This window comes from Bradyrhizobium pachyrhizi (assembly GCF_029714545.1).
Taxonomy (GTDB): domain Bacteria; phylum Pseudomonadota; class Alphaproteobacteria; order Rhizobiales; family Xanthobacteraceae; genus Bradyrhizobium; species Bradyrhizobium pachyrhizi.
The window spans coordinates 4,333,028-4,442,177 of record NZ_CP121667.1; the positions used below are offsets into that span (position 1 = coordinate 4,333,028).

119 protein-coding genes and 2 pseudogenes (2 of these 121 cut by a window edge) are annotated in these 109,150 nt (G+C 64.8%); 59 read left to right on the top strand and 62 right to left on the bottom strand.

What is annotated here, in order from left to right; genetic code table 11:
- Together QA639_RS19895 and QA639_RS19900 are read left to right on the top strand one after the other, a co-directional pair.
- A protein-coding gene (locus tag QA639_RS19895) for a pyridoxamine 5'-phosphate oxidase family protein (protein WP_157346568.1) crosses the window boundary here: on the top strand, nt 1-159 show its end. 534 nt of this gene lie to the left of the window's left edge; 159 of the gene's 693 nt are visible here — the last part of the coding sequence; its start codon lies beyond the left edge, outside the window; the stop codon is at nt 157-159.
- Between the two features lie 54 nt (nt 160-213).
- Complete coding sequence (locus tag QA639_RS19900) at nt 214-1,491, top strand: ArgE/DapE family deacylase (protein ID WP_283090500.1); 1,278 nt, start codon at nt 214-216, stop codon at nt 1,489-1,491.
- A gap of 203 nt (nt 1,492-1,694) precedes the next feature.
- Here the strand turns inward: QA639_RS19900 and QA639_RS19905 are convergent, their stop codons facing one another.
- The gene (locus tag QA639_RS19905) at nt 1,695-2,480 is read right to left on the bottom strand and encodes a cobalamin-binding protein (protein ID WP_157346488.1); all 786 of its coding nucleotides are present in this window, start codon (nt 2,478-2,480) and stop codon (nt 1,695-1,697) included.
- A 148-nt stretch (nt 2,481-2,628) separates the two neighbouring features.
- On the opposite strand from QA639_RS19905, the gene QA639_RS19910 reads away from it, so the two are divergent.
- Nucleotides 2,629-3,027, top strand: a complete 399-nt coding sequence (locus tag QA639_RS19910) for a PaaI family thioesterase (RefSeq protein ID WP_028332332.1) — start codon at nt 2,629-2,631, stop codon at nt 3,025-3,027.
- A 139-nt stretch (nt 3,028-3,166) separates the two neighbouring features.
- Nucleotides 3,167-3,790, top strand: coding sequence for a GNAT family N-acetyltransferase (locus QA639_RS19915; protein WP_050386614.1), 624 nt, complete (start codon nt 3,167-3,169; stop codon nt 3,788-3,790).
- Nucleotides 3,791-3,925: 135 nt separating this feature from the next.
- On the opposite strand, the gene QA639_RS19920 is transcribed toward QA639_RS19915, so the two are convergent.
- From QA639_RS19920 to QA639_RS19925, 4 genes and pseudogenes are all read right to left on the bottom strand, one after another.
- Nucleotides 3,926-4,234 carry a hypothetical protein gene (locus tag QA639_RS19920; RefSeq protein ID WP_016843036.1) on the bottom strand — a complete coding sequence of 103 codons (309 nt, stop codon included), beginning with the start codon at nt 4,232-4,234 and terminating at the stop codon, nt 3,926-3,928.
- A gap of 89 nt (nt 4,235-4,323) precedes the next feature.
- Entirely contained in the window at nt 4,324-4,473 is a 150-nt protein-coding gene (locus tag QA639_RS41780; RefSeq protein WP_346283736.1) for a hypothetical protein, read from the bottom strand.
- Nucleotides 4,474-4,553: 80 nt separating this feature from the next.
- Nucleotides 4,554-4,661, bottom strand: a pseudogene (locus QA639_RS41785) (hypothetical protein); the annotation flags it as partial.
- Nucleotides 4,662-4,729: 68 nt separating this feature from the next.
- Nucleotides 4,730-5,413 carry a DUF2161 domain-containing phosphodiesterase gene (locus QA639_RS19925; protein ID WP_283090501.1) on the bottom strand — a complete coding sequence of 228 codons (684 nt, stop codon included), beginning with the start codon at nt 5,411-5,413 and terminating at the stop codon, nt 4,730-4,732.
- Nucleotides 5,414-5,546: 133 nt separating this feature from the next.
- Between QA639_RS19925 and QA639_RS19930 the strand changes: the two genes are divergently transcribed.
- Nucleotides 5,547-5,891 carry a GrlR family regulatory protein gene (locus QA639_RS19930; RefSeq protein WP_035634127.1) on the top strand — a complete coding sequence of 115 codons (345 nt, stop codon included), beginning with the start codon at nt 5,547-5,549 and terminating at the stop codon, nt 5,889-5,891.
- On the opposite strand, the gene fabG is transcribed toward QA639_RS19930, so the two are convergent.
- Nucleotides 5,888-6,568 (bottom strand): 3-oxoacyl-ACP reductase FabG, encoded by a 681-nt coding sequence (gene fabG, locus QA639_RS19935; RefSeq protein WP_283090502.1) that lies wholly within the window; start codon nt 6,566-6,568, stop codon nt 5,888-5,890. The genes QA639_RS19930 and fabG overlap by 4 nt on opposite strands.
- Nucleotides 6,569-6,693: 125 nt before the next feature.
- Here fabG and QA639_RS19940 point away from each other — a divergent pair, with 125 nt between their 5' ends.
- Nucleotides 6,694-7,383, top strand: a complete 690-nt coding sequence (locus QA639_RS19940) for an SGNH/GDSL hydrolase family protein (RefSeq protein ID WP_283090503.1) — start codon at nt 6,694-6,696, stop codon at nt 7,381-7,383.
- A gap of 134 nt (nt 7,384-7,517) precedes the next feature.
- Nucleotides 7,518-7,724, top strand: coding sequence for a hypothetical protein (locus QA639_RS19945; RefSeq protein WP_035634033.1), 207 nt, complete (start codon nt 7,518-7,520; stop codon nt 7,722-7,724).
- Between the two features lie 72 nt (nt 7,725-7,796).
- Here QA639_RS19945 and QA639_RS19950 read toward each other — a convergent pair whose 3' ends face one another.
- On the bottom strand, nt 7,797-8,540 hold the full coding sequence (locus tag QA639_RS19950) for a tyrosine-protein phosphatase (protein ID WP_283090504.1): 744 nt from the start codon (nt 8,538-8,540) through the stop codon (nt 7,797-7,799).
- Nucleotides 8,541-8,625: 85 nt separating this feature from the next.
- Here QA639_RS19950 and QA639_RS19955 point away from each other — a divergent pair, with 85 nt between their 5' ends.
- Nucleotides 8,626-8,937 carry an MliC family protein gene (locus QA639_RS19955; protein ID WP_028332324.1) on the top strand — a complete coding sequence of 104 codons (312 nt, stop codon included), beginning with the start codon at nt 8,626-8,628 and terminating at the stop codon, nt 8,935-8,937.
- 86 nt (nt 8,938-9,023) lie between these two features.
- Here QA639_RS19955 and QA639_RS19960 read toward each other — a convergent pair whose 3' ends face one another.
- Nucleotides 9,024-9,236 (bottom strand): DUF2735 domain-containing protein, encoded by a 213-nt coding sequence (locus tag QA639_RS19960; RefSeq protein WP_050386610.1) that lies wholly within the window; start codon nt 9,234-9,236, stop codon nt 9,024-9,026.
- A 539-nt stretch (nt 9,237-9,775) separates the two neighbouring features.
- Here QA639_RS19960 and QA639_RS19965 point away from each other — a divergent pair.
- The 5 genes from QA639_RS19965 (at nt 9,776) to QA639_RS19985 (ending at nt 13,467) form a co-directional block, all read left to right on the top strand.
- Entirely contained in the window at nt 9,776-10,810 is a 1,035-nt protein-coding gene (locus tag QA639_RS19965) for a glutamine synthetase beta-grasp domain-containing protein (RefSeq protein ID WP_024581543.1), read from the top strand.
- Nucleotides 10,811-11,008: 198 nt separating this feature from the next.
- Nucleotides 11,009-11,713, top strand: a complete 705-nt coding sequence (locus QA639_RS19970) for a hypothetical protein (protein ID WP_283090505.1) — start codon at nt 11,009-11,011, stop codon at nt 11,711-11,713.
- A 5-nt stretch (nt 11,714-11,718) separates the two neighbouring features.
- Nucleotides 11,719-12,405, top strand: a complete 687-nt coding sequence (locus tag QA639_RS19975; RefSeq protein ID WP_157346504.1) for a substrate-binding domain-containing protein — start codon at nt 11,719-11,721, stop codon at nt 12,403-12,405.
- Nucleotides 12,406-12,437: 32 nt separating this feature from the next.
- Complete coding sequence (locus tag QA639_RS19980) at nt 12,438-13,256, top strand: tetratricopeptide repeat protein (protein WP_283090506.1); 819 nt, start codon at nt 12,438-12,440, stop codon at nt 13,254-13,256.
- Between the two features lie 61 nt (nt 13,257-13,317).
- Nucleotides 13,318-13,467 carry a hypothetical protein gene (locus QA639_RS19985; protein ID WP_092086355.1) on the top strand — a complete coding sequence of 50 codons (150 nt, stop codon included), beginning with the start codon at nt 13,318-13,320 and terminating at the stop codon, nt 13,465-13,467.
- A gap of 16 nt (nt 13,468-13,483) precedes the next feature.
- Here the strand turns inward: QA639_RS19985 and QA639_RS19990 are convergent, their stop codons facing one another.
- The 4 genes from QA639_RS19990 to QA639_RS20005 all read right to left on the bottom strand — a co-directional run bounded on the left by QA639_RS19990 (nt 13,484) and on the right by QA639_RS20005 (nt 18,630).
- Nucleotides 13,484-14,101, bottom strand: coding sequence for an Isoquinoline 1-oxidoreductase subunit (locus tag QA639_RS19990; protein ID WP_346283737.1), 618 nt, complete (start codon nt 14,099-14,101; stop codon nt 13,484-13,486).
- A gap of 11 nt (nt 14,102-14,112) precedes the next feature.
- Nucleotides 14,113-14,637, bottom strand: coding sequence for a (2Fe-2S)-binding protein (locus tag QA639_RS19995; protein ID WP_028332318.1), 525 nt, complete (start codon nt 14,635-14,637; stop codon nt 14,113-14,115).
- Nucleotides 14,634-17,408, bottom strand: a complete 2,775-nt coding sequence (locus QA639_RS20000; RefSeq protein ID WP_283090604.1) for a xanthine dehydrogenase family protein molybdopterin-binding subunit — start codon at nt 17,406-17,408, stop codon at nt 14,634-14,636. The genes QA639_RS19995 and QA639_RS20000 overlap by 4 nt, the downstream gene beginning before the upstream one ends.
- 130 nt (nt 17,409-17,538) lie before the next feature.
- Nucleotides 17,539-18,630: a hypothetical protein gene (locus QA639_RS20005; RefSeq protein ID WP_028332316.1), complete on the bottom strand. Its 1,092-nt coding sequence runs from the start codon at nt 18,628-18,630 to the stop codon at nt 17,539-17,541.
- Nucleotides 18,631-18,915: 285 nt separating this feature from the next.
- Here QA639_RS20005 and QA639_RS20010 point away from each other — a divergent pair, with 285 nt between their 5' ends.
- Entirely contained in the window at nt 18,916-19,620 is a 705-nt protein-coding gene (locus tag QA639_RS20010; protein ID WP_028332315.1) for a hypothetical protein, read from the top strand.
- Between the two features lie 10 nt (nt 19,621-19,630).
- Here QA639_RS20010 and QA639_RS20015 read toward each other — a convergent pair whose 3' ends face one another.
- Nucleotides 19,631-20,074, bottom strand: coding sequence for a DMT family transporter (locus tag QA639_RS20015; protein WP_016843015.1), 444 nt, complete (start codon nt 20,072-20,074; stop codon nt 19,631-19,633).
- Nucleotides 20,075-20,233: 159 nt separating this feature from the next.
- On the opposite strand from QA639_RS20015, the gene QA639_RS20020 reads away from it, so the two are divergent.
- The gene (locus QA639_RS20020; RefSeq protein ID WP_283090508.1) at nt 20,234-21,856 is read left to right on the top strand and encodes an ABC-F family ATP-binding cassette domain-containing protein; all 1,623 of its coding nucleotides are present in this window, start codon (nt 20,234-20,236) and stop codon (nt 21,854-21,856) included.
- A gap of 57 nt (nt 21,857-21,913) precedes the next feature.
- On the opposite strand, the gene QA639_RS20025 is transcribed toward QA639_RS20020, so the two are convergent.
- From QA639_RS20025 to QA639_RS20040, 4 genes are all read right to left on the bottom strand, one after another.
- Nucleotides 21,914-22,450 carry an REP-associated tyrosine transposase gene (locus QA639_RS20025; RefSeq protein WP_283090509.1) on the bottom strand — a complete coding sequence of 179 codons (537 nt, stop codon included), beginning with the start codon at nt 22,448-22,450 and terminating at the stop codon, nt 21,914-21,916.
- Nucleotides 22,451-22,558: 108 nt separating this feature from the next.
- Complete coding sequence (locus QA639_RS20030; protein WP_283090510.1) at nt 22,559-23,191, bottom strand: DapH/DapD/GlmU-related protein; 633 nt, start codon at nt 23,189-23,191, stop codon at nt 22,559-22,561.
- Between the two features lie 76 nt (nt 23,192-23,267).
- Nucleotides 23,268-24,242: a glycerophosphodiester phosphodiesterase family protein gene (locus QA639_RS20035; RefSeq protein WP_157346515.1), complete on the bottom strand. Its 975-nt coding sequence runs from the start codon at nt 24,240-24,242 to the stop codon at nt 23,268-23,270.
- 65 nt (nt 24,243-24,307) lie between these two features.
- Nucleotides 24,308-25,219 carry a dienelactone hydrolase family protein gene (locus QA639_RS20040; protein ID WP_283090511.1) on the bottom strand — a complete coding sequence of 304 codons (912 nt, stop codon included), beginning with the start codon at nt 25,217-25,219 and terminating at the stop codon, nt 24,308-24,310.
- 110 nt (nt 25,220-25,329) lie between these two features.
- Between QA639_RS20040 and QA639_RS20045 the strand changes: the two genes are divergently transcribed.
- Nucleotides 25,330-26,205: an MBL fold metallo-hydrolase gene (locus tag QA639_RS20045; RefSeq protein WP_092086331.1), complete on the top strand. Its 876-nt coding sequence runs from the start codon at nt 25,330-25,332 to the stop codon at nt 26,203-26,205.
- A 25-nt stretch (nt 26,206-26,230) separates the two neighbouring features.
- On the opposite strand, the gene QA639_RS20050 is transcribed toward QA639_RS20045, so the two are convergent.
- Genes QA639_RS20050 through QA639_RS20060 form a run of 3 tightly spaced genes read right to left on the bottom strand, consistent with a single transcriptional unit; the run spans nt 26,231 to nt 27,812 of the window.
- Complete coding sequence (locus QA639_RS20050; RefSeq protein WP_157346517.1) at nt 26,231-26,422, bottom strand: hypothetical protein; 192 nt, start codon at nt 26,420-26,422, stop codon at nt 26,231-26,233.
- Between the two features lie 50 nt (nt 26,423-26,472).
- Nucleotides 26,473-26,775 carry a PilZ domain-containing protein gene (locus tag QA639_RS20055; protein WP_028332307.1) on the bottom strand — a complete coding sequence of 101 codons (303 nt, stop codon included), beginning with the start codon at nt 26,773-26,775 and terminating at the stop codon, nt 26,473-26,475.
- Between the two features lie 8 nt (nt 26,776-26,783).
- The gene (locus QA639_RS20060) at nt 26,784-27,812 is read right to left on the bottom strand and encodes a DUF2336 domain-containing protein (RefSeq protein WP_283090512.1); all 1,029 of its coding nucleotides are present in this window, start codon (nt 27,810-27,812) and stop codon (nt 26,784-26,786) included.
- Between the two features lie 393 nt (nt 27,813-28,205).
- Here QA639_RS20060 and QA639_RS20065 point away from each other — a divergent pair, with 393 nt between their 5' ends.
- Nucleotides 28,206-29,174, top strand: coding sequence for an AraC family transcriptional regulator (locus tag QA639_RS20065; protein ID WP_157346519.1), 969 nt, complete (start codon nt 28,206-28,208; stop codon nt 29,172-29,174).
- A 71-nt stretch (nt 29,175-29,245) separates the two neighbouring features.
- On the top strand, nt 29,246-29,491 hold the full coding sequence (locus QA639_RS20070; protein WP_026192700.1) for a PilZ domain-containing protein: 246 nt from the start codon (nt 29,246-29,248) through the stop codon (nt 29,489-29,491).
- Nucleotides 29,492-29,616: 125 nt separating this feature from the next.
- Here QA639_RS20070 and QA639_RS20075 read toward each other — a convergent pair whose 3' ends face one another.
- On the bottom strand, nt 29,617-29,865 hold the full coding sequence (locus QA639_RS20075) for a hypothetical protein (protein ID WP_028332303.1): 249 nt from the start codon (nt 29,863-29,865) through the stop codon (nt 29,617-29,619).
- 150 nt (nt 29,866-30,015) lie between these two features.
- Between QA639_RS20075 and QA639_RS20080 the strand changes: the two genes are divergently transcribed.
- Nucleotides 30,016-30,693 (top strand): nitroreductase, encoded by a 678-nt coding sequence (locus tag QA639_RS20080; RefSeq protein ID WP_283090513.1) that lies wholly within the window; start codon nt 30,016-30,018, stop codon nt 30,691-30,693.
- A 236-nt stretch (nt 30,694-30,929) separates the two neighbouring features.
- The gene (locus QA639_RS20085) at nt 30,930-32,093 is read left to right on the top strand and encodes an acyl-CoA dehydrogenase family protein (RefSeq protein WP_157346523.1); all 1,164 of its coding nucleotides are present in this window, start codon (nt 30,930-30,932) and stop codon (nt 32,091-32,093) included.
- 199 nt (nt 32,094-32,292) lie between these two features.
- Here QA639_RS20085 and QA639_RS20090 read toward each other — a convergent pair whose 3' ends face one another.
- Together QA639_RS20090 and QA639_RS20095 are read right to left on the bottom strand one after the other, a co-directional pair.
- Nucleotides 32,293-34,374, bottom strand: a complete 2,082-nt coding sequence (locus tag QA639_RS20090; protein ID WP_283090514.1) for a methyl-accepting chemotaxis protein — start codon at nt 34,372-34,374, stop codon at nt 32,293-32,295.
- 165 nt (nt 34,375-34,539) lie between these two features.
- The gene (locus QA639_RS20095; RefSeq protein WP_283090515.1) at nt 34,540-34,854 is read right to left on the bottom strand and encodes a hypothetical protein; all 315 of its coding nucleotides are present in this window, start codon (nt 34,852-34,854) and stop codon (nt 34,540-34,542) included.
- Nucleotides 34,855-34,986: 132 nt separating this feature from the next.
- On the opposite strand from QA639_RS20095, the gene QA639_RS20100 reads away from it, so the two are divergent.
- Both QA639_RS20100 and QA639_RS20105 read left to right on the top strand, forming a co-directional pair.
- Nucleotides 34,987-35,577 (top strand): NADPH-dependent FMN reductase, encoded by a 591-nt coding sequence (locus QA639_RS20100; RefSeq protein WP_157346525.1) that lies wholly within the window; start codon nt 34,987-34,989, stop codon nt 35,575-35,577.
- 34 nt (nt 35,578-35,611) lie between these two features.
- Nucleotides 35,612-36,394, top strand: coding sequence for an SDR family NAD(P)-dependent oxidoreductase (locus QA639_RS20105; protein WP_283090516.1), 783 nt, complete (start codon nt 35,612-35,614; stop codon nt 36,392-36,394).
- An 85-nt stretch (nt 36,395-36,479) separates the two neighbouring features.
- Here QA639_RS20105 and QA639_RS20110 read toward each other — a convergent pair whose 3' ends face one another.
- Nucleotides 36,480-36,863, bottom strand: coding sequence for a hypothetical protein (locus tag QA639_RS20110; RefSeq protein ID WP_016843931.1), 384 nt, complete (start codon nt 36,861-36,863; stop codon nt 36,480-36,482).
- A gap of 175 nt (nt 36,864-37,038) precedes the next feature.
- Here QA639_RS20110 and QA639_RS20115 point away from each other — a divergent pair, with 175 nt between their 5' ends.
- A complete protein-coding gene (locus tag QA639_RS20115; protein ID WP_155262278.1) occupies nt 37,039-37,668 on the top strand; it encodes a L,D-transpeptidase in 630 nt (209 codons plus the stop codon).
- Between the two features lie 76 nt (nt 37,669-37,744).
- Here QA639_RS20115 and QA639_RS20120 read toward each other — a convergent pair whose 3' ends face one another.
- Nucleotides 37,745-38,839 carry a hypothetical protein gene (locus QA639_RS20120; RefSeq protein ID WP_157346529.1) on the bottom strand — a complete coding sequence of 365 codons (1,095 nt, stop codon included), beginning with the start codon at nt 38,837-38,839 and terminating at the stop codon, nt 37,745-37,747.
- Nucleotides 38,840-39,218: 379 nt separating this feature from the next.
- Here QA639_RS20120 and QA639_RS20125 point away from each other — a divergent pair, with 379 nt between their 5' ends.
- The 3 genes from QA639_RS20125 to QA639_RS20135 all read left to right on the top strand — a co-directional run bounded on the left by QA639_RS20125 (nt 39,219) and on the right by QA639_RS20135 (nt 40,665).
- Complete coding sequence (locus QA639_RS20125; protein WP_157346531.1) at nt 39,219-39,800, top strand: septal ring lytic transglycosylase RlpA family protein; 582 nt, start codon at nt 39,219-39,221, stop codon at nt 39,798-39,800.
- A 385-nt stretch (nt 39,801-40,185) separates the two neighbouring features.
- Entirely contained in the window at nt 40,186-40,356 is a 171-nt protein-coding gene (locus QA639_RS20130) for a hypothetical protein (RefSeq protein ID WP_157346533.1), read from the top strand.
- Between the two features lie 102 nt (nt 40,357-40,458).
- Complete coding sequence (locus QA639_RS20135) at nt 40,459-40,665, top strand: hypothetical protein (protein ID WP_028332295.1); 207 nt, start codon at nt 40,459-40,461, stop codon at nt 40,663-40,665.
- Here QA639_RS20135 and QA639_RS20140 read toward each other — a convergent pair.
- Nucleotides 40,662-41,390 (bottom strand): class I SAM-dependent methyltransferase, encoded by a 729-nt coding sequence (locus QA639_RS20140; protein WP_283090517.1) that lies wholly within the window; start codon nt 41,388-41,390, stop codon nt 40,662-40,664. The genes QA639_RS20135 and QA639_RS20140 overlap by 4 nt on opposite strands.
- A gap of 128 nt (nt 41,391-41,518) precedes the next feature.
- Between QA639_RS20140 and QA639_RS20145 the strand changes: the two genes are divergently transcribed.
- On the top strand, nt 41,519-41,704 hold the full coding sequence (locus tag QA639_RS20145) for a hypothetical protein (RefSeq protein ID WP_028332293.1): 186 nt from the start codon (nt 41,519-41,521) through the stop codon (nt 41,702-41,704).
- 85 nt (nt 41,705-41,789) lie between these two features.
- On the opposite strand, the gene QA639_RS20150 is transcribed toward QA639_RS20145, so the two are convergent.
- The 7 genes from QA639_RS20150 to QA639_RS20180 form a co-directional block, all read right to left on the bottom strand.
- Complete coding sequence (locus QA639_RS20150) at nt 41,790-42,026, bottom strand: hypothetical protein (protein ID WP_016840755.1); 237 nt, start codon at nt 42,024-42,026, stop codon at nt 41,790-41,792.
- 417 nt (nt 42,027-42,443) lie between these two features.
- The gene (locus QA639_RS20155) at nt 42,444-42,617 is read right to left on the bottom strand and encodes a hypothetical protein (protein ID WP_198400232.1); all 174 of its coding nucleotides are present in this window, start codon (nt 42,615-42,617) and stop codon (nt 42,444-42,446) included.
- 9 nt (nt 42,618-42,626) lie between these two features.
- Nucleotides 42,627-42,857, bottom strand: coding sequence for a DUF6894 family protein (locus tag QA639_RS20160; protein WP_028332292.1), 231 nt, complete (start codon nt 42,855-42,857; stop codon nt 42,627-42,629).
- A 140-nt stretch (nt 42,858-42,997) separates the two neighbouring features.
- Entirely contained in the window at nt 42,998-43,198 is a 201-nt protein-coding gene (locus tag QA639_RS20165) for a hypothetical protein (RefSeq protein ID WP_283090518.1), read from the bottom strand.
- 142 nt (nt 43,199-43,340) lie between these two features.
- Complete coding sequence (locus QA639_RS20170) at nt 43,341-43,967, bottom strand: LysE family translocator (protein WP_283090519.1); 627 nt, start codon at nt 43,965-43,967, stop codon at nt 43,341-43,343.
- A gap of 18 nt (nt 43,968-43,985) precedes the next feature.
- On the bottom strand, nt 43,986-44,858 hold the full coding sequence (gene pdxY / locus QA639_RS20175; protein WP_283090520.1) for a pyridoxal kinase PdxY: 873 nt from the start codon (nt 44,856-44,858) through the stop codon (nt 43,986-43,988).
- A 10-nt stretch (nt 44,859-44,868) separates the two neighbouring features.
- Complete coding sequence (locus QA639_RS20180; protein WP_016840760.1) at nt 44,869-45,042, bottom strand: hypothetical protein; 174 nt, start codon at nt 45,040-45,042, stop codon at nt 44,869-44,871.
- Nucleotides 45,043-45,630: 588 nt separating this feature from the next.
- Here QA639_RS20180 and QA639_RS20185 point away from each other — a divergent pair.
- Together QA639_RS20185 and QA639_RS20190 are read left to right on the top strand one after the other, a co-directional pair.
- The gene (locus QA639_RS20185) at nt 45,631-45,873 is read left to right on the top strand and encodes a hypothetical protein (protein WP_283090521.1); all 243 of its coding nucleotides are present in this window, start codon (nt 45,631-45,633) and stop codon (nt 45,871-45,873) included.
- 86 nt (nt 45,874-45,959) lie between these two features.
- On the top strand, nt 45,960-46,628 hold the full coding sequence (locus QA639_RS20190) for an FMN-binding negative transcriptional regulator (RefSeq protein ID WP_283090522.1): 669 nt from the start codon (nt 45,960-45,962) through the stop codon (nt 46,626-46,628).
- Between the two features lie 273 nt (nt 46,629-46,901).
- Here QA639_RS20190 and QA639_RS20195 read toward each other — a convergent pair whose 3' ends face one another.
- Nucleotides 46,902-47,705: an alpha/beta fold hydrolase gene (locus tag QA639_RS20195; RefSeq protein WP_283090523.1), complete on the bottom strand. Its 804-nt coding sequence runs from the start codon at nt 47,703-47,705 to the stop codon at nt 46,902-46,904.
- Nucleotides 47,706-47,821: 116 nt separating this feature from the next.
- On the opposite strand from QA639_RS20195, the gene QA639_RS20200 reads away from it, so the two are divergent.
- From QA639_RS20200 to panD, 6 genes are all read left to right on the top strand, one after another.
- Nucleotides 47,822-48,760 (top strand): LysR family transcriptional regulator, encoded by a 939-nt coding sequence (locus QA639_RS20200; RefSeq protein ID WP_157346543.1) that lies wholly within the window; start codon nt 47,822-47,824, stop codon nt 48,758-48,760.
- 460 nt (nt 48,761-49,220) lie between these two features.
- Entirely contained in the window at nt 49,221-49,958 is a 738-nt protein-coding gene (locus tag QA639_RS20205) for an ROK family protein (protein ID WP_283090524.1), read from the top strand.
- A gap of 130 nt (nt 49,959-50,088) precedes the next feature.
- On the top strand, nt 50,089-50,349 hold the full coding sequence (locus tag QA639_RS20210) for a PepSY domain-containing protein (protein WP_028332285.1): 261 nt from the start codon (nt 50,089-50,091) through the stop codon (nt 50,347-50,349).
- A gap of 183 nt (nt 50,350-50,532) precedes the next feature.
- Nucleotides 50,533-51,816 (top strand): cystathionine gamma-synthase family protein, encoded by a 1,284-nt coding sequence (locus QA639_RS20215; protein WP_283090525.1) that lies wholly within the window; start codon nt 50,533-50,535, stop codon nt 51,814-51,816.
- Nucleotides 51,817-51,929: 113 nt separating this feature from the next.
- Nucleotides 51,930-52,232 (top strand): putative quinol monooxygenase, encoded by a 303-nt coding sequence (locus tag QA639_RS20220; RefSeq protein ID WP_157346547.1) that lies wholly within the window; start codon nt 51,930-51,932, stop codon nt 52,230-52,232.
- Nucleotides 52,233-52,472: 240 nt separating this feature from the next.
- Nucleotides 52,473-52,862 carry an aspartate 1-decarboxylase gene (gene panD, locus QA639_RS20225; protein WP_157346549.1) on the top strand — a complete coding sequence of 130 codons (390 nt, stop codon included), beginning with the start codon at nt 52,473-52,475 and terminating at the stop codon, nt 52,860-52,862.
- An 11-nt stretch (nt 52,863-52,873) separates the two neighbouring features.
- Here panD and QA639_RS20230 read toward each other — a convergent pair whose 3' ends face one another.
- Nucleotides 52,874-53,224, bottom strand: a complete 351-nt coding sequence (locus tag QA639_RS20230) for a zinc ribbon domain-containing protein YjdM (RefSeq protein ID WP_283090526.1) — start codon at nt 53,222-53,224, stop codon at nt 52,874-52,876.
- A gap of 273 nt (nt 53,225-53,497) precedes the next feature.
- Between QA639_RS20230 and QA639_RS20235 the strand changes: the two genes are divergently transcribed.
- The gene (locus QA639_RS20235) at nt 53,498-54,715 is read left to right on the top strand and encodes a S1C family serine protease (protein WP_283090527.1); all 1,218 of its coding nucleotides are present in this window, start codon (nt 53,498-53,500) and stop codon (nt 54,713-54,715) included.
- A gap of 36 nt (nt 54,716-54,751) precedes the next feature.
- On the opposite strand, the gene QA639_RS20240 is transcribed toward QA639_RS20235, so the two are convergent.
- Entirely contained in the window at nt 54,752-55,747 is a 996-nt protein-coding gene (locus tag QA639_RS20240; RefSeq protein ID WP_283090528.1) for an LLM class flavin-dependent oxidoreductase, read from the bottom strand.
- Between the two features lie 85 nt (nt 55,748-55,832).
- Between QA639_RS20240 and QA639_RS20245 the strand changes: the two genes are divergently transcribed.
- The 4 genes and pseudogenes from QA639_RS20245 to QA639_RS20260 all read left to right on the top strand — a co-directional run bounded on the left by QA639_RS20245 (nt 55,833) and on the right by QA639_RS20260 (nt 58,202).
- Complete coding sequence (locus QA639_RS20245) at nt 55,833-55,970, top strand: hypothetical protein (RefSeq protein WP_283090529.1); 138 nt, start codon at nt 55,833-55,835, stop codon at nt 55,968-55,970.
- Nucleotides 55,971-56,453: 483 nt separating this feature from the next.
- Nucleotides 56,454-57,578, top strand: a complete 1,125-nt coding sequence (locus QA639_RS20250) for a metallophosphoesterase (protein ID WP_283090605.1) — start codon at nt 56,454-56,456, stop codon at nt 57,576-57,578.
- Between the two features lie 167 nt (nt 57,579-57,745).
- Nucleotides 57,746-57,904 carry a hypothetical protein gene (locus tag QA639_RS20255; protein ID WP_157346553.1) on the top strand — a complete coding sequence of 53 codons (159 nt, stop codon included), beginning with the start codon at nt 57,746-57,748 and terminating at the stop codon, nt 57,902-57,904.
- Nucleotides 57,905-57,934: 30 nt separating this feature from the next.
- Nucleotides 57,935-58,202 (top strand): annotated as a pseudogene (locus QA639_RS20260) (DUF2312 domain-containing protein).
- A gap of 156 nt (nt 58,203-58,358) precedes the next feature.
- Here the strand turns inward: QA639_RS20260 and QA639_RS20265 are convergent.
- Nucleotides 58,359-59,054 (bottom strand): hypothetical protein, encoded by a 696-nt coding sequence (locus tag QA639_RS20265; protein WP_157346555.1) that lies wholly within the window; start codon nt 59,052-59,054, stop codon nt 58,359-58,361.
- Nucleotides 59,055-59,372: 318 nt separating this feature from the next.
- Here QA639_RS20265 and QA639_RS20270 point away from each other — a divergent pair, with 318 nt between their 5' ends.
- From QA639_RS20270 to QA639_RS20280, 3 genes are all read left to right on the top strand, one after another.
- Complete coding sequence (locus QA639_RS20270; RefSeq protein WP_283090530.1) at nt 59,373-59,567, top strand: GapR family DNA-binding domain-containing protein; 195 nt, start codon at nt 59,373-59,375, stop codon at nt 59,565-59,567.
- A gap of 251 nt (nt 59,568-59,818) precedes the next feature.
- On the top strand, nt 59,819-60,526 hold the full coding sequence (locus QA639_RS20275; protein WP_028332278.1) for a L,D-transpeptidase: 708 nt from the start codon (nt 59,819-59,821) through the stop codon (nt 60,524-60,526).
- 38 nt (nt 60,527-60,564) lie between these two features.
- Nucleotides 60,565-60,996 (top strand): lysozyme inhibitor LprI family protein, encoded by a 432-nt coding sequence (locus QA639_RS20280; protein WP_321177258.1) that lies wholly within the window; start codon nt 60,565-60,567, stop codon nt 60,994-60,996.
- Nucleotides 60,997-61,130: 134 nt separating this feature from the next.
- Here the strand turns inward: QA639_RS20280 and QA639_RS20285 are convergent, their stop codons facing one another.
- The 4 genes from QA639_RS20285 to QA639_RS20295 all read right to left on the bottom strand — a co-directional run bounded on the left by QA639_RS20285 (nt 61,131) and on the right by QA639_RS20295 (nt 67,296).
- Complete coding sequence (locus QA639_RS20285; RefSeq protein WP_283090531.1) at nt 61,131-61,979, bottom strand: SDR family NAD(P)-dependent oxidoreductase; 849 nt, start codon at nt 61,977-61,979, stop codon at nt 61,131-61,133.
- 224 nt (nt 61,980-62,203) lie between these two features.
- Nucleotides 62,204-62,785: a Swt1 family HEPN domain-containing protein gene (locus QA639_RS20290; protein WP_198400233.1), complete on the bottom strand. Its 582-nt coding sequence runs from the start codon at nt 62,783-62,785 to the stop codon at nt 62,204-62,206.
- A complete protein-coding gene (locus QA639_RS41935) occupies nt 62,778-63,401 on the bottom strand; it encodes a DUF5343 domain-containing protein (RefSeq protein WP_198400234.1) in 624 nt (207 codons plus the stop codon). The genes QA639_RS20290 and QA639_RS41935 overlap by 8 nt, the downstream gene beginning before the upstream one ends.
- Before the next feature lie 121 nt (nt 63,402-63,522).
- A complete protein-coding gene (locus QA639_RS20295) occupies nt 63,523-67,296 on the bottom strand; it encodes a vitamin B12-dependent ribonucleotide reductase (RefSeq protein ID WP_028332276.1) in 3,774 nt (1,257 codons plus the stop codon).
- A gap of 809 nt (nt 67,297-68,105) precedes the next feature.
- Here QA639_RS20295 and QA639_RS20300 point away from each other — a divergent pair.
- Nucleotides 68,106-68,999 (top strand): DMT family transporter, encoded by an 894-nt coding sequence (locus QA639_RS20300; protein ID WP_028332275.1) that lies wholly within the window; start codon nt 68,106-68,108, stop codon nt 68,997-68,999.
- 6 nt (nt 69,000-69,005) lie between these two features.
- On the opposite strand, the gene QA639_RS20305 is transcribed toward QA639_RS20300, so the two are convergent.
- Both QA639_RS20305 and QA639_RS20310 read right to left on the bottom strand, forming a co-directional pair.
- Entirely contained in the window at nt 69,006-71,243 is a 2,238-nt protein-coding gene (locus tag QA639_RS20305; RefSeq protein ID WP_028332274.1) for a CHASE3 domain-containing protein, read from the bottom strand.
- A 19-nt stretch (nt 71,244-71,262) separates the two neighbouring features.
- Entirely contained in the window at nt 71,263-71,667 is a 405-nt protein-coding gene (locus tag QA639_RS20310; protein ID WP_028332273.1) for a response regulator, read from the bottom strand.
- Nucleotides 71,668-71,850: 183 nt separating this feature from the next.
- On the opposite strand from QA639_RS20310, the gene QA639_RS20315 reads away from it, so the two are divergent.
- On the top strand, nt 71,851-72,747 hold the full coding sequence (locus tag QA639_RS20315; protein ID WP_028332272.1) for a DMT family transporter: 897 nt from the start codon (nt 71,851-71,853) through the stop codon (nt 72,745-72,747).
- Between the two features lie 67 nt (nt 72,748-72,814).
- Here the strand turns inward: QA639_RS20315 and QA639_RS20320 are convergent, their stop codons facing one another.
- A complete protein-coding gene (locus tag QA639_RS20320; RefSeq protein WP_176936975.1) occupies nt 72,815-73,375 on the bottom strand; it encodes a BA14K family protein in 561 nt (186 codons plus the stop codon).
- Between the two features lie 269 nt (nt 73,376-73,644).
- Here QA639_RS20320 and QA639_RS20325 point away from each other — a divergent pair, with 269 nt between their 5' ends.
- The gene (locus QA639_RS20325; protein WP_028344916.1) at nt 73,645-74,055 is read left to right on the top strand and encodes an NADH:ubiquinone oxidoreductase subunit NDUFA12; all 411 of its coding nucleotides are present in this window, start codon (nt 73,645-73,647) and stop codon (nt 74,053-74,055) included.
- A 374-nt stretch (nt 74,056-74,429) separates the two neighbouring features.
- Here the strand turns inward: QA639_RS20325 and QA639_RS20330 are convergent, their stop codons facing one another.
- On the bottom strand, nt 74,430-75,116 hold the full coding sequence (locus tag QA639_RS20330; RefSeq protein WP_283090532.1) for a DJ-1/PfpI family protein: 687 nt from the start codon (nt 75,114-75,116) through the stop codon (nt 74,430-74,432).
- Nucleotides 75,117-75,252: 136 nt separating this feature from the next.
- Here QA639_RS20330 and QA639_RS20335 point away from each other — a divergent pair, with 136 nt between their 5' ends.
- Together QA639_RS20335 and QA639_RS20340 are read left to right on the top strand one after the other, a co-directional pair.
- On the top strand, nt 75,253-76,191 hold the full coding sequence (locus tag QA639_RS20335) for a GlxA family transcriptional regulator (protein WP_283090533.1): 939 nt from the start codon (nt 75,253-75,255) through the stop codon (nt 76,189-76,191).
- 122 nt (nt 76,192-76,313) lie between these two features.
- Entirely contained in the window at nt 76,314-76,532 is a 219-nt protein-coding gene (locus QA639_RS20340; RefSeq protein ID WP_028332267.1) for a hypothetical protein, read from the top strand.
- A gap of 237 nt (nt 76,533-76,769) precedes the next feature.
- Here QA639_RS20340 and QA639_RS20345 read toward each other — a convergent pair whose 3' ends face one another.
- From QA639_RS20345 to QA639_RS20360, 4 genes are all read right to left on the bottom strand, one after another.
- On the bottom strand, nt 76,770-77,159 hold the full coding sequence (locus tag QA639_RS20345; protein WP_018271397.1) for a hypothetical protein: 390 nt from the start codon (nt 77,157-77,159) through the stop codon (nt 76,770-76,772).
- A gap of 159 nt (nt 77,160-77,318) precedes the next feature.
- A complete protein-coding gene (locus QA639_RS20350; RefSeq protein ID WP_028332265.1) occupies nt 77,319-78,542 on the bottom strand; it encodes an SLC13 family permease in 1,224 nt (407 codons plus the stop codon).
- Nucleotides 78,543-78,706: 164 nt separating this feature from the next.
- Entirely contained in the window at nt 78,707-79,648 is a 942-nt protein-coding gene (locus QA639_RS20355) for an alpha/beta hydrolase (RefSeq protein ID WP_283090534.1), read from the bottom strand.
- A gap of 119 nt (nt 79,649-79,767) precedes the next feature.
- The gene (locus QA639_RS20360) at nt 79,768-80,547 is read right to left on the bottom strand and encodes an SDR family NAD(P)-dependent oxidoreductase (RefSeq protein ID WP_283090535.1); all 780 of its coding nucleotides are present in this window, start codon (nt 80,545-80,547) and stop codon (nt 79,768-79,770) included.
- 247 nt (nt 80,548-80,794) lie between these two features.
- Between QA639_RS20360 and QA639_RS20365 the strand changes: the two genes are divergently transcribed.
- A complete protein-coding gene (locus tag QA639_RS20365) occupies nt 80,795-81,799 on the top strand; it encodes a DUF2155 domain-containing protein (RefSeq protein ID WP_050386569.1) in 1,005 nt (334 codons plus the stop codon).
- Between the two features lie 108 nt (nt 81,800-81,907).
- Here QA639_RS20365 and aat read toward each other — a convergent pair whose 3' ends face one another.
- Complete coding sequence (gene aat / locus QA639_RS20370) at nt 81,908-82,588, bottom strand: leucyl/phenylalanyl-tRNA--protein transferase (RefSeq protein ID WP_028332261.1); 681 nt, start codon at nt 82,586-82,588, stop codon at nt 81,908-81,910.
- 222 nt (nt 82,589-82,810) lie between these two features.
- Between aat and QA639_RS20375 the strand changes: the two genes are divergently transcribed.
- The 7 genes from QA639_RS20375 (at nt 82,811) to QA639_RS20405 (ending at nt 94,274) form a co-directional block, all read left to right on the top strand.
- Nucleotides 82,811-84,256: a DASS family sodium-coupled anion symporter gene (locus tag QA639_RS20375; protein ID WP_018271403.1), complete on the top strand. Its 1,446-nt coding sequence runs from the start codon at nt 82,811-82,813 to the stop codon at nt 84,254-84,256.
- Between the two features lie 178 nt (nt 84,257-84,434).
- Nucleotides 84,435-85,754: an MdtA/MuxA family multidrug efflux RND transporter periplasmic adaptor subunit gene (locus QA639_RS20380; RefSeq protein WP_428841167.1), complete on the top strand. Its 1,320-nt coding sequence runs from the start codon at nt 84,435-84,437 to the stop codon at nt 85,752-85,754.
- The gene (locus QA639_RS20385) at nt 85,751-88,858 is read left to right on the top strand and encodes an MdtB/MuxB family multidrug efflux RND transporter permease subunit (RefSeq protein WP_283090537.1); all 3,108 of its coding nucleotides are present in this window, start codon (nt 85,751-85,753) and stop codon (nt 88,856-88,858) included. Before QA639_RS20380 ends, QA639_RS20385 begins: the two co-directional genes overlap by 4 nt.
- A gap of 3 nt (nt 88,859-88,861) precedes the next feature.
- Nucleotides 88,862-92,146, top strand: coding sequence for an efflux RND transporter permease subunit (locus QA639_RS20390; protein WP_283090538.1), 3,285 nt, complete (start codon nt 88,862-88,864; stop codon nt 92,144-92,146).
- Between the two features lie 36 nt (nt 92,147-92,182).
- A complete protein-coding gene (locus tag QA639_RS20395; RefSeq protein WP_283090539.1) occupies nt 92,183-93,619 on the top strand; it encodes an efflux transporter outer membrane subunit in 1,437 nt (478 codons plus the stop codon).
- An 8-nt stretch (nt 93,620-93,627) separates the two neighbouring features.
- Nucleotides 93,628-93,936, top strand: coding sequence for a hypothetical protein (locus QA639_RS20400; RefSeq protein ID WP_283087176.1), 309 nt, complete (start codon nt 93,628-93,630; stop codon nt 93,934-93,936).
- An 11-nt stretch (nt 93,937-93,947) separates the two neighbouring features.
- Nucleotides 93,948-94,274, top strand: a complete 327-nt coding sequence (locus QA639_RS20405; RefSeq protein ID WP_283087177.1) for a BA14K family protein — start codon at nt 93,948-93,950, stop codon at nt 94,272-94,274.
- A 25-nt stretch (nt 94,275-94,299) separates the two neighbouring features.
- Here the strand turns inward: QA639_RS20405 and QA639_RS20410 are convergent, their stop codons facing one another.
- The 8 genes from QA639_RS20410 to QA639_RS20445 all read right to left on the bottom strand — a co-directional run bounded on the left by QA639_RS20410 (nt 94,300) and on the right by QA639_RS20445 (nt 101,892).
- A complete protein-coding gene (locus QA639_RS20410; RefSeq protein WP_028332254.1) occupies nt 94,300-94,935 on the bottom strand; it encodes a hypothetical protein in 636 nt (211 codons plus the stop codon).
- Between the two features lie 203 nt (nt 94,936-95,138).
- Nucleotides 95,139-96,230 (bottom strand): sensor histidine kinase, encoded by a 1,092-nt coding sequence (locus QA639_RS20415; RefSeq protein WP_028332253.1) that lies wholly within the window; start codon nt 96,228-96,230, stop codon nt 95,139-95,141.
- Nucleotides 96,227-96,667 carry a response regulator gene (locus QA639_RS20420; RefSeq protein ID WP_028332252.1) on the bottom strand — a complete coding sequence of 147 codons (441 nt, stop codon included), beginning with the start codon at nt 96,665-96,667 and terminating at the stop codon, nt 96,227-96,229. The genes QA639_RS20415 and QA639_RS20420 overlap by 4 nt, the downstream gene beginning before the upstream one ends.
- 1 nt (nt 96,668) lies before the next feature.
- The gene (locus QA639_RS20425) at nt 96,669-98,192 is read right to left on the bottom strand and encodes a sensor histidine kinase (protein ID WP_283087178.1); all 1,524 of its coding nucleotides are present in this window, start codon (nt 98,190-98,192) and stop codon (nt 96,669-96,671) included.
- A 99-nt stretch (nt 98,193-98,291) separates the two neighbouring features.
- On the bottom strand, nt 98,292-99,650 hold the full coding sequence (gene accC / locus QA639_RS20430) for an acetyl-CoA carboxylase biotin carboxylase subunit (RefSeq protein ID WP_028332250.1): 1,359 nt from the start codon (nt 99,648-99,650) through the stop codon (nt 98,292-98,294).
- A gap of 24 nt (nt 99,651-99,674) precedes the next feature.
- Nucleotides 99,675-100,172, bottom strand: coding sequence for an acetyl-CoA carboxylase biotin carboxyl carrier protein (gene accB / locus QA639_RS20435; RefSeq protein ID WP_157344940.1), 498 nt, complete (start codon nt 100,170-100,172; stop codon nt 99,675-99,677).
- A 52-nt stretch (nt 100,173-100,224) separates the two neighbouring features.
- On the bottom strand, nt 100,225-100,710 hold the full coding sequence (gene aroQ, locus QA639_RS20440; protein ID WP_283087179.1) for a type II 3-dehydroquinate dehydratase: 486 nt from the start codon (nt 100,708-100,710) through the stop codon (nt 100,225-100,227).
- 363 nt (nt 100,711-101,073) lie between these two features.
- On the bottom strand, nt 101,074-101,892 hold the full coding sequence (locus QA639_RS20445) for a DUF1236 domain-containing protein (RefSeq protein WP_028332247.1): 819 nt from the start codon (nt 101,890-101,892) through the stop codon (nt 101,074-101,076).
- Nucleotides 101,893-101,942: 50 nt separating this feature from the next.
- Between QA639_RS20445 and QA639_RS20450 the strand changes: the two genes are divergently transcribed.
- Nucleotides 101,943-102,260, top strand: a complete 318-nt coding sequence (locus tag QA639_RS20450; protein WP_244978595.1) for a hypothetical protein — start codon at nt 101,943-101,945, stop codon at nt 102,258-102,260.
- Between the two features lie 23 nt (nt 102,261-102,283).
- Here QA639_RS20450 and QA639_RS20455 read toward each other — a convergent pair whose 3' ends face one another.
- A complete protein-coding gene (locus QA639_RS20455; protein WP_016840097.1) occupies nt 102,284-103,051 on the bottom strand; it encodes a DsbA family protein in 768 nt (255 codons plus the stop codon).
- An 86-nt stretch (nt 103,052-103,137) separates the two neighbouring features.
- Nucleotides 103,138-104,544, bottom strand: a complete 1,407-nt coding sequence (locus tag QA639_RS20460; protein WP_157344944.1) for a M48 family metalloprotease — start codon at nt 104,542-104,544, stop codon at nt 103,138-103,140.
- Between the two features lie 227 nt (nt 104,545-104,771).
- Here QA639_RS20460 and QA639_RS20465 point away from each other — a divergent pair, with 227 nt between their 5' ends.
- Complete coding sequence (locus QA639_RS20465) at nt 104,772-105,959, top strand: pyridoxal phosphate-dependent aminotransferase (protein ID WP_157344946.1); 1,188 nt, start codon at nt 104,772-104,774, stop codon at nt 105,957-105,959.
- A 219-nt stretch (nt 105,960-106,178) separates the two neighbouring features.
- Nucleotides 106,179-107,513 carry a dicarboxylate/amino acid:cation symporter gene (locus QA639_RS20470; RefSeq protein WP_028332244.1) on the top strand — a complete coding sequence of 445 codons (1,335 nt, stop codon included), beginning with the start codon at nt 106,179-106,181 and terminating at the stop codon, nt 107,511-107,513.
- A gap of 70 nt (nt 107,514-107,583) precedes the next feature.
- Here the strand turns inward: QA639_RS20470 and QA639_RS20475 are convergent, their stop codons facing one another.
- Nucleotides 107,584-108,816: an NAD(P)/FAD-dependent oxidoreductase gene (locus QA639_RS20475; protein WP_028332243.1), complete on the bottom strand. Its 1,233-nt coding sequence runs from the start codon at nt 108,814-108,816 to the stop codon at nt 107,584-107,586.
- A 106-nt stretch (nt 108,817-108,922) separates the two neighbouring features.
- Nucleotides 108,923-109,150, bottom strand: the final stretch of a protein-coding gene (locus tag QA639_RS20480; RefSeq protein WP_428841059.1) for an Rne/Rng family ribonuclease. Its footprint extends 2,304 nt past the window's final position; only the last 228 of its 2,532 coding nucleotides appear in the window; its start codon lies off the right edge, out of view; the stop codon is at nt 108,923-108,925.

Sequence of the window (109,150 nt, forward strand, 5' to 3'; positions counted from 1 at the left end):
GAGCGCATTCCGGTGCGCACCGTGCTCGGCGTGCCCGAGCCGTGTCCGCGGCTGCTCGACGGCGTGACGCGGCCGAAGACGCTCGATGGTTATTCGGAGGGCCGGCTGCTCGAAGATGCATTGCGGGATGCCTATTTTGCGCGATACAAGGCGGAGTGAAATCGGGCTACGTTGCGGCTCCCGCCTGATCTGTTTTCCCGATGGAGCCAAAGCATGACTGCCGAGACGCAACAACGAATCCTTGCCGCCGTTGACGAGGGATTCGATGCGCAGCTTGCGACGACGCAGGCCTTTGTCGCGATCCCTTCGACCCGCGGCGCCGAGGGGCCGTGCCAGGACATGATCGGCGATCTCCTGCGCGAGCGCGGCTACGAGGTCGACGACTGGCACATCAATCTCGACGAACTGAAGGACCTGCGCGGCTTCGGCCCGATCGAGCATGATTTCTCGAAGGCGCGCACGGTGGTCGGCACCTACCGTCCGGCCACCAATGCCGGCAAATCGCTGATCCTGCAGGGCCACTGCGACGTCGTGCCGACCGGTCCGCTCGAGATGTGGGAGACGCCGCCGTTCTCGCCCGTCATCAAGGACGGCAGGATGTACGGCCGCGGCGCCTGCGACATGAAGTCCGGCACCATCGCCGCGCTCTATGCGCTGGATGCGATCAGGAAGGCCGGCCTGAAGCCGACGGCGCGGATTCACTTCCAGTCCGTCATCGAGGAAGAGAGCACCGGCGTCGGCGCGCTCTCGACCTTGCAGCGCGGCTATCGCGCCGATGCCTGTTTCATCCCGGAGCCGACCAACGGCACGATGATCCGCTCGCAGGTCGGCGTGATCTGGTTCCGCCTGAAGGTGCGCGGTTTCCCGGTGCACGTGTTCGAAGCCGGCGCCGGCTCGAACGCGATCATGGCGGCGTATCATCTGGTGCACGCGCTGGAGCAGCTCGAGATCGCCTGGAACGAGCGCGCCAAGGCCGACCGCCATTTCAAGGACGTCAATCACCCGATCAATTTCAATCCGGGCATCATCAAGGGCGGCGACTGGGCCTCCAGCGTGCCGGCCTGGTGCGACGTCGACTGCCGCATCGCGGTCTTGCCGGGCTGGTCGATCGCCGAGTGCCAGAAGGAGATTCTGGCTTGCGTGTCGGCGGCGGCGCGCGATCATCGCTTCCTCTCCAACAATCCGCCGCAGATCGAATGGTCGGGCTTCCTGTCGGAAGGTTACGAGCTGGTGAACTCCGAGGCACCGGAAGCCGCCTTCGCCAAGGCGCACCAGGTCGTCTATGGCGGCGCGGTGGAAGACCGCGCCTTCACCGCGCTGACCGACACGCGCTTCTACGGTTTGAACCACAACATCCCGAGCCTCTGCTTCGGCGCCACCGGCGCGGCGATGCACGGCTTCAACGAATATGTCGAGCTGGAGTCGCTACGGAAAGCGACCAAGGCGATGGCGCTGTTCATTGCGGAATGGTGCGGCGTGGAGAAGGCGTAGCCAAAGTCTGCGCCCCTCACTCAGTATTGCGGGCGATAGCGCAACAAATCCGGTGTCGTCCCGGCGAAGGCCGGGACCCATACTCCGCAGCGGATGTTGTGATCGGGACTCGTCCTTGCAGCGCTGCAGATCAATCAAGATTTGTGGTTATGGGTTCCGGCTCCGTGCGCAATCGCGCACTCGGCCGGGACGACGCTGAAGGCTCAACGCTCTGCCCACAACGCCTTCACGATCGCATCGAGCCCATCGGTCAACGCCGCGGGGCCGGGCTGCAGGATGATGGGCGACTTGATCTCGACGATGCGGTCGTTGCGCACCGCCGGGATGTCGCGCCAGCCCTCACGCTTGCGGATGCGGTCGGGCACGACCTTCTTGCCGCACCAGGACGCCAGGATCACGTCGGGCATCGCCACGCGCACGGCGTCAGGCGTGACGATGCGATCCTTGGCCGCCTGGTGCGCGCGCAGATGCGGCAGCGCATCGGTGCCGCCGGCGATCTCGATCAGTTCGGACACCCAGCCGATGCCGCTGATCAGGGGATCGTCCCATTCCTCGAAATAGACCTTTGGCCGCGGTGCCGGACGCGGCGTTGCGGCGATCGTGGCCAGCCGTTGTTTGAGGTTTTGTGCGAGCCGGTCGGCGCGGTCGGCGGCACCGACCATCGCGCCCAAGGTGCGGATCATCGCGAGGATGCCGGCGACGTCGCGCTGGTTGAAGACGTGGACGGCGACGCCGGCGCGCACGAGATCGCCCACGATGTCGGCCTGCAGATCGGAGAAGGCGAGCACCAGATCGGGGTCGAGCGCGAGGATATTTGGCATGTCGGCCGAGATAAACGCCGAAACGCGCGGCTTCTCGCGGCGGACCTGCGGTGGCCGCACCGCATAGCCGGAGACGCCGACGAGGCGGTCCTGCTCGCCGAGCAGATAGAGCGTCTCGACCGTCTCTTCGGTCAGGCAGACGATCCGGCGGGGAGGGAAGTCGCGCATATCAGGCGGTATGCAGGCTCGGAGGCATATTGTCACTGATGTCATGACGTCATTCGCGCCATTACCTCAGACGTCATTGCCGGGCCCGCTCGGGCAATCCATCATGCCGATACCAACCTCGAAGAAGGCCACAAAGCAGGGAGTGCCCATGACGCCGCTCGAAAAGATCCAGTCGATGAAGATGCCGTTTGCGGAACTGAAGGGCGTTACCTTCATCGAGGCTGATCAGGACCGGGTGGTCGCGAAAATGGTGGTGCGGCCGGACCTCTGCACCCTTCGCAACACGATCCATGGCGGCGCGGTGATGGCCTTCGCGGACTCGGTCGGCGCCGCTGCGACCGTGATCAACCTGCCTGAGGACGCCAAGGGCACCACGACGCTGGAGAGCAAGACCAACTTCATCGGCGGCGCCAAGGAGGGGACGACCGTGATTGCGACCGCAACACCGGTTCACCGCGGGCGGCGGACCCAGGTGTGGCAGACCAGGCTGGAGACCGAAGACGGCAAGCTGGTCGCGGTGGTGACCCAGACACAGCTGGTACTATGATGGGGCGATAATGTGATTTGCCAATCACCGCATGCCTTAATTGAATGAATCTCAACGCTTGAATTTTATGGTGCGTCGCACAATATAGGAGTTGCTAGGGACTCGACGCCTCCTCGAGGGCTACCAAGAGGAGTATGAAATGAACTATGATTCCATTCGTCCGACGCCCGCCAAGGGCACCGTGCGGACGTTGAGCCAGCAGGAAGAGCTTCCTCTGCTGCGCGATCACCTGCTGCGGCTGGATCGCGCCAGCCGTCATGATCGTTTTCATGGCTTCATCGACGACAGTTTCATCCGCCGCTACGCCGAGCGCTGCGCCAATGACGGCACGGTCATCATCGCCTACTTCGAGGACGGCGTGGTCCGCGGCGCGGCCGAATTGCATCCGCCGGAGCAATCACCGGATGCCCAGCCCGAGATCGCCTTCAGCGTCGAGCGGTCGGCGCGGCGGAAGGGCGTCGGCAGCACCCTGTTCCGCAAGCTGATCGCCGAGGCGCACGCCAAGGGGTACGGCAGCCTGCGCATCACCACCGGCGCACAGAACGATGCGATGCGGGCGCTCGCCACCAAGTTCGGTGCCCAGTTGACCTTCCGTCACGGGGAATCGACCGGCAGCATCGACCTGACCGAGCAGCAGCAGCCCGAAGCGGCGCCAGCTGTCGCCGCGGTGACGCCGGTCGAGGCTGCGCGCGCGATCGTCGACATGAACCGCGCCTATTGGCGCATGGTGATGCAGATCTCCGGCTGGGGCCGGGCGGCCTGAGTCGGTAGCGTTTCCAAGCGAAGTGGATACCGCTTCGCGTGAGGGAAACGCGTCGAACAAGAATCTCGGATCAAACGAAAAGGGCAATCCATTCAACGGATTGCCCTTTTTCTTTCAGCAATTGGATGGTGCGTCTCAGGTGCCGGTGCGCTTGTCGGTCGCAAAGCGGCGAACCACGCGGCGCTCGACTACCACGGAGCGCTGCGCGCCCTGTTCGCCGGCGATGACGCGGGTTGCCGTGCCGGTGCGGGCACTGACGCGCGCGGTCTTCTTCACCTCTGCGAGCACATCGTCATAGGGCAGCCCCATCAGGGCCGACGCGATCTCGGCCTGGGCCTCCACGTCATCGGTGATGCCGATGGCGGCGAAGATTGCTTCTTCCAGCGTCGGCGGATCATGCCGCACGCGCCGGGTGCCATACTTGGTATTCCAGTCTCCGCTCATCGCCGCCTCATCTTTGAATCGCGGGAGATACGTAAGGTCCCCAATGTTGCATTGCAATATGAATGTGAGATGGCAATCCAGCCATGCAGCTAGAGTCTCTCAATCTTGTGAGCGTCATAAAGTTCGATCGTGGTCGCTGCGGCCGCGAGGGATTGCAGCGAGAGGACGAAATCGCGTGACGCCGGGACCGCGAAATGCGCCGCCAGCGCGGCGCGGTCGGCCCATTGCTCGAAGAACACCAGTCTGAGCGGATTCTCCAGTCGACATGGACTGCGTGCGAGATGCAGCCGGGCTCGGAGCGAGAGCGATGCACGTGCTCGAGGCTCAGCCGCCGTGCCTCGTCGAACGAGTCGGGGCGGGCGGTGACGCTGCCGGTGACGACGATCATGATATCCCCCTTCAATGCGCGATGAAGCCAAGTCATCATCGCGCTTTAGGTTCTTGTTTGAGCGTGATCTTTTCGGAAAACCGCTTCGCACTTTTCCGGATCATGCCCTACGGGGTGGCTTCTGCCCCGGATGCACTCATCTGTTGCTGCGGCCAGCGCTTCAGCGCGGCGCGACCGGCATCGGTCAGCACATAGATGCCGCGCTCGGCGCGATCGAACCAGCCATAGACATTATGCAGCAGGATCTTGCCGGCGTCGGGAATATCCGCGCGGAGGTCGCGCACCCGCCGCGGCCCATCCGAAAGCGCACAGGCGCAGGCCAGCGCCTGCTGCCGGTAGGCGGTCATGATCGGCGCCCGCGTCGATCCTCCCATCGCGGGATCGCCCTTGCGCTTCCGGTGCTCGGCGATCAGCCGTGAACGCTTCTTCGGATTGCGGCGGGGTGCCGCGGTCGGCGGCGGCACCAGCACCTCGACGTCGCCGCGATCGGTGACGCCGAGCATGCCGAAGCCGAGCCGCCGGCACAGATTGCGATAGCGCGCGTCGCTCTCGCGGCCCTTGCCGCGGGCCGACACCTTTGCCGCGATCCAGACCTCGTCGGCGGCGCCGGCGCGATCGACCGCCTGCAGGATCAGTTCGAGATTGAAGGCGAGCTTGAGTTCACCGATCACGACGACAGGTGGATCATCGCCGCTCAGCGCCACGAGATCGCAGCCACCGATCTCGCCCTTCACCGTGAAGCCGAGCTTTTCCAGGAAGCGTTTGACGGGCAGATAAAGCGTGGTTTCCAACAGGCAGGCTCCTGCGGCATGAGCCGCGACTCGGTGCGCCAGCATAGCGCGGAATTGCGCCCGCCGAGGCGGATGGAATTTGCCCAAGGCACGGCCGAGCGGCTATGGTCGGAACCGGGACCAGGCGCAGCTCATGATCCGGAACGGGCTCTATCACATCACCGTCGAATTTCTCGACGGCGTCTCTGGCGGCAACCAGGGCGTCATGGTGCTGCGCGACGGACAGATGCGCGGCGGCGACTCGTTTTTCTTTGCCTACGGCAGCTACACCGCAGCCGACGGCAAGTGGAAGGGCGAGGTCACCAACGAGGAGCATTCGCCGACCTATGGCGAGCGCCCGGTGTGGGAACGCAAGGTGGTCACGATCGGATTTACCGGCACCTATACCGACCAGACCGCCGAAGGTGACGGCATGGCGCTCGCCGGCAAGCAGAGCATCCGCTTCAGGTCGAAGCTGCGGCTGCTGGTTGCGGACTAAACCCGTCCGTTGACCGGCAGCAGCGCGCCGGTGACGGCGCTAGCGGCATCGCTGGCGAGGAACAGGATCACGTCGGCGAGCTCTTTCGGCGTCACCCATTTGGAGATGTCGGCCTTCGGCATCGCGGCGCGGTTGGCGCCGGTGTCGATGATCGAGGGCAGCACCGCGTTGACCGTGACCTTGCCCTTGAGTTCCGCGGCGAGCGACTCGGTGAGGCGATGCACGCCGGCCTTCGAGGCGGCGTAGGGACCCATGCCGGAGGCGGCCTGCAAGGCACCGAGCGCGCCGATATTGATGATCCGGCCGGCGCCCGATTTGGTGAGATGCGGGATGGCGGCGCGCGAGGTGTTGAGCGCCGTCATCACGTTCATCGCATACATGCGCTGCCAGGTCGCCGGATCGCCGTCGCCGACCGCCTCGAAGGTAAAGCCGCCGGCGATGTTGATCAGCCCGTCGAGCCGGCCGAAATGCGCGGCCGCCTTGTCGATCGCGGCGGTCGCCTGCGCAGTGTCGGTGAGGTCGACACCGCCCAACTCGATATGGTCGGCCGTCGCCGCAAGCGTTGACGCGGCATGATCGACGCCGGCGACGCGCGCGCCGCGCGCCAGCGCCTCCGTGGCGACCACTTTGCCAAGCGCGCCGAGGGCGCCCGTGATGACGATGGCTTTTCCGTGCATGGCGGTCTCCGCATTCGCGAGCAAACGAATGCCCACTATGATCAGGCGGAATTCATTTGCAATGCCGCCAATTTCGCCGCCTACTGCGCGTATTTATCAATTCATTCGCCTCAAGGATGTTTGCGATGCCGACACCCAGACCGTGCGAAACCCATCTCGATGTCGTCAGGTTCGGACACAAGCTGCCGCACTTCGCGGATGCGCTGCGGCATCAGCGCAAGATCAAGCTGGTGGCGCTCGGATCGTCGTCGACCGCGGGCGCCGACAACATCCTGCCGTTCCCGCCGCGGCTCGAGATGCTGCTGCGGCAACGCTTCTTCGGCCGGATGATCGACGTGATCAATCGCGGGATCGGCGGTCAGGAGGCGCCGGAGGAATATTCGCGCATCGAGTCCGACGTGACGGCTGAGGCGCCGGTGCTGGTGATCTGGCAGGTCGGCACCAACGCCGTCTACAAGAGCTACAATCCGGCCGAGGTGCGCGCGACGCTGGAGGCCGGGCTCGACGTGCTCGCAGCGCTTCCGCTTGACGTGGTCGTGATGGATTCCCAGTACACGCAGGCGATCGTCGGCACGGAAGCTGCGCTCAATCTCGCCAACGTGATCATGCCGATGATCGCCGAAGTGGCTGCAAGCAAGAAGGTGAATCTGTTTAGCCGGTTCGCGCTGATGAAGCACTGGACCGATGACGGGATTCCACTCGCCGAGCTCGACGATGGCGGGCAGCTTCATACCAGCGAATGGGCGACCAATTGCGTGACCCAGTCGCTGTTCGGCGCGATCGACGACGCATTGAAGCCGGAGGCGATCACGTAAGCCCAACAACGTCGGCCCGACTACGTAAGACTACGGGGTAGGGCCTGTTGGATAAAATTTGCAGCAGTTCTGTAAGTCGTTCGCAGAACCCTTTCCGTAGAAGCGGAACTCCAGCCAAGGCAGGGGTTATGCGAATGGGAAATCTTCCGGATCACGGTTTACCGCTCGTTCAGCTTAAGGAGCAGCGGCGCGATCTCGTGGTGGCGCTGCAAAACCGCAAGGGACCAGTGGGCAGCTGGGAATTGATGCAGATCGCAGCGATCCAGCAGGCGATCTCGGCGTTCGAGGATGTGATTGCCGACCTCGATGCGGAGCTCGAGCTCGAGGCCGCAGCGGCCTGAGCTTCTTTAGTTCAGCCGCGTTTTCTTCACGCGAACCGGTGTGCACGTCGCTCGAAAAGTCGGGCGAACGGATCAGGCCTGCAGATAGCGGCCTTCGAGCGCCTGGCGCTCGGCCTGGCCGAGCCCGAGGCCTTCGCGGAAATAACCGTCGAGGCTGCCATAGTCGGCATCGATCGCCTCGAATGCAGCCTCCAGAAATGCCGCGCGCACGGTGCCGAGCACCTGCTTGACGTCGTCAGGCAGCTCGGTGCTATGGGCCGGGTCGCGCTTGTAGAACTGATTGGTCAGGAGATAGTCATCCGCGATCACCTGATCGGACACTCCGAGCGCGTGCAGGATCAGCGCGCAGGCAAATCCGGTGCGATCCTTGCCGGCGGTGCAGTGGATCACGAGTGGCGCCCGGTCTTCCAGCAGATGAGCAAACAGCGTGCGGTAGCGCGCCGTGTTGTCCTGCACATAGCCCCGGTAGGAGTCCTGCATCACGTCGATCGCATCGGCTTCCGAGAGCTGACGGTTGCTGGCGATCTCGCGCAGCGAAGCCACCACGGTCGGCTCGACCGGAAGTGAATGCACGGTGACGTCGCTCATGCCGCACAGCGCCTCGGCGCGCTCGGCGACGCCGCGGAAATCGAACGCGCTCCTGACCCCGAGCGAGCGCACTACGGCAATGTCCTGCTCGGTGAGGTGCGCAAGATGGTTGGAGCGGAAGATCTGGCGCCAGCGCACCGTCCGCCCGTCGCGCGTCTGGTAGCCGCCAAGGTCGCGAAAATTGCTGGCGCCGGCGAGATTGAGATGACGGGCAGGGGCTTCGGACATCGGGCGGGCCTGTTGCAGCTGATGAGGTCTTGGCGCAGGAATAGCGGCGCAGACAGGTCTATAACCGGCCCGTTGGGGGGAGAATATGACTTATCGCGGGGGCGCCATTGTCATCGGCGCAATTCTTTTCGAGCTCTTTGGTTCCTCGAACGTGTCGGCGCAGTCCGCCTTCCGGAATTATCATTGCGCTGACGGCACGCAGTTCATTGCCGGGTTCTTCAACGGGGATACGCGCGCGCATCTGCAACTCGACGGCAAGGCGGTGACGCTGAAGAAGCGCCTGTCGCTGACTGGCACGCGCTACAAGGGCGGCGGGGTCACGCTCGAGATCAGCCGGGCCGGGCTTGCCAGGCTCCGGCATGCGAGGCGGCCGGCGACGGCCTGCGAGCTGGCATAAAAAAGGGCCGAAACGCTCGCGTTCCGACCCTTGTTATTCTGCTGCTGTCTGACGTTTTTGCGTCGCGCCCCTCGATCGCATCTGCATCAGTGATCGCGGCCTGGCTTGGCGTCGTCGATGGCCGCCTGATGGTACCAGCTCTCGCTGCAGGCCGAGGTCTCGACCTCAGCGGCGAGTTCGAGCGCGGTCCGCGCCTCGCCGTAGCGGCGTCCGCCGAGAGCCGCGCGGCCCCCTGCCGGGAATTGATAGATTGTTGCCGATCCCTGGATCGGTCCTTGGTTTTGGCCCGTGGTGATCATGTCAAAGTCTCCTTTGGCCGGAGCGAGCCTCCATGGTGCGCCCGACTCATTCGCGTGTGGTTACCGAGTTTTCGATATCGGCCCGGGCTGGGCGGGGTGCAAGTGACCAAGAAATAGTCATTGTTTGGTCAATTCGTGGGCAGATTCGGGTTTGCTTCCTGTGAGGCAGGATGCAGCTGACCAACGCTTGAGCCGCGACGATGGTTGCGGGGCACCCGATCGTTCGACACGAACTGTCACATGGCCCTGCCGCCGCATTAAGCGGCAGGCGATGCCGTAGCCGAATTTGCTGCAGAAACGGGCGGTGGAGGGCGCCGGGAGAAGATTTTGACTGACCGCGGCGCATGCCAGCCGCGCTGCTATGTCGCAGAAAAAAATGCGATCTCCGCTGTGGACATCCGCGGCCGGGCGGCCGCCGCAGTGCAGCGACTGGCATTTTAATTGCTTAGTAAGAGCCGGCCGATGGTGGCCGGGTACGCGTGCGGCGGCCGACTGGCTTTCGGTTCCTCACGGTTTTGCATCATCAACAGAGAGGTTCAATGACCAAGTACAAGCTCGAGTATATCTGGCTCGACGGATATACGCCGACGCCGAGCCTGCGCGGTAAGACGCAGATCAAGGAATTCGCGTCGTTCCCGACCCTCGAACAGCTTCCGCTGTGGGGTTTTGACGGTTCGTCCACCCAGCAGGCTGAAGGCCACAGCTCTGACTGCGTGCTGAAGCCGGTCGCCTGCTATCCCGACGCCGCGCGCGAGAACGGCGTGCTGGTGATGTGCGAAGTCATGATGCCCGACGGCAAGACGCCGCATGTCTCGAACAAGCGCGCCACCGTTCTGGATGACGAAGGCGCCTGGTTCGGCTTCGAGCAGGAATACTTCTTCTACAAGGACGGCCGTCCGCTCGGCTTTCCGGAAGAGGGTTATCCGGCGCCGCAGGGCCCGTACTACACCGGCGTCGGCTACAAGAACGTCGGCAGCGTCGCCCGCAAGATCGTCGAAGAGCATCTCAATCTCTGCCTCGCCGCCGGCATCAACCACGAAGGCATCAACGCCGAAGTGGCGAAGGGCCAGTGGGAATTCCAGATCTTCGGCAAGGGCTCCAAGACCGCCGCTGACCAGATGTGGATGGCCCGCTACCTGATGCTGCGCCTCACCGAGAGCTACGGCATCGATATCGAATTCCATTGCAAGCCGCTCGGCGACACCGACTGGAACGGCTCGGGCATGCACGCCAACTTCTCGACCAAGTACATGCGCGAAGTCGGCGGCAAGGAGTACTTCGAGAGCCTGATGAAGGCCTTCGATAAGAACCTGATGGATCACATCGCCGTCTACGGCCCGGACAACGACAAGCGCCTGACCGGCAAGCACGAGACCGCGCCCTGGAACAAGTTCAGCTACGGCGTGGCTGACCGTGGTGCGTCGATCCGCGTGCCGCACTCGTTCGTCAACAACGGCTACAAGGGCTATCTGGAAGACCGCCGCCCGAACTCGCAAGGCGACCCCTACCAGATCGCCTCGCAGATCTTGAAGACGATCTCCGAGGTTCCGACCGGCGCCAAGGCTGCGGCTTAAGTGGCTGCGGCCTAAGCTGCTATCGGACCCGGATGGAGCCATCCGGTACCGCAAATCGGGTCCGCCAGGGCGACAGTCTTGGCGGACCTTCGCGATTTAGCGATACCCTTTGCAGGTGGCGTACCGCCGAAACCGGTTTCGCTGCGTTATGAACCGCGCTAGATAACGGGTGCATGTTGGCTGCCGGGGACGCGGCGCTTGTTTGAGGGGTTTTACAAGGTCCGGTTCGAACTCGGCGGCGCCGTCGGCCGCAGCGTGATGTATGTCGGCGACGGCAAGATGTTGGGCGGCAACTCGGCGTTCGCCCATATCGGCACCTACGAGAAAGCCGGCGACGAGGTCGCAGTCGAGATCCAGACCGTCCGCCACAATCCCGATCCGAACTACCGCGCGATGGCCGGTACCGATGATGCCACGCTGATTGCCAAAGGCCGGCCGGACGGCGAACTCTATCGCTTCAAGGGCGAGCTGAAGGAGCTGCCCGGCGTGCCGTTCCAGTCGGTGATGACGCCGATCACCGGGGAGGACATCCCGATCGCCGGCGGGGTCGGCGAGGGTGGCGTCATCAACGGGCTCTATTCGATCCACATCCGCGTGCTCGATGGGGTCGACGGCGGCCTCACCGGCGTGATGCTGCTGAACAATGGCCGCATCCTTGGCGGCGACGCCTTCTTCTACTATCTCGGCACCTACACCTCCGAGAAAGGCCGCTGGAAGGGCCAGATTCTCAATCAGGAGCACACTTCGGCGATGGGCGAGAATCCGATCTTTGGCGGCCACGAGGTCGGCATCGGCTTTGCAGGCACTTGCGACGCCGATGGCGCCGTGCTGGAGGCGACCGCGCTTGCCGGCAAGCGCAGCCTGCGCCTCACGGCCGCGCTCAAGCTGATGCGGCGGGCATAGGCCATATGGGCAATTCGGTTCGCGTTCTTTCGACGCTGGCGCTGAAGGGCGCGGTCGCGCGGCTTGCCGAGGCCTATCAGGTGGCAAGCAGTGTCCGGATCGACGCCGATTTCGCCCCGACGCTGGCATTGCTCGAACGCCTGCGCGGCGGCGAGGGCGCCGACCTCGTGATCCTGACCCGCGAGGGCCTCGATGAAATGATCGGCGAGGGCCGCGTTGCGCGGGAGAGCGCAGTGGATCTTGCGCGCTCCTATGTCGGCGTCGCGGTGAAGGCGGGGGCCGCGCATCCCGACATCGCGACTGAAGCCGCGCTGCGTGCGGCGCTGCTCGGTGCGCGGGCGGTGGCCTATTCGCGGCTCGGCGCCAGCGGCATCCTGTTCGCGCAGCTGATCGAGCGTCTCGGCATTGTGGAGGCGATCAACGCGCGGGCGGTGATCGTTCCGAGCGGCTTCACCGCGGAGAAGCTCGTCAGCGGCGACGCCGATCTTGCAATCCAGCAGATCAGCGAGTTGAAGCAGATCGACGGCATCGAGGTCGTCGGGCCGATTCCGCTGGATTTGCAGGTCCCGGCAGTGTTCTCCGCCGGCCGCATGGCAGCGTCGCAGCGCGCAGCGGCCGCCGATCATCTGCTGCGCTATCTGTCGTCGGCTGATGTTGCGCCGGTGCTGCGCGAGACCGGGCTCGAGCCTTGAATTCGCCCGCACCGCGACGCAACCTGCTTGTCATGTTCAAACCACTTCAAGCGATTGTCTTTGCTGCGGCGCTGGCCGCGCCCGTGCTTGCCCACGCGCAATCGGCCGACCTCGTGCTGTGCGACCGGCTCGCCGCCGATCCCACCGATCCCGACAAGCCGGCCGACGTGAAGGGCGTGCCCGATGTCGCGTCGGCCGACATCGCGACCGCGATCAAGTACTGCGCGGTGGCGGCGAGATCGTCGCGCCGGGCGATGTACGAGCTCGGCCGGGCCTATGCCGCCAACCGGCAGACCGCGGAAGCCGCAAGCGCCTGGCGCAAGGCGGCCGACAAGGGCTCGACGTCGGCGATGGTCGAGCTCGGCGTGCTCTACGGCAACGGCACCGGCGTTGCCAAGGACGAGGCGCAGGCCCGCAAGTTGTTCGAGCGCGCGGCGCAGGCCGGCAACGCGCGCGGCGTCAGCAACCTTGCGGCGCTCGGCGGCGGGGCGGCGGCTGATCCGGCACGCGCGCGCGAATTGCTTGCCAGGTCCGCCGAGACCAATGCCGAAGCGCAGTACCAGCTCGGCATGATGCTGGCCGAAGGCAAGGGCGGCGCGCAGGACGATGCCGGCGCGCGGGCGCTGTTCGAGAAGGCCGCCGCGCAGAACCATCCGGGCGCGCTGGAGCGGATGGGCGCCTTTGCGCAGGCCGGTCGCGGCGGGCCGAAGGATAGCGATGCCGCAAAAGCCTATTACGAGCGGGCGGCGGCGCTCGGCGATGAGGATGCCAAGAAGGCGCTGGAGCGGGCCCGCTGTCCCTATGTCATCAAGGACAAGCGCGGCAACGCCGTGACCAATCTGTGCTTCTAAGCACTGGAACGCTCGCCGCGGCATGTCGTTGACATGCGAAAGGCATTGGCGAGGCGTTGCGATGATCCGCAAACTAAGTTCCGGCGAGTACCGGCTGTATTCCCGCAAGGTCAATCCGAAGACCGGCAAGCGCCGCAATCTCGGCACCTTCAAGTCGCGCGCGGCGGCGGAGAAGCACGAGCGCGACGTGCAGTATTTCAAGCGCCACTAGTTCGGACGTTGCGCGACTAAGGCGCTGGGCAGGCCGCGCCGGTCTTCACCCAGGCCTCGACCAGCGCGCCGGCCTGCGCCTGCGTGCCCGGTGCCGGTGCGCGGCCGAAGCCGGGATGCCAGGCCCAGCCCACCAGCGTGTCCTTGCCGGTATGCTCGATCAGCTCCTCGACCTTGCGGCCGCCATTCCGCGCGGGGTCGCGGATTTGTGCGCAGATCTCGCCGACGGTCTTGCCGGCCCATGCCATCTCGCGCGGCGCAAGGTGCCATTCCGGGTGGCCCGGCACCCGACCGGGATCGAAATTGGCGTGCTGGTGACAGATCGAGCAGCGCATGGCGTCCTTGCCGTGGCCGTCGGCACCGCGCGTCACCGGTGGCTGATGCATGCGGCTGACATCGCCCTGCCGCGGGCTGTCGCCGGCGGGATGGCAGTTGGTGCAGCGCGGATGCGTCAATACCTTGCCGAGCTCGGTGAAGATCGCCGCCGAGCGCTGCTCGACGTTCTCGATGCCGGCAAAGCTTTCCGGCGAGGCGAGGGCGTGGCTCGCGCTTTCCGACGCCGCGTAGCCTGCGCACAGGCTGGTCGCGAGCGCCGTCAGCACTGCAACGATCCGAAACCGCATTTCCGATGGCATTGCTTGCACGCTTACTTGCTGGCGGTCAGATAGCGTTTGGAATCGGCGAGGATCACGTCGCGCACAGCCTGGTGATACTTGATGTAGCCGGTGCAGCGGCACAGATGGCCGTCGAGCGCATCCGCAATGACGCTCTCGAGCTGGTCCCGTGCCACCGGCGTCTTTGCCAGCCGTTCGAGCAGCACCTGGCCCTCGTTGAGGAAGCCGGCCGTGCAATAGCCGCACTGGAACGCGAAGTGGTCGATGAAGGCGCGCTGCAACGCCGAGAGCTCGCCGTCCCTGGCGTGGCCCTCGACGGTGCGGATCGCCTTGCCGTCGAAATTCGCGGCCGGTACCACGCAGGTCGGGGTGGTGTAGCTGGTGCCGTCGGGATTATCGATGATGACGGCACAGCTCAGGCATTGCGCGGCGCCGCAGCCGAACTTGGTCCCGGTCATCCCGAGCATTTCCCGAAGGAAATCGTTCATCGAGAGGTCGTCGCGGACCTCGATCGGGCCGTGCTTCTGGCCGTTGATGGTGAGGTTGAGCGTCGTCACGCCAGCGCTCCCTTGAGCAGGCTTGTTGTCACCGGCAGAGAGCGGAAGCGGTGGCCGGTCGCATCGTTGATCGCGTTGAGCAGCGCCGGCACGATCGGGATCATCACCACCTCGGCCATGCCCTTCGGCGGCTCGTCCGGCGTCAGTGGCGGCAGCATCTCGATCTCAAGATCGTGCAGCGGCAGATCGGAGCCGCGCGCGATCAGGTACTGGCCGAGATTCCACTGCCCGTTGCCGGGCCCGCCTTCGAACGGCGGCAAAGTTTCCAGCAGCGCGTAGCCGACGCCCATGGCGAACCCGCCATGCGACTGGCCGAGCACCACTTCGGGCACCAGCGCCTGGCCGCATTCGAACACGCTGTAGGCCTTGGCAATGCGCAAGCTGCCGGTCGTGCGCTCGATCTCGACGCGGACCAGCGTGCCGCACATCGAGGTGTAGGCGGTGCCGATCCGGTTGTTGTCGGTCGGCGGGAATTTCACGCTTGTTCGGTCGATCCGCTCGAATTGGCTCCGGCCACGACGAACAGCGAGCGCGTCGATCTCGGCGCGGTACTGTTCGCCGAACAGGGGGAAGCGCGCGCGCGACCAGGCCCAGCGCGAGAAGCTGTGCGCGATGGCGCCGGTGACGAAGCCGCGCGCATGCGCGGTCGCGGCAAGCTTCGGCAAGGGTAGCGGCGCGAGATCGTCGAGCGCCAGCTGGCCATCCTTCCAGTGCGCCTGGTCCCATTGGCGGGCGCGGGGATCGGCCTTGGCGATGTGCCAGAGCTCGAGCGCCGCCGGCCACAGGCCGAAGCGGAAGATGACGCGGGCCGCCTCGGCCGACGAGTGCGTGCCGACATGGGCGCCGATCGACGCGCTGGTCGCCGAGCTGATCGCGGGCACCCAGCGCGTGTTCTTCTCGGCAAGATCCTGGGTCTTCTGATCCATCGTGTAGGGATCGCCCGAGGTGACCAGGCCGAGCGCGTCATAGCTGTCGACCCGAGAGACCGCGACCTCGCCGGCGACGGCGCCGAGATGGCTCGCGACCCGGTTGGCGAGTGCGGTGCCGACGCCATTGCCCATTTCGACATGGTCGCAGTGGATCGCGATCCGTCCCTCGGGATCGATCTCGACCCGGCCGAGCGAGCAATCCGCGCCCGAGCCGTAATCCTTGGTGACGCAGGCGACGCCGGTGCCGACCAGGCGTCCCTCCAGCGCCTTCTGCTTGAAGTCAGCGCGCTGCCGCCAGATCGGATGCTTCTCGAGCTTGTCGAGGATATCTGATGTGCGCACCGATACGATGTAGGGATTGCCAGTCATGGTCCGGCCGTTCTGCTTCAGCGCATTGTTGCGCCGGAACGCGATCGGATCGACCTTGAGCTCGCTGGCGGCCTCGTCGATCAGGACTTCCAGCGCGGTCATGGTCTGCAGCGTGCCGTAGCCGCGCATCGACCCTGCGGTGACGCCGCGCGAATGCAACGCCACGGTGGTGACGTCGACTTTCGGGATGTCGTAGATGCCGATCGCAGCGGTCGCGGCAACGACCGCGACATTGGCCGAGAAGTTGGCGAGCCCGCCGCCGTCGAGCACATGGTCGGCGGCGAACGCAGTGATCTTGCCGCTGGCGCGATCGATGCCGATCCGCGAGCGCATCTTGATCGGGTGGCGTTTGATGCCGCCCTGGAATTGCTGGTAGCGGTCCTGCGCCAGCCGCACCGGCCGGCCCGGGAGGAACATCGCCGCCAGCGCCACGTAAAGCACGAATGGCGTATGGTCGCGGCCGCCGAAGCCGCCGCCGACATGGGCGAACTGCGCGTTGATGTGCGAGGGCCGGAACGGCGGGCGGGCCTTGCCGAGCATGAAGGCGATCGACTCGGTCGCCTCATAGGGCGACTGCACGCCGAGCACGAGTTCGAGATTGCCGTTGTTGTCGCTGTACCAGGCGAGACCGCTCTCCGGCTCGAGGAACATCGGATCGACCGACTGGGTCTCGAACTCGCGGTCGAGCACGAGCTGTGTCGGATCGTCCTTGGCGAGCTGGGCGCGGATCGCTTCGCCATGGGTCGCGGCCTTGGCGTAGTCGGCCTTGGTCTCCTTGGCGAGCGGCAGCCAGACCGGCAGCGCCGCGTTCTGAATGCGGCTCGGCGAAACCCAGCCGGCCTGGATCGGCGAATAGACGTCGGGCGCGTCAGGCGTGGCGCCCGCCACGCGCGTGAAGCGATACGCGCCGTAGTTCGGCAGGATGACCGGCCCGGTCTCGTCGCCGAATTTGACGAAGCCGCCGTCGCGCAACGCGAGGCGCGCGCGGTCGAAGGCGTCGAACTGCTCGAAGATCAACAGCGCGACCGGCTGTCCGAGATAGAGCGGCGTCTTGCCGACCGGGCAGAACAGGTCGCCGGTGTAGAATTCCGGGACCCGCGTGCCGATCCGGTCGAGATCGGCAGCGGTCACGATAACCGACGGCTTTGCCTGATCATCGAGACGGGCGAGGTCCATGCCGGCATAGACATGCGTCGCGTCATCGGCGCGGACCAGGATGGCGTGCGCGGTGGTCGCGGGCCAGCCCGGCATGTCGGCGGCGCGAAAGTCGGACGCGTAGAGTTTTGCGCCGGTGACCTTGGCCACGCCGTCGACACGGCCGGCGCCCTTTTCCGCCGGATTGAAATGGCCGTGACCGGGCAGCGTCTCGCGGGTCGCGAAAGCCGGTTCCTTCGCCAGCGCCAGATGCGACAGGCTGACCGAGATGCCGCCTGCCGACAACCACTTCACGAATTCGCGTCGCGAAGGCCGCATGGTCTGATCTTTCATCGACACCTCGACGACGGCATATCGCGCCGGGGTTTAACAATTGGTGCAATGCACGTGAAAGTATTGCGGCAAAGCGAGCACAACCGCAACGCCGCAATAGGTCGTAGGCGTGGTCTCACTTCAGGTCGGCGATGGTGGCCGGTCCCGGACCCGGCGTGATCAGCGTCGGCCACTGCTTGGAGCCGAACGGCACCAGCGGCGGCAGGAAGGCCGTCATGCCGCGCTTCTTGGTCTCGGCGATGATCGCCTCGCGCGCATCGCCCCCCATCAGCTCATAGTCCATCAGGTGATAGCTGCCGAAAAACAGCGCGCCGACCGAGCGGTCGGCGATGATCCGGGTCAGCGACTCCAGCATGTCCGACGGCGTCGTGGTGAAGGAGATCGTCTCGATCAGCATCAGGCGGCTGTTGATGGCGTCAGGCCCGAAGAACTGGGCCAGCACGCTGAAGATCACGTTGTTCTGCCGCGCCACATAGATCGTGTTGCTCGCGCCGTAGGTCTTGTCCCAGTCGGCGCCGAGCTGGGATTTCCAGTCGGCCATGACTGTCATCCAGTGCGCGACCTGGGTCTGCGCAGCCCAGGCGACGTTCCTGGCGAGCAGCGGCGCCTGCTTCTTGCCGAACGCCTCGAGCGTCGCGAAGGGGATCGCGCCGGCGGTGAGGCATTCATCCATGAAGGCGATGTTGTTCTTGAGGATGGCGCGGTTGTTGTCGCGCCAGTCCGCCTGCATCGGCGTAGCATCGAGCCCGTCGAGCGCCGACTGCATCCGGCTGCGATAGGCCTGCATCGACCCGCGCCACGCCTTGTCGTCGGGATTGTTGACATAGGGGCCGACCACCTCGGCCAGCGCCATCGTGCTGTGGCCGACCGATTTGAGCAGCTGATAGACGATCGGCACCTGCGGCGCTTCGGTCGGCGGCTTGCCCGGCCGGTACAGGATCAGGCGGCCGCCGGCGCCGGAGAACAGGCCGAGGATCACGGGGTGTTTGTCGAGGATGTTCTTCTGGAAGATCCGCGCCGCATCGCCATAGAGCTCGAACATGCCGGTGTTGAGAGCGAGCACATCCTTGGTCGCGACGTCGGCCGGCGTTGATGAGGTCTTGCCGGAGATCGGCCCCATATAGTCGGGCAGCGACTGCGCCAGGGCAGCACCGCCACTGCCGAGCAGCAGCGCCAGCGCGGCGGCCAGGCCAAAGCGATTGATCATGTGATGCTCCTCGAAGCCTCGCCTGTGTCGAGGCCGGGTGCGGCCGCGCGACCATTGGCGGAATGCGCAAATGCTTGGACACAATGAACTGGGAGAGTAGAGAACCGGCAGACCGGATCCCGCATGACGCAGCACGACACGGGCGGCGCCTACAGCTAAGCGACGAATCGGCTGCTGTCCACACCCGGACATTGCGGGCCTGCCTGCGCCAAAAGACGCAATGGTGCGACGTTCGGCTCGGTGCTATGTGGCGAACAGAATCAATTTTATTTTTTGGATTTTTGCGTGCTCAACGGACTTTACAAGGTCGAGTACGGCATCAACGGCGCATTCGGCCGCAGCATCATGTGCATGCATGACGGCAGGATGCTGGGCGGCAATTCGGCCTTTGCCCATCTCGGCACCTATCAGGTGACGGAAGGCGAGATCGCCGCCGAGGTGATCACCGAGCGCCACAATGACGATCCGAACTTCAAGCCGCTGATGGGCGCCGACGTCACCGTCATCAAGGTGCGCGGCAGGAGCGAGGGTTCCACCATCCTGCTCGAGGGCAAGGCCGACGCCATGCCGGACGGCGTGTTCTGGGCGAATTTGGCGCCGCTCGACGACGAGGCCTTGCCGCCACGCGGGGCGGTTGGTCCCGGCGGCATTGTCAACGGACTGTACTCCATCCATCTCCGCGCGCTCGACGGTGTCGACGCCGGGCTTACCGGGGTCATGCTGCTGATGGACGGCCGCATCCTCGGCGGCGATGCGTTCTTCTACTATCTCGGTTCGTATTCGTCCGCGGATGGCCGCTGGCGAGGCGAGATCGTCAACCAGGAGCATACCTCGGCGAAGGGCGAGTACCCGGTGTTCGGCGGTTATGAAGTCGGCATCGGCTTCGCCGGTTCGTGCCGTGCGGATGGTGCCGAGCTCGAAGGAATCGCGCTGGCCGGCAAGCGCAGCCTTCGCCTGTCGGCCGAACTGCGGCTGATGCGCCGGGCGTAACGAGAGCCCGTCAATCCTTGATCAGAAGCACGCCGCCGATGATCAGTGCGATGCCGGCCAGCCGTGAAACCGACACGGGGTGCTGCGCCAGCCCGAACAGGCCAAAATGGTCCATCGCGATGCCCGCGAGCATTTGACCCGCAACCACCAGTGCCAGCAGGGTCGCGGCGCCGAGTGGCGGCAGCAGCAGGATCATCAACAGGATGAAGATGCCGCCGAGGACACCGCCGCTCCAGGCCCACCACGGCACTGCCGTCACCAGCTTCCAGGACGGCACCGGCTCGCGCGTCGCGACCAGCACGACCGCCATCGTCACGAGTCCGCCGAGATAGCTGACGAGCCCGGCCCAGGCCGGCGAGTTGAGGGCAGACCTGAGATTGCCGTTCAGGACCTGCTGAACCGCGACGCAGATGCCGGCGCCAAGCGCGAGGAGATAGAGAAACCAGACTTGCATAAGATGCCCCAAAACCGATCATCGAACCGCTTCATGTCATATTCGATTGGCAATGATCGTGGCATGCACGAAACGCGGCACGAACCTGCGGAATGGGCTTCCACCCGCGTCCCAGATCGAATAAGAGGCCGCAAATCCTCAGTTCCCCAGTATTAGAGCATGATCCGCCTCGATAACGTCTCCAAGCAAGTCGGCCACCAGATCCTCTTCATCGAAGCCTCCGCGGCGCTCCAGAAGGGCGAGAAGATCGGCCTCGTCGGGCCGAACGGCGCCGGCAAGACCACACTGTTCCGGATGATCTCGGGCCGGGAAATCCCGGACGAGGGCCAGGTCTCGCTCGATCGCGGCATTTCGATCGGCTATTTCAGCCAGGATGTCGGCGAGATGTCCGGCCGCAGCGCGGTCGCCGAGGTGATGGATGGGGCAGGGCCCGTCAGCGTGGTCGCGGCCGAGCTCAGGGAACTCGAGGCGGCGATGGCCGACCCCGACAAGGCCGACGAGATGGATGACATCATCGCGCGGTATGGCGAGGTGCAGCATCAATTCGAGGAGCTCGACGGCTATGCGCTTGACGGCCGCGCGCGCGAGGCGCTGGCCGGTCTCGGCTTCAGCCAGGAGATGATGGAAGGCGACGTCGGCAAACTTTCCGGCGGCTGGAAGATGCGGGTGGCGCTGGCGCGCATCCTCTTGATGCGTCCGGACGTCATGCTGCTCGACGAGCCGAGCAACCATCTCGATCTCGAAAGCCTGATCTGGCTCGAGCAGTTCCTGAAGGGTTATGAGGGCGCGCTGCTGATGACTTCGCATGACCGCGAGTTCATCAACCGGATCATCAACAAGGTGGTCGAGATCGACGCCGGCCAGCTCACCACCTATTCCGGCAATTACGAGTTCTACGAACAGCAACGCGCGCTCTCCGACAAGCAGCAGCAGGCGCAGTTCGAGCGGCAGCAGGCGATGCTCGCCAAGGAGATCAAGTTCATCGAGCGCTTCAAGGCGCGCGCCTCGCACGCAGCCCAGGTGCAGAGCCGGGTGAAGAAGCTCGACAAGATCGAGCGGGTCGAGCCGCCTCGGCGGCGGCAGACCGTGGCGTTCGAATTCCAGCCGGCGCCGCGCTCGGGCGAGGATGTCGTCAGCCTGAAGAACGTCCACAAGGCCTATGGCAGCAAGCGCATCTATGACGGCCTCGACTTCATGATCCGCCGCAAGGAGCGCTGGTGCGTGATGGGCATCAACGGCGCGGGCAAGTCGACGCTCCTGAAACTGATCGCCGGTTCAACCGAGCCCGATGACGGCGCGGTCGCGATCGGCGGCAGCGTCAAGATGGGCTATTTCGCCCAGCATGCGATGGACCTGCTCGACGGGGAGCGCACCGTGTTCCAGTCGCTGGAGGACGCGTTTCCGCAGGCCGGGCAGGGCAGCCTTCGCGCGCTCGCCGGCTGTTTCGGCTTCTCCGGCGACGACGTCGAGAAGAAGTGCCGGGTGCTCTCGGGCGGCGAGAAGGCGCGGCTGGTGATGGCGAAGATGTTGTTCGATCCGCCGAATTTCCTCGTGCTGGACGAACCGACCAACCATCTCGATCTCGCCACCAAGGAGATGCTGATCAATGCGCTCTGCGAGTTCGAGGGCACGATGCTGTTCGTCTCGCACGACCGGCACTTCCTCGCCGCGCTCTCCAACCGCGTGCTCGAGCTGACCCCTGACGGCATCCACCAATATGGCGGCGGCTACACTGAGTATGTCGCGCGTACCGGCCAGGAAGCGCCGGGACTGCGGAGCTAGCGTTCGCGATTACCCCCGCCCACTTCGTAGCCCGGATGAAGCGAAGCGAAATCCGGGTCAGTCCTTCCGCTCGCCGAAGTCGTCGTTGTCCATAGCCTGGCTACCGCCCCAATCAGCCGGCAATATCCCACCCCGGACATATCGGTGAAGAGACGTGTGTTGCCAGTCGACAGGCGAGGAAACGAGGCGATGTTTGGTCGGATTGTAGTGGACGTAGTCGATGCAACGTTCGAGATCGCGTTCATTACGGATGGTGTGTTCCCAAAACCGTCTCTGCCAAAGCGGGTACTCGCCGCGGTGGTTTACCGAGAGCGGCACGCCGGTGGCAACAACCGCGCGCGTGAAGTGACTCTTGATCTGCCGCCAGCGATCCGGGAAGTCGCTGTCGCCGGGTGGTAGCGTCATGACCGTATGCAGGTGATCTAGCAGGATCACGATGGCATCCAGCGTGAATGGCTTCTTGGCGCGCGTTGCGCGAAAGGCATCGCGCAACAGCCCGACTTGCTCGACCAGTAGCGACGAAGTCCGATCTTCCAATGTGACCGTGAAGAAGAACGTGCCGCCGGGTATGAAGTTACGCCGATATTGTACCATGCGGCTAGCTTACCCCGGATTTCGCTTCGCTCCATCCGGGCTACGAAGTCAAACGGCTCTATCCCGTAGCCCGGATGGACCGAAGCGAAATCCGGATTAGTCCTGTGCTCAAGCCCGCCACCGCGCGCAAAACGCCTCGACATCGCCGGACTGGAATTCGGGCAGGCGCTCCCAGATGGTCTCAGCCGGCCAGTTCCACCAGGCGATCTGCGACAGCTCGGCGGCGATCTTGCGGTTGAACCGCTCCTTGATCGGCCGGGCCGGTACGCCGCCGACGATGGTGTAGGGCGCGACATCGCGCGAGACCACCGCGCCGGCCGCCAGCACCGCGCCGTCTCCGACGGTGACGCCGGGCAGCACGATCACGCCGTGGCCGATCCAGACGTCGTTTCCGATCACGACGCGATCCGCGCGTCGGTTCCTGAAGAAGTCATGATCGCGCTCGGCCGTGGTCGTGTAATATTCGGGGCAGTAGGTGAAGCGATGCTGGGAGGGGCGCTCGAGCGGATGATTGGGCGCGCCGATCCGGACCTGCGCCGCGATCGCGCAGAAGCGGCCGATCACGGCGTCTGCGACGATACAGCCGCTGCCGAGATAGGAGTAGTCGCCAAGCTCGGTGTATTCGATCGCGGTGTCGCCGAGAATCTCGCAGCAACGTCCGACCTTGACCTCGCGCAGCTTGACCGTCGGCTCGATGACGGTTTCGGCAATCTTGGGGCGGGTCAGGCTCGGTGCGTTCATGGCGTTGTCCTCAATGCGACGAGCCGCTTCAGTCGCACAATTTCTATGACGGACAGATGACAGGAGGAGGCTGGATTTAACGCCCGGCGAGGCGGGCGATGGTCTCGATCTCGTTGGTCCAGATCCCGCCGGAATAGCTTTCGGGCAGGCGCCGGAACAGGTCGGCATCGTCGATGCCGGTCGAGAATTCGCCGCCCTGATAGGGGCCGAGCACGAAGACCGCGCTGTTGGCCGCTGCCATTCGGTTGAGGAAGCGGTCCGGCCATCCCCATAGCCAGGGTGCGTAGTTGATCGGCACCAGCACGATGGCGTTGCGGCAGGCATCAGGCACAATGCCGGTCCAGCCATAGCCGATATAGCGGATGAGGCAGCTCTTGAGCGCCGCGCGGGAAATGGTGCGGGTCTCCGGCGTAAGCCGCCGGATCGTCTCGATCGGCTCGTCGCCGCCATAAACCATGATCAGCTTGCGCCGTTCGGCGGCGAGCCGGTTCAAGATCGTTGCGAGCTTCTCGCCCTCGGCGGGATCGCGGCTCTTGACGTTGATCAGGAGCCGGCGACCCGGAAAGGTCTTGAGCACCTCGTCCAGCGACGGCATCAGGCCGATGCCCTTGCCGCGGAACGGGAAGGTCTTGCCGCCATCGGCCGTGTAGCCATAGCCGATATCGAGCATCTTGAGCCGCGCCATCGGCTGCTCGCGGGTGACGCCCTGGCCGTCGGTGCGGCAATCGACGGTCCAGTCGTGAAACACTGCGAACTCGCCGTCGGTCGTCGGATGGACGTCGAGTTCGACGATATCGGCGCCGCGATCGAAGCTCGCCCGCATCGAGCGGATTGTGTTCTCGAGATAGTCATGGGTCGGCGGCAGCATGCGCGCCGCGGTGCAGGTGTCGTTTTTGAGGTCGCGCTCATCGAAACGCTGCGCCATGCCGCGATGGGCGAGCAGCACCGGCTTGCCGCCGGCATGCGTTGCGAGAAGGCTGGTGTTGTTGAGGTAGATTGCGGCGGCGACGGCAACGATCGTCGCTGCCGCGTATTTCAGTTTCCTGCCCAAGCGACTCGGTTCCTTGCTGGATCGCCGGTCCGGGTAGGGGTGCTTTCTGGTCGATTTGCGGCGGCCTAATCCTTCAAGCCGTCGATTGCGGCAATCGCCCGCACCATCGCGTCGTGGAGCGCCGCGCTGTTGGCGGGATTCGACTGGCGGCGGCGGCCGGGATCGTCGAAATCGTGGATGGGACCCGGATAGACCACGACGTCGATCTTGCTGCCGGCAGCAACGGAGCGACCGGCGACGTCCCGGCAGCGGTCGGGCGATACTTCCTCGTCGTCCGTGCCCAGTAACATCGTGATCGGTGCTGCCGACCTGAGCGTCTGCGCCAGCAGCGCGGCCGGCCCGCAGCCCGGATAGAACACGAGCGCGGCGCGATAGCCCGACGTCGCGGCGCCCTGCCGCTGCATCACGTTCAGCGCGGTGCTGCCGCCGTTCGACCATCCCTGCAGGAAGATGCGATTGCCGTTGATCTCCTTCTGGCTGCGCAGCCAGCTCAGCGCGCCCTCGGCGTCGAGCGGCCGCATGGTCTTTTCATTGACGTCGGTGCGATCAGGATCGTCATGCGTGAAGCGGCCGAAGCCGTGCGCCTTGCCGCGCGGCCCAAAACTGTCCGGCAGCAGCGCGAAATAGCCGTGGCCGGCCCAATACTGTCCCCACATCGCGTGGCGCTTGGACAGGCTGGCGGCATTGCAGGCCGCCGACGGATTGGTCCGCGACACCAGCGTGCAGTCCCTGTTGACGTTGATCGAATAGGGCCCGCCGCGGCCGTGCAGCAGCAAGATCGCGGGGTGCGGACCCGGGGTTTGCGGCCTGAACAGGTAGCCGACGATCTCGGTCTTGCCGTCGGCGCTCGGAAAGAAAACGGTGTCGGGCGCGGCTGCCGCCGCTGTCGGCAATGTCGTGAGCATCATGAGGACGATCGGAATCGCGCGATGGGTCATTCCCGCAGCATGAGCAGGATTTCGGATGAATTGCGGCATGGCTGTTTCCCGCCAGCAATGCAAGGCCGCATGGCGTGCTGCACGGTGCTCGGCTTGTGAGACGAGGTGCCGCCCGCTACGCTTTACAAAAAACCGGGAGCGAAACAACCATGAAGCAGATCAGGATCGGCGACATCACGATCGACGCGGTGATCGAGCGCGAAGGACCGTGGCGGCGGCCGCAGGATTTCTTCCCGACCTACAACGACGATGTGTTCAAGCATCACCTGAAGACGATGGAGCCGGAGGTCTTCGACGCCGCGCGCGGCATGATGGTGATCACCTATCAGACCTTCGTGGTGCGGACGCCGCGCTACACCATCCTGGTCGATACCTGCACCGGCGAGGACAAGGGACACCCGCCGCCGTTCGACTTCCCGGGCAAGGAGCGCTGGCGCAACGAGCTGTTTGCGCTCGGCATCTCCTATGAGCAGATCGATTATGTGTTCTGCACCCATCTGCACATCGACCACACCGGCTGGAATACGACGCTGCGAGACGGGCGCTGGGTGCCGACCTTCCCGAACGCGAAATACGTCTTCCACAAGGGCGAGTACGCGGCCTGGGAGGCCGAGAACGCCAAGGGTGCCAATCCGCCCGGCACGGTGTTCCGCGACAATTGCCTGCCGATCGTCGAGGCCGGGCAGGCGCTCCTGGTCGACGACGACTACGCGCTCGACGACACCGTGACGCTGACGCCGACCCCCGGCCATTCGCCCTGCCATTGCTGCGTCAACATCTTCTCGAAGGGGCAGCGCGCGGTGGTCGCGGGCGACCTGATGCACCATGCGATCCAGTGCCGCGAACCGGAATGGTCGGCCAAGCCCGATTGGGACCCGAAGCAGTCGGCACTATCGCGGCGGAAGTTTTTTGCGTCCGTTGCCGAGACCGACACGCTGATCCTACCGATCCATTTTCCGGCCCCGACGGTCGGCCTGATCAAGGCGGATGGCGATCGCTTCGACTATCGCTTCAAGCGGGAGTAGGCGCGCGACAGTCGGCAGCTCAAGGTCACCGCGCTGCGCGGGTCCGGCGCGGGACCTGGGTCAGAAACCGTTCCAGATCGGCGCATAGGCGATGCGCCATTTCCTCGTCGATCGCAAACGTCGCGACGGCGCCAGCGCAGTCGATCTCGATGGTCCCGCGCAATGGTGCGGCGGAGACGGTTGATACCGTGATGTTGGTCGCTCTCTGTACAGTCATGTCGTCAACTTCCCTTCGGGTCGGTTGCGGCAATCCTCATCTGGCAATCCTCACCTTGGAATGACGGGGCGTCCCTTTCGCCGTCTCTCTTCGATGAACCTCACGCCGATCTCGGCACCGTCGACGCGAACCAGCTCGCAGCGGCGGAAGGCCAGTCCACGCGAGGACAGCACCAGGAAGAACTCCTGGGCCTTCAGCACATCGAGCGTTCCGTCGACCTCGAGCCGGGCCCCGCTCTGCGAGACGTCGAGCAGGATGCAACTCCGCCGCCACGTGCCGTCGACACCCATGAGATTGACGGGATAGCGCGTCTCGAGCCTGACGCGTTCCGCCCTGCGGTCACCATACGTCATAGCATCACTCACATTGCCTGGGAGCGTTTCGCGGTCAGCTCGCTAAGCGAACCGAACCGGATCGTGCGCTGCGCGTTAGAGAGCGCCAGTCCTCCAAACATGTCCCGCGCGCGCTGTAGCTCATCAGGTGCAACCGTCAGCCCGGCCTTCCGGCAGCTGACGATGGCAGCCGTTGTGTTCCAGTTCAGTCGGGATGCGCGGCAGGCGATCACGAGTCCGCTGATGTCGGCGGCTTCCATCAGCGGTGCGATCGTCTCGATCGGAACGGTTGCGAGCTGCGCCAGCGCTGCGACGACGTTGCGGACCTCTCGCCTGATCGCGAAACGGTTGACGCTGGAATCGTTCAACTGCCCGGTTCTGTTCAAGGCCAGCACGGTGGCCCGCGCCTCCGCATAGTCGATTGTGGCTGGTGGGGTTGCGGAGGCGCGGGCTGCGCTGGCATCGATCGCAGCGCGGATCGCGTCCTGAATGTCGGGGCGTGCGCGTTTGAGCAGCCGGGCCTGCTGGCGCGGCGTGGATCGCATCACGAGGTCGACGAGAACGCGGTGGGGCAGGTCGCTGCGCGATATCAGCGCGTCGGCGACGTCGTCGTCGCGCTCGGCGGCATCGACCATCATGGCGAGGCCCGCGCTGGTCAGATCAGCGCCGGGATTGCGCGCGAGGACCCGAAGCACGCTGCTGTCGCCTCGCATCAAGAGAATGTCCGTGAGCTCCGCATTGACGGCCTTGCGTCCTGCGATCGCGCAGAGGTGTCCCTCGGCCCGCATCCAGGCGATGTCGATCAGGTCGGCATCGGGGAGGCATTCGCATTTGCGCAGGATCGGAGCGGCGACATCGGCGTCGTCATGGTTGGCCAGGCGGCGCGCGAGTTCCCGCGGCACCAGGTGCAAATCGGCAAGCGAGCGGCTGAGCGTGGTCAGGGTCCGCAGTTCGACGCTCTCGGTCAGGCGGACCAGGATGCCGTCGAACATCTCGACGTGGTGCGCGCTGAGGCGGTGAGCGTCTTCGAGAAACAGCCCGGCCACCTCCTGCAGCATGCGCGTGCGGAGGTCGGGTGAGCCGGCTTTCAAGACAAGGTCGAGTTTGGCAATAAGATCGGGCGAGGCAATAACTGTCATTGCGGTACCTAAAATGCTCCGCGACGAGGAACGTCATCATTCCCGATGCCAATTTGCTCCTCGAATCTTTAATAGGGGTATAGAAATTGATGGGGAGGGCCGATCGCGGCGGTGGATATCCCGCTAAAGACTATCGAAATTCGGCAGCCGCGTTACATTGCCGGATTGTCCGGTTCGACGAACGGACCGCATTTTTCCTGATTGAACCTATTGGACGATTCGCATTTTGTGCATGGAATTTATTGATGAGGCCGGCGCGCAAGGCGCCGCGTCGCGCACAATTTTTCAAGAGCATTTCACGGGAGCGGTCATTTGACGGCGCCATTACCGGTGCCGAGAGTCTTTCGTTTTGACGATGTTGATGCATTCCGGAGTTCGATCCGAAATCTGGATGTTGATTTCACGCCACTTGCGCGGAAGATTTCGGCCGAGCAGGTCATCCTGAGTTTGCCGGGATGCGACCTCAACTACACGCAGTCCTTTCCGCGGATCGTCGACGCACAGCTTGCGCCGCACACCGCCGCAGTCGGCTTCACGATGGATGACGGGGTCCCGATCCGCTTCAACGGCGTCGAGCGCGATCGCGCGGTCATTGTGCTCGGTGGCGGCGGCGCGTTCTACTCGTCGGTGGAGGAGACGCCCCGCCAATATGCCTCGGTGATGTTTACGCCGGAGATTGTCGGCCGTGGCTGGCCGCAGGCGGGTCTCCATTTCAGCATTCACGAAATTTCTCAACGCGCGCAGGATCGGCTGCGTGAAGTGGTAAGGCACATCCTGCTCGTGACCTCGCAGCCGACCGATGATGCCCCGTTCGCCAGCGGCGAGTCGATCAAGGAGACGCTGCTTGCCGCGATCGACAACGCCTTCGCCGAGATCGTGCCGGCCAAGTGGACGACGCGGGCCAACACGACGCGCCAGTTCAAGGTCTTCAACGACGCGCGCGCAATTCTGGCAGGCGACGTGGCGCACCCGATCTACAGCGGCGAACTCGCCAGGCAGATCGGCGTGTCGGTGCGCACGCTGCATGACGCCATCCAGCGCTACCGGGGCGTCAGCCTGCATCGCTATTTGCGATTGCGCCGGCTCTGGCTGGTGCGCCAGCAACTGCTGGCCGGTGCGCCCAGCGTCAAGACGTGCGCGCTGGCCTACGGATTTTGGCACTTAAGCGATTTTTCGCGCAGCTATCGGTCGCAGTTCGGGGAAGCGCCGTCGGAGACGCTGGCCGCCGCGCGCCGTCTGGGCGCCACCCGGGCCGATCCGTCCCGCAGCCACGGTTCGTAACCACCGATCTGAACGGAATCTTAACGGCCGCCGACGAGCCTGCGGGTACGATTTCACCAGAGGCGACGGTAATGCATCCCCGGAGATTTGCGCGTGTTCGTCCGAGCGGATGCGTATCCAGCGTGGTCAAGCTCCAGCTTGAACCGAAGGCGCCGCTGATCGAGTGCCGGCTGGTGGACTATTCCGCCGGCGGGGCCTGCCTGGAATTTGCCAAGCCGATCCAGTTGCCGGAACGTTTCGAAATGTTTCACGGCAACACCAGGAAGCGTTGCCGGCGGGTCTGGAGCAGGGGCGTGCGGGTCGGCGTCTCGTTCTGAGGGCGCCCGCCGGTCAGGGGCGATCCACCGGCCAATAGCCGTTCGGGCCGCGCCCTGCGCGACCCGATGGTTTGTTCCGATTGAAGTCTGTCCCGATGGGAGTGAAAAGGCGTCGATGCGGGGGCTCAGGCGCCGCTCTGGCACTTCTTCATGAACGAGGTTTTGGCCGCGCCCGCGAGCTTCTTGCCGTCGGAGCCGACTGCCTTGCTCTCGCAGGCATCTGTCGTGCACTTCTTCATGAACGAGGTCTTGGCCGCGCCGGCCAGCGGCTTGCCGTCCTTGCCGACCGCTTTCGTCTCGCAGGAGGCGTCCTGTGCAAATGCCGAACCGGCGGCAAAGGTCGCGATCACGGCCGCCAAGAAAATCCGCTTCATCTGGGTTCTCCCTAAACCAAACCAGTGGCCGGATTGGATACGGGATTCCTGGTCCGATCAAGTTCCCATGGCCGATTTTGTCGATAAAATACCCTGGTCAGATCAAGGAAATTCCGCGCGCAGCGCGGAACAAAATCGGGGAAGCGCGGAATGGAATTCGAGACGCTGGTACAGTCACGCAAAAGCGTGCGCGGGTTCAAGAAGCAGCCGGTGTTGCGGGCGACGGTCGAGGAGATCATCGAGGTGGCCAAGCGCGCGCCGTCCTCGATGAACACCCAGCCCTGGCACGTCCACGTCCTGACCGGGGCGCCGCTGGAGGAAGTGCGCCGCCGCAACATGGAAGAGATGGTCGCCGGTGCCAAGGTGAAGCGCGACATCGTCAGCCATGGCGAGTACCAGGGCGTGCATCGCGGCCGCCAGGTCGACATCGCCAAGAAGCTGTTCGGCGCGATGGGGATTGCCCGCGACGACAAGTCGATGCGGCAGGACTGGGTGCTGCGCGGCTTCCGCCAGTTCGATGCTCCGGTGTCGCTGGTCCTGACCTACGACCGGATCCTCGATCCGGGCGCGGTCTGCCATTTCGATCTCGGCGCGCTCTGCTACGGCATCGTGCTCGCAGCCTGGGATCGCGGCCTTGGCAGCGTGATCAACGGTCAGGGCATCATGCGCTCCGACATCGTGCGCGAGGTCGCCGACATCCCGGAAGACGAGGTGATCATGACCTGCGTCGCGATGGGCTATCCCGACGACAGCTTTGCCGCCAATGCGGTGCGCTCCGACCGCGAGGCCAACAACGATTTTGTCCGCTATGTCGGCTTTGCCGATTAGCGCGACGTCGATCGCTTGCTCAGGGGCAACAACCTCGTGCGGCGCGCTCGGTTGCTCGATGCGCCGGCGCGTCCGGCGCATTTGCGCACGCGCCGACCATGCCGCGGGATATTGAATTCCGCGCCGTGAAACCATCGCGCGAGCGTGAGCACGGCTGCGCGTTTCCGCTATTCCCGCCGATAAAAAATGCGCTACTGGTTTTTTTGAAGCACAACAGCGCAGGCGAGGAATCTCAGATGAGCGACGATGAACAGACAGCCATGATCCGCGAAACCGTCGCGAGATTCGTCGATCGCGAACTGATCCCGCTCGAGCCGCACTATCTGAAATCGAAGCTGCCCGGCAGCGATCACCCCGAGCTCACGTCGGAACAGCGCAAGCGGCTGCGCGACGTCTCGAAGGAGCTCGGCCTCTGGGGCCTCGATGCGCCCGAGGATCTCGGTGGCCACGACCTGCCGACGCGCACGATGGCTGCGGTGCACGAAGAACTCGGCCGGAGTTGCGTGCCGTTCGTGCTGCCGCCGGACTCGCCGAACCTGCGCATGCTGCAGGCGGTCGGTACCGACGCGCAGAAGAAGAAGTATCTGCAGCCCTATATCGAAGGCCGGATGGCCTCGGCGATCGCAATCTCCGAACCCGGCGCCGGCGGCGATCCCGCGGGCATGAAGACGCGCGCGGTGCTCGAAGGCGAAGAGTGGGTGCTCAACGGCCGCAAGATCTGGATCAGCAATGCACGCGCCGCCGACTTTATCATCGTGATGGCGCGGGTCGGCAACGATCAGCGCCAGGGCGGCATCACCTCCTTCATCGTCGAGAAGGGCACGGCGGGCTTCATCATCGAGCGCGAGATCCCGATGGTCGGCGGCGGCTCGACCTACGAGATCGTGTTCGAGGATTGCCGCATCCCGAAGGACTCCGTGCTCGGCGAGGTCGGCAAGGGCTACGCGCCGATGCAGCTGCGGCTGCGCACGCGGCGACTCGAGATGGGATCGACCTGCGTCGGCATCACCAAGCGTGCGCTCGACATGATGTGCGAGCACGCCAGGCAGCGCGAGACGTTCGGCGTCAAGCTCGCCGAGCGCCAGGCGATCCAGTGGTGGATCGCCGATATCTCCACGCGCATGCATGCGTGCCGGCTGATGGTGCGCGAGGCCGCCGACAAGACCGACCGCGGCGAGGACATCCGCCACGAGGCTTCGATGATCAAGGTGTTCGCGACCGAGATGGCCTATGACGCCTGCGACCACGCGATGCAGACGCTCGGCGCGCTCGGCGTGACGCTGGAATTGCCGCTCAACGCGCTGTGGCAGAAGGCGCGCCTGATGCGGGTCTACGAAGGCCCGAGCGAGGTGCATCGCCAGGCGATCGCACGCCGCGTACTCGGCCTGCGCGGCGGCTAGGCCCTCAACGTCATTGCGAGGAGCTCGCGACAAAATTGCGAAGCAATTTTGCGCTGAAGCGACGAAGCAATCCATTCCGCCACTTGCGGTGCGATGGATTGCTTCGCGGAGCCTGTCATCGGGCGCGCGTTCGCGCGACCTGTTGGCTCGCAGTGATGGGGAGAACCTTTCCGCTCCTGTGATCGCGGCGTGCTCTCGATTACGCCGCCCGCACGTCGGACAGGAAGCGGTTGACCTGGCCGGCGAGGTCCTTGGACTGCGTCGAGAGCTGTTCGGCCGCGCCGAGCACCTGATTCGCAGCGCCGCCGGTGTCGTCGGCGGCGCGCTGCACGCCGGAGATGTTGGAATTGACCTCCTGGGTGCCGCGCGCGGCTTCCTGAACGCTGCGCGAGATCTCCTTGGTCGCCGAGCCCTGTTCCTCGATCGCTGCGGCAATCGCGGTGCCGATCTGGTCGATCTCGGTGATGACGTCGATGACGCTGCGGATCGCCGTCACGGTCTCGTCGCTCGCGGTCTGGATCGCGGTGATCTGTTCGGAGATCTCCGTGGTTGCCTTCGCGGTCTGGCCGGCCAGCGACTTCACCTCAGACGCGACCACGGCAAAGCCGCGGCCGGCCTCGCCGGCGCGGGCCGCCTCGATGGTGGCGTTGAGCGCGAGCAGATTGGTCTGTGCCGCGATGCTCTGGATCAGCGTTACGACGTCGCCGATCTTCTGCGCGCCCTCTGCCAGCGAGCGCGCGGTGTCGCCGGTGCGCCGGGCATGGTCGACCGCGCGCGCGGCGATCTCGGTCGAGGTCGCGACCTGGCGGGCGATCTCCGAAATCGAGGAGGTCAGCTCCTCGGTGGCGCTCGCCACCGTCTGCACGTTGGTCGAGGTCTGATCGGACGCCGCGGCGACGATTGCGGCCTGGCGGTTGGTGGCGGCGGCGGTGGCCGACATCGATTGCGCCGTGTCCTCCATCACCGAGGATGCCGCGGACAACCCGCCGACCAGCTCGGTGACCTTGGCTTCGAAGGCGCGGGTCAGGTCGTCGAGCACGCGGGCGCGGCGCATCTTGACGTCGTTCTCGGCTTCCTTCTCGGCAGCGAGGCGATCGGCTTCGATCTTGTTGTCCTTGAACACCTGCACGGCGGCGGCCATCGCGCCGATCTCGTCCTTGCGCGCGGCGCCCGGAATCGTCTCGGCAACTTCACCCGCGGCAAGACGCGACATCCGGCCGGTGAGGGCCGCGATCGGGTTGAGGATGTGGCGGCGGATCATGACGATCAGGCTGGCGCTGACGGCAACGACCGCGAGCAGTCCGATCAGCGCCACCACGAAGCTGAAGCGCGCCGACGAATAGGCGCCCGCAAGGCCTTGCTCGGCATTCTCGTAGAATGCGTCGCGCACGGTGATGATGGAGGCGAGGCCGATCTGGGATTCAACGTAATAGGTCTCGACGTCCTGCTCATACTTGCCGGAGATCGCGCCTTCCTTGGCGAGCTTCAGCGCCTTGCCGAAACGCTCGACGTAGTCGGCCTGCATCTTGCCCAGCGCCGTCAGGACATTGGCTGATGTCGCCGGATTGTTGCGCAACTCCTGCAGCGTCGAGAGGATCTGCTCGGTGCGGCCGGTGCTGCGGAACAGCTCCAGCTTTTCCTGTTCGGTCGCGACACGCTTGGCGCCGACCAGCGCCTTGTGCAGGCTGGCATTGAGGCCGCCGGTGTCGCGCAGCGTCCAGGCGACATTGGCATAGCTGGCCTGGCGGTAGGCGTTGCCGTCAAGGCCGGCGAGGCGGCGCACCTGCTCGTCGAGCAGCACGGTGACGCCGGCGTTGAAGACGGAGTTGTCAGCGACGATCTTGGTTGCGGCCGGACGGCGGGCGTCGACCGGACCTGCGATCGCCTTCTCGATCGCGTCGCGGAGCGCGGCGAACTTGGCCTTCAGCGCATCGATCGCGCTCGCAACCGCTTCGCCGTCGTCGAGCGAGCCGGGCAGCGTGGCGCGGACCTGATTGACCTTGGCGAGCGCGCTGTCGGTCAGCTTGCGCAGCTTGTCGAGATCGGCGATCTGCTTCTGGTCGATCGCGCCGGTGCCGAACAAGAGGTTGGTGGACATGCCGCGCTCGGAGTTCATGTAGCGCGGGATGTCGCCGACGGCGCGGACGATTTCGAGCCGGTTCTGCGCGGTCGAGACCTTGTCCATGGTCTGGTACTTGGTCACCGCGACATAGGCCGCCAGTCCGCCGCCGACCGCGGACAATGAGACGATCGCGGCCGTCAGGAGAGTACCAATTTTCATGGGATGCGCGCCATTCTTGACGAGAGAGGGGAGGCCTCAACCGTAGCGGGCGTGCATTAAGCTTGGGTTTATGATGCGGGAGCCGCCGCAACGGTCCCGGCCGTTTGATCCGAAAGTCGAAGGCGCCGCGCCGCCCGGCCGCGCGTGGCGGCAGGGCGTGACACGTCAGTGCTCGTCGTCGTCAGCGCCCTTGGCCGCGGGGCGGTGTTGGGTGGCGCCGTTCGAGCCCGCTTCGCCGCAGGGGAGCTGGTTCCAGGTGCCATCGGCGGCCTGCTGATAGGCCTGGCAGCCGGACGAAGTGGTGGTGGTGGATTTTTCGTCGGCCTTCTGCCGCTCGGTACTCTTCGCCAGCGCAGGCGTGGCAACGGCAGCGATGGCTGCGAGCGAGCCTGCGAAGACCAGGTTTGCGATCCGCATGTCGGTTCCTTCTTCTCGAAGCGAAAACATATCCAGAAAACAAATCTGGCGATTTTTGGCCACGGCGAAGGGCCTGCGACGAATTGCTTAATGCCGGCGGAAAGAGCTGGAATGCCGGTTAACACTCGTGCGCGGCGGCTCACCGCGCACCCACCGCAGGACGCTGTTGCCACACCGTGCTAGGATCGGCTTGTCATGACCCACCGCATACTCGTGTTCTACGGCTCCTATCGCTCGGATCGCATGGGCATCCGGCTGGCACACTTCGTCGTCGACGGCCTTCGTGCGCGCGGCGACGATGTCGAGTTGATCGATGCCAAGGAGGTCGGCCTGCCGATGCTCGACCGGATGTACAAGGAACATCCCAAGGGGCAGGCACCGGCCGTGCTCGAAACGCTCGCCGGAAAAATCCGCGACGCCGACGGCTTCCTGTTCATCACCGGCGAATACAATTGGGGCATCCAGCCCGGGTTGAAGAACCTGACCGACCATTTCCTCGAGGAATGGTTCTGGCGTCCCGCGGCGATCGCAAGCTATTCGGCCGGTCGGTTCGCCGGCGTGCGCGCCGCGACCGCCTGGCACGGTACGCTGTCCGAGATGGGCATGGTGGTGGTGTCGAGCACGATCGGCGCGGGACCGATCGCGCAGACGCTGTCGGCCGAGGGCAAGCCGATCGGCGAGGCCGGCAAGGCGCTCGAACGCGCCTTTCCGCGTTTTGCCGACGATTTTTCCTGGTGGATCGAAGCCGCAAAGGCACAGCGCGCGCGCAAGGCGCCGCCCTACTGAGCGCAGGTCTGCCAATCCCGGGAGTTTCGCGATCATGAGCCTCTTCACATCGCCGTTCGATCCCGCGCGCGAGACAGCCCTGGTGACCGGCGCGGGCAACGGCATCGGCCGCGCCATTGCGCAGGCCCTGGTCGGCGAAGGTGTGCGGACGGTGTTTGCCGATCTGTATGAGGACAAGGTTCTGGCGGCGATCAAGGCCGCGCCGCGTCCCGAACTCGCGGTCGCGTGGGCCGGCGATCTCGCGCAGCGCGCGGCGTGCGACGCCCTGCTGGCGCATGCGCAAGCCACAGTCGGACAGGTGACCCATTTCGTCCACAGCGCTTCGCCGCCGCGCCGCGAAGCCGATCATGCGATGGCCGTCGACGAAGAGACCTGGGGGCAAATGCATGCGGTCAATCTCGAGGCCGGCTTTCATATGTCGCGCGAACTGGCGCGTAAGCTGATCGCAGCGAAGACGCCGGGCTCGTTCCTGCTGCTCACCTCGCTCCATGCCGGCACGCCGCGCAACCTGCCGCATTACTCGACCGCGAAGGCCGGCATGGCGATGCTGGTGAAGGAGCTTGCCAAGAGCTGGGGCCGCTATGGCATCCGCGTCAACGCGCTGGTGCCCGGCGCGATCGCGGCCGGCGGCTTCGTCGCCGATCCCGCGCTGGCAAAGCACATTCCGCTCGGGCGGCTTGGCCAGGCGGACGATCTCGCGCCGATGGCGCTTGCCGTGCTCTCGCACAAGCTCTCCGGTTACGTCACCGGGGCGTCGATCGTGGTCGACGGCGGCCTGTCGCTGACCAACTGGTTCGCGCCGCCGGAGCTCGATTGAGGATTCTTGTCTGACGCGTTTTCTTCACGCGAACCGGTGCCCATCCCGCATCAAGTGCGGGACAGGCTTCGCTCGAAAACGCTTTCTATTCCTTCGTCCTGATGTAACCCGCAAGCCGCGTCTTCTGGTCCTGGCACCAGGTGGTCATGCTGCCGGCGCGGCGCTGATCGAGGTCGGTGGTCTGGGTTGCGATCGCGACTTCCGTCATCAGGTCGTCGGCCTGCTTCTCGCCCATCTTGCCGCCGGTATGCATGAAGGCGATCGCCTTGCGCACCTTCTCGGTGGTGCCGTCGGGCAGATGCATGTCCTGCGCCCGCTGCACGAGGTCCTGATAGACCAGATCGGTGCCGGGGCACTCGACCTTGGCGGCGAAAGCCTGCAGCACCATCGTGACATAGGCCGCGCGCGGATCGGCATGGGCAGGGGTTGCTGCGACAATCAGGCCGCCGATCAGCAGAGCGTAGCGCATGAATTTCCTCCGGAGGTTTTGGACGTTTTTTGTGAGGCTAGCGTCCAAGGGAACCGAGTGCAACCGCCGGGACACACTCACGGAAAGAACCGATCAAACAGACGTGTTCCAACCTGCGCTGCCACGATTTCAGCACGATTTCGGCAGCATGTGGCACAAGTTGACGCAGGGGAGAATGATCGTGTCAAAGTTGGGGCTTGCTGCGGTGCTGGTGGGGTCGCTTGCGCTTGGCGGCTGCATGCAGGCGACGCTGTCGCCGGCGACGGATGTCGCGATGACGCCGCGTGATCGGCAGTTGCTGGCGCATCCGCCCTATGCGGACGCCAAGATCCCGCAGCAGTTCCAGCGGCACATTGTCGAGTACACCCGTCGGGAGCAGCCGGGTTCGATCCTGGTCGATACCGACGCGCGCTACCTCTATTACGTGCTGCCCGGCGGCAAGGCGATCCGTTACGGCGTCGCCGTCGGCGAGGAGGCGATGGCTTTCTCCGGCGTCGCCACGGTCGGCCGCCTGGCCGAATGGCCGGATTGGGTTCCGACCCAGGATATCCAGGAGCGGCTCGGGCCGTATCCGAAGCGTGTCGCCGGTGGACCGGCCAATCCGCTCGGCGCCCGGGGCATCTACCTCTACCAGGGCAACAAGGACACGCTGTATCGCATCCACGGCACCAACCAGCCCGAATATATCGGGCAGGCGATCTCGTCGGGCTGCATTCGCATGACCAATGGCGACGTGATCGACCTTTATCAGCGGGTCAAGCCGGGCGCGACCGTGGTCGTGCTGCCGCCGGGACAGAGCGCTTAATTCGAATACGAAGCGTTATCGCGGCCGATCGCGTCATCGCGATCGGCCGCACGCTTTTTTACCGGTCGGTCAGGCTTCAGCGCAGCGGCATCGGCGGCCGAACCACCGGGCCGCCATCATCCGCGTCAACAACAGAGGACTGCTGCTGCACCGGCCGCGGTGCCGCAACCGCCTGCGGGGCGGCGGGAGCCGGCAGCGGCGCTGCTGACGCGGGCGGCGGAGGCGGCGGGATATAGGCCTGCGCCGGCCGGCGGACCGGCGGCGGCGCAACGGCGGCATGCGGCGCTGCCTGTGGCGTGACCGCGGCGCGCGGGCGCGGCGGAGCGACCGGCCGCGGCTCGACGGCCCTGGTCTCGGTCGTCTTCGCGACCCGCTGTGCCAACTGATCCTGGCTGGCCTTGAGCTGGTCGATGCTGGTCTTCAGTTGCTCGATCTGCTGTCCCATCGACGCGAGATCGCGCGCCATCGATTGCAGCAACTGCGTCTGGTCAGGTGTGGCTGCGGCTGGTGCCGCCGCGGCAGCGGGCGCAACCGGCGCTGCTGCAGCAGCCGGAGCCGCGGCAGGGGCGGGCGCCGGCGCGGCTGTGGCAGGCACGGCCGTGGCGACGTCCTGTGGCGGAGTGGCCGGTGCGGCTTCAGCTGCCGCCTGATCGGTGGTCGCCGCCTGTGCTGGCGGCGCACTCGCCTGATCCGAGGCGGAGGCTGCCTTGCCCGGGATCAGCGAAGTCAGTGCAGCGATCTGAGGCGCCCACTCGGCGGCCATCTGCCTGGCGCGATCGCCGTAGTGCTGCCACGCCGCGGTGCCCATGGCGCCGGCGATCGCGAAGCAGAACCAGAAGGCGCGGATCGCCCATTTGCTGGTGGGGCGCGGCGCGCGGTCCAATCTGATGTCGTCAAGTCGGCCGTTATGGCTTGGCGCGCTATAGGCCGGCTCGGCCGGCGGCTCCGGCGCCACTGACGTTGGCGCGACCGGCGGCACCGAGGCGACGGCCGCGGCGGATGCGACCGGGGGCGCGGACGAAGGCGCGAGGCTCGGGCCGAAATAGGGCTCGCGCTGCCCCGGCGCTGCCCTTCCGGCAGGCGCAACGGCGTTGTCCGGACGTACCGGAGCGAAGCTGGGTTCGATCGCGAAAATATCGTGTGGATCTGCGTCTTTCAGTGTCGATTGCATGGCGGTCCCCGTTTCATTCCAAGGTCAACCGCAAATGGGCGGCCGGCAAATTTACGCTCTGTATTGACCCCTGACCCTGTCCCCACGACTCCAGTCCGGTTTGACCAAAGCAAGGCGAGAGGGTGGAGAGGTTGGGGAGTTTCGGGAACCCAGGCCGGGGACGAAGCGCACGAGCGTCCACGGCCTCTCGCGCAGCGCCCCGTACTGCATTCCGGATGAAAGCTTCCTGGGTTGTGTGGCGGATCCACCACACCCGAGGGCAAATCGCATCGCGTACGGCAGGTCCGACCGCGCTCCGCCACCGTTCCGCCCCGATTGGATTCGGCTGATAGGCCGTTGGATTTTCGGCTTGGGCTGGGGCGCAAGTTGGGGGTGCAACATGTCACGCGACGATGCAGTCAACTCGTACGTCGGCGTCAGATGCAGCGCGCATGGTGCTGCGGCCTCGATCCTGTTTGCGCATGCCCAAAAGCCGCTCAGGCTGCTTGCTGTGATGATCGGCGCGGCGTCGCTCGCGGCGTGCGCGCAGTCCTCCGTTGTCAGCCAGCGCTCGCAGGCGCTCGCGAGCCGGCCGGCATCGATCGAGCCGACACGGGCTGCGTCATCTGCCACGCGCACACGCATCGCCACGGCGCGCAGGCATACGCCTTATGCCTCGCGCAGGACCGGCGACAGCAAGATCGCCTCGCATGGCGTTGCGAGCTTCTACAGCGAGGAGCAGCCGACCGCGAGCGGCGAGAAGTTCGACGGGCGCGAGTTGACGGCCGCGCATCCGACATTGCCGTTCGGCACCAGGCTTCGCGTTACCGACGTCAAGAGCGGCCGTTCGGTCACGGTGCGCGTCAATGACCGCGGACCCTACGTTCCCGGGCGCATCGTCGACGTCTCGCATTCTGCGGCGCAATCGCTCGGCATGATCGGCAAGGGCATCACGAATGTCAGGCTCGACGTCGTGCAGTGAACGGCGTGCTGCAAGCCGGGCTCGGGATTTTTGCCGGCGCAATCGGGAAAAAGTCCCGGCGTTGCGCGCGCTTTAATCCTGTTGTCCGAACGATGGCGGCAAATAGAATTGTTGCCGCTACTTCCCCGCGCTCTCCATTTCCAGGCGCGTGGATTTCTACCCAATGAACCTTCCCCGCCTTGGTGTCCCTCCAGGGCGGGGTTTTTCTTGTGGCCGCCATGCGCGCCGGATGCGTTGACAGGGCAAGCCGGCGCCATAACTTCCGTCCTGCTCTGGAGGGCGGCGATGCCAAACAACAATCAAGAAACTGACGGCTTCGCATTGGGGCGGCCGTCACGGCGTGGGGCATTGCAGCTCTTCCTGGGCGGCGCCGCCGCCGTCATGCTTGCAGCTTGTTGCCGGTCATCGTCGTGGTGCCCTCGCGCGGCGCGTCGAGGCCGACCTCGATCCGGTGCGTGCCTCTGCCGTCCTGGCACCGCAGATGCGATTCGCGCGCAGCGTCAACGTCAACTCATTGGCGCTGGATATGCCGACCTTGATGGGAAAGCTCGCATAGGCGCGCGCAAATTGCGCGCTGCCGCATCTTGCGCCGGCGGTTCCACCAAATTGTCACACTCCCAGCGAAATCCGGCCCAAAGCCGCTGCCAACAAACGCCGGATGGACCACGTCGGCGAGGGACAAGCGTTGGCCTACAAGATGATCGCAGAACGCGAGAACGAAACGGTCAGGATCGAGCGCGAGAGCACCTTCATCATCATCGCCAAGGCCAAGGTCTGGGCGAGCGAGGGGTGGCAGGTGGTGATCACCGACAAGGACGGGAAATCATACCCGCCCGAGGAGTTCGACAAGCTGCTCGCGGCCTAGCGTTGCGCTGACACCAGCAGCATCATCGGGCGTTCGAGCTCGTCGGCCAGTTCGGGCATCGCCTTGATCTGCTCACGCGTCGGGGAGAATTCCTCGACATGGCGCAGCGTGAAGCCGGCGCCGATCAACGCGTTGAGCGTGGTGCCGATGGTGCGGTGATATTTCAGCACGCCCTTCACATACCAGTCGGTCCGGCGTTCGCCTTCGATGAAATAGCGGTTGACCGGCCAGGTCTTGCGGCCGTCTTCGTCCTGCCCCCAGTCCGGATGGGCCGCCGCCATGTAGACCGGATGCTCGACGGTGAAGACCAGATGCCCCTCCGGGACCAGCGCGCGATACAGCATGCGCGCCAGGCGATCGAAGTCCCTGATGTAGTGGAAGGCGAGGGTGGAGTAGGCGAGCTCGAATGTCGATTTCGGCAGCTCCAGCGTCTCGAGGTCGGCGATCTCGTAGGTGATCGCCGCATCCTGCGTCATGGCGGTGGCGCGGGCGATCATGTTCTGCGAGAGGTCGATGCCGAGCACGTCGGATGCGCCCTGCTCGCGCATCCAGCGCGACACCCAACCGAAGCCGCAGCCGAGGTCGACCACGCGCTTGCCCGCGACATCGGGCAGCAGTGCGCGGATCGCCGGCCATTCGGGCGCAGCGAGCAGTCCGCGGACCTGCCGCGGCAGCTGGCTGTAGCCGGCGAAGAAGCTGGGATCGTCATAGATGTTCTGCGCCATGGCTCTTTCTGTAACCGCCGCCGCACCGTGTGGGAACCGCTGATTGTGGCGCGCCCGGCGCGCTGCTGGAACCAGACGCGGCGCTCAGTGGTTTCTGATGTCAGCAGTCGACAGCCGAGGAGAGCGCCATGTTAGCCGAGATGCAAATCCACACCATCGCGCGGCAGATGCTGTTGAAGCACGGTCCGGAGGCGATCGCCCAGGCCGCGCAGAACGCCGTGGCCTGCGAGAGCAAGGGCGAAACCGACGATGCGCGCGACTGGCGCCATATCGAGGACGCAATGAAGATGATGCGCGGGCCGCATCAGAGCTGACGGCGGGCAGGGCAGACGACCCCGCCGTCGCGCAACAACACTGGGACCGCGCGAGCGCGATCGCCGCAACCCTAACCGACGGACGCTAGCCCGCCCGGCGCCACCGCGGCACGGGATCGAGCGGCGTGCGGTAGAGCTCGCGCCGGTCGATGTCGGTGACGCGCACGGCGCAGCCGCGCGCCTTCAGCTCCGGCTTGACCTGCGACAGCTCGTTGGCGAGCTGGTCGGCGCGGTCGGAGGCGAGGCTGATGTCTTCGAGGATGATGGTTCCTTGATTGCGGAACTCGTCCCCCACCACGAGATCGAAGGTGTAGTACGGCATTCCGAAGTCTCCGTTTCGGTTTGCATCACAGGGTAACACTGAGTCGAGCATTCCCTAAGATGCGTGGCGCACAATCGGCGTGCGATCGGCGCAAAAACGATGTGCAGCGCATCAAGCACGACGAAGCCACGCCGCACGGCGAAGGAGTCCTTTGAACCAGCTCACCGCCATGCCGTTAAGATTTGATTAAAACAGTCGTCGCAAGCTTGAGACCAAGTGGAATCGCAGCGGAACCGGACTCCGGGAACCGGCAGCTGCAGGAGAAGGCCGGTGGCGTAACGCCCGCCGGCCTTTTCTCGTCGGGGATGCCGCGAAGCTAGAGCATGATCCGGAAAAGTGCGGAGCGGTTTTCCGAAAAGATCATGATCAAACAAAGAGCTAAAGCGCGATGACGATTCGACCCAATCTCATCGCGCTTTAGTCGCGCAGGGCAGCTTGCCGGCGGGCGCGGCACTTCGGGCCGGGCCCGCGCATGTAGTACAGTTCGGGGCGATAGGGGTTGATGACGCCATCGATCAGCGTGACGCAGCGCGCGACGAGGCGGGCGAGATGGCGCCGCAACGGCTGCAGGGCAAGTTCCATCGAATTCATGGCATGCCCTCAGTGCAACTCGCCGAGGATGGCGGTGAACGGCAGCTCGAAGATCTCGGTCCCGATGTCGTCGGTGACGTGGACTGCCCAGTTGCGCCAGTCCTCCACGCTCGGTGTCATGACAAAGCTGCGCGCCAGCTGCTCCGCATACACGCGCGCCTCCGCCAGATCCATCGCGGCGCCGGTGCGATCCAGGATGACGTGCTTGTCGTCGGAGCAGTGAAAGAAAACTGCGGACATTCTTCCGATTCCCATGCCGAAGCGATTCTCGCGCGCTGAAATAGCAGCGCGCGCGGGCACTGAGAATCCGGGTGATCCCCCATCGGTAAACTACGGGGATTCCAGACGATTTGAATCACGCGGCCGTGATCAGCCCGACGTCAGAAGATCGGCTCGCCGATCGCAATCTCGCTGCGCGGGCCGAGCACGATCACCTTGCCGCTGGCGTCCTTGGCGCCGAGGATCAGGAGTTCCGAGGTGAAACCCGCGATGTTCTTCGGCTCGAGATTGCAGATGCACACGACCAGCGAGCCGACCAGCGCCGCCGGCTCGTAATTCGTGATCTGCGCGCTCGACCACATGATCCGCCGGCGCCGATATCGACGCCGACCTTGTAAGACGGATTGCGGGCGCGGGGAAATGGCTGCACCTCGACGACCTCGCCGATCCGGATATCGAGGCGGGCGAAGTCGTCGTAGCTGGCCTGCGGCTTGAGCGGAGACATCAGCGCTCCTGGAACGCAAGGCGGACACCGAGCGCGATATAGATCGTGCCGACCACACGGCCCTGCCACTGCCCGATGCGGCGATGCCGCCTGATCCACGGGCTGATCTGGCCGGCGGCGAGCGCCAGCAGCGAGGTGTAGACCGCGCTCATCACGACGAAGATCAGACCGAGGGTCGCGAACTGCGCCACCGGCGAGCCGTGGCCGGGATGCACGAACTGCGGCAGGAAGGCGAGGAAAAACAGCGCGGTCTTCGGATTGAGCATTTCCGCCCAGATCGCCTGCCGGAACGCACGCCGCGGATCGACCGGCTGCGCCGCCGGCAAATCCAGCTCGTCGTTCTTTTCGAACAGGGCGCGGACGGCGAGCACGATCAGGTAGATCACGCCGGCATATTTCACGACCGAGAACGCCAGGGCCGACGTCATAAGCACGGCCGACAAGCCGAATGTCGCCATAGCGGTGTGGACGAGATCACCGAGTGCGATACCGAACCCGGTCGCGACGCCGACGCGCGCTCCGCCGGTGACCGAACGCGCGAGCACCAGCAGCACCGCCGGCCCGGGGATCAGGAACAGGCCGAGCACGACGGCGGCGTAGGTGAGGAGGGTGGTGATGTCGATCATGAAGACCTGTCCCGGATGTCAGGATGCGGCGATGGCGACCGCCGCGAAGCGCGGCTTCGGATCAAGCATCACGCCGGCGCTTTCGACAATGCGCATTTCCTCGGTTCCGCTCTGCGCCGTGCGCTCCAGCACGCCGTGGACGCTTGAGGCGGCGTGGCTGAGCGCATCCGGCGTCGCCAGGCTGCGCGCGCGGGCGGCGACGAACAGCGCGGCGAACAGATCTCCGGTGCCGGACGGACTGATCGGAACCCGCGGCGTGCGCACGCGCCAGGCGCAAGTCTTGTCGGATTGAGTTCGCTCGATCGCCAGCGTCTCGATCTCGCTCTGCGGCGTGCCCGCCAGCTCGGCGCTGGTGATGACGACGGTCTGAGGTCCCCTCGCCATCAGCGCGCTCGCCTGCGCGACGACGTCATCGATCGTCGTCACGCGTGCGCCGCAGAGGAACTCGAACTCGAAATGGTTGGGCGTGATGATGTCGGCGAGCGGGCAGAGCTGGTCGCGCACCAGCGGCGGAATGTCCGATCGCACGAACATGCCGCGGTCGCGGTCGCCGAGCACGGGATCGCAGCAATAGAGCAGGGCCGGGTTCGTCGCCTTCGCGCGGTCGACGAAGTCGGCGACGTCCATGGCGATGTCGGCCGAGCCGAGATAGCCCGACAGGATCAGCCGCGCGGCCTCGACCGCTCCGCGCTCCTCGATGCCACGCAGCAGGTCGGCGACCAGCTGCACGTCGAGCACCCGGCCGCGGATGGTCGGATAGCCGGGCCGGTTGCTGAGCAGCGTGGTCGGCACGGCGACGACGTCGATGCCGTGCAGCTGGATCGGAAAGCTGGCGGCGCTGTTGCCGACATGACCCCAGGCGACCTGTGACTGGATTGAGATGACGGTCATCTTGTGCGCATCACCCGAACAGTGCGGCGTAGATGACGTAGAGCCAGCCCAGGATACCGTGGATGATCGCCCACAGGATCGAATGGTTCTTGGTGTAGGAGATCGCGATCGCCAGCGCCGAGCCGAACCCCACGCCGTATTTCGCCCCCTCGACGCGGACGCCATAATATCGATTGCCGTTCATGGGGAATCCTTCCAGCGGGAGGGCGTGAGCGTGAAGGCAGCGTAACCTGCTAGTTGCAGTCAGTTCAACGGCGGACACGGCTGCTGCGCGGCTCAGCATGGCGGTGATAGTCCGGGCCCGCGTTTTTCCACATCGTCGTCCCGGCGTAGGCCGGGACCCATACCCCCAGGATCGGGCGATGAGGAAAGCTGTGGCCGCGGCGTCGCGCAACAATCACCTTTTGTGGTTATGGGTCCCGGCCTGCGCCGGGACGACGGTGAATGTGTGACGCGGCCAGTGAGTTATACATCCGCGTTCTCGCGACATGTGGACAGGTCTTGCTGAGTTGCCCGTCAGGCTGTTTTGTCGCAGGCGGCGCAGCCCGGTTTGATTTGCGGGTTCGCGTCGGAACCCCGTCTGTCACGCCGCGATCAACCGAACGTGTCGGATCGACGTGGAAGAAGATGCACGGGTGGACTGTCCTGCATCCAAACGCTTGCCTCATGGCGTCGGAATAAGACGGCAGAGCGATCGATCATGATGTGAGCGCGAACCGATCGGCGGGCGGCGAACAATGCGCCGGCGTGCCGAATCCAACAGGAGCAAATGATGTCCAGGATCAAACAGGTTGCGGCCGCGCTGACCGCGCTCGCCACGCTGACGGGGGCGGCCATGGCGCACGAAGTGCCGGCGGCGGGCCCATCCGTGCTCGCGAAGAGCCATGCCGCCGCCGGCCGCTGGAGCGGCGGTCCGCCGCGCATGGCGGCCCCGCATTTCGGCGAGTCCGAGGCGCTGCCCCGCGACCAGCCCGGCGGCGTCTGCGATCACGGCGACAATGCCATGATCTGCTGAGCCGGATCGTGCATGGCGGCGATCTCCGGCGAAAGTTGCGCTAGCCTTGCTGGGTTGTCTCCCTCCAGCTCGCGAGCGCCGCCGCCATGCACATCCTCCGTCCCCAGTTTCGCATCGAGCAAGACCAGGCGCTCGCTTTTGCGGCGGCGCGCGGCTTCGGCGCCGTCGTCGCCGCCGATGCGCGCGGCCCGCACGCGTCCCACGTGCCGTTCGTGATCGAGCGGCGCGACGATCGCGTGATCGTGCAGATTCATCTCACCGCGAAGAATCCGCTGGTCGAACTCGCCGACGGCACGCGTCGCTTCCTCCTGATCGCCTCCGGCGATGACGCCTACATCTCGAACGACTGGTATGTCTCACCCGACAACGTCTCGACCTGGCTCTACGAGGCGGTGCATTTGTCCGGCGTCGCGCATCTGCGCGATCACGGCGAGAACCGCAGCCACGGCGACGCGCTGCTCGCGGCCTCCGAGGCGCGGCTGCAAAAGCAGCCCTGGGACCTGACGCAGATGGAGCCCGGCAAGCGCGAGGCGATGCTGGCAGGGATCAGGGTGATCGACATCGTCGTCGACGAGATCGAGGGCCAGTCAAAGCTGAACCAGCACAAGAGCGATGCGGATTATGTCGCGCTGGTCAACCGCCTTGCGCAAGCGCAGGAGACGGCGAGCCAAAGGCTGGCGGAGAAGATGCGCGCGCTGCGGCCGGAGCTTGAATTTAACGTTGGACGGTGCGCAGGGAGGGGCAGCTCCGTGTAACCCGGCGCTGTCTCAACGCGGCAGAGAGCGGATTACGCTTGCGCTAATCCGCGACATAGAGCCGATCGGCATCGAATCCGCAAACGCGTTGTTAAGAATCGCTCCGCGCTGATTTGCTCGATTCCGATTCGTTCTTTGCGAACAAAATGGAGTCGAATGGGGAACATGTGGTGCGTGATCCATGTAGCCCGCATGAGTGAAGCGATATGCGGGGCCTGATCGCGTACTCTTCGAGCGGTCCCGGATGTCGCTTCGCTCATCCGGGCTATGCAGTCATGTGGCGGAGAGCGCCAGGAAGCTCACGACCTCTCGGTTGAATCGATCCGGCTGCTCGATATTGAGGATGTGAACGCCGGGCAGCAGAATGAGCTTGGCATCGGTGATTGTCGCGGCGATATCAGCGCTGTGGCTGGCCCGCGTGACGGTGTCGCTCTCGCCGCCGATCACCAGGGTCGGCGCCGCAATCAGCGAGATGACGTGGCGGAGATCGACGTCGCGCAGTGCCGCGTAACATCCGGCGAGACCGCGCGACGGCGTGGTCAGCACCATGTTGCGGAATTCGTCGACGACCTCGTTCGGCGTGGCCAGCATCGCCGTCGGAAACCAGTTGCGCATGAAGCCATCCGCGATACCACTCATGTCCTTGGCCGCAAGCACCGCGCGGATCTGCTCGTCGAACGGCAGTTCGGACGCCAGATAGGGCGAGGTGTTCGAGAGGATCAGGCGGTCGATGCGGTCAGGCGCGAAGATGCCGAGCCATTGCCCGACGAAACCGCCGAGCGACAGGCCGAGGAAATGCGCCCGATCGATGTCGAGGGCGTCGAGCAGTTCGATCACGTCGCGGCCGAGCCGGTCCATCGAGTAGGCGCCCGTGGGCGCGTCCGAGCCGCCGTGACCGCGGGTGTCGTAGCGGAGCACCCGAAACGACCGGCTGAGGGCCGGCATCGAACGATCCCACATGTGCAGGTTGGTGGCGATCGAGTTCGACAGCGCGAGCACCGGCCGATCGTCGGGACCGTCGATACGGTACGCAATCCGGCAGCCGTCCGCCGTGGTGAAGCGTCGATCGCCGCTCATCTCATCAGTCCCTTGTGCTGGTGGAAGCCGGCAGGCTTCGCGTCGAGCCAGGCTAGGACTCGCGCCTCCGAAGAAAAATTACTAAGATTGATAAAGCTCTGTAGGTTTTACGAACAATGGATCGGATCAAGCTGCACGATTTGCGTTGCTTTGACGCTGTCGCGACCAAGGGAAGCTTTCAGGCCGCCGGCACGGCGCTGAACCGGTCGCACCCGTCGGTGTTCGCGGCGGTCGCCCGGCTCGAGCAGCAGCTCGGCCTCACGCTATTCGATCGCAGCGGATACCGTATCGGGCTGACGGACGCCGGCCGGACGTTTCACGCACGCGCGCAGGTGACGCTGCGCGAACTCGATCTGCTGCAGGGCTATGCGGAGCAGCTTGCCGGCGGAGAAGAGGTCGTCCTGCGTGTGGTCATCGGCGACCTGTGCCCGCGGCCGCCGGTGCTGCAGATGCTGTCGGCGTTTTTTGCCCGCTATCCCAACACGCGCCTGCACCTCGAATATGAGGCGGTCGGCGGACCGCTCGAGCGCCTGATCGATGATAACGCCGATCTGGTGTTTCATCGCGCGGAGCCGTCCGATCCGCGATTCGAACAGGTCAAGCTCTCGACCACGGCCATGGTGCCGGTCGTCGCTCCCGGCTTTCTGCCGTTTGCGTGGACGAAGAAGGTCACGCCGGAGCAGATGCGCCCCTTCACGCAGTGCGTCATCCGCGACACGGCGCGGCGAGCGTCGTCGGAAAACTTCTTCCTGATCGAAGGTGCGCACCAGTGTAGCGTGCCGGACCAGATGATGAAGAAGGAGCTGATCCTGCATCGTCTCGCCTGGGGCCATCTGCCCGCATGGCTGATCGAGGACGAGCTGCGGGACGGCAGGCTGATCAGCATCGCCGGACCGAATTTTCCGGGCCGCGAGGAAAATCTTGCGGCAGTCCGCCATCGCCAGCATTCGCACGGACCGGTGGCGGAAGCGCTCTGGCTTCATCTCAAGAGCTGGCGGCTCGCTCAGCGTGCAGGGCGGGCGACCCGACCGGACCGCGCGAAGCGCGGCCGATAATTGGCGCGGAGTAACCCGACGCAGTGACGTCGTCGGTGGATGTCCGATTAGGCTTGCGTGCATCCGCCGTACAAAGTGCCGCGGCATCGAAGTCGCGCAAACCTATTGTTAAGAATCGTTTCGCGCCGATTTTTCGATTCCGATTCGTTCCGCGCGAACAAACTGGAGTCGGATCAGGAACGTGGCCGTGGTGCGACTCATCGATCGATGAGTGATGCGGGAGAACGCAGTGCGCCTGAGATGCGCCGCGATGTTGCGTGCCGAGAGCAATAATCCCATCATGATACAACATCGATTGTTCGGACGCGGTCGATGTATGTGCGTTGTTAACATCTGGATCGCGCCGATTTTCCTGATTCCGATTCGTTCTTCGCGAACAAATTGGAGTCAGATGCAGAACGTCGCTGTGGCGCGCGATATGTTTCTCTGCTCCACTCGGCGCGCATAGGAGAGCGGATTGATGGCCAAGAAGGCAGGCAACAAGACCAGCAAGAAGACGAACGGGCCCGCGCCGCGCCGCACCGTGCTGGCGATCGACGTCGGCGGCACGCATGTGAAGGTCATGACCGACAAGGAGCGCGTCAAGCGCGAATTCGAGTCGGGTCCAACTCTGTCCGCGACCGAGATGGTGCGGCAGGTCAAGTTGCTGACCGAGGACTGGTCCTATGACGTGATCTCGGTCGGTTATCCGGGACCCGTCGTTCACAACCGTCCGCTGACCGAGCCGCACAATCTCGGCCGCGGCTGGGCCGGCTTCGATTTTCACCGCGCGTTCGGCCGCCCGACCAGGGTCGTCAACGATGCGCTGATGCAGGCGATTGGCAGTTATCAGGGCGGCCGGATGCTGTTTCTCGGCCTCGGCACCGGCCTCGGCTCGGCGATGATCGTGGATGGTGTTTACGAGCCGATGGAGCTCGGTCATTTGCCGTACCGCAAGGGCGCGACGTTCGAGGATTATGTCGGCGCCGCGGGTCTCGAGCGGCGCGGCCGGAAGAAGTGGCGCAAGAGCGTCGACGACGTCATCGCGCGGCTGTCCGCCGCGCTGGAACCCGAGTACATCGTGCTCGGCGGCGGCAATGCCGACAAGGTCGACAACCCGCCGCCCAAGGTGAGGTTCGGCGACAACGCCAACGCATTCGAGGGCGGATTTCGAATGTGGAAGAAGCGAGCGCGCAAGGCGAACGGCGCGCGTCGATGAAACCGGAACCGCCACCAAATCGCCGCAACTGCCGAAGTTTCGCGCTGCTTCGTCACCCCTGTTGTCGGAACTGATTGGGGGCGCCGCTCGTTTGATGCGGCATAACATCCCGTTCCATGAGGAGTGAGCCATGCGAAGTTTCATTATTCCCGCGATCGCGGCCCTGGCGATCGGCGCAGCGACGCCGGCGATGGCCTACGATTCCGGCAGCCAGATCTCGATGGAGGCCGCGCTCGATGTCGCGACCGGTCTCGGCATCGTGACGGTGTCCAACACCCAGTTCCTCGGCGACGAGTGGGAAGTCGAGGGGCGTGACCGCCTCGGCCGCTGGATGCAGGTCGATGTCGACGCGCGGACCGGCGAGGTGCGCAACGTGGATCGCGGCTGGTAGCCCGCGTCTTCACCACTGCGTGAAAATTCGGAACGGCCGGCGGAGCAGGGTGCACGCCGGCCGTTCGTTATCCAGAACTGTCTGATGCCGTGCTTTGGCTGAATGGCATAAAGCTGGGGTATGCTGGTCCCATCATTCCGGGAATCGCCGCCAGCGCGGCGGCCCGTGAACAGGAGACCGGCCATGACAAAACCGTTTCCATCCAAAACCCATATCGGTAATCACCTGCTGCATCCGGAAACCCAGATGCTGAACTACGGCTACGATCCGCAACTGTCGGAGGGCGCCGTCAAGCCGCCCGTGTTCCTGACCTCGACCTTCGTGTTCCGCACCGCCGAGGACGGCAAGGACTTTTTCGACTTTGTCGCGGGCCGGCGCGAGCCTCCGGAAGGCATGGGGGCGGGGCTGGTCTATTCGCGCTTCAATCATCCGAACAGCGAGATCGTCGAGGACCGGCTTGCGATCTATGAGCGCACCGAGAGCTGCGCGCTGTTCTCCTCCGGCATGTCGGCGATCTCGACCACGGTGCTGGCCTTCGCGCGGCCCGGCGACGTGATCTTGCATTCGCAGCCACTCTATGGCGGCACCGAGACGCTGTTCACCAGGACGCTGGCGGGCTTCTCGATTCACGCCGTGGGCTTTGCCGACGGCCTCGACGAGAGTGTCATCCGCGCCGCTGCCGACGAGGCGATGAGGAAGGGCCGCGTCGCGATGATCTTCATCGAGACGCCGGCCAATCCGACCAACGGCCTGGTCGATATCGCGCTGACGCGGCGCGTCGCCGACGCGATCGGCAAGGCGCAGGGCCATACGCCGATCATCGCCTGCGACAACACGCTGCTCGGGCCGGTGTTTCAGCGGCCGATCGAGCACGGCGCCGATCTCTCGCTGTACTCGCTGACGAAATATGTCGGCGGCCATTCCGACCTGATCGCGGGCGCGGCGCTCGGCTCGAAGAAGCTGATGAAGGACGTCAAGGCGCTGCGCGGCGCGATCGGCACCCAGCTCGATCCGCATTCCTGCTGGATGATCAGCCGTTCGCTGGAAACGCTCAGCCTGCGCATGGAAAAGGCCGACCGCAACGCGCGGATCGTCGCCGATTATCTGCGCGACCATCCCAAGGTGGCGCAGGTGCATTACCTCGGCCATCACGATCCGGCATCCCCCGCGGGCCGCGTGTTCGCGAGCCAAAGCAGCGGCGCCGGTTCGACCTTCTCGTTCGACATCGTCGGCGGGCAGCAGGCGGCGGAGAAATTCCTCAACTCGCTGCAGATTTTCAAGCTCGCAGTCAGTCTCGGCGGCACCGAGTCGCTCGCGAGCCTGCCGGCCACCATGACGCATTCCGGCGTGCCGGCCGATATCCGCAAGCGGATCGGCGTGCTGGATTCGACGATCCGGCTCTCGATCGGGATCGAGCATCCGTCCGATCTGGTGGCCGACATCGCGCAGGCGTTGAGCCGGGTGTGAGCGAGAAAAAAGCGTGTAGGATGGGCAGAGCCAACGGGTCCGCGCGACGCGCGGCCCGTTGATAAACTCCACGAAACCCGTCCTACAGGCTACCAAATCTCCGGAGAGAATGCATGCTGACAATCACGGCGATCATCCGCGCGAAGAAGGGCCATGAGGCGACGATGCGTCAGGCGTTGCTCGACGTCGTCGAGCATGTCCGCGCCAACGAGCCGTCCACCGTCGGCTACTACGTCTCGCAGGATGCAGCCGATCCCTGCGGGTTCGCAACCTATGAACGATATCTCGATCAGGCGGCCATGGACCGGCACAACAATTCGCCGGCTGTGGCGCGGTTCTTTGAGATCGCGAAGCCGATCCTCGACGGCGAGGTGATCCTGGTCTCGGCGAACGAGATTGCGAGCAAGCGGGAGTAGGGTTGGCCACCGGGTCACAAATAATAGCCTGCTCCGGAAAGGCTTCGCCGTAGCGCATTCATTCTCCGATTTGGGCGGCGCGGAGCATTGCAGACCGGCGCGGTCGGCGATTTCAGGACAAACCCACCGCGGCGGAACTGCGCTTGAAGCGAACGCGGGAGCGGACAACGTTGACGCGGAGGCGGCGCGCCGTTATTGGCGGCGCGGAAAATTCCGACGCAACGATACGGGATGGTCTCGATGCAAGTGACTTTGATGAAAGGCAAGATTCATCGCGCGCACGTCACCGAAGCGGACTTGCATTACGAGGGGTCGATTTCGATCGACCGCAATTTGATCGAGGCCGCCGGTTTTCTCATCAATGAACGCGTCGACATCTATAACATCGACACCGGCGCGCGCTTCTCGACCTACGTGATCGAGGCGCCGGCGGGATCGGGCACCATCGGCCTCAACGGCGCGGCCGCGCGGCTCGCCATGGCCGGCGACAAGGTCATCATCGTCGCCTATGCCAGCTTCGACGCCGACGAGGCGCGCAAATTTCATCCGCGGGTCGTGCTGGTCGACGACAAGAACCGGCACATCGCGAAGGCTGCCGCCTCACCGGCGAAAGCGCTGGCGGATGCGTAAGCTGGGCTACGCTAGGCCCTCTTGACGAACTCCGATTTCAGATTCATCGCGCCGATGCCGTCGATCTTGCAGGCGATGTTGTGTCCGTCGCTGCCCTCGGTGAGGCGGATGTTCCTGACCTTGGTGCCGCCCTTGACCACCGACGACGAGCCCTTGACCTTGAGGTCCTTGATCACGATGACGCTATCGCCGTCCGTCAGCGGGTTGCCGTGCGCGTCGCGCACGCCCGCTTCCTGCGCGGTCTCGGCGGCTGCGGCGGCATCGCTGCTCCACTCATGGGCACATTCCGGGCAGACCCAGAGAGCGCCGTCCTGATAGGCATGCTCGGAATTGCATTTCGGGCAGTTCATTGCGGCGTCCATGGTCGAGATCGTCTCCGTCGTTGCGGGCGCACCGTAGGGGCACAAGCGGGCAAAGCAAGCGAAAACCCGGCGATTTGATGCGCAAAGCGGCGCAAAGGTGGCGAGCCGCCCGTCCACCCGCGGATGCCGATGGAACGGTCTGCGCCGCTATCCGTTGCCGTTCGTCGCTCGGCATTGCGCCCCTGTGCGGCAGGGAACGGTTCACTGATCGTCGCGTCCGGGCCGGCAATTCATCAAGGAGCAATCGGCTGATCCCAAACATGGACGCGGAAGATGAATCAGAGAAATCCGGCCTTCGTCTGCCTTCGCACGTCGCTCGTCACCGCTGCCTTCACGTCGGCGTTGCTGGTGGGCGCAAGCCTTGTGAGCGCAAGTCTTGCCCGCGCACAGCCAGTGAATTCGCGCGCGGATCATGGCAATGGTGGTCCTGGCGAGTTCGCCGACCTTGCGGAGAGGGTCGGGCCGGCCGTGATTGGCGTCAACGCCAAGGTGGCGGCAGCGGCGGATGATGACGATTCTTCTCCCGGCGACTCCCCCGGCGGTTCTCTTGGGCCGGACGGCGTGCCCGATCAGGACACGCCGGGGAGGGCCGTTCCGAATCCCGGCAGGCGCGGACCGGGCAATCTGCCGAAGCTGGGTGAGATGACCTCGATCGGTTCGGGCTTCTTCATCTCGGCGGACGGCTATGCGGTGACGAACAATCACGTCCTCGGCGGCAGCGACCGCGCCGATGTCCGCACCAGCGACAACAAGGTCTACAAGGCGAAGGTGCTGGGCAAGGATCCGGTCAGCGATCTCGCCCTGCTCAAGGTCGATGGGCGGACCGACTTCAGCTATGTCAAGCGCGCGGATCAAGCGCCGCGCACCGGCGATTGGGTGCTCGCGGCCGGCAATTCATTCGGCCTCGGAAACACCGTCACCGCGGGGATCGTCTCGGCGCGTGCGCGCGATCTGGAGACCGGATCTTCGGAAGATTTCGTCCAGATCGACGCGCGGATCAATCGCGGCGATTCCGGCGGGCCGAGCTTCAACACGCATGGCGAGGTGATCGGCGTGAACAGCCTGATCTTCTCGCCCTCCGGAGGCTCGGTCGGTGTCGCGTTTGCGATACCCGCCGATACCGTGAAGACGGTGATCCCGCAGCTGAAGGACAAGGGCACGGTCACGCGTGGCTGGATGGGCGCCCAGATTCAATCGATCACCCCCGGCATTGCCGAAAGCTTAGGTGCGGACAATCTGCACGGCGCGGTCGTGGTCGGCGTGCAGACCGGCGGGCCGGCGGCGAAGGCCGGATTGAGGCGCGGCGACGTGATCACCTCGGTCAATGACGAGCCGATCAAGAGCGCCAACGAGCTGACCAAGAAGGTCTATGCGGGAGCGCCGGGCAGTTCGGTCAAGCTTTCGATGCTGCGGGACAATGCGCCGAATTCGCTGAGCGTGACGCTCGGCCAGCTCGCACAGTCGCACGCGCCCGCCGGCATGCCGAAGTGAGGCCGTTAGCGCGTAGGCCACTGCCCATCCTGCAGGCTACGTCTGCGGTGTGATCCCGCCGGCCTCGGCGATCAATTCGAACGACCGCAACCGCTTCTGGTGATCGTAGACGTCGGACACGATCATCAGCTCGTCGGCGCCGGTCTCGGCGACCAGCGCGTCGATGCCGGCGCGCACCGTCGCGGGCGAGCCGATGATGGAGCGCGCGAGCATCCGCATCGCCTGCACCTTCTCCGACGGCGACCAGTAGCTCTCGATGTCGTCGATCGGCGGCTGGCTGAGGCCACGCGCGCCGCGGAAGATGTTGGTGAACGACATCTGCTGCGTGGTCGCCAGCCGCCGCGCCTCCTCGTCGGTGTCGGCGGCGATGATGTTGACGCCGACCATGGTGTAGGGGCGGTCGAGCTGCTCCGACGGCTTGAAGCGGGCGCGGTAGATCTGCAGCGCCTGGATCAGCAGCTCGGGGGCAAAGTGCGAGGCGAAGGCGTAGGGCAGGCCGAGCTCGCCGGCCAGCATCGCGCCGAAATTGCTCGAGCCGAGAATCCACAGCGGCACGTCGGTGCCCGCGGCCGGCACCGCCTGGATGCGCTGGTTGGGGCCGGCCGCGGCGAGGAAGGCCTGCACCTCGAGCACGTCCTGCGGAAAGTTCTCGGCGGATTCCGGCGTGCGGCGCAGCGCGCGCAGCGTGAGCTGGTCGGTGCCCGGCGCGCGGCCGAGGCCGAGGTCGATACGGTCAGGAAACAGCCGCGCCAGCGTGCCGAACTGCTCGGCAATGACATAGGGCGCGTGGTTCGGCAGCATGATGCCGCCGGCGCCGACCCGGATGGTCTTGGTGCCTGCCGCGATGTGCCCGATCACGACCGACGTCGCGGCGCTGGCGATGCCCGCCATGTTGTGATGCTCCGCCACCCAGATCCGGCGATAGCCGAGCGCCTCCGCATGGCGAGCGACATCGCGCGCGTTATAGAGCGCGCCGCGCGCGTCGGTTTCCTCGGTGACGCGGACGAGATCGAGAATGGACAGGGCGGCCACGGCGACTCCGGAGCGTTAGGGACGGGGAGCCGATGGTATTTGGCTGTGTCCAGGTGGGTGCGAAACGGCGGGGAGCTGCCGGTTCATGCAGATGCATATGGATGCGGTCGCCACGCCGGTCAATCCGCCCGATGCGACCGAGGAAGCAGAGCTGCCCACCCAAAATATCGAAAACAACCCCATGCAAAGTAGGTTGCCGCCGGCACTCGGAAGTACGACTTGACGCGTCGGGCAAATCAGCGGTACTTTTCCATTATTCCGAAATAGCCCGGGCGCTCGCAGCCACGCGAAAGTGTGGGTCAATCTGCCGAACCCGACAGTGCAGGGGCAGCGTAGGATGGGTAGAGCGCAGCGAAACCCATCAGGCTGCAGCCGAGTGGCGAGATGATGCCCGACCGCCGCCATCGGAGAATCGACGCGTCAGCCCCAGACGATTGCGGCCGTGGCGAAAATGAGCGATGTTCAAGTTCTATTTCCGAAGGCGCTGCTGGAGATGCCTGTGCGGGGAGGCGCCTGGGGACCTCAACCAAAGCTTCAACGTGGCCCTCGGCTGTGCGGGGCGGCGGCTGCGTGCGCGCAGGGCGCTTCCGCGAAGCGCAACTTGCCGAAAATGTGCTGATGATGGCGGCTTACGCCCGCGGCCGATCCACCCTACCTTCGCTGGGCGCCGACGCGCAGCCCACCGATCCGATCCGGAGCGAGACCTATTCCCCAGCTCATATTCGGCCTGACCAGCCTGCTGATCCTGGCCCGCTTCATCTGGCCGCTCGACTGGCCGCTCACGGCAAAGATCGTCGCGGCGTTGTTCGTGCTGGTCGCCTTGCAGTTTCACCGCTGGAACAGGCTGTCGTCGGGATCGGAATTCTCGCCGGAGTTTCCGCGTCCGGTGGTCGTCCTGTTCAACTGGGCGTTCGGCGCGATCATGCTGCTGGCGCTGCTGCAACTGGCGTTCGATGCCGGGCTGCTGGTGGCCGCGCTGATCCACGGCGGCTTCGTCGGCGCGCCCGACGGCGTCCGCTACGCACTTGCTGCGCTCGCGGCCGCAGCCGCCGCGATCGGCGTCCATCAGGCGATGCGCATTCCGCCGCTCAGGGATGTCGAGGTCGGGATCCGCGGACTTCCGCTTCAGTTCGACGGCTACACCATCCTGCAACTGACCGATCTGCACATCAGCCGGCTGTTTCCGGCGCCGTGGGCGCGCGCCGTGGTCGAGCGATCGAACAAGCTCGGCGCCGACCTGATCGCGATCACGGGCGATCTGATCGACGGCACCATCGATGCGCGGCGCAACGACATCGCGCCGTTGCGCGACCTGATGGCGGCCGATGGCGTCTACGTGATCTCGGGCAATCACGAATATATCTTCGGCTATGACGGCTGGATGGCACACTACGAAACGCTCGGCCTGCGCTCGCTCGAGAACCGGCACATCGTGCTCGAACGCGGTGCTGGCCGCCTGGTGATCGCGGGGATTACCGACCGCGCGTCGCGCCACAGGGGGCATTCCATCCGCGACCTTGCCGCGGTTCTCGACGGCGCCCCCAAAGGCGCGCCCGTCGTCCTGCTCGACCACCAGCCGAGCGACGCACGCAACGCTGCCGCGCTCGGCGTCGCCCTGCAGCTCTCCGGACACACCCATGGCGGATTGATCCTGGGGATCGACCGCCTCGCCGCGCGCGCCAATGCCGGCTTCGTCTCGGGCCGCTACGACGTCGACGGGATGACGCTCTACGTCAATAACGGCACCGCGCTATGGCCGGGCTTTGCCTTGCGGCTCGGCCGCCCGTCCGAACTGACGCGGATCACGCTGCGTGTGGCTGACGATAGATGAGTGATTCGTAACGGATGCGATGATGCCATTGCGAGGTCGTCAAAAAATACCTCAGCTGCGTGGCACAATGCTCCCGGGGATGACGGATCGACTTGATTCTCCTGTCAAACTGCTAGGTCGGTGTCATCACCCGCGAAAGCGGGTGATCCAGTATTCCAGAGACGCCGGTGCTGGAGCCGAAAGGCCGCGGCGTACTGGATCGCCCGGTCGAGCCGGGCGATGACGGTGTGGGTGAGGGCACCGAAGCAATGCATGGTTCAAGCTATGAACAAGCCGCCGCGATGCCGTTTGCTCAAGACATTGGTCATCTCTTTTCTTTGCTCTAATTTTCACGACCTCATTCAGCAGCAGGCACCATGTCTGACATCACCATTCCCGGCGGAAATTCGTTCCTTCGTCGAGCGGATCGTGAACCGTGACACTGAGATGCAGGAACTCAGCGAGCAGAAGAAGGAAGTCTTCTCCGAGGCGAAGGGCGAAGGTTTTGATGTGAAGATCCTCAAGAAGATCAGCAAGCTGCGCAAGCAGGAGCAGGACGAGCGCGACGAGCGTGAAAATTTGCTCGATCTCTACATGCGCGCCATGGAAACCGCGCCGCCGGACAAGGCAGCGAAGGCGGCCTGAGCGAAACGAACAAGCACGTAACGAGTAGGGTGGGTTCGCCAACGGATCGCGCGGAGCGCGTGTCCGATGATAGACTCCTCGTAACCCGCCGCTCGGCGTTACCGCCACGAAGGGCGGATTACGCTGCGCTAATCCGCCCTACGAGCCGCGAGATGCTCATCGCGTCGGTCTCTTTTGGTAGACACCTGAAAATGAGACGTTTGTCCCGCCGCAATGGAGGTTGTCGCCGACAACCAGTAACTTGCCGACGAGCTGCATCGTGACCTGACAGTCGAGTTCGTCCGTCCCGTCACCGAATTTCATCTTATCGCCTGAAGGTTTTGCTTCGTAATCAAGCTCGCCGGAATGGGTGCGGCTGCCCGAACCCCAAATGGCCTCGCCCTTGATGGCCAGCTGACTTGCCTCTTTCGATTTCGAGATGCGAATGACGTTGTCGTAGGCACGCCATTCGCCGAGCCAATCCCGTTCTGCCGGTCGTCGTATGTCCTCTTGCCACGCAAGCCTTTCGATCTCGATCCAGCCGACCGTCTCAGTGTCCTTGCGAGGTTGAAACCAACTGCATGCGAACTTGCCTGACGTCCGGGAAACAATGACTTCATCGTTGCGAACGACATAAGTTTTCAGACGACAGGCTTGGTCGTCGGGGCAACGCTCGTTGCCATCGCCGCGGAAATAGATCCTGTCGCCGGCTGCGCCTTTGATCTTCGCCAGCCTGTAGTCGGTGCTCTCGCGCGGAAAATATCCGTTCCGACAAATGTTGTCGGCGTTGCCCTTGAGCTGGCCGGATGCGGGCGAGGTTTGGAGAATGCTCCATGCGAGGAGTCCGAGCGAAGCCTGGACAACGCGTCTCATTGGGTTTTCACCTTCGATTCATTTCCCGCATGGAATGCGGCAGGGTGGTGGGGCAGTGATTCCATACTAATTTGGTCCGACAAAGCGCCGCAGATCAATCGCATAGAAACGTGATCAATCAGTTGTTGCCATCGCGTAGGGCGGATTAGCCGAAGGCGTAACCCGCCGACCTTTAACGACGCAATGGCGGATTACGCTTCCGCCTTCGCTCAATGAGCTACGGCGGACAAGTCGCTAATCCGCCCTGCGAGCTGACATCACCATTCCCGGCGGAAAAATTCGTCCTTCGTCGAGCGGATCGAGAACCTTGACACCGAAATGCAGGAACTGAGCGAGCAGAAGAAGGAAGTGTTCTCGGAGGCGAAGGGCGAAGGTTTCGTCGTGAAGATCCTCAAGGAGATCATCAAGCTGCGCAAGCAGGACCAGGACGACGAGCGTGAAAGCTTGCGCGATCTCTACATGCGCGCGATGGAAGCCGCGCCGGCGGAAGACAAGACCGCGAAGGCGGCGTGAGGCCTATGGAAGCGCGTCGCGCGCTTCCATAGACAGACAGCGGGTAGGGCGGGTTAGCGACTTGCCTGCCGTCGCTCATTGAGCGAAGGCGGAAGCGTAACCCGCCGAAGTTCTTGCATTGTTCCCGGGGAGGCTTCACAAGACCGTCTGTTGGTCAACCTCAGACAATGACGAAGAACTTTTCTTTTCCTTTCTACTGTATGCCAAAGTCTGCTCCGGCCGCGCAACGGGACAAGGGGAGATCCGAAATCATGATCATGGACCGTGGAATTGCCGACACCGGTGCGATGAGCGAGGGCGCTCTGCCCGGACCTCGGTCGCGGCTTCTCAACCGCCGGGCGTTTCTGGTCGGCTCTGCTGCCGGTCTCGCCGCACTGAGCCTGGCCGGTTGCGCATCCGACTACATGAGCCTGGCCGAGGCGCAGAAGGTCTACGGGCCGGTGCCCGACGAGAAATTCCCGATCCCCGCGGTGGACGTCAGCAAGGTCGATCCGAAATATTTTCGCAAGACAGTGAAGTACGACAGCGCTGAGGCGCCCGGGACGATCATCGTCGATCCGAGCAAATACTATGTCTACCGCATCGAAGGCGAAGGAAACGCGACCCGCTATGGCGCCAATGTCGGCCGCGATGGGTTCCGGTGGAGCGGGGAGGCTTACGTCGGGCGCAAAGCCGAATGGCCGACCTGGACGCCGCCCAAGGAGATGATCGCGCGCCAGCCGGAGGCGGGCAAATATGCTCGCGGCATGCCGGGAGGTCTCGACAATCCACTTGGCGCGCGCGTGCTCTACCTCTACCAGAATGGGGCGTACACGCTTTACACGATCTACAGCACCAGCGCCCCCGAAACGATCGGGAACGGCATTACGAGCGGCTGTACCGGCCTCCTTAGTCAGGACATGATCGACCTCTATTCGCGAACGCCCGTCAAAACGAAGGTGATCGTGCTGCCGGCGTAAGCGGCGCCGGCCGTCGCCAGGGACGCCTTTGTGCGGCGATGGTTGTCGAAGGACGCAGGCAGGGTGATCTGGACGTGGTGATGCTTTCGCGAAGGCTTGTCATTGTTGCTTCCATGCTCGTGCTCGGGACTTCATCGGTCCGCGCGCAGCAAAGCGCCGAGTATGATGCGTGCATGGACAAGGCAGAAGGCGTGTCAACGAAGATGCTCGATTGCGGCAAGACCGAAATCGACAAGTGGGACACGCGGCTCAACACCGCCTATCAAGCCCTTCTCGCCAGCTCGAAGGGCGAGGCGCACGCGCAATTGCTCGGAGAACAGCGGGCCTGGCTGAAGCATCATCTCAGCGAAACCCATCGCCTCGCCGCGGACCCCAACAACGGGTCCGTCGCGTTCCTCGACTCCCAGGCGTTCGAATTGAAGGACATCGCCGACCGCACGCTGCTTCTTGAAAAGCGTGCCAGCCGGTAGCCCGCATGAGCGAAGCGACATGCGGGATCGGGTGGCAACGTCCTGTGATGCTGGTCTCGGATGTCGCGGAGCCTGTCATCGGGCGCGCATTCGCGCGACCCGTTGGCTCATCCGAGGCTACGCTTGCTGCGCGCTCATCGCTTCGGGGTGCGCCCGCGGATCCGGTCGAAGCCTTGCTTGATTGCGGCGAAGCGCGCGTCGACAATCGGCTCGAATTCGAGGTCGGTGAAGATATAGGGCCAGTCGTTTTCGATGCCTTCGCGGACGAGCTCACCGACATAGTTGGGATCGATGCCCTCGGAGACGCGTTGGCGGATCAGATTGATCTGCTCGGCAATTGGGCCCGACGTCGGCAAGGTACTGACCGCCCCCTCGAAGCGCTCGGGAAGGTTGCGCCTCGAGTTCACGATTTGCGTGCGGATGAACCCGGGACACAGCACCGATACGCCGATCCCTCGCGGCGCGAGTTCAAGCCGCAGGCCCTCGGATAGCGCGACAACGCCGTATTTTGAAACATTGTATGCGTTGCTCGCCCCTGAAATAAGACCGGCGATCGAGGCTGTGGAGACGATGTGTCCACCCTCGCCATGCTGCTCTATCAACGGCCCGAAAATCTCGATTCCCCAAATGGTCGCCATCAGGTTGACACCAAGAGTCCAATCCCACGACGCGTCGGTCCAGGTGCCATAGGGCCCACCGCCACCAACGCCCGCGTTGTTGACGAGGATATGCACCTTGCCGTAGCGGGCAGTCGTGGCTTCGGCGGCCGCCAAGAGTTCGGCTTTGAGTGAGATGTCCGCTTTCACGCCGTCGACATCGACGTTGGTGCGCCTCAGTTGCTCGATCGCCGCGGACAGAGCCGCTTCCTCGATATCGCAAAGCATGACCTTCGCCCCCGCCTGGGCCAAAGCGGTCGCGATCCCCAGTCCAATGCCTGACGCTGCACCGGTCACGAACGCGGTCTTTCCAGCGAGTTCTTTCACGCGCATTCTCCCCCTGCAAGCCGAGAGCTTGCCCCAAAGGTCAAGCGTCTCCGGAGCGCATATGACCGCACTTTCAAGCGATTGGGAAGCGTGCCGGATGTCTGCGTCTGCGCCAACGTGATCTGGGGTGCAGCGCGTAGGATGGGGTCAGCGAAGCGTAGCCCGCGACTGTTGCTAACGAAAGCGGGCCGATTACGCTTGCGGCTAATCCGCCCTAAGCTTTGCTATAGTCCAATTGCCCGATTCCAGTCGGCTATGTACATATACAAGCGCTGGAATTCACTTGGTAAGAGCATTCGGTTGTGCGCTATAAAGTTGCGCGCCTTTTCCATTTCGTCCATTCGCTGCTTGAGCCAGTGTTGTGTAGGTACGACGTCTTTAAAGTGATCCCACTTCGCGATGATGATCTGAGCAAGTTGACCAAAGTCCGCGAAACCCAACAAATCGGCTTTCTCACCCTCAAGCCACGTATCTTTCAGAGCAGTCGCGCGGCGACCCTCCGCGTGCTCCTTAACCTTTGGAGGGAGCTTATCCTGCCAATCTAGGCCTTCCTTTTCCTCGAGCGCCTCACGGATAAATTCCCGGATTTCGTTCTCAAAGCAAAACAAGACCGCGTACAGTCTTGCCATTTCAAGAGCGCGATTTCTCCGTGCAACACCGAACGGCGCGAGCGCTTCGCGCATAAGATTCTCTTCGTCGTCACTAGCCGCGGCGCCAATTTGTATTCCGGCGCGTCGAAACGCGTCGGCTTCTGCTTCGAACATAAGCCCTCTGAAGAGGAAGTTGCGAAGCTCATCGTTAGTCAACTAAGTGTTCCTTCAGCGACTTGAATATTGAATTATAAACTTCGACGTCCTTAGTGGCGGGTAGATGTATTTGGATGTTGTAATGTAGGCTCCGGCTTAGAGAGCTCATTGACTTGGCAACGCTCTCGCCTTGGAAGGATTCTTCACGAACGTCATTCTCCGGTGGGAGCTCGATTTTTATACTCTGTCGCGGAGATGCTGAAATGTCGGCTTGCGACAGGAGTCCAAAGAAAGTCCGTGTCATGAGAGCTGCAATATTGTCACTAGCGTTGTGATAACTCTTAAACTTGCCCTCGATGGCACTTCTGTCCGCCGTCGTCGGATGCTCTTTAATAAGAAAGATGTCCGAGTAAGCCTCGCGGATAGCTTGGCCAAGCACCTGCTTCGACTGAGAATGGTCTCTATACTCTGAGTATCTCTGAGTTGGCGTTCCGTCGGCTGTTAGAAATCCAATAGCTTTCAGAAGAGGTATGAAAGCCCGATCGTTGGTCGAGGTGAAACCCCAATCTTTGAGCAACTGAATTGTGAATCGAGCTGGTACCTGACCGTCTTGAATTTTTCTGAGTAGGTCGGGAATGCGGTTGGTCGGCAATACGTAGGCGTTTGTTAGTGCCACAGTCTGACTCGCAGTTTTGATGTACAACCTGTAGTACGCTTCGCACTATTCATGCTTTGTTCCGCCAAGTCAATAACGGCGCAAAATGCGCCGTTATTGCTGCCTCGGAAAGCGTGCCGCCCTACGAACACCCCGTCGTGCTTCCGCACGTATCGCACTTCATACACGTCCCATTCCGCACCAGCGTGAAGTTGCCGCACTCCGAGCACATCTCGCCCTCATAGCCCTTGGCCTTTGCTTCGGCGCGACGCTCCGCCTTGGACGGGGCGGCGGCCGCGGCGGTGCCGGGCTTGCTCCAGTTCAATGCCTCGAGCTTCTCGGTCGGCGAGAGGTCGTGGCTTACTTCCTGCTTCAGGGCGACCGCGCCTTCGACGGTGTCGGAGGCACCGCGCGAGGTTGCGCCGTGGGAGGCGAGCGCGGTGACGCGGTTGCCGGCGGGCGCGTTGTCGGCGCCCTGGCTCACCGCGGCCGAGCCGCCGCGCATGACGACGAGGTTGTCGGTGCGCGACCGGGTCAGGCCCTTCGACAGGTACTTTGTGGCCTGATGCTGGGCCGGGGCCTCATCCGGCTCCTTGCCTTCCTCGACGCCCTTGCCGAGCGCGTCGAAGCCCGACTCGTTCGGATCGACATGGGCGAGGTCGAAGCGCGCCATGTAGCTCACCGCGAGCTCGCGGAAGACATAGTCGAGGATCGAGGTCGCGTACTTGATCGAGTCGTTGCCCTGCACGGGACCCGCGGGCTCGAAGCGGGTGAAGGTGAAGGCGTCGACATACTCTTCCAGCGGCACGCCGTATTGCAGACCCAGGGATACTGCGATCGCAAAATTGTTGATGAAGGAGCGCAGCGCCGCGCCTTCCTTGTGCATGTCGATGAAGATCTCGCCGAGCCGTCCGTCGTCATATTCGCCGGTGCGCAGGTAGACCTTGTGGCCGCCGACCACCGCCTTCTGGGTGTAGCCCTTGCGTCGGTCAGGCATCTTCTCGCGCTCGCGCATCACGACGATGCGCTCGACCAGCTTCTCGACGATCTTCTCCGAGACCTGGGCGGCACGCGCCGCCATCGGCTTCTCGTAGAGCGCCTCCACCGCATCGTCCTCGTCCTCATCGTCGGAGATGAGCTGCGAGTTGAGCGGCTGCGACAGTTTCGAGCCGTCGCGGTACAGCGCGTTGGCCTTCAGCGCCAGCTTCCACGACAGCAAATAGGCGGACTTGCAGTCCTCCACCGTGGCGTCGTTCGGCATGTTGATGGTCTTGGAGATCGCGCCCGAGATGAACGGCTGCGAGGCCGCCATCATCCTTATGTGGCTCTCGACCGAGAGGTAACGCTTGCCGATCTTGCCGCAGGGATTGGCGCAGTCGAACACCGGGTAGTGCTCGGCCTTCAGATGCGGGGCGCCTTCGACCGTCATCGCGCCGCAGATGTGCACGTTGGCGGCCTCGATCTCGCGCTTGGTGAAGCCGACGGCCTGGAGCAGGTCGAAGCCGGGGGCTGCGATCGCTTCCGCGCCGATGCCGAGCTGGTCGCGGATGAAGTCTTCGCCGAAGGTCCACTTATTGAAGGCGAACTTGATGTCGAACGCGGTCGGCAGCGCTTTTTCCACCTTGGCAATGGCTTCATCGGTGAAGCCCTTGGCCTTCAGCGTCGAGGCGTTGATCCCGGGCGCATTCGACAGCGAGCCGTGGCCGACGGCGTAGGCCTCGATCTCCGCGATCTCGCTCTCGCGATAGCCGAGCGCGCGCAGCGCCGAGGGCACCGCCTGGTTGATGATCTTGAAGTAGCCGCCGCCGGCGAGCTTCTTGAACTTCACCAGCGCGAAGTCGGGCTCGATGCCGGTGGTGTCGCAATCCATCACGAGGCCGATGGTGCCGGTCGGCGCCACCACGGTGGTCTGGGCGTTGCGATAGCCGTTGACCTCGCCGAGCGCCAGCGCGTCGTCCCAGGCCAGCCTGGCATGGGTGACGATGTCTTGCTGCGGGCAGGAGGCGTGGTCGAGCGGCACCGGGTTGACCGAGAGCGCCTCGTAACCGGTGGCGTTGCCGTGGGCGGCGCGGCGGTGGTTGCGGATCACGCGCAGCATGTGGGCGGCGTTCTTCTTGTAGCCCGGGAAGGTGCCGAGCTCGGCCGCCATCTCGGCCGAGGTCTTGTAGGAGATGCCGGTCATCACAGCGGTCAGCGCGCCGCACAGCGAACGGCCTTCCTTCGAGTCATACGGCAGGCCCATGGTCATCAAGAGGCCGCCGATATTTGCAAAACCGAGGCCGAGGGTGCGGAATTCGTAGGACAGTTCGGCGATCGCCTTCGACGGGAACTGGGCCATCATGACCGAGATTTCGAGCACGATGGTCCAGAGCCGGCACAGGTGCTCGTAGGACTCGATGTCGAACCGCTTGGTGGTGGTGCTGTAGAACGTCAGCAGGTTGGCCGAGGCGAGGTTGCACGCCGTGTCGTCCAGGAACATGTATTCCGAGCACGGATTGGACGCGCGGATGTCGCCGGACGCCTTGCAGGTGTGCCAGTCGTTCATCGTGGTGTTGAAGTGCAGGCCGGGATCGGCGCTCGCCCAGGCGGCGTAGCCGATCTTCTCCCAGAGGTCGCGGGCCTTCAGCGTCTTCGTCACCTTCTTCGTGGTGCGGCCGACCAGATTCCAGTCGCCGTCCGTTTCCACCGCGCGCAGGAAGTCATCCTTCAGCGACACCGAGTTGTTGGAGTTCTGGCCGGAGACGGTGAGGTAGGCCTCGGAATCCCAGTCGGTGTCGTAGGTGTCGAACGAGATATCCTTGTAGCCCTGCTTGGCGAACTGGATGACGCGCTTGATGTAGTTGTCCGGCACCAGCGCGCGGCGGGCGAGCTTGATCTCGCGGCGGAGCGCCGGGTTCTTCTCGGGATCGAAGCAGTCGTCGCCGCTGCCTTCGCAGTTGACGCAGGCCTTCATCACGGCCTTGAGATGCTTCTGGTTGATCTTGGAGCCGGTGACGAGAGCTGCGACCTTCTGCTCCTCCTTCACCTTCCAGTCGATATAGGTCTCGATATCGGGGTGATCGGCGTCGACCACGACCATCTTGGCGGCGCGGCGCGTGGTGCCGCCCGATTTGATCGCGCCCGCGGCGCGGTCGCCGATCTTGAGGAAGCTCATCAGGCCCGACGAGCGGCCGCCGCCGGACAGCTTTTCGCCTTCGCCGCGCAGGCTCGAGAAGTTGGAGCCGGTGCCGGAGCCATACTTGAACAGGCGCGCCTCGCGCACCCAGAGGTCCATGATACCGCCCTCGTTGACGAGGTCGTCGCCGACGCCCTGGATGAAGCAGGCATGCGGCTGCGGATGCTCATAGGCCGACTTCGATTTTGTCAGTTTGCCGGTTTTCCAATCGACATAGTAATGCCCTTGGCCCGGACCATCGACGCCATAGGCCCAATGGAGACCGGTGTTGAACCACTGCGGCGAGTTCGGCGCGACCATCTGCTTCGCCAGTTGGAAGCGCAGTTCGTCGAAGAAGGCGAGGGCGTCTTCTTCCGTGGAGAAGTAGCCGCCCTTCCAGCCCCAATAGGTCCAGCAGCCGGCGAGGCGATCGAACACCTGCTTGGCCGAGGTCTCGCCGACGATGCGCTCGTTCTCCGGCAGGAGGCCAAGCGCCTCGGTGTCGGGCACCGAACGCCACAGCCACGACGGCACGGTCTCTTCCTCGACCTTCTTCAGGCGCGCGGCAACGCCCGCCTTGCGGAAATACTTCTGCGCCAGCACGTCGGAGGCGACCTGCGACCAGAACTCCGGAACCTCGACGTTCTCGGCGCGGAACACGACCGAGCCGTCCGGATTGCGGATCTCTGAGGTGGTCAGGCGGAAATTGATCCCGGCATAGGGAGATTGTCCGCTGGTGGTGTTGCGTCGTTCGATTCGCATGGTCGAGCCCCGTCTCTTCTTCTGCCCGGCCCCACGTTTGTCCGCAGGTGCCGGAATGTTGTCTGTTCGCGGACTCAGGGAACACGCGTCAGCATGCCTCCCGTCATCCGCAGCTCAGCCGGTGGACCCGGCCTGTTTTCTCTCATCCGTTCGGCGCCGGTTTGACCCGGCCCTGCGGAGGCATCGTCCCGGCGCGGCGCCCGACTGGTCGGGTGCTCCGGGTCATGCATTCAACGCCCCAAAACGCTTCACGCGACACGTCACGCCAACGCTTCTTCGCGGGCCGGTTACGGCCTCTGTTTCCGGGTCCTTCGCGGCCCGTTTGTCGTCCCCGACGGTGGCCCAAAATCAGGGCAGAGAAGCCCTTCGCCCGCGGCCCAAAGGCCTGGCGGAGTGGTCATTTTGGAACCCTTGTGGGAGCGACCGGCGGGGACCCAAACACACTCGCGCCGAACAGGTTGAAAGCTAGGCCATGTCCGTCACGCCCGTCAAGGACTAGTACGAGTTTCTGAATCAAACACTAAATATGGTGGAAAGAGGGGGATAACAGGGGTCGGTGCCGCGCCTGTGATCGAGCCAACTATCGGTGAGTCCTCAGGGATTCCCAAGCCAAAAAAATTCCTATCGCCTGTGGATCGGAGCTTCGCCCCGCTGTTCACAGGCGAAGTTTTTATTCGCGGTCCCGGATTGAATTTTGGGGACTCACGTAGGCCTACGGGCAAAGTACGGATCAGGCATGTCAGAGCCGTGATGGTCGGGCGACAAAATCGCGGGCAAGGTGAGGCCGACTCACATCCCCGCCGGGTTCCATGACAGTCCAGAAGCCTTCCGCGCGGCCGCGCCTTGCGCCCGCCGGCCTGATGTTCCTCGCCATCACCTCGGTGGGCTGGGGGTTCAACTGGCCGTCCACCAAGTTCCTGCTCGGCGAACTGCCACCGCTGACCTTGCGCGGTACCACCGGGGTGATCGGCGCCGTGCTGCTGGCGGTGCTGGCGCTGATCCGCGCCCAGAGCCTGCATGTCGAGAGCCGGCTGTGGCCGCGGCTCGTGCTGTATGCGGCGCTCAACGTCACCGGCTGGATGGTGCTGATGGGGCTCGCGCTGCTCTGGCTGCCGGCGAGCGAGGCCGCGCTGATCGCCTACACCATGCCGGTATGGGCCTCGCTGCTGGCCTGGCCGGTGCTCGGCGAACGGCCGACGCTGCTGCGGACCATCGCGCTGGTGATGGCCTTTGCAGGCCTCGCCGCGATCATGGGCGGCAGCGGCATCACCGCAAGCAAGGAGAAGCTGCCGGGAATCATCATGGCGCTCGGCGGCGCGTTCGGCTTTGCGCTCGGCACCGTGCTGGCGAAGAAGTACCCGCTGGTGATGCCGCCGATCCCGGCCGCGGCCTGGCAGATCGGCCTCGGCTGCGTGCCGATCGCGATCGTCGGCCTCGTGATCGAGACCACGCATCTCGACCGCATCACGACCGTCGGCTGGTGGCTGCTGGTCTATTCGACGCTGATCCAGTTCTGCGTCGCCTATGTCGCGTGGTTCGCCGCGCTCGCGCGCCTGCCGGCCTCGGTCGCGGCGATCGGCACCATGGCGGTACCTGTGATCGGCGTGGTGGCCTCCGCAGTCGCACTGCACGAGCCGCTGGGGCCAAGCCAGATCGTGGCGCTGCTGTTCACGCTCGCCGGCGTCGCGCTGGCGACGCGGTAGCTCACATCACTCGCCGAGCGCCTGCTGCAGCATGCTGGCGAGCTGCGCCTTGCGGTAGGGCTTGGCCAGCAGCAGCACGCCTTCGTCGAGGCGGCCGTGATGCACGATCGCGTTCTCGGTGTAGCCCGAGGTGTAGAGCACCTTGATGCCGGGCCGGCGCTTCTGGACCTCGTCGGCGAGCTGGCGGCCGTTCATGCCGCCGGGCATGATCACGTCGGTGAACAGGAGGTCGAACTTCTCGCCCTTGTCGACCAGCGCCAGCGCGGCGCGGGCGTCGGGCACGGCGATGGTCTTGTAGCCGAGCGCGCCTAGCTGCGTAACCACATAGTTGCGCACCAGCTGGTCGTCTTCCACCACCAGGATGACTTCGCTGCCGCGCCGCACCGGCTCCGGCGGGGGCGCCTCCACCTCGACCTGGCCGCGGGCAGGGGGCAGATAGAGCTTGATCGTGGTGCCGTGGCCTTCCTCGCTGTAGATCTTGATATGGCCGCCGGACTGCTTGACGAAGCCGTAGACCATGCTCATGCCGAGGCCGGAGCCCTTGCCGACTTCCTTGGTGGTGAAGAACGGCTCGAACACCTTGTCCTGCACCGCATGCGACATGCCGGTACCGGTGTCGCTGACCGCGAGCAGCACGTAGCGGCCCGGCGTGATGTCGGGATTAACAGCCGCATAGGCGTCGTCGAGCACGATGTTGCTGGTCTCGAACAGCAGCTTGCCGCCGTTCGGCATCGCGTCGCGGGCGTTGATCGCCATGTTGAGCAGCGAGTTGGCAAGCTGCGACGGATCGATATGGACGCTGGCGACATCGGGCGCCAGCACCGAATTGATCTCGATCTGCTCGCCGAGCGTCGGCCGCAGCAGCTTGGCGATGTCGACCACGGTGCCGTTGATATCGACGGTGCGCGGCTCCAGCGGCTGGCGGCGCGCGAAGGCGAGCAGATGCTGGATCAGCTCGCGGCAGCGCTCGGCGGCGCGGTCGATCAGCTCGGCGGTTTTCGCGAGCTGCGGCTGGGCGCGCAGGCTGTCGACCAGCGTCTCGGTGGTGCCGGTGATGACCGTCAGCATGTTGTTGAAGTCGTGCGCGACGCCGCCGGTCAGCTTGCCGATGGCGTCGAGCTTCTGCGCCTGCTGCAGCTTGTGCTCGGTTTCGCGCGAGGCGGTGATGTCGTGATAGATCAGTGCCGCGCCGGTGACGGTGTCGTCGCCATCGCGCAGCGGGCGGCCCGACACCACGAGGTGCATCGGGGGAGCGCCGCGGACCGGCTTGGCGACGAATTCCAGTTCGTCGAATTCCTCGCCGCGCAGCGCCCTGGCCGACGGCATGTCGTCGGCCTGCATCGGCGTGACGCCGTCGGCCTGGAACACGTTGCTCAGCGCGCGCAGCCGCTGGACCGACATGCCCGGCTTGTAGCGCAGCATGCTCTCGGCGGCCGGGTTCGACAGCAGCACGGTGCCGGCGCTGTCGATCACCAGCACCGCCTCCGCCATGGTGCGGAAGGTGGTTTCCATCACCGAGGTGGAGCGGCGGAGCTCTTCGAGCGCGGCGCCGAGATCCTTGGTGCGATCGGCGACCTTGCCCTCGAGCGACAGATTGGTCGCCTTGGTTGCGCTGAGCGCGCCCTGCAGTTCGCGGCTGGCGCGCCGGGCCGTCAGCGTCAGCGCGATCGCCAGCAGCAGGATCATCGCGACGCCCGCGAGATCGATCATCAGCAGCAGCCGCCCGTTGGTCTTGGACTGGTCGGTGCGAATCCGGAGCAGGCGGCGCTCTTCGGTGACCAGGCGGTCGAGCGCCGCGCCGACCTTGTCGGTCAGAGCCCGGCTCTCGCCCGCGGAGACCAGCGCCGCGGCGCCGGCCGTGTCGCCCGCGCTGCGCAATCTGATCAGTTCGGCGCCGAGCGCAACGGCACGCTGGACCTCGACCCTGGTGCCCGTGATCAGCTGCGCCTCCTCGGGCGCCGACGTCACCGCGGCCATCAGGTCGTCGAAGGCCGAGGTGAGGGCTGCGCTCTGCTCGCGAAACTCGTCGGCAAAGGACGCATCGCCCGTCAGCGCGAAACCGCGCGCCGCGCTTTCGACGCTGCGCGGCAGCTGACGCGCGTCCGAAATGCGCTTGAGGATGCTGAGCGTGCGGTCGACCGAATCAATCTCGCTGCGCGACTTGACGTCCAACCCGATCGACGCCGCGCTGATGACGAGGAGGATCGCAAGGCCGCTGCCGAGAATGAGACGCTGGGAAGCCATCGACGATTAGTACGAGCAATTATTTCGAAAGACGAGCGGAAGGTGCATACTTCGCAAGACATTCGTTAACGGCGGCAATCAGCGCCTGCGGGGTGAACGGCTTGCGCAGGCAGGCGGACGCGCCGAGCTCGATCGTCATCCGCAGGAAGTCCGGCGCGCGGTCGGCATTGGCGAAGGCATAGCCCGACATCGCGATGACGGGAATTTCCGGGGCGCGCTCGTGGAAGACGCGGATCGCCTCGAACCCGCGCATATGCGGCATGAAGACGTCGACCAGCATGACGTCGAAGGTGGCCTGCTCGAGCGCGCGCATGCCGGCTTCGCCGCCATCGGCGACGGTGACCTCGAAGCCCTGGCGCTGCAGACACACCTCGATGGCAACGCACACCATCGGGTCGTCATCGACCACGAGAACGCTCGGCACGATGCATCCTCTTTTTTCTAACGGCCTCGCGTGCCGGCGACTCGCTTGGCCTGTTCGTCAATTAAGGCGGAACCTAGACGGAAAGTCTGTATCATAGAATGCATATGCTGTTTGCTGACAAGCAGATTTCCAGCTAGCCGTGACACATCACTTGTATTTGTCCATCCCCTTTACGACAGGTCCATGACCGCAGTTCCCGTCGCCGGCCGCGCCCCGCTGTCACCGCTTGGCCTCACATTCCTCGTGGTCGCCTCGATCGGCTGGGGACTCAACTTCCCGATCATGAAGTTCCTGCTCACGGAGTGGCCGCCGCTGTCCTCGCGCGGGCTGTGCGGCGTGGTCGGCGCGGTTGCGCTCGGCCTGACCGCGCTGGTGCGGGGACAGACGCTGCGCGTGCCCGACGGCATGTGGTTGCGGCTTGCTTTGGTGTCGACGCTGTCGATCGGCGGCTGGGTCGCGTCCATGGGCCTCGCGCTGATCTGGCTGCGGGCCAGCGAGGCGGCCGTGCTCGGGATAACGATTCCGGTGTGGGTCGCGCTGGTGGCCTGGCCGGTGCTCGGTGAGCGCGTGTCGCTGCCGCGCGCGCTTGCACTTGCGGTGGCGCTCGCCGGGATCGCGGCGCTGATCGGCGGCGGCGGCATCGACGCAAGCCTTGGCAAGCTGCCGGGGATTCTGTTCGCGCTCGCCGGCGCGCTCTGCGTCGGGCTTGGCACGGTGCTGACCAAATCGTTCAAGCTCGCGATGCCGCCGCTGTCGCTCGCGGCCTGGCAGCTTGCGATCGGCTGCGTGCCGATCGCGATCATCGGCATCATGATCGAGCAGCCGCAGCTCGCCGCGCTGTCGCAGTTTGGCTGGGCGTCGATGATCTACATGACGTTGATCCAGTTCTGCCTTTGCTATGTCTGCTGGTTTGCAGCGCTCGAGAGATTGCCGGCGGCGACCGCGTCGATCGGCACGCTGCTGGTCCCCGTCGTCGGCGTGCTTGCGGCAGCGGCGATGCTGCGCGAGCCGCTCAGCGCGAGCGATATCGCAGCGCTCGTGGTGACGTTCGCGGCCGTCGGGGTCGCCTTGCGCACATAAGACTTGCGTACATGAAAAAAGGGCGGCGCTGGCGCCGCCCTTTTGCAACTAGGAATTCAGGCCTTCATTACGGGCATGGATGCCGCCGGCCGTCATAGCCGAGATAGGTGCCCGAGGCGGGATCGTAGGACCTGTAGCGCTGCGCGCAGTAGCTGGCGCCGCCGCCACTCGGCACCTCCACGGCAACAGACGGTTCATCGTAATAGCCGTAGCTGTCGTCATAATAGCCGGGGCCGTAGCCATAGCCGGAGCCGTAATACGCGCCCGAGGCGAGGGCGCCGCCGACGACCGCACCGGCAACCGCGCCGGGCCAGAAGCCGCCGCCACGATGGTAACCCCCGTGCCAGCCGCCACCGCCGCGCCAACCGCCGCCGCCACCACCGGCCCAGTGACCGCCGCCACCGCCGCCGTGCCAGCCGCCGCCACCGCCGCCGCCCATGGCACCTCCGCCTCCGCGGCCGCCGCCGCCAAAGCCACCACCACCGCCGCCGCCGCCAACGTGGCCACCGCCGCCGCCCATCGCGCCCATCTGTGCGGCAGACTGGGCGAACGAAACGGTCGGCGCCACGGCCAACGGCAGCGCAAGCGCCAGAGCCGCGGCGGTGCTCAGAACCTTCATATTGATCATTTTGGACTCCATCAAAACGGTGAATGTCTAACCATCTCTGTGGTCGGACGTTCCCGTGCTCCACATTGATTGTGGGTCATCTTCGCGTAGCCGGCGGCTCATGTATGGCAGCTGAACAAAACTCCTCGTGACCGCGTCATTTGGTCGCCAAATGGGAGCATAAACCGGGGGCTGTCCGAGGGGTGCGGGGCTACCTTGGCGGCGGCTGGACATTTGGGGAATGAGGTGGCATCAGAGCCGCATAGTCTCGAACCGACGACCGGCCACGCATGAAACAATTCCTGCTGAAATTCTTCACCTGGTGGAATGGCCAGACCTTTGGCACGCAATTGTGGACCTCGCGATTCGGCGAACTGGTCGGCGAGGACGAGCAGGGCAACCGCTATTACCGCACCAAGGGCGGTGAGATCGATCCGACGCTGCATTTCGAGCGCCGCTGGGTGGTCTACAACGGTTACGCCGAAGCCTCCCGCATTCCGGCCGGCTGGCACGGCTGGCTGCATCACACGGTCGATGTGCCCCCGACCGAACAGAACTACCAGGCGCGCGAATGGGAGAAGCCGCATCTGCCGAACCTGACCGGCACCGCGCAGGCCTACCGCCCGTCCGGCTCGACGCTGGCAAGCGGCCGCCGCCCCAAGGCGACCGGCGACTATCACGCCTGGACGCCGGGAAGCTGACTTTCACGCATTGTTGTTCTGACGTGCACGTGCGTTAACGCCGCGCGTGCATCGCACACGCGCCAGGCAGCGCAAGCGCGCGCCTGTGAACAACGGTAACAGCGGGGACAGATGGGCTGCAGCCGATGCTGTCCGCTTGCGCCGGGCGCGGGTTCGCGGCTCAATAGGGCCATCTTACGGAGATGGGAAACCATCGCGTCGGATCGGGCTCCAGATCGCGACTGTCCCGATATGCAGTGGCCTCCGAGTTGGATGCGGCCGGGAGATAGGCCCCCGGTACAGACGTCCTGAAATCGCCCGCAAATGTGAGGCTGCCGTGAGACAGGAAGGGCCGCTCGGGAAACCGGGCGGCCTTTTTCTTTGCGGCGATCAGGTCAGGACAGCCGTGCCGCGGCACGGCCCATCAAGTCGGCGCGGCGCGCCTGCGACGGCGCGATCCGCTCTTTCATGAAAGCGAGGATCTCGGCCGGTGCGGTATCCGGCGAGCCCGCGTTGAACGGCGGGGCCGGGTTGTATTCGAGCCTGAGCTGGATCGCTTCCGCGGTCTTGCGGTCGACGAGCTCCGACACCAGCGTCAGCGCGAAGTCGATGCCCGCGGTGACGCCGCCGCCGGTGAAGCGATTGCGGTCGACGCAGACCCGCGTCCTGGTCGGAATGGCCCCGAAGCCCGACAGGAAATCAATCGAGCTCCAATGCGTGGTCGCGCGATAGCCCTTGAGCAGGCCGGCCGCGCCGAGCACCAGCGATCCCGTGCAGACCGACGTGACGTACTTGGCTCGCTCGGCCTGCTTGCGCAGGAAGGCCAGCATCTCCTGGTCGCCGACCATGTCGTCGGTGCCGAAGCCGCCGGGCACGCAGATCACGTCGAGCTGCGGGCAATCGGCAAAGGTCGTGGTCGGCGTCAGGACCATGACGGAATCAGTCGGAACGGGTTCGATGCGTTTCCAGATCAGATGCACCTTGGCACCGGGGACCGAGGAGAACACCTGCAGCGGACCGGTCAGGTCGAGCTGGGTCACCTTCGGGAAGACGAGCAATCCAATCTGCAGGGGTTCGGTCATCGGGGGCTCCAAATAGCGCTTGACGGAACCACGATGTCATGATGGCCTCTCGTCCAAAATGACGTATTTCCCTCATTTTCGGACGCAGGGCTCCGGAGGGGTGCAGAGCAGTAACTTCACCTGCGAGGATTTGGCGATGATCGGCATCCTGATCTTTCCCGACTTCCAGTTGCTCGACGCGGCCGGCCCGATCGCGGCCTTCGAGATCGCAGCCCGCTTCGCCAACAACGCGCCGACGATCAGGACGCTTGCGGTGAAGGCAGGACCAGTGCGCTCTTCGTCCGGTGTCGAGATGCTCGCGCGCGGCTTCAAGCCAGCGACGGCGATCACGACGCTGATCATTGCCGGCGGCAACGGCGTGCGCACGCCGGCGAGCTGTCCCGCCACGCTGTCATTCGTGCGGCGGATGGCGGGCCGCGGCATTCGCGTCGCCAGCGTCTGCTCGGGCGCTTATGTGCTGGCCGAGGCGGGCCTGCTCGACGGCCGCCGCGCCACCACGCATTGGCAGCGCACGCCGCATTTCGTGAAGACTTATCCGAAGATCAAGCTCGAGCCGGACCAGATCTTCGTCCGCGACGGCAATATCTGGAGTTCGGCCGGCATCACCGCCGGCATCGACCTCGCGCTCGCGATGATCACCGAGGACTATGGCGACGAGATCGCGCAGAACACCGCGCGGCAACTGGTGCTGTATCATCGGCGCAGCGGCGGGCAGTCGCAGTTTTCCTCGCTGCTGGAATTGAAGACGCCGAACGGCCGGTTCGGGCCGCTGCTCGCCTGGGCGCGCGAGCATCTCGATGCGCCGCTGACGGTCGAGGACCTCGCCGACAAGGCCGGGATGAGTTCGCGGCATTTCACCCGCGCCTTCATCGCGGAGACCGGCACGACGCCATCGAAAGCGGTCGAGCGGCTCAGGATCGAAGTCGCGCGGCAGCGCGTGCAATCGTCGGGCGAGGCGATCGAGCGCGTCGCCGAGATCACCGGCTTCCGCGATCCCGAGCGGATGCGCCGCGCCTTCATCCGCGCCTTCGGCCAGCCGCCGCAATCGCTACGGCGTGCCGCGCGGGCAGGGTAGGCGAGTTTGGGACAAGCTCGTTGTCCGATTTCACCCGACCCATCTCGTCTTTGCAGTGATGAACCTGGCGAGGGTTCCCGTGACCCACGTTAAGTGGGCATTGGGGACCCGAGGAGGTTCTAATGACAAAGCATCGAACGATTACCGGGTTCGTGGCTGTCGCCCTGCTAGCTGTCACCGCGACCGCCGCGACCATCAGGTCGCACGCGCCCCGGACCGACGGCATTGCCGTCGCCGGCGCGGACGCGCTCCCGGCCAAGGATTTCAGCGATCGCTGGTCCGCGATATCCGATTTGCCTCCGGCAACGGAAATGACCGGGCGTGCCGCTGACGCGCGTTAAGGTCATGGACAAAGGTCCGGCCCGGTCGGGGACGCGACCCGTGCTGAGATCACTCGTCTCGCAACAAAAAAGCCCCGCCGAAGCGGGGCAAGATGTTGAACGACTTCGTCTTGAGCGACTTGGTCTTGAATAGAACTAACGGTTCCGCCGCGCCGGAATAGCGCAGTCATTCACCAATACAGGATCAGCCCACGATCCACGGATGCGCTGATCACGAAACGGGCTTCAACCGAAAAATCACTGGCTCAATGTATCGGTTGCGATCTTCTTCTTGAGTGCTTCGCAGGTATCCCTGACTTCCGCGGTCATCAACGAGACGGCTTCGATCTGCAGGAAGAAACGCTTGCCCTGATCGCGGTAACCGGCAGCGAACTCCTTGATCTCCGCGATCATGTCATGAACGCCTGCGACCATGACCTCGCAGTTCTTGGCGGCCAATTGTAGTTCCGATCCAAGGGCCTCGATCTCTTTCACCGCCGCTTCATATTCGCGCACGACTGCCTCGGCCGACAGCTTGCCCACCTCGTTGACGCCATTGCGATGCTCGACGTAGTCCGGCATCGGTGAGAGGGGGCGGATGTTGCTGCGTGGTCGATGCGACGTCACGGTGTTGATTTCGTCCTCCATCTGCTCCGACGGAGCGCGGGCGAGGACTTCTGCACTAACACTCATGCGGACTCTCCATAAGTTGTTACGGCGAATGGAGTTTAGCAATGTCAACGGATTTGTCTCGATTTTCCACAGTTTTGAGACAAGTGCAATTGTGCACTGCAGCGTTGCGTTGCGTCAATGTGGCGCGTCGGGGTGCCAGCCAAGCAGTGCGAGCATCACAAAGAAGCCGACGACATAGGCCGCCATGATCGGCCAGCCCTGGGTGATCCAGCGGACCACCGATTTGGCTTCCGGATACATGTTGGACACCGCAACGCCGGCCGACGAGCCGAACCAGACCATCGACCCGCCGAATCCGACTGCGTAGGCGAGAAAGCCCCAGTCATAGCCACCTTGCTTCAGCGCCAGCGCGGTCAGGGGAATATTGTCGAACACCGCCGAGACGAAGCCGAGCCCGAGCGCGGTCTGCCACGACGCCGCGGGCAATTTCTCCACCGGCATCATCGAGGCCGCCGTCACCAGCGCGAGCAGGAAGACGGTGCCCTTCAGCGTCTCGGGCATCACCGACCAGTCCGGCCGGCGCAGCACTGAGGTGACCAGGATCGCGGCCCAGACCGCGAGCCCGAGCACGGGCAGTGTATCGAGCAGCGCGGGGAACTTCAGATTGGCCGTCACATTGGCCGTCAGCGCGGCGAGCAGGATCACGGCCACGATCGCAACCCGCGCCCAGTCGATTCTGAGGCCGGACGGTGCATCCTTCACGATTGGCGAGAAGCGGTGCTGTTGCAGCGAGGCCGGCACCGCAAACACCAGCATCGCGACGATGGCTGCGACATATGCCTCCACCACCGTCAGCGGGCTGATGCCGTCGATCCACATCATCGTCGTCGTGGTGTCGCCGACGACGCTGCCGGCGCCGCCGGCATTCGATGCGGCGACGATGGCCGCGAGATAGCCGATATGGACGCGGCCGCGGAACACGTGGCGCGCCACGGTGCCGCCGATCAGCGCTGCGGCGATGTTGTCGAGGAAGCCCGACAACACGAACACGATGACCAGCAGGATCAGTCCGCCCTTCCAGTCATCGGGCAGCAGCGCCGGCATCTCGTCGGGGATGCGGCTTTCCTCGAAATGGCGCGACAGCAGCGCAAAGCCCATCAGGAGCAGGAACAGGTTGGCGAGCGTGACCCACTCATGCTCCATGTGATGCGCGAGACCGGGCAGGCCGGCGCCGAATTTCGCAAAGCCCGCGAACAGCAGCTTGTAGGCGACGATCGCGGCAAGGCCCGTCAGCGCCACCGCGAGCGTGTGGTGATGGAAGATCGCGACGCCGAGCAGCGTCAGCGCGAACAGGATGAAATCGAGCGGGATACCGTAGACGAGGAGTGGCGTGAGCAAGACGATCTCGCTGGCTGGAGTGCCGGGCGGCATGAAGCGCTGACGGCGGCACTATCGCGCGGCGTGGGGAACTTCAAGGCGCGCTAACGCCGCAACAGGCGCGCGATGCGCTCTCGAGCCCCGATCGGGGACGACGCCAGCCACGTCGCGGCGGGTCCGATTGCTCAGCCCAGCGTCTTCAGCCAGGCGCTGATCTCGGTCACCGCGATGTTGGCCTGATTGAGCAGCTTGCCCATGGTGAAGAAGCCGTGGAACTGGCCGGGGAAATGCCGATAGGTCACCGGCACGCCGGCGTCCTTGAGGAATTTCGCATACTCGTCGCCTTCGTCACGCAACGGATCGGCGCCGGCGGTCAGCACATAGGCGGGCGGCAATCCGGCAAAGTCCTTCGCGCGCGCCGGCGAGGCACGCCAGTCGTTGGTGTCGGCGTCGCCGAGATAATGGTTGGCGAACCAGCCGATCACCGAATGCGTCAGGAGGATGCTGGTCTCGGGCTCGCGATGCGAGGGATGCTTCCGCGAGAAATCGGTTGCGGGATAGATCAGCAGCTGTGCGGCGAGCTTCGGCCCGCCGTCGCGGGCGGTGAGGGCGACCACCGCCGCGAGGTTGCCGCCGGCGCTGTCGCCGCCGACGATCAGGCGCGCGGCGTCGATGCCGAGATCCCCGGCATTGGCGGCGACCCATCGGGTCGCGGTGACGGCGTCGTCCACCGCGGCAGGGAAACGATGCTCGGGCGCGAGGCGATAATCGATCGAGATCACGATCAGTTCGCCCTCATGGGCAAGCTTCTGGCAGACCACCTCATGGGTATCGAGATCGCCGATCACCCAGCCGCCGCCGTGGAAGAACACCAGGCAGGGCGCGAGCCCGTCCTTCTTGCGCAGCGTGTTCGGCGTGTAGATGCGGGCAGGGATCGTGCCGTGCGGCGCCGGGATCGCGAGCGGCTTGCTCGATTCCAGCGCGGGCGGCTCGGGATTGGAGACGACGCGGGCGGCTCGATAATAGTCGCGCGCTTCCGGCGCGGTCAGCGTCTCATAGGCGGGCCGGCCGGCCTCCTGGAACGCCTTGTAGACGGCAGCGGCATCGGGATCGAGAACGACGGGCATGGACAACAAACCTTCTTGTGATGCTTGGTGATGTCATTCCGGGGCGATGCGAGCATCGAACCCGGAATCTCGAGATTCCGGGTCTGGTGCTTGCGCACCATCCCGGAATGACAGCGGCCCTAGGCGGCGGTGCGGCCGCCGTCGACGGTATAGGCGGAGCCGGAGACGTAGCTCGCCTCGTCGGAGGCAAGAAAAGCGACGACGGAGGCGACCTCGCTTGCGAGGCCGAGCCGGCGCGCCGGGATGCGGTCGACGATCTTCTCGATCGGCGGCAGCGCGTTGCCGCCGGAGCGGCCCTGCAGGATCGTGCTCAGCATCCGGCTCTCGATCATGCCGGGGCAGACGCAATTGACCCGCACGCCGGTGCCGGTGCATTCCCAGGCCGCGCTCTTGGTCAGCCCGATCACCGCGTGCTTGCTCGCGCTGTAGACCGCGATCATCGGCGATCCCACGAGGCCGGCGATCGAGGCGGTGTTGATGATGCTGCCCTTGTTCTGCTTCAGCATGACAGGCAGCACATGCTTCATGCCGAGGAAGACGCCGACGACATTGACGTCGAGCACCCGGCGGAAGCTCTCCAGCGAATATTCAGGGATCGGCCTGATGTCGCCCTCGACGCCGGCGTTGTTGTAGAAGGCATCGATGGTGCCGAAGCGATCGACGGCGGCGCGGACATAGTCCTTGACCTCCTCCTCGTCGGTGACGTCGGCTTCGATTGCGAGGGCCTCGGCCGAAGCGGGCAGGTCCTTGATGGCGGCTTTGAGATCGGCGCCCTTGCGGTCGACTGCGACAATCCGCGCACCCCGCTCGGCGAGCAGTTGGAGCGAGGCGGTTCCGATGACGCCGGCAGCCCCGGTGACGACGGCGACCCGGCCGTCGAGCCTGATGCGATCGGGCATGGTGGGTTTCCTCTGGCTGGTCCGGTTCGATCCGGATTTTCCTGATTTTCACGCGTGGCCGCGTGGCTTGAGCGTGAGGACTATCACACGTGTTCCCAGGAGTGACCAGAGGCTGAGCAGTTGCGCCGGGGAGAGGTGGCCGGGTGCCCTTTCCCCGCCGTATTCGGCGTGTTAACCGATGGCCTGCGAGCGGCCGATATCAAGGTAGACTGTCGCGAGCCCGATTCGCCCTTTAAAGCCGCGCGAGATGCTTCGAACCGTTGCCCTGACTGGCTTTGCGGCCCTGGTTGCCGCCTCAACCATCTCGCTTGCGCCGCCCGCGCGCGCGCAGATCGGAACGATTTTCTCCGATCCCGCGCCGCGTCCGCCCGGCTCGATCCCGCGTGGTCAGCCGGCCCCTCCCAGCGACGACGACGAGGAAGTACCGGAATTGCCGCGCGGCCGCCTGCTGCCGACACAGCCGCGGGCGCTGCCGCCAGGCCAGGCGGTGCCGCCGCCCGGCAGCGTGCAGTCGCAGCCGCTGGCGCCGCCGCCCGGCTCGCCGGTGGCTCCGCAGGGCACCCAGCCCGGTGTCGCCGTGCAGCCGCCGCAACCCGGCGGTCCCGCCGTTGCCAATACGCCGCCCGGCGCCAATCCGCTGCCGCCGGGGCAGCGTCCCAAGGGCACGCCCCAGGGCACTCCGCCGCAGACGCCTGCCGCGTTGCAGCCGGGCGACGAGGTCGTGCAGGAGCCGCCGTCGACCAAGATCACCAACAAGAAGGCGAGCTTCTCCGGTCTCGACAAGATCACCGGGCGCATCATCAATTTCGACGAGGATATCGGCGAGACCGTGCAGTTCGGCGCCCTGCGGGTGAAGACCGATGCCTGTTACACGAGGCCGTCGACCGAAGCCGCCAACACCGACGCCTTTGTCGAGGTCGACGAGATCACCTTGCAGGGCGAGGTGAAGCGGATCTTCTCGGGCTGGATGTTCGCGGCAAGCCCCGGCCTGCACGGCGTCGAGCATCCGATCTACGACATCTGGCTGACCGACTGCAAAGGGCCGGACCAGACCATCGTGACCGCCGCGCCCGATCCGCCGAAGGCGCCGACGCCGCCTCCGCCGCCGGCCCAGAAGCGCGCGCCGCAGAAGCAGGCCGCGCCGCGTCCGCCGCCGCAGCCGCTGCCGCAATACCAGCAGCAGCCGCCACCTCCGCCGCCCCAGCAACAGCAGCGCCCGGGCGGGTTGTTCGGCGGATTGTTCGGGAACTAGCAAGCACGGCGTAGCCCGGATGGAGCGAAAGCGAAATCCGGGGTCTTCTCCGCGGAGAGACTTTCCCGGATTGCGCTTCGCTGCATCCGGGCTACGTGCACCATAAGATCAATTGCGCGCGGCGATGATTGCCAGCGCGTCGGCACCTTTGACCGGCTGGGTGGCGTCGAGCTTGCGGAAATCCGCCGGCGCGCCCGTGATCGCCTTGTCGAGCAGCGTGCGATAGCGGCGGCGCGAGATCTCGATCGCGCCGAACGTCCTCAGGTGCTCCGTCACATATTGCGTGTCGAGCAGCTCGAACCCGCCCGCCATCAGCCGCGCCACCAGATGCACCAGCGCGACCTTCGATGCGTCGCGCGTGGTGTGAAACATGCTTTCGCCGAAGAAGGCGCGGCCGAGGCTGACGCCGTAGAGCCCGCCGACCAGATCGTCGTCCTGCCAGACCTCGACGCTGTGGCAATGGCCCGACGCATACAGCCCGACATAGAGATCGCGGATGCGCCTGTTGATCCAGGTGTCGTCGCGGCCGGGCTGCGGCGCCGCGCAGCCGGCGATCACGGCCTTGAACGCGGTATCGACGGTGACGGTGAAGGCATCCGAGCGCACGGTGCGCGCGAGGCGAGAGGCGACACGGAAGCCGTCGAACGGAATCACGCCGCGCAATTCCGGCTCGACCCAGAACAGGGTCGGATCGTCGGCGCTCTCCGCCATCGGGAAGATGCCGCAGGCATAGGCGCGCAGCAGCACCTCGGGCGTGATCTCGGAGGAGGCGGAGTCGCGTGACGTCATGCCGCCAAGGATAGCAAAGCGCGGGCGGTCTTGCGATGGGGCTGCCACCGGGACGCTACGTGTTGACGAAACGCGCCGGTTCCTCCACAAGCCGCGCCGTTCCGCCGCAGTTTCCCGAGACGGACTGCGCGGTCGTGCTAGATTGCAACAAAAAGATGGCGGCGCTGCCGGGACACGGTGGCTTGCGCGCCCGACAATCGACACAGGTGAGGGGGACGCTGCATGAAATGGTCATGGCGGACGTTTGCGCCGTTGCTGGTCTGGCTGGTGATCTATCTGGTCCCGGTGCCTTCGGGGCTGAACGCCAATCAGTGGCACTATTTCGCGGTGTTCGCCGCCGTGATCACCGGGCTGATCCTTGAATCGATGCCGGTCGGCGCAGTCGGTCTGATCGGCCTGACGGTCGCCGGCATCGGCGGCTATGTCGAGCACGACCCGAACAAATCGCTGCGCTGGATGCTCGGCGGCTTTTCCGAGAGCACGGTGTGGCTGATCGTCGGCGCCTTCGTGTTCTCGATCGGTTATCGCAAGAGCGGGCTCGGCCGCCGGCTGGCGCTGCTCTTGGTGCGCGGCCTCGGCCGCCGCACCATCGGGCTCGGCTACGCGGTGGCGTTCTCCGATCTCGTGCTGGCGCCGGCGACGCCATCCAACACCGCGCGCTCGGGCGGCACCATCTATCCGATCGTCAGCAACATCCCGCGCATCTACGGCTCCGAGCCCGGCCCGACCGCGGGCAAGATCGGCACCTTCGTGATGTGGACCGCGTTCGCGACCACGGCCGTCACCAGCTCGCTGTTCCTGACCGCGCTGGCGCCGAACGCCGCCGCGCTCTCGATCGCCAAGAAGCTCGTCAACATCGAGGTCGGCTGGTCGCAATGGTTCATCGGCTTCGCGCCGCTCGGGATCCTCTTGCTGCTGCTGGTGCCGCTGCTCAGCTATCTGGTCTGCCGGCCCGAGATCAAGGAGAGCCCGGAGATCGTGACCTGGAGCGAGGGCGAGCTCGCCAAGATGGGGCCGCCGTCGCGGCACGAATGGATCATGGCGGTGCTGGTGGTGCTCGCGATGTTCCTGTGGATCTGCGGCTCCAATCCCAATATCAGCGTGCCGCTGCTCGGCTCGAACTTCATCAACGCGACCACGGTCGTGTTCGTCGTGATCTCGCTGATGCTGCTGACCGGCGTGATCGCGTTCGAGGACATCGTCGCGGAGAAGAGCGCGTGGGAGGTATTTTTCTATTTCACCTCGCTGCTCACGCTGTCGTCGGGCCTCAACGAGATCGGCTTCATCAAATGGGTCGCCGAGGGCTATGCCAAGCCGCTCTCCGGCACGTCGCCGCTGGTCGGGATGATCCTGCTCGTCACCTTCTTCTTCTGGATCCACTATTTCTTCTCGAGCATCACCTCGCATACCGCCGCCGTGCTGCCGGTGGTGCTCGCCGTCGGCTCCAGCATTCCCGGCCTGTCGGTACAGACCTTGATGCTGCTCTGCGTCTATTCGCTGGGCCTGATGGGCGTGATCTCGCCCTATGCCACGGGACCGGCGCCGATGTATTACGGCAGCGGCTATATCGGCAAAGGCGACTTCTGGAAATTCGGGCTGATCTTCGGCCTGATCTACTTTGCCGGATTGTTGCTGATCGTGTTGCCCTGGTTACAAATGATCGGGTAAAATAGCCACAATCCAGCGAGAAACAGCCGCCGACCGGGAAGGAGCACTTTCCTTTCCGATTCTTAACGCGCTTTGTCCGGCAGGAGCCTTCAAAATGCTTCGTCGGATGTGGCGCGCGCGGAGTTCAGGGGACACATAGAGCCGCGCGAGCTCGTTCGTGTTTCTTCGTGGGCAAGTTATGGACCAGCAGATCAAAGACCCGTCGATTTTAGCGCCCGAGCAAACCAGGCGAGGGTCGCGTTGGCGGGGGTTTCTGACGGGATGTCTCGTGTTGGCGGTGCTGGCAGGCATCGTCTGGTGGACGCGGCAGCAGGCCGCGCCGCCGCAGGCCGGTGGCGGGCGCAACGCCGGGCCGATGTCGATCGTGCCGGAGACGATCGGCAAGGGCGATATCGGCGTCAGCCTGAATGCGCTCGGCACCGTGACGTCGCTCGCGACCGTGACGATCAGGAGCCAGATCAGCGGCTATCTGATGAAGATCGATTTCAAGGAGGGCGACGAGGTCAGGAAAGGCGACCTGATCGCCGAGATCGATTCGCGCCCCTATGAGGCGACGCTGGCGCAGGCCAAGGGACAGCTCGCCCGCGACGAGGCGCAGCTGAAGGGCGCCCAGGTCGATCTCACGCGCTACCAGAACCTCGCCGCGCAGAATGCGGTGCCGCACCAGACGCTCGACACCCAGGTCGCGCTGGTCGCGCAGTATCAGGGCACGGTGGAAGCCGATCGCGCCTCGGTGAAGTCGGCCGAGGTGAATTTGCAATATTGTCACATCGTGTCGCCGATCAACGGGCGCGTCGGACTGCGCCAGGTCGATCTCGGCAACTACGTGACACCGGGCGACACCAACGGCCTCGTCGTGATCACGCAGCTCGAGCCGATCAGCGTGCTGTTCACGCTGCCGGAGGACAATCTGCAGGCGGTCGCGAAGCGGTTGAAGGAGGGCGCGGTGCTGCCGGCGGCGGCCTATGACCGCAGCGGCGCCAACAAGCTCGCCGAGGGATCGTTGCAGACCTTCGACAGCCAGATCGATGCGACCACCGGCACCATCAAGCTGCGCGCGCAGTTCGAGAACGACAAGCGCACACTGTTTCCGAACCAGTTCGTCAACGTCCGCCTGCTGCTCGATACCCACAAGGATGCGACGACGATGTCGACCGCCGGCATCCAGCGCGGCGTCCCCGGCACCTTCGTCTATCTCGTCAACGGCGACAGCACGGTCTCGGTGCGGCCGGTGAAGCTCGGCGTCACCGACGGTGACCGGGTCGAGGTGCTGTCCGGGCTCGTGGCCGGCGATCGCATCGTGATCGACGGCGCCGACAAGCTGCGCGAGGGCGCCAAGGTGGTCGTGCGCTCCGCCGCCGATGCCGCGAACCCGGCCGCTGCGGCCAAGGGGGCGGCGAGTGGCGCGGCGAAGGGAGACGGCAAGGGAGATAGTAAGGACGGCGCTGATCCCGGAGGCGGCCACCACAAGCGGTCCGAGGACGGGCAGAAGAAATGAACCCGTCGCGGCCATTCATCCTGCGGCCGGTGGCGACGACCCTGATGATGATCGCCATCATGCTGTCGGGCATGCTGGCGTTCAGATTTCTCCCGGTCGCGGCGCTGCCGGAGGTCGACTATCCGACCATCCAGGTGCAGACGTTTTATCCGGGCGCGAGCCCCGACGTGATGACCTCGTCGGTGACGGCGCCGCTCGAGGTGCAGTTCGGCCAGATGCCGAATCTGACCCAGATGAGCTCGGTGAGCTCGGCGGGCTCGTCCGTGATCACGCTGCAATTCGGCCTGTCGATCTCGCTCGACGTCGCCGAGCAGGAGGTGCAGGCCGCGATCAATGCCGCGGGCAATCTGTTGCCGTCGGACCTGCCGGCGCCGCCGATCTACGCCAAGGTCAATCCGGCGGACGCGCCGATCCTGACCCTCGGCCTGACCTCGAAGACCATGCCGCTGACCCAGGTGCAGGATTTCGTCGATACGCGGCTGGCGCAGAAGATCTCGCAGCTGCCCGGCGTCGGCCTCGTCAGCATCAGCGGCGGCCAGCGGCCCGCGGTGCGCATCCAGGCCGATATCCGCAAGCTCGCGGCCTATGGCCTCAACATCGACGATCTCCGTACCACGCTCGGCAACGCCAACGTCAACACGCCGAAGGGCAATTTCGACGGCGCGATGCGCGCCTACACCATCAATGCCAACGACCAAATCCGCAATGCCAGTGACTACCGCTCGCTGATCATCGCCTACAAGAACGGCTCGCCGGTCCGCCTCAGCGATGTCGGCAACGTCGTCGACGGCGCGCAGAACGACAAGCTCGGCGCCTGGATGAACGAGACGCCGGCGATCATCCTCAACATCCAGCGCCAGCCCGGCGCCAACGTCATCTCGGTGGTGCAGGGCATCAAGGATCTGCTGCCGCAGCTGCAGGCCACGCTGCCGGCCGCGATCGACCTCAATATCCTGACCGACCGCACCGTCACGATCCGGGCCTCGGTGCGCGACGTCGAATACGAGCTGTCGCTCGCCGTGATCCTGGTCGTGCTGGTGATCTTCGTGTTCCTGCGCTCGACCCGCGCCACGCTGATCCCGAGCCTGTCGGTGCCGCTCTCGCTGGTCGGCACGCTGGGCGCGATGTATCTGTTCGGCTTCAGCCTGAACAATCTGTCGCTGATGGCGCTGACGATCGCGACCGGCTTCGTGGTCGACGACGCCATCGTCGTGATCGAGAACATCTCGCGCTATATCGAGGAGGGCGAATCTCCGCTCGAGGCGGCGCTGCGCGGCTCCGAGCAGATCGGCTTCACCATCATCTCGCTGACGGTGTCGCTGATCGCGGTGCTGATCCCGCTGTTGTTCATGGGCGACGTCGTCGGCCGCCTGTTCCGCGAATTCGCCATCACGCTGTCGGTCACGATCCTGATCTCGGCCGTGGTGTCGCTGACCCTGGTGCCGATGGCCTGTGCGAAGCTGCTGAAGCCGGAGGCCATGACGCGCGAGAACACCTTCCAGCGGCTCAGCCGCGAAGGCTTCGATGCCGTGATCGCGATCTACGCCCGGATGCTCAACTGGGTGCTGGATCGCCAGACCTTCGTGCTGCTGATCGCGCTCGCCACCTTTGGTCTGACGGCGCTGCTCTATGTCGTCATCCCCAAGGGCTTCTTTCCGGTGCAGGACACCGGCGTGATCCAGGCGATCTCCGAGGCGCCGCAATCGGTGTCCTATGCGGCGATGGCCGAGCGGCAGCAGCGGCTCGCCAGCGCGATCCTGAAGGATCCGGACGTGCAGAGCCTGTCGTCGTTCATCGGCGTCGACGGCACCAACACCACGCTGAACAGCGGCCGCATCCTGATCAATCTGAAGCCGCATGAGCAGCGCAAGGCCAATGTCTCGACGATCATGGACCGGATCAAGGCGAGCACGGCGGCGCTGACCGGCATCACGCTCTACATGCAGCCGGTCCAGGACCTCACCATCGAAGGCACGGTGAGCCGGACGCAGTATCAGTTCATCCTGCAGGATGCCGATCCGAACGAGCTTGCGGAATGGACGCCGAAGCTGGTCGACAAGCTCCGGGAATTGCCCGAGCTCAGTGACGTCACCAGCGATATTTCGGCGCAGGGGCTTTCGGTGTTCGTCGACATCGACCGCGACCAGGCTGCGCGGTTCGGCATCACGCCGGCGACGATCGACAACGCGCTGTACGATTCCTACGGCCAGCGCATCGTCTCGACCGTCTTCACCAATTCGAACCAGTACCGCGTGATCCTGGAAGCCGATCCGTCGCTGCAGACTTCGCTGGATTCGCTGTCGTCGATCTATCTGCCGTCATCGGTGGGCTCGACGCCGGTGCCGCTGTCGGTGATGGCCAAGATGCGGGTGGAGACCGCGCCGTTGCAGATCTCGCATCTCGGCCAGTTCCCGTCGGCGACGGTCTCGTTCAACCTCGCGCCCGGGGCGTCGCTCGGCGGGGCAGTGACGGCGATCAAGCAGGCCCAGGCCGACATCAACCAGCCGCTCGGCATGATCACGAGCTTCCAGGGCGCGGCGCTGGCGTTCCAGTCCTCGCTCTCCAACCAGCTATTCCTGATCCTTGCCGCGATCATCACGGTCTATATCGTGCTCGGCGTGCTCTATGAGAGCTTCATCCATCCTTTGACCATCCTCTCGACGCTGCCCTCGGCCGGCATCGGCGCGCTGCTGGCGTTGATGATGGCCGGCCAGGATCTCACCATCATCGCGATCATCGGCATCATTCTCCTGATCGGCATCGTGAAGAAGAATGCGATCATGATGATCGATTTTGCGCTCGACGCCGAACGCAACGAGGGCAAGCCGCCGCGGGAGGCGATCTACCAGGCCTGCCTGCTGCGGTTCCGGCCGATCATCATGACGACGATGGCAGCTGTCCTCGGCGCGCTGCCGCTGATGCTCGGCAGCGGCGCGGGGTCCGAGCTGCGGCATCCGCTCGGTATCTCGATCGTCGGCGGTCTCTTGGTGAGCCAGCTGCTGACCCTGTTCACGACACCGGTGATCTATCTCTGGTTCGATCGCCTCGCGCTGCGGTTTGCCGGGCGGGCAGACGAGATCGGCGAGGCGAGCGGGTCGCGTTGAGCCATGGATCCGTCAACGCCCTTCATCCGTAGGCCGGTAGCGACGACGCTGTTGACGTTCGGGCTCGCGGCGGCCGGCATTGTCGCGTTCTTCAAGCTGCCGGTGTCGCCGCTGCCGCAGGTGGATTTCCCGACCATTTCGGTGCAGGCGACGCTGCCCGGCGCCAGCCCGCAGGACGTCGCGACCACGGTCGCCAGTCCGCTCGAGCGCCATCTCGGCCAGATCGCCGACGTCACCGAGATGACATCGTCGAGCTCGGTCGGCGCGACCCGCATCACGCTGCAGTTCGGGCTGAACCGCGACATCAACGGCGCGGCGCGCGACGTGCAGGCCGCGATCAATGCGGCGCGCGCCGACCTGCCGACCAGCCTGCGCAGCAATCCGACCTACCGCAAGGTCAACCCAGCCGACGCGCCGATCCTGATCCTGACGCTGACGTCGGATACGCTGACGCGCGGCGATCTCTACGACGCCGCCTCCACCGTACTGGCGCAGAAGCTGTCGCAGGTCGAGGGCATCGGCGAGGTGGTGGTCGGCGGCAGCTCGCTGCCGGCCGTGCGCGTCGATCTGATCCCGCAGGCGCTCTACAAATACGGCATCGGGCTGGAAGACGTCCGCGCGGCGCTGTCGAGCGCCAACGCCCACAGCCCGAAGGGCGGCATCGACGTCGGCGACCAGCGCTACCAGGTCTACGCCAACGACCAGGCCAACAAGGCCGACGACTACAGATCGCTGATCGTGGCCTACCGCAATGGCGCACCGGTTCATCTCTCCGACGTCGGCGAGGTGGCCGACGGCGTCGAGAATTTGCGCAATGCCGGGCTCGCCAACGGCAAGCCGGCGGTCCTGATCATCCTCTACCGGCAGCCGAACGCCAACATCATCAGTACCGTCGACCTCGTGAAGGGGCTGATGCCGCAGCTGAAGGCGTCGGTCTTGCCGGCGATCGATATCGGCTTTGCGGTCGACCGTTCGACCACCATCCGCACCTCGCTCCGGGACGTCGAACGAACCCTGGTTCTGGCGGTGCTGCTGGTCATCATCGTGGTGTTCGCGTTCCTGCGCAATGCGCGCGCCACGTTCATTCCGGTAGTGGCGGTCTCGGTGTCGCTGGTCGCGACCTTCGGGGCGATGTACCTGTTCGGCTACAGCCTCGACAATCTCTCCCTGATGGCGCTGACGGTCGCGACCGGCTTCGTGGTCGACGACGCCATCGTGGTGCTGGAGAACGTCACCCGTTACATCGAGGACGGCCTGAGCCCGCTCGAGGCGGCGCTGAAGGGCGCCAACGAGGTCGGCTTCACCGTGCTGTCGATGAGCATCTCGCTGATCGCGGTGTTCATCCCGATCCTGCTGATGGCCGGCATCGTAGGGCGGCTGTTCCGCGAGTTCGCGATGGTGATCTCGATCTCGATCCTGATCTCGCTCGCGGTCTCGCTGGCGACCACGCCGATGATGTGCGCCGTGCTGCTCAAGCCGGACGCCGGCGGCCATGGCCGGCTCTATTGGGCGAGCGAGCGCTTCTTCGAGGCGATGCTGAATTTCTACCGCAGAACGCTGACCGCGGCGCTGGCGCATCCGCTATCGGTGATGCTGATCCTGGCGGCGGTGTTCGGCCTCAACTTCTATCTCTACGACGTAATCCCGAAAGGCTTCTTCCCGCAGCAGGACACCGGCCGGCTGGTCGGCTCGATCCAGGCCGACCAGAGCGTGTCGTTCCAGCTGATGCAGCAGAAGCTCGCGCAGTTCGTCGGCATCATCAAGCGCGATCCGGCGGTGGAGACGGCGGTCGGCTTCACCGGCGGCGGGCAAACCAATTCCGGCTTCATGTTCGTCTCACTGCGTCCGCTCGATGAGCGCAAGATCGGCGCCGACGGCGTGATCGCGCGGCTGCGCCGCGAGATGTCGGTGGTGCCGGGCGCGAGCCTGTTCCTGCAGGCGGTGCAGGACATCCGGGTCGGGGGCAGGGCCTCGAACGCGCAGTATCAGTACACCCTGCAGGGATCGACGCTGGAGGAGCTCAATGAATGGACGCCGAAGATCGCGGCGGCCCTGCAGCGCGATTCGAACCTCGCCGACGTCAACAGCGACCAGCAGAACAAGGGTCTGGAATCCGATCTCGTGATCGATCGCGACGCGGCGGCCCGGCTCGGCATTACGGTGAGCCAGATCGACAACACCCTCTACGACGCCTTCGGCCAGCGGCAGGTGTCGACGATCTATGTCGCGCGCAACCAGTATCACGTCATCATGGAGGTCGCGCCGCGCTACTGGCAGAATCCGGAGACGCTGAAGGACGTCTATATCAGCACGTCCGGCGGTTCGGTCGGCGGCTCGCAATCGACCAACGCGGTGGCGGGCACCGTGGTGGCGCCGGGCACCTCAAGCGCGGCCAGTGCGGCCAACGCCCAGGCGGCGCGCAACCAGGCGACCAATTCGATCGGTTCGACCGGGAAGGGCGTGGCCTCGACCGGATCGGCCGTCTCCACCAGCAGCGAGACCATGATCCCGCTGTCGGAAGTTGCAGCATTCAAGCAGGGCGCGACGCCGCTTGCTGTCAATCACCAGGGCCTGTTGGTCGCCAACACTATCTCGTTCAACCTGCCGCCGAACGTGTCGCTTAGCACGGCGGTCGGCAGCATCGAGGCGACCATGAACCGGATCGGGGTCCCGGCCACGATCCGCGGCACCTTCCAGGGTACCGCCAAGGCGTTCCAGGACTCGCTGAGCAACCAGCCGTTCCTGATCCTGGCCGCGCTGGTGACGATCTACATCGTGCTGGGCGTGCTCTACGAAAGCTACATCCATCCGCTGACCATCCTGTCCACACTGCCCTCGGCGGGTGTGGGCGCCTTGCTGGCGCTGATGGCATTCAAGACCGAGTTCAGTATCATGGCGCTGATCGGCGTCATCCTGCTGATCGGCATTGTGAAGAAGAACGCCATCATGATGATCGACTTTGCGCTGGAGGCGGAACGCGGGCGCGGGCTGGAGCCGCTCGAGGCGATCCGGGAGGCCTGCCTGCTGCGCTTCCGCCCCATCATGATGACGACGATGGCCGCGCTGCTCGGGGCGGTGCCGCTGGCTATCGGCATGGGCGACGGCGGCGAGCTGCGGCAGCCGCTCGGCATCGCCATCGTCGGGGGCCTCATCCTGAGCCAGGTCCTCACGCTCTACACGACGCCGGTCATCTACCTCTATCTCGACCGGTTCCGCCTGTGGGCCCAGCGCGTGCGCCGCGGCGGCGCGACGCGGATGGCGGGCTCCTCACTTCAACCGGGCGAGTAAATGCCGACAGGTGCAGCGTTGCGAAATCTTCAGTTGATGCGCAAGCCGATCCGGTTTCTGCGCGTGGCGGCGCTCGGCGGCCTCAGCCTCGGTCTGTCCGGCTGCATCCCAGGGGCGGAGAAACCCGAGCTCAGCCTCGAAGTGCCGGCGAGCTACAAAACTGCGGCCAAGGGCAATGCCGACGCGGCCGTTCCGGCGCTCGCCTGGTGGCGCGGCTTCCGCTCGCCCGAGCTGACCGGGCTGATGGAATCCGCGCAGCTCTACAATCTCGACATCGCGGTGGCGATCGCCCAGATCGTGCAGGCCGACGCCCAGGTCGGCGTGTCCGGCGCCGCGCTGCTGCCGTCCATCTCCGGATCGGCGAATGCCGAGCGCCAGCGTGTGGCGACGGGATCCAGTTCGTCGTTCGGCACCAGCGGCACCTTCTCGCAGTACAGCCTGGGGCTGAGCGCAAGCTACATCGTCGATTTCTGGGGCAAGAACCGCGCGACGCTGTCGGCCTCGGAGGAGAGCGCGACCGTCGCCCGCTACAATCGCGAGGTGGTCGCGCTGACCACGATGGCGACGGTCGCCAACACCTATTTCCAGCTGCTGGCGGCGCAGGACCAGATCAAGGTCACCCGCCGCAACCTCGCGGCGGCCGAGCGCATCCTTGCGCTGATCAAGTCGCAATTCGCCGGCGGCACCGCCTCGCAGCTCGATTTGTCGCAGCAGGAGGCGCTGGTCGCCACGCAGCGCGCGGCGATCCCGCCGCTCGAGGTAACGGTCGGGCAGAACATCGCGGCGCTCGCCGTGCTGGTGGCGCGCGCGCCGGCCGATTTCAAGGTGCGCGGCGGGTCCACCACGCAGATCGCGGTGCCGCGCGTCACGCCGGGATTGCCGTCGGAATTGCTCTACCAGCGGCCTGACGTCCGCGAGGCCGAGGCGCAGCTGGCGTCGTCCAATTTCAGCGTCGACGCGGCGCGCGCAGCATTCTTTCCGCAGATCCAGCTGACCGGCACCACCGGCTTCCAGAGCGCGGCGCTTGCCTCGCTGTTTGCGCCCGGCGCCTGGTACTACACGCTCGCCGCCGGGCTGACCCAGCCGCTGTTCGACGGCTTCCTGCTGGAGAGCCAGCTCAAGCTCGCCAAGGGGCAGCAGCTGCAAAACCTGCAGGCCTATCGCAAGGCGGTGCTGTCGGCCTTCGCCGATGTCGAGAAGGCGCTGATCGCGTTGCAGAAGTACACATTGCAGGAGCGCCTGCAGTCCGACGTCGTCGCCGCCTCGCGCAAGGCGTTCGAGGTCGCGGAGACGCAGCTGCGCGGCGGCACGGTCAACCTGATTACGGTGCTGCAGGCGCAGCAGACGCTGTTCACCGCCGAGAACAATCTGGTCACGGTCCGGCTCAACAAGCTGCTGGCGGCAAGCAGCCTGTTCCAGGCGCTCGGCGGCGGCTGGACGCCCGCCGGTACGCTGGCGGCGGCAGTGCCATGAGGTCAGCCATGCAGCGTTTCGCGACACTCCTCGTTGCCCTCATCATCGCGCTTGGCGCATCGACCGGCGCGTCCCGCGCGCAGCAACGGCCACCCAACAGCGTTCCGCTCGCCTTCGGCATGAGCGCTGACCAGGCCAGCCAGTCGCTCGGCGTTCCCCTGAATTACGTGCGCGGCACGCCGGGCAATGAATTGTTCGTCGCGCTGCCCAATGTCAGGGGTAGCGTGCTGTCGCGGCGCAGCGACGGGCTCTATCTGCAATTCGGCAAGGGACGCCTGATCGCCTGGAAGGGCGACTGGGGCACCCTTCCGCAATGAGGGTTTTGGCCATGATCGCCATGAGAGGACTGATCGCCTGCACCGCCATCGCACTCAGCGTAGCCGCGGCGTCGGCCCAGCAGCGGCCGTTGCGCTACGGCAGCACCGGCGGCGCGTATTTCGACGGCAGGGACGACGACCGCGATTTTCGCAGCAACGGCTATTTCCCCGGCAATTTCGCGGCCGATCCCTTCAGCGCGGGGTTCGGTGCGGCCGGCCTGTTCGGCTCGACGCCATATCACTCCGCGCGACCCTATCCGTCGCAGGTCGTGTTTGGCGCACCGTGTCAGGATTGCCGTCCGCCCCGCGCACGCCGGCATCGCGGCAGGCACGAGTAAGGCGCTTCGCAGAGGCTTGATGCCTCTAGGCCCAGCGCAAGAGCTCGTCGATGATGCGCGGCTTCATCCAGCCGGCCTTGTCGATGATTTCGTTGCGCAGAGTGTCCTTTTCCATCTCGTATCCTTCATGCGAGATATCCCGGCTGCCGGTCGCGGTGATCCCGTACGTCTCGAGCAGGGCGTTGTGCCGCGCCTTCCACGCGATCACATGCTCGGTCATGACTTGCGTCACGGATGGAAGGAAACCGGGATGGCCTGCCAGGCCGCATGACGCCGTGGTCTGCGGGTCTCCTGCCAGCATGATCACGTTCCACTCGTCGTAGCCGATCAGCCCCATTTGCGCGTAGAGGAACGCGCCATGCGGTCCATCCCAGATATTTTGGTCGATGACCAGGAACGGCACCGCGTGGCAGTGGCCGTGCCGCGCCGTCATGTCGCGGTTGAAGGTCTCGGTACGGTCCTGCAATCGCTTGTTGGCCGCAGCGAACACGGCAAGGCGATTGTCTGCCGTCGGCACGATGCTGGCTTCGTCATCAGGCGCGAAACCTGCATCGCGCAGCATCGAGCCGATCAGCGGGTGATCCCACTGCTGCTTGTGAAAAGCGGGCGTCGCGCCGTCGGCGCCCGGCGCCGGACACACGGTCTCCTTGAGCTCGCCCAAGGTCGTTTCTTGCTTCTTTCCAAAAACTGGCCTGCGCCCGAACATCGCGTGCCGCTCCTGCCAAGCAGTTGGCACGAGCATCGCAAAGAACGCCCAGAACTTTCTTAACTGGTCAGGCCCGGCGCGCCGCGATTCATCAACAGCATGACGCAGTCGTTAAAGCGATCCGGACAAATCAATCGAATTTGCTGAAATTTGCGGCATTAGCTGGCGGCGGCGCTTGCCGATTTGTCGAGCGCCGGGCTGACGCGGGCGAACCGCACCACGAAGCGGGTGCCCTTGTGGCCGGGGTCGCGCTCGACGCTGGCATCGAGCTTGGCTGCCATCGCGCTGACGATCCGCTGGCCCATGCCGGTGCCGCGCGGATCGGCCTGGTCGGAAAAGCCGACCCCGTCGTCGCTGATCGCGAGCTGCAGATCGTCGCCTTGCGGCTTCAGCTCGACATGGATCGGGCCGGCGCCGTCGGGATAGGCGTATTTCACGGCGTTCATCACCAGCTCGTTGACGATGATGCCGATCGCGACCGCGCGGTCGGGATCGATCTCGATCGGGTCGGCCTTCAAGGTCAGCCGCGACATCTTGTTGCCTTCGGCCGATCGCCGGAGATCCTCGAGCAGTGCCTCGAGATACTGGTTGAGCATCACCGTCTTGAAGTCGTGCGAGGTGTAGAGGCGGCGGTGCACCTGTGCGACGGCCGCGACGCGCCCCATCGCGTTGGTGAGCGCGGCCTTCACATCCTGCTGGGTCGCGGAGTTGGCCTGCAGATGCAGCAACGAGGCAATGATCTGCAGCGAATTGCCGACGCGATGGTTGACCTCGCGGAGCAGAACCTCACGCTCCGCGGCGAGCGCGGCATAGCGGTCGCGCGAGGCGTGTACCTCGGCCTCGGCCTCGTCGCGCGCCTTCTGGAGCGCGGCCTGCCGGATCGCGCCGTTCACCGCGACCTGGAGCAGGGGGATGAACTCGCCCCTGACGTCCTTGACCAGATAGTCCGCCGCGCCGGCCTTCAGCGCGGTGACGGCGATCGCCGAATCCTGCGACGCGGTGACGAACACCACCGGCGGAGCGTCCGGTATCTTGAGGATCTGCTCCAGGGTCTCGAGCCCATCGAGGCCGGGCATGTACTGATCGAGCGCGACGACGTCGATGCCGCCCTGGCCGAGCCGGTCGAGGCCTTCCTGGCCGCTTGCGGCGTGCACGACCTTGTAGCCCGCGCGCGTCAGCCCGCGTTCGACGAGGCGCGCCAGCGCCGCGTCGTCGTCGATGTAGAGCAGTGTCGGCGTTGCGCTGGTCATACGGCAGCCGGCGGCACCTGAATTACCGAAAAGAACAGGCCAAGCTGACGAATCGCGTTGGCAAAGCTTTCGTAGTTCACCGGCTTGGTGATGTAGACGTTGCAACCGAGCTCGTAGCAACGCTTGATCTCCTGGGAGTCGTCGGTCGTGGTCAGCACGACCACCGGCGTCGACTTGAGATATTTGTTCTCCTTGACCCGCTTCAGAATATCGATGCCGGTCATGTCGGGCAGATTGAGATCGAGCAGGATCAGCAGGGCCTGGCCCTTGCGCTCGACGGCGCTGCCATCCTTGCCGAACAGGTAGTTCACGGCCTCTGTACCGTTGGTGAACGGAATGATCTCATTGTTGACGCCCGAGCGCCGGATGTTCCGCTCAATCAGGCGGGCATGGCCCTCGTCGTCTTCGATCATGATGATGGTGACTGGATCACTCATGTCACTTGTCCCGGTTCTTGCCTGACCAATTGATAGGCAGCGTGATCGTGAAGGTGCTGCCGTTGTGAAGTTCCGATGCTACCGACATGGTGCCGCCCAGTCTGCGCACAAGTGCGCGGACATGGGCAAGCCCGATGCCCTGACCGGGCTTGTCCTGGGTTCCGGCGCGACGGAACAAATCGAAGATGCGCTGGTGGTCCTTCGGATCGATGCCGCGGCCGTTGTCGGTGACCTCGAAGATCGCGAAGCCGAGCTTGGTGCGGCCCTCGATCGAAATCTCGCCGGGAACGCCGTTCCTGAGGTACTTGAGTGCGTTGTCGATCAGATTGGAGAAGATCTGCTCCAGCGCGAGGCGGTCGCTGACGATATTCGGCAACGCGCCGACCTCGACGGTCGCATTGGCCTCGACGGCCTGGTGAGCCACCGTCTTGACGATGCCGTCGATGAGCTCGCGCAGATCGATGCGTTCGGGCTTGAACTCGCGGCGGCCCTCGCGGGTGAGATTGAGGATCGCACTGATCAGGCGATCCATCTTGGCGATCGACGATTTGATGAAGCCGAGCGATTCATTGAAGTCGTCGGATAGCTGCTTGTCGGAGCCTTCGAGCTCGGGCTCGGCCACATCGGTCGCGTCTTCCGGCATCGCCGGCGCCAGCGAGGCGGCGCGATTGAGCGTGGCGATGCGCTTGAAGATGTCGCCGCGCAGTTCCTCGAGCTCGCTGGTGAAGCCCATGATGTTGACCAGCGGAGAGCGCAGATCGTGGCTGACGATATAGGCAAAGCGCTGGATTTCCTCGTTGGCCTCGCGCAGGTCGGAGGTGCGCTCGTCGACGATGGTTTCGAGATTGACGTTGCTGTCGCGCAGCCTGGCCTCGGCCTCGTCGCGCGCCCGCGACGATCGCCGCAGCAGCACGACCGAGAGAGCGGCGAGCGCCAGCACCATGCAGGAGCCGGCGATCGTGACGGAGGAGGCCAGCACCTGGGTCTTGTCCGCCGTCGCTGTGCGCAATGCCAGCAGACGATTCTCCTCGGTGCGGATGTCGCGGGCGATCCGGGCGATCGCCTCCACCGCATCGGTCGATGTGGTCTTGCGCAGGACGTCGATGCTGGTCGCCGTGTCGTTGTTCTTGACACGCTCGATGCTGAGCGCGAACTCGGCCAGCCGTTGCTCGACGGCGGCTTTGAGCTTCGCGGCATTGGCGACCTGCGCCGGATTGTCCACGGTCATCATCTGGAGATGGTTGAGCGCGGCCGGCACTCTCGCTGCCGCGGACTGGTACTCGGACAGGTATTGTGGTGCTGATGTCAGCAGATACGCCCTGGTCGCGCTTTCGGCGCGCCTGACGTCGAGCAGCAGGTTGGCAACCTGGCTCTCGGTCTCGACGGTGTGAATCACCCAGGCGTTGTCCTCGCGCGCCTTGTTGACCAGCAGGACGGACGCCACGCTGACCGCGACCAGCACGAAAAACCCCGCCGATAGCAGGAGGATCTGTAACGTCGACCGGCGTCGTGAAACGACCGTCACGACGATCTCGCTATGGGAGTGGGATTCAACGCGTCCCCGTGGAAAGCCAATAACCCTATAGTACGTTTGAGGAAGGGCTGGGTTCCACGGAGTTCCGAACTATTTTGCGGCGTCGGATGGCTGACCGGCGAGGTACTGCTCCAGCCAGTGAATGTGGTAGTCGCCCTCGATGATGTCGGGCTCGCGCACCAGCGCGCGGAACAGCGGCAGCGTCGTCTCGATCCCGTCGACCACCATCTCGTCCAGCGCCCGGCGCAGCCGCATCAGGCATTCGCCGCGGGTCTTGCCGTGCACGATCAGCTTGCCGACAAGCGAGTCGTAATAGGGCGGGATCACATAGCCCTGATAGACCGCGGAATCGATCCGCACGCCGAGGCCGCCGGGCGGATGGAATTGCGTGATCCGGCCGGGCGAGGGACGGAAGGTCTGCGGGTTCTCCGCATTGATGCGGCACTCGATGGCGTGGCCGATGATCGCGATGTCGTCCTGCTTGGCCGGAAGGTCGCCGCCGGCGGCAATCCGGATCTGCTCCAGCACCAGATCGATATCGGTGATGCTTTCGGTGACGGGATGCTCGACCTGGATGCGCGTGTTCATTTCGATGAAATAGAACTCGCCGTCCTCGTAGAGGAATTCGATGGTGCCGACGCCGAGATATTTCATGTCCCGCATCGCCTTGGCGCAGGTCTCCCCGATCCTGGCGCGCGCCGCCGCCGCGAGCACGGGCGAGGGCCCTTCCTCCCAGACCTTCTGGTGACGGCGCTGCAGCGAGCAGTCGCGCTCGCCGAGATGGATGGCGCCGCCGCGGCCGTCGCCGAGAATCTGGATCTCGATGTGGCGCGGCTTCTGCAGGTATTTCTCCAGGTAGACCGAGGCGTCGCCGAACGCCGACTTGGCCTCGTTGGCCGCGGTCGAGAGCGCCAGCGCAAGGTCAGCCTCGGTATGGGCGACCTTCATGCCGCGGCCGCCGCCGCCGGCGGCCGCCTTCACCAGCACCGGGAAGCCGATCTCCTTGCCGATCGCGAGCGCGTCAGCCTCCGAGGTCACCGCGCCGTCCGAGCCCGGTACCACGGGAATGCCGAGGCGCTTGGCGGTCTTCTTGGCTTCGATCTTGTCGCCCATCAGGCGGATGTGCTCGGCCTTCGGTCCGATGAAGCCCAGATTGTGGTCGGCGAGGATCTCGGCGAAGCGCGCGTTCTCGGACAGGAAGCCGTAGCCGGGATGCACGGCGTCGGCGCCGGTGATCTCGCACGCCGCGAGCAGCGCCGGCACGTTGAGATAGGAATCCTTCGACGGCGGCGGGCCGATGCACACGCTCTCGTCGGCGAGCCGCACATGCATGGCGTCGGCGTCGGCGGTGGAATGCACCGCGACCGTCGAGATGCCGAGCTCCTTGCAGGCGCGCAGCACGCGAAGCGCGATCTCGCCGCGATTGGCTATGAGGATCTTGTCGAACATCGCAGCGCCTGGTGTTGACGGAAGCTATTCAATGATGACGAGCGGCTCGCCGAATTCGACCGGCTGGCCATCCTCGACGAGAATCTGCGTCACGGTGCCCGCGCGCGGCGACGGGATCTGGTTCATCGTCTTCATCGCCTCGATGATCAGAAGCGTCTGGCCAGCGCTGACCTTGGTGCCGATTTCAATGAACGGCTTGGCGCCCGGCTCGGGCGCCCAATAGGCGGTGCCGACCATCGGCGAGGGCACGGCGCCCGGGTGCTTGGCGAGATCGGTCGCAGCCGCGGCCGCCGGGACGGCCAAGGCGGCCGGTGCGGCAACGGCATGCACCGCGGAGGGCACCGAAGCCGCGATGCTAATGTTGCGCGCGACACGGACGCGCAGGCCGGCACGCTCGATCTCGATCTCGGTCAGATTGGTTTCCGCGAGCAGCAGCGCGAGCTCGCGAATGAGGGCGCTGTCGTCGTTCTTGGAGTCGTTCTTGGATTTTGCGGCTGATTTGTCGTCTGGCTGGCGCGCCATGCTCTGTGATCCAAAATCTTTGTCTGGTGACGGGGAACGTCAGGATTGACGATTAAGTCTTTGGCTTGGCGTCGATCTTGGTATCGATCCTGGCACCGATTCTGGTGGCGAGGCCGATGATCGCAAGCCGGTAGCCGTCGATGCCGAAGCCGCAAAGTGACGCGAAGGCGGCTTTAGCAGTGAACGAGTGGTGCCGGAAGCTTTCGCGGGCGTGGATGTTGCTGACGTGAACTTCGACCGCGGGGATCTTGACCGCGACCAGCGCGTCATGCAGCGCGATCGAGGTATGAGAGTAGCCACCGGCGTTGATGATGATGCCGACCGCCTTCTTGGCGTGCGCCTCATGGATGAAGTCGATCAGTTCACCCTCGCGGTTGGACTGCCGGCAGTCGGCGCTCAGCCCGAACTGGCGCGCGGTGTCCGCGCACAGCTTCTCGACGTCGGCGAGGGTGGCATGGCCGTAGGTCTCCGGCTCGCGCGTCCCCAGCAGATTGAGGTTCGGGCCGTTCAGCACATAGATCGATCCGGCAGCAGCCATTCCAGAGTTTCCTGCCAAAGTTTTCCTGCCAAGGGTTCCGGCCAAAGGTTCCGAAGGGGGTCCGACAAGGGGTGGAGTGGGCCGGGTTATAGGTAACAACCGGCCGAAGGGGAAGTCTTTAGGTGAAATCAGAACGTCTTCAACAACTTCCTCCGTCCTGTTAGATGACTGTCCTAACCTCCGGAAAATGCTGATTAACCAAATCTTGCGGAAGTCGCCTTCGTGGGGCGCTCCGGCCCGCCATCCACTGCGTGATGCGGGGGCGGCCGAAAGCAAGACCCCGCCCTGAAGGGGGCGGGGTCGAGATGAAGGCAAGGGCCCGTCTTCGAGGGCCCGTCTTGGCGCCCTCGCACCGAGGCCGGTTTAGCCCTCGATGATGTAGACGATCTCATGGGTCTCAGGCTGCACGATCACGTAGCGGCCCTTGACCAGGATGAACTGATAGCCGCGCCACTGCGGGTAGATCGTCACGACCCGCTCCGGCACCGGGTAGAAGTGGACGTCAGCCGGAACGCGGGTGCCGACCGCCACATTGAAGTTCACGTTGGTGGCTTCGGTCACGTGCTCCGACTTGATCGCGGTCGTGATCTGGGTGCGCTTCTCGGCCGGCGGAGCCGCGGTGGCCGACGTTGCCGCGTTGCCGGTCGTCGTCTGCGTGCGGCTCGTGTCGTTGGTCTGCGCGCGGTTGGGGTCGGCCGGGCTCTTGGTCTGAGCGTTCTGGTTGGTCGTGGCACCGGCACCGCTCTTGTCGCGGCTCTCGGCGTTCATCTTGCCGCTCTTGTCACGCTCCTCGGCTTTCATGTTGCCGCTCTTGTCGCGACCCTCGGCCTTCATGTCCTTCGAGCCTTCCTTGGAGCCCTTGGTCGCCTCGTTCTCCGAGCTCATGCCCTTCGACTTTTGGGTGCTGTCCTGTGCACCCTTGGTGGCCGCGCCGGACTTCTCGGACTCAGCTCCCTTGGTGCTCGACTCACCGGTCGTCGAATGCTCGGAACCCTTCATGCCGCTCTTGTCATGCTGCATGGTGCCCGATGACGCGCCACCGGACGGTGCAGACTGCTGCGTGGTCGCACCACCACCGGCTCCGGTTTCCTTGTTGGCGCCGCCGGCGCCCTGTGCGTTCGCGAAACCGGTGCCGGCGATCAAAGCGGCTGCGGCGACCGAAATCAGAAAGCGGTTAGACATCGTAATTCCTCCTCGTTTTTCAGCATTGCCCGCGCCGACAACGGGAGAGCATGTGCGATGTTCCTGTTGATTTGCGGTTCCTTGCGGTTTGCTCTTTAGGTGAATGCGCGATGAACGCGGGAGATGAATGCGCGGCTGCTTCAACCGCAGGCCCAGTCGAACTCCATGCTCGCAAGATCGAGCTGGCCGTTGCCGCCGCCGAAATTGAAGCCGCCGAAATAGTCTTCGATCTCGAGAGCAGGTCGCGCTGTATTTTCAGCTTCGCGCGACTTGCGTCGTTGGTGACGGCCCTTGCTTGCGGCCCGCGCGGAATCGGTTCGGTGACGGCAATAAAAAAATCCGGCTGCCTGGCAGCCGGATTTTTCTGAATGAGCGCTATCCTTAGCGGCGATCAGCAGGTCGCCTTGCCGCAGCGGGCGATGCCGATCTTTTCCTTGAGGTTGTCGACGCCGACGGCGCCGATCACGACCTGCTTGCCGATCACGTAGCTCGGCGTGCCGTTCATGCCCATGGATTCGGCGAGGCGGAAGTTCTCCTCGATGGTCGCCTTCACTTCGGGGCTCGCCATATCCTTCTCGAGTTTCGCCATGTCGAGACCGACCTCCTTGGCGACCGCCAGCGCGCGTGCCTTGTCGGCGGCGCCGCGGCCGCCGAGCAGCTTCTGATGGAAATCGAGATACTTCTTGCCGGTCGGATCCTGCATGCGCACGGCGACCGCGACCTGCGCGGCCTCGACCGAGCCCTGGCTCAGCACCGGGAATTCCTTCAGCACGACCTTCAGCTTCGGATCCGCCTTCATCAAATCGAGCATGTCGGACATCGCGCGCTTGCAGTAGCCGCAATTGTAATCGAAGAACTCGACGAAGGTGACGTCGCCGTCCTTGTTGCCGAGCATGACGCCGCGCGGCGAATTGAAGATGGTGTCGGCGTTCTTGGCGACGCTCTGCTCATGCTTCTCGGCTTCGGCGGCGGCCTGCCGCTTGCTCAGCTCGTTCATCGCCTCCTCGAGCACCTCCGGGTGCGCGATCAGATAGTTGCGCACGATGGTCTCGATGTCGCCGCGCTGGGTGTCGGTGAAGCTCTGCGCGGAGGCCGGAAGCGGCGCGGCGCAAACGCCGAGCGCGAGCAGGGCAGGGGCAAGAAAACGAAGCGCTGGCATGGCAAAATCCTTGTTCGCGGTGGCCCAAAATACGGCGGGGCCGTGAGCCGGTTTCGGTGATCGTTGTATGGAACTACGGTTTATTTCTAGTTGTTTTTCTGACCCGGCATGGGCTTGGCGCTCACAATGTCGTCAGCTTTGACCCAGCCGGGCGTGCCGATCGCGAAGCGCGTCTTGGCGCGTGACGCAAGGTCGCGGGCGGTCTTGGTGTCGCCGCGGAGATAAGCGGCCTGCGCCGAGGCGAGATCGGCCTGGGCATAGTCGCCCTTGCGGCCATAGGCCATCGCGAGCTGGGTATAGCCGAGCGGCGCCTCGGGTTCGCGCGCCACCGCGGCGCGCAGCATGTTGATCGCCTCGTCGGTGTAGGCCTTGTTGTCGGAGGCGACCAGCGCCTGGCCGAGCAGCATCTCGATCAAGGGCGAATTGCTGGAGAGCTGCACCGCGCGGCGCAGCGGCGCGATGGCTTCGGCCGGCCGGCCGCCTTCGAGCAGCGCCTGGCCGCGCAATTCATGGAAATAGGGATTGTTGGGCTGCACCTGGATCAAGCCGTCGATCTGCGCGATCGCCGAGCGCAGATCGCCGTGCAGATAGGTCGTGATCGCGCGTGCATAGCGCGCCGGCAGGCTGGTGTTGGACAGCGGATAGCGGCGGTAGACCGTGTCCTGCCGCTCCATGAAGCCCGATATCTTGGCGCGCATCATGTCGTGGCGCAGCTGCAGCGCCGGATCGTCCTTCTTGTCCCAATAGGGGCTGGAGCGCGCCAGTTCCTGCAGCGCGGAGACGCGATCGACTGGCATCGGGTGCGACTGCAGATAAGGGTCGGCCCCGCGCGAGGCGAACAAGCTCTCGTCGGTGAAGCGCTTGAACGTCTCGTACATGCCCTTGGCGGACTGTCCGGTCGCGTTCAGGAACTTGACGCCGGCGCGGTCGGCGTTTTCCTCCTGCTGGCGCTGATAGGACAATAGCGTGCGCTGAATGACCGCTTGCGGCGCCGAGATCGCCGCGGCGCCTGCGCTGGAGAGACCGTTGCCGCCACCGCGGCCGCCCGCACCCGCGGCAAGCGCGCCGACGCCGAGTAGCATCGCGATGATCATCTGGGTCTGGGCCTGCGCCAGCTGCTCGCGCATCTTGGCGAGATGGCCGCCGGCGAGGTGGCCGGTCTCGTGCGCCAGCACGCCGATGATCTGGTTCGGCGTTTCCGATTGCAGCAGCGCGCCGTAATTGACGAAGATGCGCCGGCCGTCGGCGACGAAAGCGTTGAACGAGCCGTTGTTGATGATCACGATCTGGATGTTCTGTTTCTCCAGACCGGCGGCGCGCAGGATCGGCCTTGTGTATTCGCGCAGCAACTGCTCGGACTCGGTGTCGCGCAGCACCGGCGGGCCTTTTTGCTGGGCTCGCGCAGGGACGACGGGCCCGATCGCGAGCGTAACCGCAGTCATGAGCGCGGTCGGCTTGAAGGTCCTGGTGCGGAGCGAGAGGCGGAACAGCATGGGCGATCTATCGGCGATGACTGGCCGCGCCGGCACAAGTCCGGGTTTCGGGCCCGACCGGATCAGGCGCGTGGCGCAGTCTGTTGTTTTTGCAGTTCTTCTTCACGCGAACCGGGTATTCACTTGGCCTGAAAGCGTTATAAGGAGCCACCGAATGCGGCCAGTCTGGGGCGGCAGCCGGTAACGGGAACCCGAATTCGGCAGCGGCCGTGCAATAGCAGAAATCCATGCGTGAAGCGACACCGAGAGACCGTGTAAGCAGCCTGTTGACAGCGTCCGGACGGAGCGATGTTCCGCCGTTCATGGTGATGGACGTGATGGCGGCGGCAGCGCGAATCGAGGCCGCCGGCGGCCATGTCATCCATATGGAGGTGGGGCAGCCCGCCGCAGGCGCGCCGAAGCCGGCGATCGCGGCCGCGCAGGCCGCGCTTGCGGACGGGCGGATCGACTACACCTCGGCGCTCGGCATTCCCTCGCTGCGCGCGCGCATCGCCCGGCACTACAGCGACACGTATGGTTGCACGGTCGACGCGGAGCGCATCATCGTCACGACCGGTTCGTCGGGCGGGTTCATCCTGGCGTTTCTTGCGATGTTCGAACCGGGCGACCGGGTCGCCGTGACCGTGCCGGGCTATCCGCCGTACCGGCATATCCTGACCGCGCTGGGCTGCGAGCCGGTGCTGATCGAAACCTCCGGCGACACCCGCCATGCCCTGACCGGCGAGGCGCTGCTCGCCGCCCACCGCAAGGCGCCGCTGAAGGGCGTGCTGGTCGGCAGCCCCGCCAACCCGACCGGCACCATGATGTCGCGCGAGGCGCTGTCGACCCTGATGGCGGCCGCCGACAGCGCCGGCATCCGCTTCATCTCCGACGAGATCTATCACGGGCTCGACTACGCGTTCGCTGCGGTGACGGCCGCAGAGCTGTCGCCGAACGCGCTCGTGATCAACTCGTTCTCGAAGTACTTCTGCATGACCGGCTGGCGTGTCGGCTGGATGGTGGTGCCCGACGTGCTGGTGCGGCCGATCGAGCGGCTGCAGCAGAACCTGTCGATCTCGGTGCCGACCCTGTCGCAAATCGCGGCCGAGGCGGCGTTCGAAGGCCGCGAGGAGATGGAGGCGATCAAGCGCGGCTATCAGGAGAACCGCCGCATCCTGATCGAAGGCCTGCCGAAGGCTGGCCTGACCAAATTCCTCCCCGCAGACGGCGCGTTCTACCTGTATGCCGACGTCTCCGACTTCACCGCCGACAGCTTCGCCTTCGCCAGCGAGATGCTCGAGAAGGCGCATGTCGCGGCGACCCCCGGCGTCGATTTCGATCCGATCCACGGCCGCGCCTTCATCCGTTTTTCATATGCACGCTCGGCCCCGGAGATGCAGGAAGCAGTTGCACGGATCGCGCATTGGCTTAAATAGCCCGCGAACTCCAGGAGCCTTCAAACTCCAAGAGCCACCAAGAGCCTTCCGGCGTTCGCTTTGCCTTTCGGATCGGTTTCGCAGCGCAGTGCCGTGGTTTCGCCGGCACTGTGGCGGACCAATCATCGCGGATAAGCGGCAGGGCCCACACAGTTCCATTTGACTTGAACCGCCAAGTTGATCTTGGCTGTTTCCGCCATTTCTGAGGGGGAGTGACACATGGCAACGGCAACCGTTGTCACGGCTGCGCCGGCGAGCGCCGGCAGCAAGCCGTGGTATAAAGTTCTCTATGTCCAGGTCCTGATCGCGATCGTGCTCGGCGCATTGGTCGGCTGGTTGTGGCCGGGCCTTGCCACCAACGAGTGGATCAAGGCGCTCGGCGACGGCTTCATCAAGCTGATCAAGATGGTGATCGCGCCGATCATCTTCTGCACCGTGGTGTCGGGCATCGCCCATATACAAGATGCCAAGAAGGTCGGCCGCATCGGCGTCAAGGCGCTGGTGTATTTCGAGGTCGTCTCGACCTTCGCGCTGGTGATCGGATTGCTGGTCGGCAATCTGATCAAGCCTGGCGCCGGCTTCGGCAATGCGGCGGCGAACGCGCAGGCGGTCGCCGGCTATGCCAAGCAGGCGGAGGCGCAGAAGAGCGTCGACTTCGTGCTGCACATCATTCCGGACACCGTGGTCGGCGCATTCGCGCAGGGCGAGATCCTGCAGGTGCTGCTGTTCTCGGTGCTGTTCGGCTTCGCGATCATGGGCCTCGGCGATCGCGGCCACACCATCCGCTCGTTCATCGACGACGCCGCGCACGCCGTGTTCGGCGTCATCTCGATCGTGATGCGGGCGGCGCCGATCGGCGCGTTCGGCGCGATGGCCTTCACCATCGGCAAGTTCGGCACCGGCGCGATCCTCAACCTGATGGGGCTGATCGCGACGTTCTATCTGACCGCCGCGCTGTTCGTGTTCGTGGTGCTCGGCATCATCGCGCGGATCGCCGGGTTCTCGATCTTCAAGTTCCTGGCCTATATCAAGGACGAACTCCTGATCGTGCTCGGTACCTCGTCTTCGGAGAGCGCGCTGCCGTCATTGATGGAGAAGCTCGAGCGTCTCGGCTGCTCGAAATCGGTGGTCGGCCTCGTGGTGCCCACGGGTTACTCGTTCAACCTCGACGGCACCAACATCTACATGACGCTGGCGACCTTGTTCATCGCGCAGGCGCTGGGCTTCGATCTCACCTTCAGCCAGCAGCTCACGATCCTGATCGTGGCGATGCTGACCTCGAAGGGCGCCTCCGGCATCACCGGCGCCGGCTTCATCACGCTGGCGGCGACGCTTGCGGTGGTCGATCCGCGGCTGGTGCCGGGCATGGCGATCGTGCTCGGCATCGACAAGTTCATGAGCGAGTGCCGCGCGCTGACCAATCTGTGCGGCAACGGCGTCGCCTGCGTGATCGTCGCCTGGTGGGAGGGCGAGCTCGACCGCGACAAGCTCAACGCCAATCTCGCCAAGCAGGTCGACCCGACCGACATGGAGACCGCGTTGACGACGGACTAAAGATCCTTGTTTTGACGCGTTTTCTTCACGCGAACCGGAGTCCACTTCGCTCGAAAACGCTTTGTCGACGTCAGAACCGGTCCAGTCGATACGGCGAGGTGTCCACCGCGGATGCCTCGCCGTTCATCGTTTCGGCCAGCACGCGCGCGGTCGCCGGGCCGAGCGTGAAGCCCTGATGGCCGTGACCGAAATTCACCCATAGCCCACGATGGCGCGGCACGGGCCCGAGCACCGGCAGCATGTCGGTCGTGCAGGGGCGGGTGCCGAACCAAGGCTCGGGCTCGACGCGGCTGCCGATCTCGATCAGCTCGCGCGCGGCCGCTTCGGCGTAGCCGAGCTGGATCGGCGTCGCCGGTGCGTCGGGACTGGTCAGCTCCGCGCCGGTGGTGATGCGGATGCCCTTGGCCATCGGCGCCATCGCATATCCATTTGCGGTGTCGACCAGCGGCAAGTCGAGCGAGCGGCCGCCCTGGTAGTGCATGTGGTAGCCGCGCTTGCGCACCAGCGGGATCCGGTAGCCGAACTTGCGCAGCAATTGCGGTGACCACGGCCCGAGCGTGACCACGACGTGGGCGGCATCGATCCGGCCGCCACTGGTGTCGACCGACCAGCCGGACGTCGTCTGCGTCAGCGTCTGGGCATCGCCGCGCAGCAACGTGCCGCCGAGACGCTCGAACAGTCCGGCATAGGCGGAAACAAGCCCGCCGGGGTCCGACACGGTCCAGGGCCCAAGCCAGTGAATGGCGCCGGGCAGGTCGTCACGCAGCAACGGCTCCGCGTTGGCGAGCTCGCGGCCGTCAAGCACGCGAAACGTCACGCCGAAGTCGCGCTGGTTCTCCTCGGCGATTGCAATGGCCTGTTCGAGCGCGGCCGGGTCGCGATGCAGCAGGCGATAGCCGGCGCGGCGGATCAGATTATCGGCATGGGCATCGCGGATCAGCGTGTCGTGCTCCGCGGTGGCGTAGGCGATCAGGCGCGCCCATGCGATGGTGGCTTCACGGTGCCGCTCGGGCGTCGAGTTCCACCAATAGCGCAGCAGCGGGCCGGCGTGCTGCGGCAGCGACGCCAGACGGTAGCGCACGTCGTTGGTGCGCCCCATCGCGATCCGGGCGAGGATGGCGGGATCGCGCGGCATCGGGTAGGGCCGCACCGCCTCGCTCTGGATGATGCCGGCATTGCCGTAGCTGGTTTCGCGGCCCGGTTCCTTGCGGTCGACGAGCGTCACCGACCAGCCGCGACGCTGCAGGTGCAGAGCCGTGCTGACGCCCACCATGCCGCCGCCAAGAACGATCGCGCTTTGCATTGGGATCCGTCTCCGTCAGGCTCCGTTACGCCGGCGTCTGACGAACGGATTGCCTGTTCAATAAAAACGCCCGGCGTGAGCCGGGCGTTCTGACTTGCAGGTGGTGCTAATTGCCGCCGCCGAAGCGGCGCGACCACCAGCCCTTGCGGGCCGGAGCCTCGGCCGCAGCGGCCGGTGCCGGTTCTGGAGCAGCCGCGGCCGGCTCAGGGGCAGCTTCCTCCGCCGGGCTTTGAACCAGCGCCGCTGATGCCTCGGGCTGTGGGCTCGATGCGAAGTTGACCTTTTCGCGCACCGTCGAACGGCGGCGCTGCGCGCGGTCACCTTCGGCAGTGTC

Bases quoted from the DNA above. Each gene is read 5' to 3' on its own strand.
- QA639_RS19900 (WP_283090500.1), top strand. From the start codon at position 214: ATGACTGCCGAGACGCAACAACGAATCCTTGCCGCCGTTGACGAGGGA.
- QA639_RS19905 (WP_157346488.1), bottom strand. From the start codon at position 2,480: ATGCGCGACTTCCCTCCCCGCCGGATCGTCTGCCTGACCGAAGAGACG.
- QA639_RS19910 (WP_028332332.1), top strand. From the start codon at position 2,629: ATGACGCCGCTCGAAAAGATCCAGTCGATGAAGATGCCGTTTGCGGAA.
- QA639_RS19915 (WP_050386614.1), top strand. From the start codon at position 3,167: ATGAACTATGATTCCATTCGTCCGACGCCCGCCAAGGGCACCGTGCGG.
- QA639_RS19920 (WP_016843036.1), bottom strand. From the start codon at position 4,234: ATGAGCGGAGACTGGAATACCAAGTATGGCACCCGGCGCGTGCGGCAT.
- QA639_RS19930 (WP_035634127.1), top strand. From the start codon at position 5,547: ATGATCCGGAACGGGCTCTATCACATCACCGTCGAATTTCTCGACGGC.
- fabG (WP_283090502.1), bottom strand. From the start codon at position 6,568: ATGCACGGAAAAGCCATCGTCATCACGGGCGCCCTCGGCGCGCTTGGC.
- QA639_RS19940 (WP_283090503.1), top strand. From the start codon at position 6,694: ATGCCGACACCCAGACCGTGCGAAACCCATCTCGATGTCGTCAGGTTC.
- QA639_RS19945 (WP_035634033.1), top strand. From the start codon at position 7,518: ATGGGAAATCTTCCGGATCACGGTTTACCGCTCGTTCAGCTTAAGGAG.
- QA639_RS19950 (WP_283090504.1), bottom strand. From the start codon at position 8,540: ATGTCCGAAGCCCCTGCCCGTCATCTCAATCTCGCCGGCGCCAGCAAT.
- QA639_RS19955 (WP_028332324.1), top strand. From the start codon at position 8,626: ATGACTTATCGCGGGGGCGCCATTGTCATCGGCGCAATTCTTTTCGAG.
- QA639_RS19960 (WP_050386610.1), bottom strand. From the start codon at position 9,236: ATGATCACCACGGGCCAAAACCAAGGACCGATCCAGGGATCGGCAACA.
- QA639_RS19965 (WP_024581543.1), top strand. From the start codon at position 9,776: ATGACCAAGTACAAGCTCGAGTATATCTGGCTCGACGGATATACGCCG.
- QA639_RS19975 (WP_157346504.1), top strand. From the start codon at position 11,719: ATGGGCAATTCGGTTCGCGTTCTTTCGACGCTGGCGCTGAAGGGCGCG.
- QA639_RS19980 (WP_283090506.1), top strand. From the start codon at position 12,438: ATGTTCAAACCACTTCAAGCGATTGTCTTTGCTGCGGCGCTGGCCGCG.
- QA639_RS19985 (WP_092086355.1), top strand. From the start codon at position 13,318: ATGATCCGCAAACTAAGTTCCGGCGAGTACCGGCTGTATTCCCGCAAG.
- QA639_RS19990 (WP_346283737.1), bottom strand. From the start codon at position 14,101: ATGCCATCGGAAATGCGGTTTCGGATCGTTGCAGTGCTGACGGCGCTC.
- QA639_RS20000 (WP_283090604.1), bottom strand. From the start codon at position 17,408: ATGCGGCCTTCGCGACGCGAATTCGTGAAGTGGTTGTCGGCAGGCGGC.
- QA639_RS20005 (WP_028332316.1), bottom strand. From the start codon at position 18,630: ATGATCAATCGCTTTGGCCTGGCCGCCGCGCTGGCGCTGCTGCTCGGC.
- QA639_RS20015 (WP_016843015.1), bottom strand. From the start codon at position 20,074: ATGCAAGTCTGGTTTCTCTATCTCCTCGCGCTTGGCGCCGGCATCTGC.
- QA639_RS20020 (WP_283090508.1), top strand. From the start codon at position 20,234: ATGATCCGCCTCGATAACGTCTCCAAGCAAGTCGGCCACCAGATCCTC.
- QA639_RS20025 (WP_283090509.1), bottom strand. From the start codon at position 22,450: ATGGTACAATATCGGCGTAACTTCATACCCGGCGGCACGTTCTTCTTC.
- QA639_RS20030 (WP_283090510.1), bottom strand. From the start codon at position 23,191: ATGAACGCACCGAGCCTGACCCGCCCCAAGATTGCCGAAACCGTCATC.
- QA639_RS20040 (WP_283090511.1), bottom strand. From the start codon at position 25,219: ATGCCGCAATTCATCCGAAATCCTGCTCATGCTGCGGGAATGACCCAT.
- QA639_RS20045 (WP_092086331.1), top strand. From the start codon at position 25,330: ATGAAGCAGATCAGGATCGGCGACATCACGATCGACGCGGTGATCGAG.
- QA639_RS20050 (WP_157346517.1), bottom strand. From the start codon at position 26,422: ATGACTGTACAGAGAGCGACCAACATCACGGTATCAACCGTCTCCGCC.
- QA639_RS20055 (WP_028332307.1), bottom strand. From the start codon at position 26,775: ATGACGTATGGTGACCGCAGGGCGGAACGCGTCAGGCTCGAGACGCGC.
- QA639_RS20060 (WP_283090512.1), bottom strand. From the start codon at position 27,812: ATGCTGCAGGAGGTGGCCGGGCTGTTTCTCGAAGACGCTCACCGCCTC.
- QA639_RS20070 (WP_026192700.1), top strand. From the start codon at position 29,246: ATGCATCCCCGGAGATTTGCGCGTGTTCGTCCGAGCGGATGCGTATCC.
- QA639_RS20075 (WP_028332303.1), bottom strand. From the start codon at position 29,865: ATGAAGCGGATTTTCTTGGCGGCCGTGATCGCGACCTTTGCCGCCGGT.
- QA639_RS20080 (WP_283090513.1), top strand. From the start codon at position 30,016: ATGGAATTCGAGACGCTGGTACAGTCACGCAAAAGCGTGCGCGGGTTC.
- QA639_RS20085 (WP_157346523.1), top strand. From the start codon at position 30,930: ATGAGCGACGATGAACAGACAGCCATGATCCGCGAAACCGTCGCGAGA.
- QA639_RS20090 (WP_283090514.1), bottom strand. From the start codon at position 34,374: ATGAAAATTGGTACTCTCCTGACGGCCGCGATCGTCTCATTGTCCGCG.
- QA639_RS20100 (WP_157346525.1), top strand. From the start codon at position 34,987: ATGACCCACCGCATACTCGTGTTCTACGGCTCCTATCGCTCGGATCGC.
- QA639_RS20105 (WP_283090516.1), top strand. From the start codon at position 35,612: ATGAGCCTCTTCACATCGCCGTTCGATCCCGCGCGCGAGACAGCCCTG.
- QA639_RS20110 (WP_016843931.1), bottom strand. From the start codon at position 36,863: ATGCGCTACGCTCTGCTGATCGGCGGCCTGATTGTCGCAGCAACCCCT.
- QA639_RS20115 (WP_155262278.1), top strand. From the start codon at position 37,039: ATGATCGTGTCAAAGTTGGGGCTTGCTGCGGTGCTGGTGGGGTCGCTT.
- QA639_RS20120 (WP_157346529.1), bottom strand. From the start codon at position 38,839: ATGCAATCGACACTGAAAGACGCAGATCCACACGATATTTTCGCGATC.
- QA639_RS20125 (WP_157346531.1), top strand. From the start codon at position 39,219: ATGTCACGCGACGATGCAGTCAACTCGTACGTCGGCGTCAGATGCAGC.
- QA639_RS20135 (WP_028332295.1), top strand. From the start codon at position 40,459: ATGGACCACGTCGGCGAGGGACAAGCGTTGGCCTACAAGATGATCGCA.
- QA639_RS20140 (WP_283090517.1), bottom strand. From the start codon at position 41,390: ATGGCGCAGAACATCTATGACGATCCCAGCTTCTTCGCCGGCTACAGC.
- QA639_RS20145 (WP_028332293.1), top strand. From the start codon at position 41,519: ATGTTAGCCGAGATGCAAATCCACACCATCGCGCGGCAGATGCTGTTG.
- QA639_RS20150 (WP_016840755.1), bottom strand. From the start codon at position 42,026: ATGCCGTACTACACCTTCGATCTCGTGGTGGGGGACGAGTTCCGCAAT.
- QA639_RS20155 (WP_198400232.1), bottom strand. From the start codon at position 42,617: ATGAATTCGATGGAACTTGCCCTGCAGCCGTTGCGGCGCCATCTCGCC.
- QA639_RS20160 (WP_028332292.1), bottom strand. From the start codon at position 42,857: ATGTCCGCAGTTTTCTTTCACTGCTCCGACGACAAGCACGTCATCCTG.
- QA639_RS20165 (WP_283090518.1), bottom strand. From the start codon at position 43,198: ATGTGGTCGAGCGCGCAGATCACGAATTACGAGCCGGCGGCGCTGGTC.
- QA639_RS20170 (WP_283090519.1), bottom strand. From the start codon at position 43,967: ATGATCGACATCACCACCCTCCTCACCTACGCCGCCGTCGTGCTCGGC.
- pdxY (WP_283090520.1), bottom strand. From the start codon at position 44,858: ATGACCGTCATCTCAATCCAGTCACAGGTCGCCTGGGGTCATGTCGGC.
- QA639_RS20180 (WP_016840760.1), bottom strand. From the start codon at position 45,042: ATGAACGGCAATCGATATTATGGCGTCCGCGTCGAGGGGGCGAAATAC.
- QA639_RS20185 (WP_283090521.1), top strand. From the start codon at position 45,631: ATGTCCAGGATCAAACAGGTTGCGGCCGCGCTGACCGCGCTCGCCACG.
- QA639_RS20190 (WP_283090522.1), top strand. From the start codon at position 45,960: ATGCACATCCTCCGTCCCCAGTTTCGCATCGAGCAAGACCAGGCGCTC.
- QA639_RS20195 (WP_283090523.1), bottom strand. From the start codon at position 47,705: ATGAGCGGCGATCGACGCTTCACCACGGCGGACGGCTGCCGGATTGCG.
- QA639_RS20200 (WP_157346543.1), top strand. From the start codon at position 47,822: ATGGATCGGATCAAGCTGCACGATTTGCGTTGCTTTGACGCTGTCGCG.
- QA639_RS20205 (WP_283090524.1), top strand. From the start codon at position 49,221: ATGGCCAAGAAGGCAGGCAACAAGACCAGCAAGAAGACGAACGGGCCC.
- QA639_RS20210 (WP_028332285.1), top strand. From the start codon at position 50,089: ATGCGAAGTTTCATTATTCCCGCGATCGCGGCCCTGGCGATCGGCGCA.
- QA639_RS20215 (WP_283090525.1), top strand. From the start codon at position 50,533: ATGACAAAACCGTTTCCATCCAAAACCCATATCGGTAATCACCTGCTG.
- QA639_RS20220 (WP_157346547.1), top strand. From the start codon at position 51,930: ATGCTGACAATCACGGCGATCATCCGCGCGAAGAAGGGCCATGAGGCG.
- panD (WP_157346549.1), top strand. From the start codon at position 52,473: ATGCAAGTGACTTTGATGAAAGGCAAGATTCATCGCGCGCACGTCACC.
- QA639_RS20230 (WP_283090526.1), bottom strand. From the start codon at position 53,224: ATGGACGCCGCAATGAACTGCCCGAAATGCAATTCCGAGCATGCCTAT.
- QA639_RS20235 (WP_283090527.1), top strand. From the start codon at position 53,498: ATGAATCAGAGAAATCCGGCCTTCGTCTGCCTTCGCACGTCGCTCGTC.
- QA639_RS20245 (WP_283090529.1), top strand. From the start codon at position 55,833: ATGCAGATGCATATGGATGCGGTCGCCACGCCGGTCAATCCGCCCGAT.
- QA639_RS20265 (WP_157346555.1), bottom strand. From the start codon at position 59,054: ATGAGACGCGTTGTCCAGGCTTCGCTCGGACTCCTCGCATGGAGCATT.
- QA639_RS20270 (WP_283090530.1), top strand. From the start codon at position 59,373: ATGCAGGAACTGAGCGAGCAGAAGAAGGAAGTGTTCTCGGAGGCGAAG.
- QA639_RS20275 (WP_028332278.1), top strand. From the start codon at position 59,819: ATGATCATGGACCGTGGAATTGCCGACACCGGTGCGATGAGCGAGGGC.
- QA639_RS20280 (WP_321177258.1), top strand. From the start codon at position 60,565: ATGGTTGTCGAAGGACGCAGGCAGGGTGATCTGGACGTGGTGATGCTT.
- QA639_RS20295 (WP_028332276.1), bottom strand. From the start codon at position 67,296: ATGCGAATCGAACGACGCAACACCACCAGCGGACAATCTCCCTATGCC.
- QA639_RS20300 (WP_028332275.1), top strand. From the start codon at position 68,106: ATGACAGTCCAGAAGCCTTCCGCGCGGCCGCGCCTTGCGCCCGCCGGC.
- QA639_RS20305 (WP_028332274.1), bottom strand. From the start codon at position 71,243: ATGGCTTCCCAGCGTCTCATTCTCGGCAGCGGCCTTGCGATCCTCCTC.
- QA639_RS20315 (WP_028332272.1), top strand. From the start codon at position 71,851: ATGACCGCAGTTCCCGTCGCCGGCCGCGCCCCGCTGTCACCGCTTGGC.
- QA639_RS20320 (WP_176936975.1), bottom strand. From the start codon at position 73,375: ATGATCAATATGAAGGTTCTGAGCACCGCCGCGGCTCTGGCGCTTGCG.
- QA639_RS20325 (WP_028344916.1), top strand. From the start codon at position 73,645: ATGAAACAATTCCTGCTGAAATTCTTCACCTGGTGGAATGGCCAGACC.
- QA639_RS20330 (WP_283090532.1), bottom strand. From the start codon at position 75,116: ATGACCGAACCCCTGCAGATTGGATTGCTCGTCTTCCCGAAGGTGACC.
- QA639_RS20335 (WP_283090533.1), top strand. From the start codon at position 75,253: ATGATCGGCATCCTGATCTTTCCCGACTTCCAGTTGCTCGACGCGGCC.
- QA639_RS20340 (WP_028332267.1), top strand. From the start codon at position 76,314: ATGACAAAGCATCGAACGATTACCGGGTTCGTGGCTGTCGCCCTGCTA.
- QA639_RS20345 (WP_018271397.1), bottom strand. From the start codon at position 77,159: ATGGAGGACGAAATCAACACCGTGACGTCGCATCGACCACGCAGCAAC.
- QA639_RS20355 (WP_283090534.1), bottom strand. From the start codon at position 79,648: ATGCCCGTCGTTCTCGATCCCGATGCCGCTGCCGTCTACAAGGCGTTC.
- QA639_RS20360 (WP_283090535.1), bottom strand. From the start codon at position 80,547: ATGCCCGATCGCATCAGGCTCGACGGCCGGGTCGCCGTCGTCACCGGG.
- QA639_RS20365 (WP_050386569.1), top strand. From the start codon at position 80,795: ATGCTTCGAACCGTTGCCCTGACTGGCTTTGCGGCCCTGGTTGCCGCC.
- aat (WP_028332261.1), bottom strand. From the start codon at position 82,588: ATGACGTCACGCGACTCCGCCTCCTCCGAGATCACGCCCGAGGTGCTG.
- QA639_RS20375 (WP_018271403.1), top strand. From the start codon at position 82,811: ATGAAATGGTCATGGCGGACGTTTGCGCCGTTGCTGGTCTGGCTGGTG.
- QA639_RS20380 (WP_428841167.1), top strand. From the start codon at position 84,435: ATGGACCAGCAGATCAAAGACCCGTCGATTTTAGCGCCCGAGCAAACC.
- QA639_RS20385 (WP_283090537.1), top strand. From the start codon at position 85,751: ATGAACCCGTCGCGGCCATTCATCCTGCGGCCGGTGGCGACGACCCTG.
- QA639_RS20390 (WP_283090538.1), top strand. From the start codon at position 88,862: ATGGATCCGTCAACGCCCTTCATCCGTAGGCCGGTAGCGACGACGCTG.
- QA639_RS20395 (WP_283090539.1), top strand. From the start codon at position 92,183: ATGCGCAAGCCGATCCGGTTTCTGCGCGTGGCGGCGCTCGGCGGCCTC.
- QA639_RS20400 (WP_283087176.1), top strand. From the start codon at position 93,628: ATGCAGCGTTTCGCGACACTCCTCGTTGCCCTCATCATCGCGCTTGGC.
- QA639_RS20405 (WP_283087177.1), top strand. From the start codon at position 93,948: ATGATCGCCATGAGAGGACTGATCGCCTGCACCGCCATCGCACTCAGC.
- QA639_RS20415 (WP_028332253.1), bottom strand. From the start codon at position 96,230: ATGACCAGCGCAACGCCGACACTGCTCTACATCGACGACGACGCGGCG.
- QA639_RS20420 (WP_028332252.1), bottom strand. From the start codon at position 96,667: ATGAGTGATCCAGTCACCATCATCATGATCGAAGACGACGAGGGCCAT.
- accC (WP_028332250.1), bottom strand. From the start codon at position 99,650: ATGTTCGACAAGATCCTCATAGCCAATCGCGGCGAGATCGCGCTTCGC.
- accB (WP_157344940.1), bottom strand. From the start codon at position 100,172: ATGGCGCGCCAGCCAGACGACAAATCAGCCGCAAAATCCAAGAACGAC.
- aroQ (WP_283087179.1), bottom strand. From the start codon at position 100,710: ATGGCTGCTGCCGGATCGATCTATGTGCTGAACGGCCCGAACCTCAAT.
- QA639_RS20445 (WP_028332247.1), bottom strand. From the start codon at position 101,892: ATGTCTAACCGCTTTCTGATTTCGGTCGCCGCAGCCGCTTTGATCGCC.
- QA639_RS20450 (WP_244978595.1), top strand. From the start codon at position 101,943: ATGTGCGATGTTCCTGTTGATTTGCGGTTCCTTGCGGTTTGCTCTTTA.
- QA639_RS20455 (WP_016840097.1), bottom strand. From the start codon at position 103,051: ATGCCAGCGCTTCGTTTTCTTGCCCCTGCCCTGCTCGCGCTCGGCGTT.
- QA639_RS20460 (WP_157344944.1), bottom strand. From the start codon at position 104,544: ATGCTGTTCCGCCTCTCGCTCCGCACCAGGACCTTCAAGCCGACCGCG.
- QA639_RS20465 (WP_157344946.1), top strand. From the start codon at position 104,772: ATGCGTGAAGCGACACCGAGAGACCGTGTAAGCAGCCTGTTGACAGCG.
- QA639_RS20470 (WP_028332244.1), top strand. From the start codon at position 106,179: ATGGCAACGGCAACCGTTGTCACGGCTGCGCCGGCGAGCGCCGGCAGC.
- QA639_RS20475 (WP_028332243.1), bottom strand. From the start codon at position 108,816: ATGCAAAGCGCGATCGTTCTTGGCGGCGGCATGGTGGGCGTCAGCACG.